Source organism: Nocardia sp. NPDC058518 (genome assembly GCF_042719655.1).
Taxonomy (GTDB): domain Bacteria; phylum Actinomycetota; class Actinomycetes; order Mycobacteriales; family Mycobacteriaceae; genus Nocardia.
On record NZ_JBHXNJ010000001.1, the window covers coordinates 241,567 to 356,909 of the forward strand.

Consider the following 115,343-nt stretch of genomic DNA (forward strand, 5'->3'; position numbering starts at 1 on the left):
GGGGCGGGGGGGGGGGGGGGCTCCGGGTTTTTGTGCGGCGTGCGCCCCGCGCCGGCCGCGGTCGCGGCCCCCCGGGGGGCGCCGCCCCCGGAACCCGTCGAAATCAGAGGCGCGGTATGGAATTCGAGACCGAAGGTCTAGGTGATGTCCTCGCGGTGACGTACCGCGTCGAGCGCGGTGAATGCCGCCGCGGCGAAGATCATCAACGCCGAAACCAGCAAAGCCACATCGAGTCCATGATGGAAGGCCGCCTTGCCGGCGTTGAGCACCTCGGAAACCTTCGACAGATATTTCAGATACGGGCCGATGTCGACGCCCTCGGGGATTTTCCCGAGTTCCACGGCTTGAATGGCGTCGGGCTGCAGCGACGTCGGCAAACCCAGTTCGTTCATGCGCGCCTTCAGGTCCGCGGACAGGAATCCGCTCACCAGCGCTCCGAGGACCGCGACACCGAACGCCGAGCCGACCTGGCGCATCGTATTGGTCACCGCGGCAGCCATTCCCGAGTGTTCGGACGGCACGCCCGACAGCACCGCCGACGTCAGCGGCACCACCGCGATCCCGAAACCGAAGCCCGCCACCGCCATCGCGGCCGAGAGCGTCGGATCGTGCAGTGTTCCGGCCAGCATGTGGCGGGTCAGCAAGATCCCGCCCGCGCCGACCACACAGCCCAGGATCATCGGGATGCGTGCACCGCGCCGCGCCACCCAATAGCCCGCGACCAGCGACCCGATCACGATCGTGGCAGCCATCGGCGCGAAGACCGTGGCAGTGCGCGCAGCCGAATACGACTGCATCACTTGTAGATACAGCGCCGTGAAGAAGAAGATCGAGAAGATTCCGAAGTAGACGGCGAAAGCGACCACCAGCGCGCTCCGCACAGCAGGTAGGCGCAGGTAGCGGAAGTCGAGCATAGGTGCGCGCGCTCGCAGTTCGACGGCAATGAACGCGGCGAACGCGAGACCACCTATCGCGAACAGCGCGAGCACCGACGGTGCGGTGTAGCCCCGATCCTGACCGACGGTGGCGGCGTAGATCACCGACCCGAAGGCTGTCGCGCCGAGCAGGGCCCCGGCCCAGTCGATCGGTTCGGGGCGAGGGTCCGAGCTCTCCGGAACCGACCACAGCGCCGCGGCGAGCGCCACCGCCGCGATCACCAGGTTGAACCAGAAGATCGAGCGCCATCCGTACGCGTGGACCAGGACACCACCCAATACCGGTCCTGCCGCCAGTGCCAGTCCGGACACCGCCGCCCACACCCCGATCGCCTTCGCGCGCTTGCGGTCGTCCGGGAAGATGTGCCGAAGCACCGACAGTGTTCCCGGCTCCGACGCCGCCGCACCGAGCCCCATGATCGCGCGACCGGCGATGAGCATCGCGACGCTGCTCGCGAGCGCGGAGACCACCGACCCGGCACAGAAGATCACCAGCCCGACGATCATCACCCGCTTGCGCCCCCAGCGGTCCCCCAGCGACCCACCGGCCAGCATCAGCCCGGCGAACACCACGGTGTAAGCGTTGACCACCCACTGCAGCGCCGACACATCGGCACTCAGATCACGCCGGATCTCCCCCAGCGCCACGCTGACGACGGTGGTGTCGAGGAAGGTCACAAATACCACTACAGCGACTGCGGTCAGAGCGACACGCGGTCGCGCCGTCCCGCCCGGCGCATTGCCCATCGGTCTCACGGGCACAGGGTACTGGCGGGGTCATCAGGACGCCAGACGCACCGCGGCCACCGGCCGGAGGTGTCGGATCGGCGATCCCCGGCGGAAGTGCCAGGGTGGCAGGGGTATTCCCGCTGCCACCTGCTGACCTGTCGTCGTTGCCGCACGCCTGCTACCGGCCGTACCGCGAAACTCCCCGACGAGGTGCGCACCGCGATTTCATCGAAGATTCGCACGCCGCACACGTCGATGCGCGCTCGCCGCGTCGCGTCGCACACCGCATCGGTGTGCGAGACTGGGGCGGTGAGCGATGCCGGTGCGGGCACCTACGTCGAGGCGGGCGAGTTCCGTCGCGACACCAACTACATCACCACGCGGATCACCGCCGACGGAGGTGATGGTTACCCCGTCGAACCGGGTCGGTACCGGCTCGTCGCGGCCAGGGCCTGTCCGTGGGCCAATCGCACGCTGATCGTGCGCAGACTGCTCGGGCTCGAACCGGTGCTGTCGCTCGGACTGTGTGGACCCACCCACGACAAGCTCAGCTGGACCTTCGATCTGGATCCGGGCGAAGTCGATCCAGTCCTCGGCATCCACCGCCTGCGCGACGCCTATCTCGCCCGGTTTCCGGACTATCCGCGTGGGATCACCGTGCCCGCCGTGGTCGACATCGCGACCGGGCAGGTCGTCACCAACGACTACGCGCAGATAACCCTCGACTTCTCGACCGAATGGACCGCCTATCACCGGCCGGGCGCCCCGCAGCTGTATCCCGAACCGCTACGCGCCCAGATCGACGAGATCAACCGAGAAGTGTTCGGCGACATCAACAATGGTGTCTACCGCTGCGGTTTCGCCGGTGATCAGGACGCCTACGACGCCGCCTACGCACGGCTCTTCGCCGCGCTCGACCGGCTCACCGATCGCCTGAGCACTCAGCGCTACCTGGTCGGCGACACCATCACCGAGGCCGACGTGCGGCTGTTCACCACGCTGGCCCGTTTCGATCCCGTCTATCACGGCCATTTCAAGTGCAACCGCACCAAACTCAGCGAGATGCCGGTGCTGTGGGCGTACGCTCGCGACCTGTTCCAGACCCCCGGATTCGGCGACACCATCGACTTCGGGCAGATCAAGGAGCACTACTACGTCGTGCACCGCGACATCAACCCCACCGGAATCATCCCCGCAGGGCCGGACCTGTCGAATTGGCTCACCCCGCACCACCGCGAGGAATTGGGTGGACGCCCCTTCGGCGACGGCACACCGCCACCGCCACCGGTGCCCGCTGAGCAGGTACCCGCGATCAGCTGAGAACCGTACCGGATAGTCAAGCGCGACAACAGCTTCCGTTGGCCGGTCCGCCGGATCCGGGGCGGATTCGTGTCGGTGGTCATCGCTAGCGTGCTCGGGTATGGACACGATGCCCGATGGACGTTTCGCCGACTTGCTGACACAGTTGCGTGCGAGCGACTTCCGCACGTTCGTCCGAGCCGACGTCGAACAGGTGTGCCGCACCGCGGGATGGACGCCGACGAACGACGGTGCGGTCGACATCCCGCACACACCCACCGGTGGCCGGATACGCGACGATCACGATCCGTATGCCGACGGCGACCAGCGAACGCAGCTGACCATCGACGTCGCGACGATCGAGCCCGAACAGTTCCGCCGCTACCTGGATCTCGCGGTGGCGACGTGGGGTCCGCCCACCTGGTATTGCGGTCTGTCGGATCTCGGTGTCGGCTGGGTCGACGGCGAGACACTGCGCACGCTCGAGCTCGCCGACTGGGGAGGCCTGTTCGTGCGGGTCGAGTCCGCCGATTCCGATGCCAACAGCAGGTGGTGGAACTGGAAGACCCAGTACCACTACCCCGATTTCGTCGACGCGGACGACCGAATTCCGGCTGATGAGCACGATCTCGAGCACAACAGCGCCGACGATTACGAGGTCAGCTTCACCTGGTCTGCCGGTTCGGGTGGCCGCGGCAGCGAGATCTGGAGCGTCTACACCCTCGGCCACCTGCGAGGCCTACTGACCGACCTGCTGCACAGCGTTCACCTGGCCATGCGCGCGCTCGGTCCCGGCCCCGAGCCCCTCGTCCTGCACTTCTTCGACCGCGACAAGACGCCGGACCGCTACGCCCAACTCGAGTTGTCCCCGACCGAGATCCGCCTGCGCGCCTTCACCACCGAGTCCACCCGCCCACACCTGGACCGGCTGGGCTTCGTGGACTGCGGTGACGGCAGCTCCACGCGGATATGGCCGACCGAGCGCGATCAGGCGCGGGCAGCCTCCACCGTCACCACGGTGTTCCTGCACCGGATCGGGCTCGGCTCCGAGAATCTGACGATGACCGAGTCGGGAAATCCGCTACCGATCGACAACTTCTCGGTGGATTTGCAGGTCGACCTGGAAGGCGATGATCTGAGCGACGCCACCCAATAGGCAAGTCGGACTTCGCATTCCGTCACTACCAGCTGTCCTGAACACGCTCGAATCGGCCGTCCGAACGGCCGGGTCGGCCCGATAAGCGTTGCACTCGGATCGCGCCGGTCGTCAGCCTCCGACTGGTTGCAGAACGCGCATGATCGGGTCGTAGGCCCAGTTCAGCATGCGCTCGGCGTCCTGTCGGGCCGCGGCGCTACTGTGGTCCGAGCTGTGCAGGACCACACCGATCATCGGTATGCCCGCACGGACCGTCTCGAACATCAAGCAGTGTCCCGCGGCGTTGGTGTTGCCGGTCTTGATGCCGATGGTGCCGGGATATTCATCGAGCATGCGGTTCGTCGTTTCCCAGTGGTGCTCGCGGTTGGCGGGACCGGCCGGAACGTGGAAGTTCCGCGAACCGACGATCTCGCGGAACAGCGGCAGGTTCATCGCACGGACACCCAGCGCCACGAGATCCGCCGGTGTGGAATAGGTGGAGTGGTCGGTGGGGTACGGCATTCCGGCCGGGTCGCTGAAAAATGTTCCCGCCAAACCCATGAACCGAGCGGTGTCGTTCATCCTGGCCAGGAAACCGCCCTGGCCGGGACCGAACGACTCGGCGACGGTGTAGGCGGCGTCGCAGCCGGACGGCAGCAACAACGCGTACAGGAGCTGGCGCGCGGTGAGCACCTCGCCGGCAACCAATCCCGCGGTGCTTCCGTTTTCCCTGGCGCAGTAGGCGCCCGCTTCCTGCGGCACCGTCACCGGCCGTTCCAGGTCACCGCTGACGATCACGACCACCGCCGTCATCACCTTCGCGATACTGGCGATCGGGACCGGGGTGTTCGCCTCGCGCGACCACACCACCGTCCCGGTGAACCCGTCCGCCAGGGCCGCACCCGACGCCTGCACACCGTCGGGCCCGGCCGCCGGCCACGGCAGCAGACCGTCAGCACTCCCGGAGGGTGCGGCGGCCGCAATGCCGTGACCAGCGGCGACGATCAGAACCCCGACAGTGACGGCGTGCAACATCTTGGCGAATGTCCGCATGGCGACATTCTGGCGCACAACTGGGCCGACCTGCGGGATTTACCGCCTCGATTCGCAGAACTACGCCTGGAACTCCCGCACATAGGCCGTATCGACGCCGAGTACACCGACCGACGTCGCGCCGCCCGGCTGGCCGAGTGGCTCCGCTCGGCCGGGAAGTGGTTCATCGAAGAAACGGGCATTTTCGGTAATGAACTGATCCTGGCCCGGCGGCAGATCGTCTTCGTAATAGATCGCCTCGACCGGGCAGGCCGGTTCGCACGCCCCGCAGTCGATGCACTCGTCGGGCTGGATGTAGGCCATCCGATCGCCGATGAAGATGCAGTCGATCGGGCACTCCTCGATGCAGGCCCGATCCAGGATGTCCACGCAGGCGGCGCCGATCACGAACGTCACGGTGTTCTCCTCAGCTGTATTGACCCGCGACTTGCGGTAGTACCGATCCTGCTGCGAGCGCCCACAGTCGGGTAGACCCCGATATCCACCACCTCGTAAGGTTTCCTTATGAGCTTGCCGCCGGGAACACCTGATCTCGAGGTGCTCGATCTCCTGGTGTCGGTGGCGGAGCTGGGCAGCCTCGGTGCCGCCGCGCGCAAACACGGCATCAGCCAACCCGCGGTCGGCATGCGCATCAGCGCGTTGGAGCGGCGACTGCATCTGCGGCTGCTCGATCGCGGACCCACCGGTTCGGCATTGACCGATGCCGGTGCGGCCGTGGTCGAACTGGGTCGGCCGGTGCTTGCCGCGAGCCGTGCCTTGATGGACGGTGTCGCGAACCTGCACCGCGAGCTGTCACCACAACTGCACGTGATTGCCTCGAAAACCATTGCCGACCACCGGATTCCGCAATGGCTCGCGGCATTGCGGAAACTTCGGCCAGAGCTTGCCGTCGAACTGGATGTGGCGAATTCTCATCAGGTGACCACGGCGGTCCGCGATCGCGAGGTCGCGCTCGGATTCGTCGAGGGGCCGCAGGCGCCTTCGGGATTGGGTAGCCGGGTGCTCGTTGCCGACGAGCTCGTTGTGGTTGTCGCACCGACCCACCCGTGGGCCACCCGCGCTCGCCCGGTGAGCCCGCGCGAACTCGCCGACACGCCACTGGTGTGGCGCGAGAAGGGCTCAGGCACCAGGGACACGGTCTGGGCGGCGCTCGAAATTCACGGCACCCCCGCGCGTCCTGCGGCCGAGCTCGGTTCCGCCGCAGCGATTCTCGCGACCACCCGCAGCGGCCTCGCCCCCGCGGTGGTCAGCCGTCTGATCGTCGCCCACGAACTACGTGCGGGCACGCTGCACGAGGTGGACCTGGCCGACTCGATAGTTCTGACCCGGAAATTCCGCGCCATCTGGCACCGCCGCACCCCACCGTCGGGCCCCGCGGCCGACCTGGTCGACCTCGCCGCCCGCATCGAATCGGCCCGTCCGACGGTGCGACGACCGCCGAAAAGCTGATCCAGCCACCCTCGGCCCACCCGACAGTGAATCTCCGCTCACAGCAACAGGTTCGGCGCCGATACCGGGCGTGATCCATCCCGGAGCGAGCGCGCACCCGCAACGCCGACCAGCGATGCCGCTACTGCCGGGCCGACCGGCACGAGCGGTGGCGCACCCGTCTCGACGCACGCACGAAAGCCTTCGAGGATTCGGACCGTCCCTTCTGCTTTCGGTTCGACGAGCGTGCCATCAGGGAGAGTCAACGGCGCGGGTCTCCGTTCCTCGTCGCGGGTGACGCCTTTGCGATCGGTCCAGCCTTCCTTGCGCACGCGCACCGACCATGCGCGGCTGCCGGGTGCTCGGACAGATTCGGCGAGCCCTTCGGTGCCGCGCACCGAAACCCAACTCCAGTGGCTGTCCGGTTCGCCCTGCAGGAATCCGTGCCGGCTGATGGCCAACCCGCCGCCGCTGAGCCGGACCAGCATCACCACAGCGGCCCTCGAATCGGTGGAGTCGATCGGAAAAGCCGTCACCTCGGTCGGCAGCTCGCCGGTGAGCGCGAGGATCGGCGACAGGGTGTGGGTGCAGTACGCCGTTGGTTCGATGCGGCCACGCCAATGGCTCGGGTCGCCGATCAGGCTCGACACGTCATCGGGTGACATCCCGTGCAGATAGTCCGCTTCTACGAGAGTTACCCGTCCGATCTCCCCCGCTCGCACGGCATTTCGAATGAGTTGGACATGCGGATGGAAGACGTAGTTCTCGGCGAACGAGTACGTCGCTGCCGAGCGTCGTTCGGCCGCGAGCAACGCGGTAGCTTGCCGCTCGTCCACGCAGGCGGCGGATTCGGAGAGCACGTGGATCCCGCGTTCGAGGAAGGCGATGGCCAAGGGAGCGTGCTCGTCGAAATCGTTGGCGAGCACCACCGCGTCGAGGTCGTAGCTCAGCAGGGCACTCCAGTCCTCGAACAGGGCCACCCGTGGCAGCAGGTCGGCCGCTTCTGCCCGCCGGATCGGGTCGCGGTCGCAGGCAGCCACCACCTCCATGCCCAGTCGGCGACACCACGTCGCAAGGTACAACCCCATTTTCAAACCGACCACACCTACGCGCATGTCCGCCATCATTCCGTGAGACAGAAGGATTTCTCCGCTACGGCTGCGAGAGGATCTCGACGAAGCCATCGGTCCCGTTGACTCGGATGCGCTGCCCGTCGCGGATCAGCTCGGTGGCGTGCTCCACGCCGACGACGGCCGGCAGGCCGTATTCGCGGGCGATCACCGCACCATGGGTCATCAGGCCGCCCACTTCGGTGACGAGCCCCGCGATCCCGACGAAGAGCGGGGTCCAGCTCGGATCGGTGTAGGCGGTGACCAGGATGTCGCCCGATTCGAGGTCGGCCTGCGCGATATCGGCGATGACGCGGGCGCGGCCTTCGATGGTCCCTGCAGACACGGCCAAGCCGGGCAATGCGCCGGTGGGCAGGTCCTCGCGCCGGTACGCCCCGGTGAGCGCTTCGCCGTCGGAGGTGAGCACTCGCGGCGCGGCGAGGGACTCATAGAAGCGGAATGCGTCTTTTCGTGCGTCGACGAGGTCCTGGTCGGCTCGGTGCGTGCGAACCACCTCGTGCAACTCATCGAACCTGAGGGAGAAGATGTCGTCGGACTCGCGAAGCACACCGGAGCGCACCAGTCGTTCGGCTTCGCAGATCAGAGCCTGCTTGTAGACGAAATAGCGGCTGACCATGCCGTACTTCGGGTACTCCCGATATCCGGAAAAGATGCGAACGCGCTCGATCATCCGCTCGGTCTCGACGGCTTTCCCTTCCCCGTCGGGTAGGGCGCGCAGGCGTCGCAGGATCTGTTGTGCCTTCTGCTCGGCGTCGCGCAGGCCTTCCTCGAAGCACCGGCTGCCCGCGCCCGGTCCGAAGTTCTTGATATTGCCCAGGATTGTCGGCACCAACGTGGCGGGGCTCTCGCTCCATCGCGGCCTGGTGATATCGATTTCGCCTGTACAACGCATGCCGTACGTCTCGAGGAAGTCCTCGATCACGGCGCGCGCCTCGTCGCCGCCCGGGTAATCGGCCAGACCGACCAGGAAATCGTCGTCCTCGATCCGTTCCAGGTACGCCACCACCTCCGGATGCGGTCGGATCACGTCGGCGACGTCAAGCAGCGCCAGACCCATCTCCGATGTCACGTTCCCGGGAATCGACTGGGTGAGCGCGTCGGCGGCGTTCTTCTCGCCCAGCCATTCTCGCAACCGCTCGTTGAGCCACTCCGTGGCCTCCATCGCAGCCATGATCACCTGTAGACCCCGCGGCGCGAACAGGACCCGGCGCAGTTCCTCCTGGATATCGGACCGGATGAAGTCGAGCAGCGCCGCGCCGGACAGGTCACCGATATCGCGCTTCATGGCCGCGAGCGAAGTCTCGCTCGCGGCGATCAACTCGGTGACGATGGCGGGATCGGTCTCGATCGGCGCGGGAGCGGTACCGAACGGCGCGGCCGGTGCACCGGAATCCTCTTCCGGCACTTGACGAACGAAATCGCCGCGGTCGAGAACCGTCCGTAGCGCGTCCCCCATCAACGGGTCGGATTTGCCGAGGCCCGCTGCCAGGGCAGCGCCTTTCGCGGGCGAGGACACCATCGCGGTGACGTCGACGAACAACCGGCCGCCCGCGTCGCGCATCGGCGCATTGCTCGTCAGCTGCCACACCGAGATCCCCAGTGGCTTCATCGCATCGGTCATCATCTGCTGATGGCCGACCGACACGTAGACGTGGTTCTCCCCGTCGGCGGCGACGGGGATCGGGAACAGCGTCGTGATCGGCCTGCTCTGCACGATGCGGAAATCATCACCGTCCGCACACCATTCGATGTCCTGAGGGCTGCCGAAATGTGCTTCGATGCGGCGACCGAGTTGTGCGAGCCGAAGTACCTCGGTATCGGAGAGGACCGGCTCGTTTCGGCGCTCCCGCGCGATCTCGCTCACCTGCGTTCCGCCGGTCGGCACCGACTCCACGACGACCTTCTTGGTCGCGATCGTCTTGCCGGTGATGTGGTCGTCGCGAACCTGGTAGACGTCGGCGTTCACGAGACCTGAGACGAGAGCCTCGCCGAGACCGAAACCGGCGTCGATGGACACGACGGTCCGGTCGGAGGTGACGGGGTCGGCCGTCATCAGGATGCCCGCGGCACGCGCGTACACCATCCGCTGCACGACAACGCCCATCTGGATCTTCTTCTGGTCGAAGCCATTTCGCAGTCGATAGGTGACGGCCCGCTCGGTGAACAGCGAACCCCAGCACCGGCGCACCTGCTCGAGGATCGCCGCCGATCCGATGACATTCAGAAAGGTGTCCTGCTGACCGGCGAACGACGCGGTGGGCAGGTCCTCGGCCGTGGCGCTGGATCGCACGGCGTAGGCGCCATCGATGCCGAGCCGAGCGTGTGCGGCGAGGATCGCCTCCGCTACCTCCATGGGAACGACCAGCTCCTCGACGGTGCGCCGGAGCTGCGCGCTCAGCACCGAAATCGCCGACCGATCCCCCGGTTCGAGGCGCGACAACTCGTCGAGCCGATCATCGAGCGAGGACACCCCCGCCACCGTCCGCGCGAAGGCATCGGTCGTCACACAGAAGCCGTCCGGTACCTCGACACCGTCGATTCGCGACAACTCACCGAGGTTCGCACCCTTGCCGCCGACGATCGCGATCTGCGTCCGACCGATCTCACCGAACCCGAGCACATAGGCCATCCCGCTACTCCTCACCTGGTGGTTTCGGTCTTTCGCGAGCGATTATGGACCAGGAATCAGCGCCTCATGAGGGCCCGGAATCGTGTATACAGTAGAAGGGGGAAGCGCAGAGGGTGCTCGCGCGCCCGACCCGCGCGGCAAATCCGGGACCAACCCGTCTTCCCATCGACCGAAGTTCCGATCGGTGCCGAATCGTCGGGGTTGCCGCCTTGTGAGACAACGGGTCCCATCGAACTCTCGGAGCCGGAAGCTGCCCGCATGGCACACCTTTCGTGTCCATGTTGCCGATCGATTGCGGATGCCGAGATTTTCACCTCGCCCGCCGATCCAGGCCGTCTGCGACCCCGAATACCTGACAGATCAGCAAGTACGCAGCATCCCGCCATCGGACGCACACGACGCGGTGTCGACCACTCCACCCGCACCACCGGCTTGCCTGTGAGGACAACATGGTCACCGAGAACCCCTTTGATGACACATCAGCCCAGTCCGCCGCCGAGCGTGACTCGCAGCACGAACCGAGCCCGCCGTCGTGGGCAGCGCCCGCCCTGCTGTTCTCGATGCTGATGCTCGGCCTCGACCTGGTGGCGTTGATTCCGCTCGGTGCCTGGATGCGCGACTACGGCATCGGCCTGGTCGGCTCGATCTACCTGCTCCACGTACTGGCGTCGACCGCGGTGGCCGCCTGGACCGTGAGCCAATTCCCGCTCCAGCTGGATATCGAACCCGATCAGCAGCCATTCTGAATTGTGGGCGAACACCAGGTTCGCGGCTCCTTCGGGCCTGTCACGCATCCTGCGGTGATGGCAGGATGAGGGCGGAGTTTGCCTGATCTACCCGGAGCGCCACTGCACCATGAATCGAACTCGCACCCCGCGCCCCTCCGATGTGCCGCGAACAGTCGGCGGCGACCTGGTGAATGTCCGACTTATCGTGCTGGCGTTGACAATCGGCGCCACCCAGCTGTTCGTCATCCCGCTGGTCCTGCTGCCACGGAACCCCGCGTGGGGCTGGGCCTTGGTGCCACTTACGCTGACCATCACCCCGTTCTGGTCGCTCATCCACGAGTCCATTCACGGGTCGCTGCTGAAGAGCCGGCCACGCAACGACCGGATGGGACGAATTCTGGCGGTGGTGTACGGGTCGCCGTTCGCGATGCTGAAAGCCGGTCACCTGCTGCACCATCGGTACAGCCGGGTCCGTGAGCGCAGCGAGATCTACGATCCGGCGCGGACCAGCTGGCGGGCTGCCGCGCCGCTGTTCTATCTCAAGCTCTTCGGGGGTCTGTACCTGCTCGAAGTGGTCGCGTTACTCCTCGCGCCGATGCCGGAGCGCGCCATTCGCGCGCTGGGACGTTGGGCGGACGCACCGGATTCGGTGGGCGGTCTTGTGCTCGAACGGGTCGCCCAGCCGGTGGTGCTGGGAAAGTTCCGCACCGACGCCGCCGCGATCGTCGTCATCCACACCGCCGCATTCCTCGCCTATGGTGCACACGGCTGGATGCTGCTCGCCGCGATCGGCGGCCGCGCGCTCATCATCTCGCTGTCGGACAACGCCTACCACTACGGTACCGACCTCGAATCACCAAGGGCGGCAATGAATCTGCGCCTCCCCCGCATGCTCGAACGCTTCGCCCTCAGCTTCAATCTCCACGACGTGCATCACCGGCACCCCGGCCTGCGCTGGTACGAGCTGCGCTCCCGATTCGACGCCGAAGGCGGCCGCTATCACCTCGGCTGGTTCAGCGCGGTCGCCCGCCAGCTCCGCGGACCGATCGAACTGACCTGAATTCGCTCGATCCCGCCGCGCCGGTTAGCGCAGGTCGAGGTCGGTGACGGTCTCGGGGCCGAGAGCGATGCGGGCATGCCAGGTCGGCGGCTCCCACGGATCGGGGGCCATGCCCTGATAGCGGGCCTCGAGGTCGATGTAGCGGGCGCCGCCCACTTCGGCGGCCACGAATCGGTAGTCGTACCAGGTGAGGTCCGATCCGGTCGGCACCTGGAGTTCGGTGCTGTCGCCGGTGCCGTTCGCATCCTCGACTGCTTCCCGGTTCTCGAGTTCGCGGACCAGAATCGGCACCGCCGCATAGAGTTCCAGGCTTGCCGCGGTCGTGAACCGGTCGGCCGGATACACGCCGTTCCAGGCGGCCGGATCGGCGAGAACCACGTCCTGGAGCGGCTCGACGACAACGTGGTTCGACGCTGTCGGGGTGGATTGTGCCGCGCTGCAACCGGATTGACCGCGCAACAGCGCGTTCACCGTCACCAAGACCGAGGTGGGTTGTCCGGATCCCGGTGTCGCCCCGGTCGACCAGTGCGGTGGGCTGTCCTGGTCGTTTCCGGCCATGAGCTCGATGATCGTGGCTGCTTCGGCGCCGTCGATCGTGGCGCACAGCACCTTCCCATAGCCGCCGATACCCAGCGGGCGCTGGGTCAGCGGGGTCGCGAACGGCCAGCTGGTCGGTGCGGGCAGTTGCTCGTCGTCCACGGGCACCGCGGGCTGGAACGCCAGATCGAGGGCGGTCGGGGTGTACGGCGCACGTCGCTGCACCGTGAGCTGTTCGTCGTCGGGCAGAGCTCGCAAGCGATCGATCACGCCCCCCAACCTGCGCATCTCACCATTACCGGATCGCGCACCGGGCTCGGTGTCCAAGCCGTAGACCGACACACCGACCGGCCCATCGAAGTTCGCGTACACCGACGTGGTCGGCTGGTCCGTGGACGGGGAGAGCTCACGGTAGTGGTCATCGTTGAAAGAGAGTTCGTCGAACCACGCACGAACCTGCTCGATGCCTTCGTCGGTGAGCCGAGCCCAGTACACGCCGAACGCGCTCTGCTCGGCGCCGTCGTCCACGTTGGTGAAAACTGTACCGTCGCTCCGCAATTCGAAGAAGGGTACGCGTCGGCTCCCCACTCGTTCGGTCTGCAGGAACCCCGGGGATTCCGCGACCGACACCAACACATCCGCGTCACGCGCGGCGGGCGGATCGTTCTCTCCCCGGCCGAACACACTGCACGCACTGAGCAACGACATCGCGATGAGCATCGCACCGAGAACAACGGATCGGCGGGCCATATCCGAGCCTAACCCCGAGAGTTGTTCCCGCACAGTTCATCCGTGTGATCTTCCACGGCCGGGTGGCCGCCCACTTCCGGTGGACGCATCATTGATGTATCGCCGACTTTCGGACCTGGGGCATCTGTCAGTCGCGCGCCATCGATGCCGCGTATCCAGCGAGACTGCCCATGTTCAAGGAGTCCGCCGGTGAGTCACGCCTTCTTTCGCGCAATACCCGACCCGAGTGGTCGCAGGGAAGTACTTCATCCCGAACCCGAGGCAAGCAGTGGGTGGATCGGCAGACAGTTGCGCGGCATGGCTGTAGGGGCGGTCCTGGCCCGCGCGGTGGAACGGGAACCGATCATCCGCGAGCGGGCCGACCTTCGACCGGTGCGATGGACACTCGATCTGTTCCGCCCGGTGTTCATGCGGCCCTGCACAACTCGCGTCGAGGTCGTTCGAGACGGCAGCCGGTTGGCGCTGGTCGATGCGATTCTGATCCAAGACGACCGACCTGTCGCCCGTGCCGGGGCGCTGTTCCTGCGCCCGGGACCGTCACCTGATGGCATCTGCTGGTCGCCTGGTACGACCGCGGACCCTCCACCTGCCGATCGGGAACCCTCGTCCGGTCGGGATCGGGTGTATTTCAGCGAAGAAGAAGGGTGGAGTCCGGACCCGAGCACCCACCACAACGCCACACGCACGGGGATCTGGCACCATCCGATCGCGGTCGTGGTCGGTGAGCAACCGACTCCTTTCCAGTTCGTCGCAGGGCTGGCCGATGTGACGAATGTGGTCACCAACCTCGGCAGCAGCGGACTGGAATTCATCAATGCCGATGCCACGCTCACCTTGACCCGGCTTCCGGAAGGGGACGAAGCAGGACTGGTCGGCCTCGACCGGATAACCCAGGACGGTATCGCGGTCGGCACCGCGGCGATGTATGACCGCAAAGGCGTATTCGGTACCGCGACAATCAGTTCCATAGCCAATGCCCGAGGTCCCGCGAACCTTGGCGCTATCGGTACTTCGTCGTCCTCGGTTGCCATCGGGTAGACCGCGCCGTTCGTAGCTGTGCCATCGTGGCGATTTCGCGACCGGGGATCGTAGGCTTGCGCTATGGCACACGACACCGAACAGCCCGTCGATATCAAGCCACGCTCCCGCGATGTCACGGACGGACTCGAGAAAACTGCCGCCCGCGGCATGCTTCGCGCTGTCGGCATGGGTGACGAGGACTGGGTCAAACCGCAGATCGGTGTGGCCTCCAGCTGGAACGAGATCACCCCGTGCAATCTGTCGCTCGACCGGCTGGCCAAGGCGGTCAAGCGCGGCGTGCACACCGGGGGTGGCTACCCGCTCGAGTTCGGCACGATATCGGTGTCCGACGGTATCTCGATGGGGCACGAGGGGATGCACTTCTCGCTGGTGAGCCGCGAGATCATCGCCGACTCCGTCGAGACCGTGATGATGGCCGAGCGCCTCGACGGTTCTGTTCTGCTCGCGGGCTGTGACAAGAGCCTGCCGGGCATGCTGATGGCCGCCGCGCGCCTGGACCTGGCGAGTGTCTTCCTCTACGCGGGGTCGACCTTGCCCGGCAATATCGACGGCAAGGACGTCACCATCATCGACGCGTTCGAAGCTGTCGGCGCCTGCATCAAGGGGCTGATCACCCCGGCCGAGGTCGATCGCATCGAGCGGGCGATCTGTCCGGGTGAAGGCGCGTGCGGCGGCATGTACACCGCCAACACCATGGCCTCGGCGGCCGAGGCACTCGGGATGAGCCTGCCCGGGTCGGCCGCCCCACCTGCCCCCGACCGTCGTCGTGACGACTACGCCGAGAAGTCCGGCGAAGCCGTCGTCGGGTTGCTGCGCAAGGGGATCACCGCACGCGACATCATGACGATGGAGGCGTTCGAGAACGCCATCACCGTCGTCATGGCGCTCGGCGGGTCGACCAACGCGGTGCTACACCTGCTGGCCATCGCCCGCGAGGCCGGTGTCGACCTCACCCTCGCCGACTTCAACCGAGTCGGTGACAAGGTGCCGCACCTGGGCGACCTCAAGCCGTTCGGTCGGTACGTCATGAACGATGTCGACAGAGTCGGCGGCATTCCCGTCGTGATGAAAGCCCTGTTGGACGCGGGTCTCATGCACGGCGACGTCATGACCGTCACGGGCGCGACCATGGCCGAGAACCTCGCCCATATCGAACTCGGCCTCGACGGCGATGTCATTCGGCGCCTCGATCGGCCGATCCACCGGACCGGCGGGCTCACTATCCTGCACGGCTCGCTGGCGCCCGAAGGCGCCGTCGTGAAGAGCGCCGGTTTCGACTCCGATGTCTTCCGCGGCACGGCTCGGGTGTTCGACGGGGAACGTGGGGCGATGAACGCGCTCGAGGACGGCACGATCGTGGCCGGTGATGTGGTCGTCATCCGCAACGAAGGACCCAAGGGCGGACCCGGTATGCGCGAAATGCTCGCCATCACCGGCGCGATCAAAGGCGCAGGCCTCGGCAAGGACGTCCTGCTGCTCACCGACGGCCGATTCTCCGGCGGCACAACCGGATTGTGCGTCGGCCATGTCGCGCCCGAGGCCGTGGACGGCGGCCCGATCGCTTTCGTCCGCGACGGCGACCCGATCGTCCTCGATGTCGCCAACCGCATCCTCGACGTCGAGATCGACGAGAGCGAACTCGCCGCTCGCAAGGTCGGCTGGGAACCGCTCCCACCCAAGTACACCTCGGGCGTGCTGGCGAAGTACCGCAAGCTCGTCAGCTCGGCCGCGCACGGCGCCGTCACAGGCTGACCGCGCCTCGGCCCTGATCCCCACGGCGGGATCAGGGCGTCGATGGTCGCTCAGCTCAGGGTCTTGAGCGCCGCTCCGTCGTATGGCCGCACCTCGTCGGTCCGACCGGCCAGGACCTTGGACGCCCACTCCGGGTCCTGGAGCAGGGCCCGACCGACGGCGACCATGTCGAATTCGTCGCGTTCCATGCGGTCGAGGAGGTTGTCCAGGCTGCCGAGCTCGGCGCCCTGGCCCGAGAGCGCACGGAGGAAGTCGCCGTCGAGGCCGACCGAACCGACGGTGATGGTCGGACTGCCGGTGAGCTTCTTGGTCCAGCCGGCCAGGTTCAGGTCCGAGCCATCGAACTCCGGGAGCCAGTAGCGGCGGGTGGAGGCGTGGAAGGCGTCGACACCGGCCGCGGCGAGCGGGGCCAGGATCGCCTCCAGCTCCTGCGGGGACTCGGCGAGCCGCGCGTCGTAGGCCTCCTGCTTCCACTGCGAGTAGCGGAAGATCACCGGGAACTCGGGTGAGACCACCGACCGGACCGCGGCCACGATCTCGGCGGCGAACCTCGTCCGGGCCACCGCGTCGCCGCCGTAGACATCGTCACGGCGGTTGGTCCGCGACCAGAGGAACTGGTCGAGGAGATAGCCATGGGCACCGTGCAGTTCGACGCCGTCGAAGCCGATGCGCTCGGCGGCCGCGGCTGCCTCGGCGAAGGCACCGATGACGTCGTCCAGGTCACGCTGGGTCATCGCCTTGCCTGCGCCCTCGGTGCCGTCGACGCGAATGCCGGAGGGGCCCACGGCGGGCGCATCAGGGTAAGGCGCCTCACCCTGCTTGCGGACCATGCCGATGTGCCACAGCTGCGGCACGATCGTGCCGCCGGCCGCGTGCACGTCCTCGGCGACCTTCGCCCACCCCGCCAACTGCTCCTCGCCGTGGAACCGCGGCACGCGATCGCTCTGCCCGGCGGAATCGTGGCCGACGTAGGTCCCCTCGGTGACGATCAGGCCCACGCCGGCGGCGGCGCGACGGGCGTAGTAGGACCGCACGTCGTCACCGGGGACGCCGCCCGGCGAGAACATGCGCGTCATCGGCGCCATCACGATGCGGTTCGGGACAGTCAGACCGTTCAGCGTGACGGGCCGCGACAGGATCTCGGCCGTACGGGCGACCTCGGACGGGGTGACGATCACTGGCTACTCCTCAGAGCTACTTGACAACATCGATGGTTGAGAACTTCAAGCAATGTCCACACGCTAGAGGCAAATATTTGAGATAGTCAAGTTTCTGCGGATAAGCTGACTCTCATGGAAGAAGCTCCGCGCGTCGATACGGCCCAGCTCATGGAGCTGCTCTCGGTGTCACTCGGCGTCTATTACGGGGACTTCACCGCCGCGGCGGCGAGTGAGAACCTCACCGCGAGCCAGGGCAAAACGCTCACCGTGCTGCGCCGGGGCCCCGTCGCGATGCGCGCCCTGGCCGACACCTTGGCCTGCGACGCTTCCAACGTCACCGGAATCATCAACCGGCTGGAGAAACGCGGCCTCGTGCGCCGCGAGACCAGCGCATCCGACCGCCGCGTCACAAACCTCGTCATCACCCCCGAGGGCGAGCAGGTCACCGATACGATCCGGGCGAAAATGCGCGCCACCCAAGACGGCCTGAAGAGCCTCACCGACCAAGACCGGGACCGTCTATACGCCCTCCTGGAACGCGTTTTCGTCACCCGCGGTTCACGGCGGGCCGCAGCATCAGAGGCCTGATCCGAGAAGGGCCCGCACGAACGTGTCGGTCGAGTGGGTCAGCTCCGCGGTCGTCCCTGCGGCAAGGACTCGACCCGCGTGCAGAATCACCATTCGGTCCGCGAAGCCGCCCTGCGTCAGCATCCGTACCTCGTTGCTGACCACGAGTACCGCCGCGCCGGAGTCCGCGTAGTCACGCAATGACCTCCACACCCCGTACGCCGTTCCCATATCGAGGGAATTGGTAGGTCCATCCGCGATGAGGACGGACGGAGCGGGTAGCAGCGCGGCGGCCAGTGCGGCTCGCTGGATCTGGCCTCCTGAATGTTGATGCGGGAGAAGGTCCAGGGTGTCGGTTGGATAGTGCGCGGCGGCGCATGCTCGCTCGACACTCCACGCGCGGTGGCGGCGCTCCAGCGTTCGCATCTGAGCGCCTACAGTCTTGTCGGTGTCGAAGGCGGTCACACCTTCTTGAGGCACGTAGCCGACGACGCGCTCACGCAGTGCCGGCCAGTGCTCACCGTTCACGGCCTCACCATTGATCAAGACGCGGCCCTGATATCGCGCCGCAGCGGGCAATCGTCCGGTGAGAGCCGCGCCAACCATCGTCTTTCCAGCGCCGGGCGCGCCGAGCAGGGCGGTGATCCGACCGGCAGGCACGACGAGGTCTACCTCCGTGAGCACGGTTTCGCTCCATCGGCCGGTGTCTATGCGGACGGTGAGGCAGCACAGTTCAGCGGTCATGAGCCAGCTTTCTGAACGAGGGGCCGGTGCCGATGCGTCACGCGTTTGCGGGCACAGGCTTACTCGGGCCCGAGAATATCCGGCGCTCTACGAACATGACACGGTCGAATACTGTAGAACCGGATCAAACCAGAGGTGCCGATCTCGAAACGACAGACGTTGACCGACGGACTCTCCCCCATCGGTCGGCGTCTGCAGCCGCGACCCGTTCGCAGATCGGCATGCTGCCACGAGGAGACGTCATGGCTACCGACCAGAGTTTGCTGCATCGTTTCGTCATTTCCCAGTTCGACGCTGCCGGGCTGGACCGTGCGCAGCTGATTCGCGACACCGGGGTTCCGGATTGGTCGATGACCGGCGACGACGTGCATCTACCCAGTTCGACGTTCTCCCGGCTGTGGGAGGTCGGCGAACATCGTCTCGGTCCGGACGTCGCCCTGCAGGTCGCCCGGCGCTACAAGCTGTCCAGCCTTGGCCTGTACGACTATCTGTTCGCGTCCGCGCCGACCTTGGGCGCCGGCCTGGCCACCTGCGGTCCCTACGTCACCGCGGTCACCACCAATCACCGGTTCGACCTGGTCTCCGAGACCGAGGACGAGTCCACCCTGTATCTCGAGATGCTCGACGGCGAAGGCCGAGGACGGGACCACACCCAGCTGTGGGGATTGTCGGCCGTCCTGAGCCGCGCACGCCGGGTCGTCAACGATCCGTTGAACCCGGTGCGCATCTCGCTGCGTCAGGCCGCTCCCGCGCGTGTCGATGGCTTTCGCGCCGTGTTCGGTTCCGCCACACTGGAATTCGACGCACCGACCGATTCCATGACTTTCCGCGCCACTGACCTGGATCTGCCTCTGACCACTGCCGATCCAGTACTGGCCGCGGTCCTGCAGCCGCTGGCCGCCGCGCTGGCACCCCCACCGACCCTCGCCTCGGCCTGGCCCGAACGGGTGGCCGCCGCATTGGACGAGGCCATCGAGGCAGGCGTGGTCTCCCTCGACTGTGTCGCGCGGATCCTCAACATCAGCCCCCGAACCCTGCAGCGACGGCTGACCGAATCGGGTACCACGTGGCGGGCCGAACTGGATCGGGCCCGCAGCGCCAGGTTGTCGCAAGCGGTGTCCACGGGGTCGCTCAGCGGCACCAAGCAGGCCGAGCTCCTCGGCTACTCCGATGCGGGCTCGTTGCGCCGGGCGGCTCGACGCTGGTCGGCGGGTGCACATCCGATCGGGACCATCACGTCCTGAGGTAGGTCGAGGCGATCTGCCAGAAGGTATCCCGCTCCAGCAGCCGGAAGTCCCACCCATCGATGATGTCCCGGAACGCAGTCACTATCCCGGCGACATCGAAATCGTCCCGGGTGGCGGTTCCCTTCGCCTCCAGCGCGGAGATCACGTAGGCGGTGGCGCTCTCCCTCGTAACCGACACCGCACACTCCCATCGTTCACAGACCGACAATACGAACGTAAGTGTCGAATTTCATCGGGGCCGCGACAAGGACAGAACGCGCCAACCTCGTGCCGAACGCGCCAACCTCGTTGCGACGTGATCCACCGGCACGGCACTGGGATTCACCCGTTCCGGGTGAGGGCGTCACCGATGTTCGCTGGTTTGCTGGATCTCACCGCCCGCACGGACGGCGGTCCGAGGCGAGGAGCGTTCGTGAACACGTACCCGCCGATCGACGAGCACGGCATCGTCGGCGATTTGCAGACCGCGGCGCTGGTGTCGTCCGCCGGGACGATCGACTGGTGGTGCGCTCCCCGATTCGATTCACCGAGCGTGTTCGCCTCGCTGCTCGACAGCGAGAAGGGCGGACATTGTTCGCTCGCCGTCGAACCCACCACCAGCGCGGTGACCGTCCGCCAGCTGTACCTTCCGGATACCGCCGTCCTATTGACGCGGTTCTCCGGGCCCGACGGTGTGGGCGAGGTCGCCGATTTCATGGAACCGATTCGCGGCACCGAACCCGCCGCGCGGCACAGGCTGGTGCGGGTCGTGCGAGTGGTACGCGGCAGTCTGACGTTCACCCTCGCGTGCCGCCCCCGGTTCGACTACGCGCGCGCCACCCACACCCTCGATCGCGTCGACGAACGAACCGCCGTCTTCCGTTCCGCCACCGCCGATCTCCACCTGCAGTCCACCGACCCGATCGCCCTGCACCCCGATGGTGCGGACATCACCGCGCGATTCACGCTGTCCGCTGGTGAGCGCGCCGCGGTCGTGCTGACCACCGCCCCCGCCGGCGCGGAAGTCTCGTCGGCACCGGTGTGGAAGTCGATCGCCCTCGAGTTCGACCAGTGCCGTCACTTCTGGCAGACCTGGTTGCGCTCGTCCACCTACCGCGGGCGCTGGCGGGACATGGTCAACCGTTCCGCGATCACCCTCAAACTGCTCACCTACGCCCCGAGCGGCGCGCCGATCGCCGCGGCCACCATGGGGTTGCCCGAACAGATCGGGGGCGAACGCAATTGGGACTACCGCTACACCTGGATCCGGGACGCTTCGCTGTCGGTGCGCGCGCTGATCGACCTCGGTTTCACCGAGGAGGCCTATGCCTTCCGTCGCTGGCTGCGCGAACGGGTCGAAGCGGGTGGCACCGCCTCCGGCGAACCCCTGCAGATCATGTACCGCGTCGACGGTGACCCCCATCTGGACGAAGTGACCCTGACCCATCTGGAGGGATATCAGGGTTCGGCACCGGTGCGGGTGGGCAATGGCGCAGCCGATCAGATCCAGCTCGATATCTACGGCGAGGCAGCCGACGCGCTGGCGCAGGAATCGGATATGGCCGCCATTGCCGGCTGGCGGACATTCACCGGTCTCATCGACTGGCTCGCCGACAACTGGGACCGCCCCGACGAGGGCATCTGGGAAACGCGCGGCGGCCGCCAGGAATTCACCTACAGCCGGCTGATGACCTGGGTGGCCTTCGACCGCAGTATCCGCATGGCGACCGAGAACGCCAGACCCGCCGCCGTGACCCGCTGGACAGCCGAACGCGACGCGGTCTTCCGGCAGATCGTCGAACGGGGCTGGAGCGACAAACGCCAGGCATTCGTCCAGCACTACGCCACCGAGGTGCTCGACGCCTCGCTGCTGCTCATGCCCCGGATGAGATTCCTGTCCCCGACCGACCCGATGTGGCTGAGCACGCTCGACGCGATGGACAAGGAGCTGGTCAGTGACAGCCTGGTCTACCGATACGACCCCGCGGCATCACCCGACGGCCTGCGCGGCACCGAAGGCACCTTCAACCTGTGCAGCTTCCTCTACGTCGAAGCCCTCGCCCGGACCGGCCGCCTGCAACAGGCCCGCTATGCCTTCGACAAGATGCTCACCTACGCCAACCACGTCGGCCTGTTCGCCGAGGAGATCGGTCCCTCCGGCGAGCAGCTGGGCAACTTCCCTCAGGCCTTCACCCACCTGGCCCTGATCACCGCCGCCATCGCGCTCGACGAAGAACTCGATCGCGCCGAGGACGAGCCGCCGTCGACGACGCGCTGATCCGGCAGGCGTGCCAAACTAGCAACGTGAGCGGGCCGGTGAAGAAAACCAGTGGGGCGCAACCGAACGGGAAGCCGTCGCGTGAGCGAGGCGACGTGATCGGCGGCGGGATCCTGTGGCTGGCGAAATGGTCGCTGTGCATCGTGGCGATCGCGGCAGGCGCGTGGGTACTCGGTACGGTGACCGCCCGGCTCTGGGTGGTGATCCTGCCCGTCGCACTGGCGATAGTGGTGACGACCATCCTGTGGCCGTCGACCCGCTGGCTGACCCAGCACAAGCTACGGCCGGCGCTGGCCGCGTCGATCACCTTGCTCACGTTCGTGGCATTGCTGGCCGGGGTCGTCGCGTTGATCGTGCCTTCGGTGGCCGATCAAGCACCCGAACTCGCCGACAAAGCCACCGCCGGGGTCAACCAGGTACGCAACTGGATCCAGGGACCACCGCTGCGCCTTCGCGACGAGCAACTCGATTCCGCGGTCGAAGCGATCGTGGGGCGACTCCAGTCCAGTGGCGCGCAGATCGCCAGCGGCGTGTTCACCGGCGTGTCTACGGCCACCTCGCTCCTGATCACCGTGTTCCTGGTCTTGGTGCTGGTGTTCTTCTTCCTGAAGGACGGCACACGTTTTCTGCCCTGGATGCATCGGGTGTTCGGCAACCGCAGCGGCCGCCACGTCGAAGCCGTCCTGGAACGCGTCTGGGCGACCCTGGGCGGATTCATCCGTACGCAGGCGATCGTCAGCATGGTCGACGCCGTGCTCATCGGCGCGGCGCTGTTCATCCTCGATGTTCCGCTGGCGCTGGTGCTGTCGGTGATCACCTTCATCGGCGGATTCGTCCCGATGGTCGGAGCTTTCGTCGCCGGCGCGCTCGCGGTCCTCGTCGCGCTGGTCGGCAACGGGCTCACCACCGCGCTGATCGTGCTCGGCGTCGTCATCGCGGTGCAGCAATTGGAAGGCAATGTGCTGCAACCGGTCCTGCAGAGCCGCAGCATGGAATTGCACGCCGTTATCGTGCTGCTCTCCGTCGCCGCGGGCGGCTCGCTCTACGGCATCACCGGCGCCTTCCTCGCGGTACCGGTGGTCGCGATGGTCGCGGTGGTGATCCGCTACATCGGCGAGCAGATCGACACTGCCACCGCAACACCACCAGAGGCAGACGAGCCCGATCCGGACGACGCCGTTGTGGCCCCACCGTCGCCCGGCTCCGCCGTATCACCCGATCCCAGCGCATAGCCCTCGTCTGCGGATCGCCGTGGACGTGCTCAGAGCCGGGCGATCACCAAGGCGACACAACCGATCAGGGGCGGGATCAACTGGATCAGGGCCGGACGCGCCTTACTCGGTGACGATGCCAGCAGCACCACACCGGCCGCCACCATCGAGCCTGCCCCGGCAAGCACCAGCGCGAGCCCGATTCCCTTGTCGCCGAACGCGGTGAACCCCATCCCGATCGCCGCGACAACGGCCAGGAAGAGGTTGTAGAACCCCTGGTTGAAGGCCATCTCCTTGGTGGCCTCCGCGTCGGCCGCGGATATCCCGAACGTCGCTCGCGTCTGCGGTTCGGTCCACCGCAGCGACTCCATCACGAAGATGTAGCCGTGCAGCAGCACTGCCACTCCGATGAAGACCAATCCGATCGCGGTCATCGATCCGCCTCGCCTTTGCCTTTGCCCTTACCTTTACCTTTGCCCTCTGACTTTCCCTTACCTTTGCCCTTGCCCTTGTCGTCGGCTTCGCTCCCGGGATCGTCCGCGATATCGGCTTTGCCACCATTCGCGTTCCCGGCGACCTCACTGTATTGCTGCTGTGGGGCAGGTGCCGATGGTTGGGCGGAGACGGTGCCCGCGGTCAGGAAAGCGGCGAGGATGCCGGTGGCGACGGCGATCTTGTGAGTCGACACGTGTGAGCCCCTTCTCGTGGTGGAAGTGGTACGGCTGTGATCAACCTACGAGCAAAACGGACACATTCCTGGCACCGACCCGCGGACCGACCAGCGACATCATGGCGAATATGCCGTTCGGCGAGGACACTGTGGAGAGGCAAGCCAACTCGTCCGCAGGAGGGCACGCGATGGCAAACACTGGGCCGTTCGGCATCGATCCGGAAGACTTCGAACGCGCACTGCGTGGGACGGGAGCCGAACTCAGCGAACTGTTCGGGAAGGCCGCCGGATACCTGGATCGCGTGGATCAGGCCGGCGTCGGTGCGCTGTCGTCGCTGCTCGGTCAGTTCGTCCAGCCGCAAGGCACACGTCCACCGGCGCCGGAGGGCGAAACCACCGGCGAGACCGGCAGCGGAGTATGGGCGATCTACACCGTCGAGGACGCCGGTGAGGCCAGGATCGACCAGGTCTTTCCGAACGAGCTCGAAGCATTACGCGCCCACCGCGACAACACCGACGATCGTCGTCGGGTGCGGTTTCTCCCCTACGGTGTACCGGCAAGCGTGCTGGACTCGCCCTGATCGGGAACCGATGGCGCCGCGTCGTTGCCACCGCAGCAGCGCGACGCGGGCCATAGTGGTCGGATGGGTAACAACGCCACGATCGCCGCCGCGTTCGAACCGCTGCTGCGGGCCACTTTGGGCCCACGCCCTGCGGTGGGGTTCGAATTCTGGGACGGCAGCAGCATCCGACCCGATGGTGACAGCCCCGGCACGATGCGCTTGCGATCCGAGGACGCGCTGCGCCACCTGGTCTGGGCGCCCGGCGAACTCGGCTTGGCGCGCGCATTCGTCTCCGGCACAGTGGATCTCGACGGCGACATCTTCACGATGCTTCGAGCCCTCCAGTCGACCGCGCCGAACGACGCCCGCCTCGGTCCCGGAGCCGCCTGGCAAGCCATCGGCACGGCGCGCCGACTCGGGGCGCTCGGTCGCCGCCCGCGACGACCGCCGGAGGAAGCCCGGCCGCCACGCGGACCATTGCACACCAAACGTCGCGACGCGGCGGCGATCAGTCATCACTACGACGTCGGCAACGATTTCTACCGGCTGGTGCTCGGACCGAGCATGACCTACTCCTGCGCGCGGTTCGTGCCGGAAGACGACAGCTCTCTGGCGGACGCCCAGCGCGCCAAGCACGACCTGATCTGCCGCAAATTGGGTTTGGCCGAGCAGTCGGGTATGCGCCTGCTCGACGTGGGCTGCGGCTGGGGGTCCATGGCGATGCACGCGGCGTCGACCTATGGGGCGCAGGTCGTGGGCGTCACGATCAGCAGTGCCCAGGTCGAACTCGCCCGCAAGCGGGTCGCCGACGCGGGGCTGTCGGGCAGCGTCGAGATCCGGCTCGCCGATTATCGGGATCTGCGCGGCGAAGAGTTCGACGCCATCTCCTCGATCGGCATGTTCGAACACGTCGGCTCCCAGCGTGCCGCGGAGTACTTCGACACCCTGCGCGCATTGCTGCGCCCGCGCGGGCGGCTACTCAACCACGCCATCTCCTCCCCGGGCGGCTCCGTGATGCGCAACAGTTCCTTCGTCGGGCGCTATGTCTTCCCGGACGGTGAACTCCTCGACGTGGGCGAAGTCGTACTGGCCATGGAACGCGCCGGATTCGAGGTTCGTGATGTGGAGGCCCTGCGCGAGCACTACGCGCGCACCCTGCGCCACTGGGTCGCGAATCTGGAAACCGATTGGGAACAAGCGGTTTCACTGGTCGGCGAGGGGCGTGCACGAATCTGGCGTCTCTATATGGCCGCCTCCGCGCTGGGCTTCGAGGACGGCGGACTCGGGATTCACCAGGTACTCGGCGTGGTGCCGGAAGCAACGGGGAACGCCGATATGCCCGCGACCCGACGCATCTGGGGATAGTTACAAGTCGAGGGCCTTCCAGAGCGCGGTCAGCGCGCGTTTGCGACGTGGGGGCGACCACGGGTGCCCCTCGTCGAAGCCGGTGAGCACCAGCCCGTCGACCATCACATCGAGGACGTCACACGCGGCATCGATGTCGGGCTCGGTAATGCCGGTGTCTGCCAGCAGGCGCCGCACCCGGCCGTCCCACCAGTCGTTGAACAGATCGAGTTCGGCACGCAGAACAGGGTCGCCACGACTGCCGAGCACGAGCGCCAGCCACACCCTGTGCGTCTGCTCATCGGGACTCAGCACCGCCCATTCGACGAGTGCACGCAGGCCTGCCGCACCCTTCACCTCGTCGAGTACCGCCTCGCCCTCGGCGCGGCGCAGGTCGATCTGACGACGAATCGCGAGGCGCAGCATATTGTCCCGGCCACCCACGTAGTGGGTCACGACCGAGGTGGACGCGCCGATGCGGTCGGCCACCGCACGAATTGTCACCGCGCCGAATCCCTGTTCGACCGCGAGGGAAAGTACCGCATCACCGACGGCGACGAGTCGGGCCGCGGTATCGACATGTCGAGGCATAGCCACAGCGTACCCGGTTATGTCACACTTGTTGTACAACACATGTTGCATAACCGGGAGGCGGTCATGGAAGAGACAACCGTTGTCATCGTGGGGGCAGGATTCGCCGGTCTGGCCGCGGCACGGGCGCTGCGCTCGCGTGGCGTGGACGTTCTCGTGCTCGAATCGGCGAATCGGGTGGGCGGACGCGCCTACACCGAGCGATCCGCCGCGGGCACGCCGGTCGATCTGGGTGGCCAGTGGATCGGTCACGATCACGCGCGAGTGACCGCCCTCGCGGCGGAATTCGGTATGCGCCTGTTCCCCACCGCCTCGCAGGGAACACCGGTGCTGGTCGACGGCGGACGCAGGATCGGATCCGCGCCGCTGACCACACTCTCGGCCGGACTGGCAATGCTGAGACTGGAGGTGCTGTCCCGCTTGCCTTTCCGTGCGAGTTCGGACCAGGTGATCGTGGCCGACTGGATCGCACAGATTCCCGGCAGCCGGACGCGGCGGTTGCTCGAAGTCGTTCTGTCCGAAGCGCTCGCGTGTGACCTCGACCAGGTGTCGGTAGGGGCGCTCGGGGCCGGGATCCGCTCGGCGGGCGGAGTGCGGGTCATGCTCGGAACCGCCGGTGGCGCACAGGAATCACTCCTGTCCGGCGGGGCAGGGGGTCTCGCCGACGCACTGGCCGCCGAACTCGGGCCGGTGGTGCACCTGAGCCGACCGGTCACGGCCATGACGCCCACGGCCGGCGGCGTCCTGGTGGACACCCCGTCCGGACCGATCCGTGCCATCCGAGCGATCGTCACCGCACCGCCGCCGATCGCCGCCGCGATCGCGCACGAGCCGCCGATGCCCCCAGAACGCCTGCGGGCTCAGAACAGCACCGTGATGGGCACGATCTACAAAGCGGTCGCGGTCTACGACACCCCGTTCTGGCGCGAGAACGGATACAGCGGAGAAGTTCTCGACCTGAGCGGTCCGGTTCCCGTCTCGTTCGATATCTCACCGACCGACGGTCCGGGGCATCTGTGCGTATTGGTCCCCGGCCGCGCCGCGCGCGCTCTGGATCGGCTCTCGGTAGACGATCGCCGCAACACCGTATTGGCCTCGCTGGCCGACCATTTCGGCCCGCAGACGATGAATCCGCTGAGCTGGCATGAGAAGTCGTGGCATCACGACCCCCACGTGGGTGGTGGCTACAGCGCGCTGCCGATGCCAGGGACGCTCCACGCCCTGACGCGGGAGGCAAGGCCGACCGGCCCGATCCACTGGGCGGGCACCGAAACTGCGCCACAGTGGACCGGGTATCTCGAGGGTGCGGTGCGGTCGGGAGAACGCGCGGCCGGGGCGATCCTGGCGGAAATCGGGACCCTGCGCGCCGCTACCTGAACTCAGTCCTTGCGACCGATCCCCGCCCAGTACCAGGCGCTTTCGGCATCGGCGACGGCGACAGGGCGGTCGACGAGTTCGGGTCGCCAGGCGGCTACGGGGACCAGACCCGGCTCGATGAGGGTGGTTCCGGTGAACAGCTCGCTGGTTTCGGAGTTGCTGCGGGGGTGAAAGGAAATGCCCGAAGCTTCCGCGGCGGCCTTGACTCCGGCCATCGCCTCGGGTGCGAAATCCGCGGTGGGATGGGTGATGACCACGTAGCTGCCGGCGGGGACCGCGTCGAGCAGCTCGGCGATGATGTCCTGCGGACGGTCGCTGTCCGGGAAATACATCATGATCGCGACGAGCATGATGGCGACCGGTTCGGTGAGGTCGAGGGTGCTCGCGAGGTCGGGGTGGTCGAGGATGGACCGCGGGTCGTGCAGGTCGGCGTGAATGAAGCGGGTGCGCCCCTGCTGGGTGCTGCTCATCAACGCTCGGGCGTGGGCGAGCACGATCGGGTCTTTGTCGACGTAGACGACCCGCGCGTTGGGGTCGAGCTGCTGGGCGACCTCGTGAGTGTTTCCGGCCGTGGGTATTCCGGTGCCGATATCGAGGAATTGGGTGATCCCCGCTTCGCCGACCAGGTGCCGGACCGCTCGGCTGAGGAAGGCGCGGTTGGCGCGCGCCATCGTCTTGATGGCGGGGACGTGCTCGGCGATGACATCGCCGAGTGCACGGTCGGCGGGGTAGTTGTCCTTGCCTCCGAGCCAGTAGTCGTAGACGCGTGCTTCGTGGGCGATGGTGGTGTCGACGTCGGTGGACAGCTGGGCACCGAGGGCGTTGTCGGGCATCGGATCTCTGTTCTGATCGGTTTCGGCTACAAGGAGAGGTCGACCGTGGTGGGGGTCGGCCGGAGCGTGTCGAGGAGCTGAGTGGTCTGCTCGGGCGGAAGGGCGCAGACGCACAACCGATCCCAGACACCGTTGAATCGGTCCAGCTCGCTGGGCTTCTCGAGGAACTGGGGGCCCGACAGGTGCAGAAAGTGCGCGATATCGCTCAGCTCGGGCGCCGCGAACCGCAGCATGGTGAAAGGAGTACCGCTGATAGCGGGGCCGCCGATGTAGTCGGGTAGCACCTGCACAGTGATGTTGGGACGGTCCGCCAACTCGGCGAGATGTTCCAATTGCCCCTGCCAGATCTCGGACCCGCCGATCGGGCGGCGCAACGCGGCTTCCTCGATGACAAACCACGCCCGGGGCGGATCAGAACGGGTGAGCAGTCGTTGCCGCCGGGCCAGCAATTCGATGCGGCGCTGGATGTCGGTGGCCGGTTGCCGGTCGGCGATCGCGAAGACCGTGTGCGCGTACGAGGGCGTCCACACCAGTTCGGGCAGCAAGTTCGGCGCGTAGCAACGGATCATCGCGGCGGCGTCCTCGAGTGCCAGATAGGTATCCGGTCGCGCGACCGTCAGATCCGGACCGGCCTGCCACCGTCCGGTCCGATTGGCCCGCTGCACGAGTCGCCGGTATTCGTCGCGCAGATCGGCGTCACGCACGCCGTAGGTGGTCAGCAGATCGTCGACGTCGGCGACGCGGAAGCCGACTCGACCGGCTTCGAGTCGGCTGATCTTCGAGTGCGAGGCGCGGATCGCCCGGCCTGCGGCGTCGCCGCTGATGCCTGCCGCCTCACGCAACCGCCGTAGGCGAACCCCGAGTACCCGGCGCAGCAGGGCAGGATCGTCATCCGGATCCTGCCCGGTGCAGGCGCCGGCGACAGCGCTCAAATCCTCACTCACGACCACTCCTGTCGGCAACAAGTTCGCGAACCTGAGTGTGCCACAACCTCTTACATCCCGATGCCCAACGCTCTGCACGTGCAGATGCACGTGCATGGCCGTAGACTCACGAGGGGATCGGTAGGGATTCCCGTTGGGGGCTGGACAATGAAAATGAGTGACATGACTGCGGGATTCGCCGCCGGTTCGTGCGGCAGGGTCGGGATCGCCGAGGTGGTCCGATCGTATGGGATCGACAAGGTGCACAACAGGATCGAGCATCTGCGCGGCACGGGGATGCATTACGCGGCAGCAGCTATCGAACGCGAGCTCGAGGCGCTCGGCTGATCGGGGAACGAGCGCGGCGCCCGGTCGCGCACTAAGGAGCGTCACCATAGATGACGAGCCAGATCGCGCGCCCGAGCGATTCGGCCAATTCCTCCTCCCCGATACCGGTTTCGGCGGCGAAGGCGACTGAGATCGTGCGTTCGACCATCGACGTGAGCACCAGCGCGGTGGCCCGGGGATCGAGTTGCTGTCCGATGTGGCCCGCGGCCTGTTCGGCCTCCAGCCGCGCACGCACCAGTTCGGCGAAGGTCGCCACCCTGGAACGCCAGTAAGCACCGACTTCCCGGTCGTAGGAGCCGACTTCGCTGAGCGCGAGCAGCAGATAGCGATGGTCGCGGAAACCGCCGATCATCGCGCGCATCGCTCGCACGACGCCGGCCTGCTGATCGGTGTGCTCGGCGCGCCACCATAACTCCGCCGCTGCGAACAGATCGGTGGTCGCCAATTCCGCCATCCGGATCAGCAGCCTGCTCTTGTCCGGAAAGTAGCGATAGAAGGTGGACCTGGCCGCCCCGGAGGCCGCGGCGATCTTCTGCACGGCGAGCTCGGTGAACGGCGTTCCGTCGGCGAGCAGGTCTTCGACCGCGGTCAGTACACGACGCTCGAATTCGGCCCGCCGATCGTCGGTGGGTTTGCGCGCCGATCGCGGGACACGGGTCAGCGACGGCATCGGCGATCCGTCGCCGATGCAGCAGCTGATGCGCTGACATTGACCATGCGCCCATTGTGCCCGTAACGCAGCGGTCGGCCGGGGCGGCGGGGTACGGGCCGTGCCAATCCCCCTGTCCCGGTTCGCTGTTGACACCTGTGCGCGGCCCGCCTCATCATCAATCGGACATACTGTCCGAGACTCAGTGACCGAGGTGGTTCCCATGGTCGATGCCCCTGCCACCGCGGTCGAACGAGTCGGCGTCGTCGTGGTCGGCGCGCGCTGCGCGGGATCGGCGACCGCGGCGACACTGGCGAAGGCGGGCCGCGACGTCGTCGTGCTCGACGCGGCCGCTCTGCCGTCGGACACGCTGTCCACCCATCTGCTCTGGCCGGGCGGTCTGGCAGAACTCCAGCGCCTCGACGCGTTGGCAGCAGTCGAAGCCCTCGGCGCGCCACGGCTGACGGGGGCCTACGCGCAGGGCGCCGGCTACGGTGTCGGCTCCGGCTTTCCGCCGGTCGACGGCATCGACTACGCGATGTGCGTGCGCCGTACCGGACTCGACGCCGCGCTGCTGCGCACTGCGGTGGCCGCGGGCGCCGACGTGCGGCCGCGCTGTCGGGTGATCTCGGTGGTGTGGGACGGAAACCGTTGCGCCGGTGTGCGTTATCTCGACGCTGCGGGCAAGACCGTGGAGCTCCGGGCCGCGCTCGTCGTCGGTGCGGACGGCCGGCGCAGCACCATCGCCCGGGAGGTGGGCGCCGAACGGCCGTTCCTGACCGTGCCCAGCGGGCGCGACTGCTTCTTCGCGTACTGGCGTGACACCGCCGACGCCCCACGCCACATCGCCGCCCAGTGGCGTGTGGGCGCCGACCTCGGCACCGCCTTCCCGTGTGATGACGGCCTGGTGCTCAGTCTGGTGCAGCCGCCCGCCGTCAGCGACCAAGGACGCGGTCCCGGTGTGGCGGAACGCCGCTACACCGAGGCTCTCGCACGGATTCCGGACCTGACCAGCCGGCTGAGCGGCTGTGAGCGGGTGAGCAGGGTGCGTTCCGCCACCGGCATCTTCTCGTACTTCCGTCGTTCCGCCGGCCCGGGTTGGGCCCTGCCCGGCGACTCCGGACATTTCAAGGATCCCGTCACCGCGCAGGGCATCCGCGACGCGCTGCACTACGGACGCACGCTCGCCGAGTCGATGGTGGAAGCTCTCGACGACCCGCGCGCACTCGACGCGGCGCTGTCGCAGTGGGAGTGCCGTCGCGTCGTCGAGTGTCGCGAGATCTTCCACTGGACCAATCGGCTGGCCCGTGGTGAGAACATGCGGCCCTTGGAGATCGAGCTCTACCGCGCCGCTGTCGGTGATCCGGAACTGGCGGAGATCACCGTGGGCATCTTCTCTCGCACCCACCGGCCCGCCGAGCTGTACACCCCGGCACGCGCGCTCGGTCTCGCGGTCCGCGCATTGCGCCATCAGCGAGCGCACCTGCCCGCCGTCCTCACCGACATGGCGCGCGAGGTCCGCGACTCGACCCGCGAACGGCGCACCACGCGAACAACTCTGCGTGGCGGCGCACCGCTCGCCGCGCCACCGTCCACGCCGCGCTCTACCCTCACCATCGCAGGTCCAGGAGAACACCATGCCTGATCAGCCGACACCGTTGTCAGCCCCGATCACCCGCCGCACCGCGTTGCGCGCCGGACTCGTCGCCGGAGCCGCGCTCGCCGTCGCTCCCCCGGTCGCCGCCGCCGGGCCGAGCGCGCGGCGCTCGCCACTGTTGCACTCCGGCGGCAAGACGGTGGCGATATTCGGTGGCGGCATGGCCGGACTGAGCGCGGCCCACGAACTGGCCGAACGCGGATACGACGTCACCGTCTACGAACCCGCGTTCCTCGGCGGCAAGGCGCGCAGCATGGGTGTGCCGGGGACGGCGTCACCCGGTCGCCAGGAACTGCCGGGCGAGCACGGGTTCCGCTTCTTCCCCGGCTGCTATCAGCACGTTCCCGACACGATGCGCCGAATCCCGTTCCCCGGCAACCCGAACGGCGTGCTCGACAACCTGGTGCGGGTCGAGGGTACGGTCGCCGGATTCCAGGACCTCCCGCCGATCTTCGCCCCTGTCGAGCTCGGTGGACTGAGCCAGCTGACGCCAGAACTGTTGCACAACAGCATCATCGGCGCGCTCGGGTTCATCCCCGATCTCCCCGCGCACGAGCTGGCGTTCTTCGCCAAACAGATGCTCGTGTGGTTCACCTCCAGCACCGAACGGCGCTTCGGCCAGTGGGAATACGTGACCTGGGAACAGATCATGCACGCCGAAGGAAAGTCGCCCGCCTACCGGAAGTATCTGGTGAACGCGCTCACCCGGATCACCGTCGCCGCGAAACCTCAGACCAGCTCGGCACGCACCATCGGCACGATCGGCGAGGCACTCGTCCTCGCCGCGTCCGGCACGATCCCGCAGTTCTCCGGTGGCGTGGACCGTATTCTCAACCGCCCGACCAGCATCGCGTGGATCGATCCGTGGGTCGAGTACCTGCGATCACTCGGGGTCCGCTTCGTGCTGGGTCATGGACTCGGCGCACTGCGGATGTCCGGCGGCCGCATCGCCTCGGCGACGGTCACCGGCACGAGCGGGAGCACTACGGTGACCGCCGACCACTATCTGTGCGCCATGCCCGTCGACCGCACCGTCGATCTCCTCGACGAAGCGATCATCGACGCCGATCCACGCCTGGGCGGAATGCGAAACCTCGTCACCGACTGGATGGTCGGCATCCAGTACTACCTACGCCGCACGACCGACATACCCGAAGGACACATCGCCGCACTCGGCTCCCCCTGGGCCCTCACCGCCCTGCGCCAAGCGCCCATGTGGGTGGGTGATTTCCCCGCTACCTACGGCGACGGCTCGGTGCTGGAATGCCTGTCGGTCGACATCTCCGACTGGGACACACCCGGAATCCGCTTCGGCCGCACCGCGAAAGAATGCACCGCGCACGAGATCGCCACCGAGACCTGGGCTCAGCTCAAGGCCTGGCTCAACACCGGCACCGACTGGCTGCGCGACGAGGACATCCATTCCTGGCACCTCGACCCCGGCATCACCTGGTCCGGCGGCGACATCCACAACGAAACCCCACTGCTGGTCAACACGATCGGCTCCTACGACAATCGCCCCGACGCGCACTGCGCGATTCCCAACCTCTACTTCGGTGGTGATCACGTGCGCAACCACATCGACCTGGCGACCATGGAGGGAGCCAACGAATCCGGACGCGCCGCCGCCAACGCCATCCTCGATGCCGCCGACGACCCGAGTCCCCGCGCGCAGATCTTCCCGCTGGTATCCCTGCCCGCGTTCGCTGCCGCCAAAGCCATCGATGCCGATCGCTTCCGCGCCGGCCTCCCGCACCTACTCGACGGCTGAACCGCGCCGACAACGCCCCCGTTCGTGACCGGGGAATCCCACGTCGACGTTGCGGGCACCGACAACCGCGTTGGTGCCGGAAAATGGGCAGGTCCGGGGCGACACTGGGAGCCGTGGACATCGACTCCCCGGACAACACCCCGCAGGCGCCCGCACGGACCAGAATGCCGAAGTGGCTGCCTCGGGCGATGGTGCTGGCCCTGGTGTTCTTCGGGCTGTTCCTGCTCGCCGACTGGGCGTTCCACCGACTGACCGGGCTCCTGATCGTCCTGTTCGTCGCGTTCTTCGTCTCCCTGGCGATGGAACCAGCCGTCGCGGTGCTGGTGCGACGGGGTGTTCCGCGCGGGCTCGCCACCGGCCTGGTGTTCGTGGGCACCTTCGCCTGTGTACTGGCGTTTCTCGCCGCGCTGGTGACGCTGTTGGTGGAAACGGCGACCAACCTGGCCCATGAGACGCCACGCCTGCTCAACGAGGGCGTCGACTGGATCAATAACACCTTCGGTCAGCACTTCACGGTGCACGATCTGAGTCAGCGGCTGCTCCACGAGTCCGATCTGATCGAGGGCTACGCCCACACCGCCGCCGACAACGCCTGGGGCGTGTCGACAACGGTTCTCGGCGGTCTGGCCCAGATCCTGACCATCGCACTGTTCAGCGTCTACCTCACCGCGGGCGGCCCGCGGGTTCGGCGCACCGTGTGCTCACTCCTGCCACCCGCCCGTCAGCAGACCTTCCTGCACGCCTGGGACCTCGCCATCGACAAAACCGGCGGCTACCTGTATTCGCGGGTGCTCCTGGCAATCATCTCCGCGATCGCGCACGGGGTGTTCCTGTCGATCCTGCACATCCCCAACCCCATCGCCCTCGGCGTGTGGTTCGGCGTGATCTCCGCGTTCATCCCGACCATCGGCACCTACATCGCCGCGATCGTGCCGGTGTTCGTCGCGCTGACCGTCGACCCGCTCGACGCGGTGTGGATCCTGTTGTTCGCGGTCGTCTACCAGTGGTTCCAGGACTATCTGCTGCAGCCCCGGATCACCGCGCGCACCGTCGACGTCAACGCCGCGATCGCACTGCTGTCCGTGCTGGCCGGCGGCGCGCTACTCGGAGCGGTCGGTGCGCTACTGGCCATCCCGGCCACCGCGACTTTGCAGGCGTTCCTGTCCGAGTACGTCAAGCATTTCGCGGTGGCCGAGGATCCGCGCATCGAACAGACGACAGCACGCCGGAAACGAACCGCAGCCGCGCCCACCCACGACTGAACCGACCCAATACCTGCGAATCGGGTCCGGGCACTGTTCTCCGAGTGGTAGCGTCGCGCCACCAGTAACACGGTTACTCATGGATGCGGCAGACGTCGAGCCGCACCCAACTACTGCAGCCGCCCGACATCTTCCCGGAAAGGCGGCCCCACCGACGGGGCCGACACCCAACCCATGACCTCCTTGTTCACACGGACGGCGCGACGCTGCGCCGCCGTCGCGGCGGTAACGCTGCTGATGCCGCTCGGTGCGGCGTCCACCCAGCCTGCCGCCGGTTCCCCGACGGCGCAGGCAGTGAGCCCGGCCGACTGCCTACCCGGTTCCGTCCCGGAGACCGGACTGCAGGGCGATGTGCCCGCCGCCGACCGTGACAGCGGCCGCACCCGTGACGGATTCCGATGCAATATGCGTCTGCTCGGCAGTTCGGCAGGCCGTGGTGGCGGCATCACCTCGGTGACCTACGACCACTGCGCCTACATCGGCACCTTCTTCCCTGGCAATCTGCTCGGTCCCGACATGGGTGTGCGGGTGCTCGATATCGCCGATCCGACCGCGCCGGTACAGACCACGACCCTCACCGAACCAGCCATGCTCGCGGGGACTTGGGAGAGCCTCAAGGTCAACGCGGCGCGAAAACTGCTGGTGGGCGCGGGTGTTCCCGCACTGACCGGTGCCGGACTGTTGTCGGTGTACGACATCTCCGACTGCGCGCACCCGCGACTGCTCAATCCGGGTCCAGGAACCGATCTGGCGCTGCCGGTGCCGATCACCGCCCATGAGGGCGGCTTCTCCCCCGACGGGCGCACCTACTGGGCCTCGGGAACGGCACCCGGTCTGCTCAGCGCCGTCGATCTCACCGATCCGGCGAGCCCACGCGTGATCTGGCAGGGCCTGCCCGGGTTGTCGATGCACGGATTCGGCATCTCACCCGATGGCAACCGGATGTATCTGGCCAACAACATCGGCGGGATGAAGATCCTCGATGTCAGCGCGGTGCAGCGCCGCGACGCCGAACCACGCGTGCAGGAACTGGCCGACATGCCGTGGACCGACGGCTGGGCCACCCAGCATGCCGTTCCCGTGACCTACCGGGGAACGCCGTACGTCTTCGCCGTCGACGAGGCAGGCTCGGGCGGGGTCAAGCTCATCGACGTCACCGACGAGCGCCGACCCCGGCTGACGCAGTCGATCAAACTCGCGATCAACCTGCCCGAGAACCAGGACAGCCTGATCGCCTCGGCCTCGGGCGGCTCACTGTTCGCCTACGACGCGCACTACTGCGCCGCCGACCGGCAGACCGACCCCACCGCGCTGGCCTGCAGCTGGACCTCCTCTGGCATCCGCGTGTTCGACGTGCGCGATCCCGCGGCGATTCGCGAGATCGCCTACTTCAACCCGCCCGCGCGCACCAACGAGAACGCCGAACTGTGGAACTCGCCGCACGCGCTCGCCTCGATCATCGGGCCACCGCTGCTGGCGGCCCCGACCGTGGCCCAGGCGATGTTGCAGGGGCAGTTCGATCCGCAGCAGGCCCTCAGTTCGCGCACCGGCACACTAACTTTCGGTGATCTGTCCACGGACTGGTGCTTCTCGCCGCCGGAATGGCGCGGGAACCAGCTGTGGACCACCTGTGCGGACAACGGTTTCGTGGCGCTCGAGCTCGCACCGACGGTGTACACCCCGCCTGCCGATCAGGCATCGACCACCGGGTCATGAACCGGCACAGGCTTTTCCGTGTGTCGGCCGTGGCTGGTCTCGCCGTCTTACTGATGGCGATGGGCATGGCGCTGCGGCCGGTGCTGATCTCGGATGAACCCACGCGGCAGCCGGTGCTGAACGCGACCGAAATCGGCTTCGTGCAGGACATGGTCACCCATCACAGTCAGGCACTGATGCTGGTGCAGCGGCTCGACCCCGGTGTGGAGCCGTCGGTGGCGACGCTGGCCGACCAGATCGCCGACTCGCAGCGCACCGAACTGGGAATGCTGCTCGGCTGGTTGCGGTTGGCCGGCGCACCGGTCACCGCCCCGCATCCGATGGCCTGGATGCAGCAGTCCGGGGCACACCCGCATCGGGCCGCCGCCGCATCACCCGACTCGGCCATGCCGGGAATGGCGACAACCGCAGAACTCGACCAGCTCGCCGCCGCCCGCGGCCCACAGGCCGAGGCGCTGTTCTTGCGACTCATGCAGCGCCATCACTACGGCGGTATCGAGATGGCCGCCGCCGCCGACGCACTGCTCACCGGCGGCGAAGTCGAGCGCACAGCGCGCGGCATGCTCACCGAGCAGGGCCGCGAGGCCGGTCTGCTCGACCTACTACTCGCTCGACGTAGCGGCTGAACCTCCGCTCCTGATCGTCGAACCACCCCCAAGAATGAAAGTTGCTGACATGTCCGAGTTCACCCGCCGCTCACTGCTGACCGGCGCCGCGGCTGCCGGGCTCGCCCTGGCCACCTCGCGCACCGCCTCGGCCCACAGCGGCACCGCGGTCCGCACCGGCGGCGTGCCGCTGACCAGGCACGAGCGCCGGGCCGTCGTCATCGGTTCCGGATTCGGTGGCGGCGTGACCGCGCTGCGACTGGCGCAGGCAGGCGTCGATGTGCTGATGCTGGAACGCGGCAGAAGGTGGGAGACCGGCCCCAACTCCGAGACCTTCCCGCGCGCTTCTCAACCCGACAAGCGCCTGCTCTGGCACCGCTCCAACCCGGTGTTGTTCGGCCGTCCGATGGTGTTCGAGCCGTACGCCGGTCTGGTGGAGGCGGTGGCAGGGGCCGGGATGACCGCGCTGTGCGCCGCGGGCCTCGGCGGCGGCTCGCTGATCTACCAGGGCATGTCGTTGCAGCCCACCCGCGAGGTGTTCGAGACGCACTTCCCGGCCGAGCTCGACTGGGGGCTGATGGACCGGGTTCACTATCCACGGGTCGCCCGCATGCTCGGGCTGGCCACCGCGCCCGACGAGCTGGTCAACCACGAGAACTACCTGGCGGCAAGGATTTTCGCCGATCGCGTGCGCGCCGCGGGCATGCCGCTGTCGAAGATCCCGATGCCCATCGACTGGGACTACGCGCTGGCCGAACTGCGCGGCGAGATGAAGCCGTCCTATACCAACGGCGACGGCGCGATGGGTGTGAACAACGGCGGCAAGAACTCCGTCGACGTCACCTATGTCGCAGCGGCCGAGGCCACCGGCCGGGTCGACGTGCAGACCCTCCACGAGGTCACCGACATCGAACGCGCCCCCGACGGCCGTTGGGTGGTGCGCGTCGACCGACTCGACATCACGGGCACCGTGCTGGAGAACAAGATCATCACCACTCCCACACTGGTGCTCGCGGCAGGCAGCCTCAACACCACCCGCCTGCTCGTGCGAGCGGGCGCGAAAGGCCAGATCCCCGACCTGCCCGACGGTCTCGGCGGCGGCTGGGGCACCAACGCGGACCGAATCTATGTGTGGCGCAACCCGTCCGCCGGATTCGGCACCGCGCAGGGCGGACCGGTTGTGTACGGCAGCAAGAACTGGGACGACCCGAACGCGGCATTCACCGTCATCCAAGCCTCGATTCCACCGCTGACCGTCGACCCCGGCAGCACGATGCTGGTCGGCTACGGCGTGAGCACCGGGCGCGGCGAGTTCGTCTACGAGTCGGGCACCGACAGCGCGACCCTGCGCTGGCCCGGCGACGGCGACCGGGCAATCCAGGACGGCCATATCGACCCCGCCGTGCGCCGCATCGCCGGACCCGACAGCATGCTCCTCGACACCAACTCGGTATTCCCCTCCACCTGGCATCCGCTCGGTGGCGCGAACATGGGCACCGTCTGCGACCTGGACGGCCGGGTGCTCGGCCAGCGCGGTCTCTACGTCATCGATGGCGCACTCATGCCCGGTAACACCGCCGCATGTAATCCTTCGATGACGATCGCCGCCGTCGCCGAACGCGCGCTCGACAACATCGTCCACACCGATGTGGGCACGGTGATCTGAGCCGTAGACACCCGTCGCCGCGCACCGCTGCCCGGTGCGCGAGGTCCAGGATCACGTCGGCCCGCGCACGCCGCCGCATTGGCGAAATGCGCGGGTCGGCGCGACCTGACGTCGCGCACCCCGGTGGCCAGGTCCGCAAGCAGCGCGCGGACGAGGTTGGCCGACCGCAGCCAGGCTCCCTCGCAAAGTTCGGCCAGACGAAGCGAGAGCAGCCTCGCACGCTCGGCCGACGGACGGCCCACAACAGTGATGACGACCTGCTCCAAGTCACCGCCCCAGAGACGAACAGGTCCGGGGTCGTCGCGGCAGTCGTGGATCATGCTGGTTGGAGAATCTCCCGCGGGATGGGGACGGTGTGGCTCGCGAGATACTCTCCGATGGCCTTGCCCTGGGCATCGATCCTCGTGCAGGAGGACACTCCGTCCTCGAGGAAGCCGGTGACGACGAAGTTGAGCCCGAGCAAATTGTCGAACCGGTAGCGGTCGATGGGGAGGCCGGCTGCTTCCGGCACGAGTTCCACGAATCGCTCGACCGTCAGGTAGGTGGTCAACCATTCGTACGCTTCGGCTGTCCGCACCCAAATGCCGACGTTGGCCTTACCGCCCTTATCGCCGGACCGAGTGATGGCGATATCACCCAGGACTGCCGGCGTCGTCGGCCCGAATCGAGAAAGGTCGGTGACTCCCCCGGGCTCGGGAGCAACCGGCTCGGTATCCTCACCGATCAGCCAAGGCACCCTGATGTCCGGCCGCCCATCGATGCGGACCACAGGCGATACGAGCGACTTGTCGATCAGGCAGGGCCACTGAACGCCGAACAGTCGCCCGTTTTGGGGCGTTGTGGTCATGAAGTGGCCCGGAATACTGGCCAAGCACATCTGGACGATTCTGTCGGAGAAGCCCGTTCGTCCAACCTTGGTGGCGTCGCGGTCCCGGACGTGCAGGATGACCAATGCGGTCGCTTCGTCGTAGGTGCCGTCGATCGGCTTGTTCGGGCCGATGACCGACCAGCGAAATCCGTCGAAGGTCTCGGGGGTGCCGACACGCCCTTCGATCTGGCGTTTGAGCCAGGCGATCTTCTCCGGGATATGTGCGCCGGTGACGCCGATGGTCATCATATTGCGGTAACCACCCTCGTAAGTCAGCGAGAGCTTCGTGGTCGTCGTCGGGCGACTGCCTCGGACGCCGGAGACCTGCACGCGATCCTCACCCAGATCGGCCAGCCGGACCGTGGCGAGGTCGGTGATGACGTCGGGGTTGTGGTACTTCGGGCTGCCGACCTCGTAGAAGAGCTGTGCCTTGATGGTGTCGACGGTGACGACACCGCCCGAGGGTGCGCTCTTGGAGATGATCGAAGTGCCGTCAGCGGCGATGTCGGCAAGGGGCAGTCCCGGGTGCCCCAAATCCTCGTGCTCGTAGAAGTGCCCGTACATGCCGCCGGTGGCCTGGCCGCCGCACTCGATAATGTGGCCGACGACAACAGCCGATGCGAGCTTGTCCCAATCCTCTCGGTCCCAGCCGAAGTACCAGGCAGCGGGCCCGACGACGAGAGAAGCATCCGTCATGCGGGGACAGACCACAATATCCGCGCCTGCATCGAGTGCTTCGACGATCGGCCAAGCACCGAGATAGGCGTTTGCGGTGAGGATCTCGTGCTGGGCGAGGTCGAGCTTCTCCCCGGTGTCCATGTTCGCGAGCACCGCGCCACCGAGGTCACTGTCGAGCGTCTCCCGTAGGTTGTCGCCGACCACGGCCGCGACCGTCAGGTCGACGCCGGCCTCGCGGCATACCGCCCGAATGGCGGCGGCGCACTCCTCCGGCGCGAGGCCTCCGGCATTGGCGACAACCTTGACGCCCTGGTCCTTGATCTGCTGCAGGTTGCCTTCGAGCTGGGCGACGAAGGTGCGAGCATAGCCGGGGCCACCGCGCAACTCGGCCTTGCGGAGGATGAGCATCGTGAGCTCGGCGAGGTAGTCGCCCATCAGCACATCGACGCCGTTGTCCAGGAGTGTTTTCATGTTGTCCGGGCAGTCGCCGTAGAAGCCGGAGAAGGCTCCGATTCGCAGTTGAGCCCGATGCTGATCGGTCGTCATTTTCCCTCACCTCGCAAATCGATCTTGCCGTTGTCCTGGCCGAGTTTGGGTGCGGCCCATCTGATTCGGCCCGGTGTTCGCATCAATTTCGGCACCGGCGCCGGCATGCGAACGGTGCCGTACTCTTCGGTCTCGACGGAAACAAGGCTTCCGCGTTCGTTGATGTGCGGGTCGGTGGCCAGGTCGCTCGGCTTGAAGACGCGACCGGCGACCACCCGCACCTCGGTCAAGCGCTCAATGGCTATATCGGAGCTGTGTTTGGCGACCCAGCGCCGCAGCGCCGCCGCTGCCTCGACCGAGCTCGACGTCTCCAGTGTGTAGTCGCCCTCGCTGCGCAGGAAGGCGATCAGGTTGTCGATCGTGGTGGTCGTCGCCGCCGACACCACGACGAATGCACCGTCGGCGGCGGGACAGATCTCGGTCACGAACGCGCCCGCGAACGGAAAGGACGCGCCGTTGCGTTCTGCGTCGATGCCGAGCTTCTCGAAGAACGGGATCTGCCACTCGATCATGCGGAAGAGACCGTCATATATGCCGAGGTCGATCATCTGCCCCTTGCCCGAACGATCGCGCTCGAAGAGCGCCAGCATCACCCCCCATGCGCCATACAAGCCGGTGATGAGGTCCGCGAGCGAATAGCCTGGGTGCACCGGTGGTGCGTCCTTGTAGCCGGTGATGTTCGTAGCACCGCTGAACGCCTCGGCGATTTTCCCGAATCCCGGCCGGTCGCTATAGGGGCCGCCGCGCCCGAATCCCGAGATGCGCAGCATCACCACCCGTGGATTGAGCTTCTCCACGTCGTCCCAGCCCAGCCCGTATTGCTCGAGGGCACCTGGGCGATAGTTCTCCACGATCACGTCGCTGGAGGCCACCAGCTCCTTCACATACTGGTTGTCATCGGGATCGGCCAGGTCGACCTCGACACTTCGTTTGTTCCGGCTGGTCACGGTGAACCACAGAGTCTTCCCGCCGTCCGGTCCCATCCGGCGCAAACTGTCGCCGGACCCAGCGCGTTCGATCTTGATCACCTCCGCGCCGAAATCAGCGAGCAACCCACCACAGAATGGTCCTGCCATCGCATGGGCGAACTCGAGAACCCGAATACCATCCAGGGGCATCGCATCGGACACAGCTGAGTCCTTTCAAAGTGCAGACGCGGGCCGTACCTATCCCGCGTCTTCTATAGAACGAATGTATACTTGAGTCTAAAGTTAGACAGAACTCTATGCCAGGGTCGATGCCCGGTCAAGAGTTTTCGATTGCAACGAAAGGTGGCCCATGGCTCAGAAATCAGGCAGCGCACACACCGAAGCCGCTCCCGACCAACCCGGCTACATCGACCCCTCGTCGGACAGGCGCACCCGCAGTCGCCAGCGACGTCGCAACGAGGTGTACGCAGCCGCCGTGGAACTCTTCATCGACCGCGGCTTCGACCGCACGACAATCGACGAAATCGCCGAACGTGCGGATGTTGCCCGCGCCTCCGTGTTCAACTACTTCCCGCGCAAAACCGCGTTCCTCGATGAATGGACCGCGCGCCGTCGCGCACGCGCCACGGCCGTGACGACCGCGGTGGCGGGCGAGACACTCGATCAACTGCTCCATCGCTATATGACCGAGATGGCAAAGATCAGCGAGGAGACGCGCGACGAGACCCGCGCCATGCTGTCGGCCACGCTGCAACAGACGAACTTCCTGGCCAATCCGGAGCTGGCCGACGAGCTGGCGGCGCTGATCAGGAATGGTAGAGACGCCGGGGCCGCGCCGGCGTATGTCAATGCCGAGCAGGTCGGGCTGATCCTCGCCACGGCCTACTTCGCGGTCCTCGCCAGGTGGATTACCCCGGATACACCCGAGTTCGACCTCGAGCGCGAACTACTGATGCTCGTCGATACCGTCCTCTACGGTGCCTACTCACCGCGGCAGGCCGAACCCCGCCGACCGTGAGCGGCACGCATCGAGCGACCCACGCACCGCCTCCGGGGCGACGAAACTCGTCAGTCCCCGAAGGTGAGTACGAGGCGGCCTCTGGTACCCCGAGCGGCCAGTCGACGATGCGCGTCGGCCGCCTCGGCGGCGCGGTAGGTGCCCGCCACTCGCAGTTCGAGCTTTCCGTCCTCGACCAACTCGCGGAGCTCGTCGAGTCGATGCGTATCCCGCAGGTAGTAGCGGACCTTCACCGCGTGGAACGTCACCCCGTCGATGGGCGGTCCTTCGTAGTGACGCACCGTCGCGATACGACCGCCTGCACGCACCGCTCCGGCGACCTTCTCGTTCAGCACGGCGGTATCGACGAGACCGTCGACGCCACCAGGCGCCGCCGCCCGGAATCGGTCGGCAACACCGTCGCCACGCTCGACGACGACGTCTGCACCCAGGGCCTCGACGAATGACCTGTCGGCAGGTGAGGCGTCGCCGACGACCCGGAGACCACGCGCCTTGGCGAGCTGGACGGTATATCCGCCGAGTGTGCCCGCCGCCCCGGTCACACCAACCGTCTGCCCAGGTGTCAGGCCGAGTTCATCCAGGCACGCCAGTGCGGTGAGCCCGTTCATGAGTAGCGTCGACGCCGCGATGTCATCCACTCCGGCGGGCGTTCGCACCACAGATTCGACCGGCAGGACGATCTGCTCGGAGTAGGCGCCATGGGTGCCCTTGGGGAAGACGACCCCGGCGACGTGCTCGCCGACCCGGAGGTCTGTCTCGGTGCCCGGACCGATCTCCTCGAGGATGCCCGCGATTTCCATGCCCGGCACGAGCGGCCTGTCCTGATCCCGCAATTCCGGTGCGGGTTTCCCGTCCAGCGCTCGAACGCCGGCACGCCGGAGAGTGTCGGTCGGGCTGACAGCGCTCGCCCGGACTCGAATGCGTACCTCTCCGGGACCTGGTACCGGGTCGGGGAGGTCGACGAGCTGGAGGACCTCTGGGCCTCCGAAGTCGAAGTGACCGATGGCCTTCATTACTGCCTTCCGATGTCGTTGCTCAGTAGCTGCGCGGCAGACCGAGGCTGCGCTCAGCGATGTAGTTGAGGATCATCTGGTTGTTGATCGGGGCGATGCGCTGAATGCGGCTCTCGGCCCAGAAACGCCCGATGTGGTATTCCCTGGCGTAGGAGTAGCCGCCGAAGACCTGCATGGCGTCGTCGGCGGCCTGGAACGCCGCCTCGGAAGCGAGGTACTTCGCCGCGTTCGCGAGCGTGCCCACGGCCGCACCGCCCTTGGCCTCGTACTCCGCGACAGCCTGGTAGACGACCTGGCCTGCCGCGAGCAGGTTGAGATAGCCGCGGGCGATCGGGTGCTGAACGGACTGGTTCATGCCGATCTTCCGGTCGAAGACAACACGCTCGTTGGCATATCGGGTGGCGTTCTCCACCGCCCAGCGCCCCATTCCCAGCACCTCGGCGGCGATGTAGAGGCGCTCGCTGTTGAGGCTGTGGAGAAGATGGTAGAAACCCTGGCCGATTTCACCGATGATCTCGGCATCGGCGACCGGATGGTCACGGAATACCACCTCACACGAGGCCACAGCATTGCGTCCGATCTTGGGGATCGGGCTGATATCGATGGTGTCGGCCTCGAGGTCGGTCATGATGAGCGTGAGCCCCAGGCCTTTGCGCTGACCGGGTTCGGGCGTACTCGTCCGAGCCAGCAGCATGATCTTGTCTCCCTGGAGAGCCCCGCTGTTCCAGACCTTCGCACCGTTGATGACCCACCCGTCCCCCTTTCTCGTGGCGCGGGTGGAGATCTGCGTGGTGTCGGTGCCGGCATCCGGTTCGGTGACACCGAAGGTGACGAACAGATCGCCAGAGGCGATCTTGGGCAACAACTCGCGACGCTGCTCCTCGGAGCCGAAGGTGAGCAGCGAGGGGATGCAGAGCTGCGGGAGGTGGACGGCGCTGGCCGCGTTGAGTGCGCCACCGGCGGCCGCGACCTCCTCGAGGATCACGACCATATCGCCGAGGCTGCCACCCCCGCCGCCGTACTCCTCAGGAATGACCACACCGGAGAAGCCCGCGTCGGCGAACGCACGCCGGAAGTCCTCGGGAAAGATGTGCTCGCGGTCGTGTTCCTCCCAATAGTCCAGACTGAACTTCGAGCACAATGTCTGGACGGCCTCGCGCAGGTCGCGCTTGATCTCCAAGTGCGGAAAACGCTCTATCGCCATTTCCTACAAGTTCCTTTCGCGATCGTCAGGTTCAGTGCCCGGTCCACACAGGCTTGCGCTTCTCGGCGAACGCCCGCGGCCCTTCGGCGGCGTCCTGGCTGGTGTAAACCCGGTAGAAGATCTGGTGGGCGGCGGCAAGCGCGGCGGACTGTCCGACTTCGGTCGCCACCTCGACGGCCTGTTTGGACGCCCAGACGCTCAGCGGAGCGTTCCCGGCGATGACCTCGGCCATTGCCACGGCCGACTCGAGAAGCTCATCGGCAGGCACGACCCTGTTGATCAATCCGACCTCGTAGGCCCGGTGTGCGCCGATCGGCTCGCCGGTCACCAGCAACTCCATCAGGATCCGTTTGGGAAGCATCGAGATCAGTGGCACCGCCCATGGCGCGCCACGGCCCCGTTTGACCTCACTGATGGCGAACGTCGCTTCGTCCGAAGCGATGGCCAGGTCGCAATTCTGAGCGAGGAGAAAACCGCCTGCCATCGCAAAACCGTTGACCGCGCCGATGACCGGTTTGGTCAGTCGCCCCTTGCTGCCGAGCATGATGAAGGAGTTCTCCGGCGGAACCGCCATCTGGGTGTCGGCCATCTCTTTGAGATCTCCGCCGGCACAGAAGGCCTTCCCGTTCCCGGTGAGGACGGCGCAGCGCAGATCGTCATCGGTGTCGAACCGGTCGAAGGTATCGCGCAGGGCTTCGCGGAGTTCGGCGTTCAGCGCGTTGCGCTGGCCGGGCCGGTTCAGTGTCGCGATCAGGACGTGACCGCGCTGTTCGAGGTGGAGTACCTCGGTGTCTGGATATCCGTCCAGCATTCGGTATGTCCTTCCGTGCGGGGTCAGTCGACCAGTTCGAGGATGGTCGCGTTCGAGACCCCGCCGCCCTCACACATGGCCTGTAGCCCGTACTTGGATCCGGTGGCCTCCATCGTGTTGAGCAGCGTGGTCATCAGACGACCACCGCTCGCGCCGACCGGGTGGCCGAGTGCGATGGCGCCACCCCACTGATTCACCCTGCTGATATCCGCACCCGTCTCGGCCCGCCACGCCAGCGGCACCGAGGCGAAGGCTTCGCTGATTTCGAACGCGCCGATGTCGTCGATGGACAATCCCGCGTTCCCGAGGACCTTGCGGGTCGCCGGGATGAGCGCCGTCAGCCGGATGACCGGGTCGTCGCCTGCCACCGCTGCCGAGTGCACCCTGGCGCGGATCGGAAGGCCGAGTTCCTTCGCCTTCTGGCTGGTCATCAGCAGCAACGCGGAGCTGGCATCGCTGATCTGGCTGCTCGATCCGACCGTGAGCAGCCACTCGATCTGGGGGTAGAGGCGAGAAGCCTCCTCGTCGACAAATGGCGACTGCAGCCTGGCCATCGACTCCAGTGTGCCGCCGGCGCGGATGCCTTCATCCACGCTCAACTCATCCATCTTCACGAGCTCGTTCCCGAACGCCCCGTCGAGGGTTGCCCGGTGTGCCTTCTCGTGACTCGACAAGGCGAACTCGTCCAACTGCTCGCGGGTCAGACCCCACTTCGCCGCGATCAGTTCCGCGCCGACGAACTGGTTGGGAATGCCGTTCGGGTAGCGGGCGCCGAACATCGAGCCGTACAGGTCGGTGCCGTCCGGCGTATCGGAACCCATCGGCACGCGACTCATCGATTCGACACCGCAGGCGATCGCCACGTCGTAGCCGCCGGCGATGATGGTGTGGGCAGCGAAATGTACCGCCTGCTGGCTGCTGCCGCACTGGCGATCGACCGTGGTCGCGGGCACGCTGTCCGGAAATCCGGCGGCGAGTAGCGCCGTACGGCCGATATTCAGCGCCTGCTCGCCCAGCTGGGTCACACAGCCGGCGATCACGTCGTCGACGATTCCGGGATCGATGCCGGTGCGCTCGACCAAAGCTGCGATGGAGCGCGCCAGAAGGTCCGCCGGATGCACGTCGTGGAGGGCTCCCTTTGGACGACCCTTGCCGATCGGGGTGCGCACGGCGTCGACGATAACGGCGTCTCGCATGGTTCAACTCCTTCGGATCTGCTGAATGCGCAATGCAGCCAGAAATGTATATTTAAGTCCGTTGTTAGACTCAAGTCTAATGCGGATCGGCAAAGCAATCAAGAGCGGATGGGCTGCCGTTTACTGCGTCGGTGGGTCGAGTCGAGGGAGCACCGGCCGCTGGTACGACATATCGTTGCGGTCTCGAAAACCCTTGAAGTTCATGGCAAGTCGCTCGCGCATATGCGAAGCGTCAGCGGTCGCCTGCCAGTCGAAGATGAGCACCCTCGTCTTGATCCGCCATTCGTCACCGCGCTTCTCGAAATGATCTATATAGCGGCCGCCCAGCAATTCGACCGTGCCACTCACCTGGTTCTTGATCGAGGCGAGGAAGTAGGTCTCGGCATTCGCCCCGGCTGCGCCATCGAACTCCACCCAATGATTGGTGACTGCGTGCTGACCGGCCTCGCGCCCTTCCTGGAGGGGCAACCACCAGTCGAGGAAGTCGTCGACGGTGCCGTTGACGGTTCCATGGCAGGTGTGGGCATCTTCCCAGTAAGCGGATCGGAACAGATCTATGTCTAGACGATCGAGGCCGCGTGTATAGCGGAGCACGCATTCCCAGATCGCATCTTTGTCGGCCAGTCTTTGCAGCACGGCGGATTCATTCATGCTGAAGCGCCACCCCTTCCGGTGTTCATTTGCTATTACAGGTGAGATCGATAGGCGGTTTCGGGGTGAGTGCCCCCGACGCCACTAGTCGAAGAACGGGTGATCCGCGACGGTGAGATCGTGGCTGGGAATGACTGCGCAACCGAAGCCTTCGATCTTGTCGAACGTGCGGAAGTAGTCCTCGAGGCTCGTGAACGACCCGGACGGAATGTGCGCAATGCCGGCGTCGCCTTCCCAGTTCGCGTAGCAACTGATGCAGTCGCCGGCGATCAGGTACCTCTTCGACGCCTGAACCAGCACGCCCTGGGAGCCAGGGGTGTGCCCCGGCAGAGTAACCACGTCGACGCCCGGCATGAGCTCATAGTCGCCGTCGCGGCCGACTGTGCGGCCGAAGGCTTTGGCCCAGGCAGGCGACATGCCGGGCTTCCGCTCGTAAGATGCGCGGCCGGTCGGGAGAGGATGCGCCGCATAGTGCAGTTCGCTGCCCTGAACGAGGATTTGGGCATTGGTGAAGAGGTCGTTGTTCGAGCAGTGATCCCAGTGCAGGTGGGTGTTCACCACCACCTCGATGTCCTCGGGTTTCACTCCAGCCTTCGCGAGCGCGGCTCGCGGCTCCTCATCGGGGAGCTGGGTCATATCGAAGCCGTGACGTTCCTTGACCTCGGCCGGGGTACCCGGACCGGTGTCAACGAGGAGAAGCTTGTCGCCGCCTCGCACGAGGAACATGTAGATAGCGAAGTCGATCCCCTCGAATTGACCACGTGAGAAAGTGAGCGCGGCTTGGGAAAAGCCGTGAACAGTGCCGACTTTGAGTGCTTGAACCGTGAGCGCCATGTGATCCCTACTCCGCGCCGTTACCGACCGACGGATGCCAATTGAGCTGCTGCGCGAGCGCTTCGCCGTAGATCAGGTCGAGCTGCTCCTGAGCCAGACCCGGAATCTCTGCGAGATAGAACCGGCCGTCGTGATAACTGTGCAGGGGTGCCGTGCGGCTGTAGTCGCTGCCCCAGTACACCCGTTCGGCGCCGAACGCATCGACGAGCCGGGTGATGGGCTGCCAGATGTCCTTGAAGGGATGGACATCCACTGAGAGCGACGGCGCACCCGTGAGCTTGAGTCCGATGTTGGAGTACCTCGCCAGGTCGGCGACGGCATCGATGTGCTCGAACGGCTCGGCGGGCCGGTAGCCGAGGATCGGCGGAGCGTAGCCGGTACCCAGATGGTCGATCAGGAAGAAAACGTCGGCGTTTCGCTCGAAGAGCTCGACCAGCCGAGGATCGAGAGGATGCCGCAGCGACAGCGTGACCACCAGGCCGAGGTCGGCGCACAGGCCGAGGACATCGTCGAACTCCCCGCGGGCAACACGCTCCGGCTCGCGCAGCTCCAGGATACGAACGCCAACGAGGCCACGAGCCGCGGCGGCCTCCAGATGCTCGCCGAGGCCGGAGGCCAGGTGGTCGATCAACCCCGCGACCCGAAAGCGCTCGGGATGTTCGGCGGTCGCTTCGAGCTCGAGCTCCAGACCGGTGCCGTACATGCCGACAGGTACCAGGAGTGCCGCGTCGACCTCGGCTTCCTTCATCTCGGCGAGCGCCATGCCCGGACTGTTCGTCTGGCCGGCGTGTTGGAGGTAGCTCGGCCGATCCGGGATGTACTGAGGACGGAACTCCGGTACCCACGGGCGACTCGGACGATCCGAGTAGAAAGTGTGGATTTGAGCGTCTATGACCACCATGTCGATGTGTTCTCCTAGCATCCGGTGCCACTTCTCGAGCGAGTAGCCCGACTAAAAATGGATCGTAGATTAATGATGTACTCGAATCCATGCAATCGTCGATCTGGCGCGCGGAGAAGAGGGCGAGTTCCGAGCGCGGCGATTGCCGACTCATTCCGGCGCTCGGCCGGAGACCAGTAGTGGGACCAGTTCCGCGAGTTCGGCAACGGTCCACCGCGCCGGCTTGTCGATCATCCGTCCCGGTAGCCACCGCTCATAACGCTGGACCGTCCCACCACGGGCGAACAGGATCTCCCCGGTGAGCGGGCAGTCTCTGGTCGCAAGGTAGGCGATCAGTGGCGCGACGTTCGCCGGGTCCCACTCATCGAAAATTTCGGCGCCACAAGGAACTCGGATGGCGTCGGCCAGCGCCGTGATCCCGAGCGTCATGCCGGTGCGACCGGCCGGCGCCACACAGTTGACGCGCACACCGTAGGGCGCCAGTTCATCGGCCGCGACGTGAGTGAGGGCGATGATGCCGCCCTTGGCGGCCGCGTAGACGGAATGACCGGCGATGGCATTCAGCGCCGATCGCGAGGTCGTGTTGATCACGCAGGCCATGGCGGGCTGTCCAGATTCGTGCACGCTCATCCAATGCCGCGCCGCCGCGCGCAACGTCAGAAAGTGGCCACGCAAATGGACGTGCATGATCGAGTCCCATGCACCGAGCGGTGTCTGCGCGATCGGGCCTTCGTACCAGTTGCCAGCGTTGTTGACGAGCACGTCAAGCGCGCCGAACCGCTCGAGGGCCACCGCGACCAGCGCATCCGCTGACTCCTCGGCCCCGATATCGCCCAGGTACGCAGCGACCTCGGCCCCGGCACCGCGGAGCTCGCCCACCAGCCCGGCGAGTGGATCGTCACCCGGTGTCGTACCACTGGTGCCGTGGTCGGCGAGCACGAGGCGCGCGCCTTCAGCCGCGAAAAGCCGGGCATACTCCCTGCCGAGACCGCCCGCCGCACCCGTGATCACTGCTACTCGACCGGCGAGAGACTCACTCACCGCGACAGCCCTCGATCGAGACCCGAGTTCGTCGTCGAGTCGAGTGCCTCCTAGCCGCGCTGGCGCGAGGCATACCAGTCACCTTCGATCGTCAGACCGCCGTCGACACGAAGGGTCTGGCCGGTGATGAACGAGGCCTGAGGGGAGAGGAGGAACATGATCGCGGCCGCGATCTCCGCCGGGTCAGCGAACCGGTCCAGCGGTGTTCGCGCGATCACTGGCGCGGCGTCGAGTTTGCCGTCACTCACGAGACGATCGATCATCGGAGTGCGCACGTATCCGGGAGCCACGCAGTTGACCCGGATGTCGGGCGACCACTCCACGGCCAAGCCACGGGTAAGGCCCTCGATGCCGGATTTCGCGGCGCCGTAGTTCGTGCGGCCAGGAAGGCCGACCGATCCCGCGATGGACGAGATGTTCACGACCGCGGCGCGATCACTGTTCGTGAGGTACTGATGGGCGGCCCGGTTGACACGCATGTGCCCGTTGAGGTGGATATCGATCATGCGCACCCAGTCCTCGTCGGCACCCTCCGCGGCGATGATGGGCTGAGCGATGCCGGCACAGTTGACGACCGCGTCCAGTCGACCGTCGAACCTCTCTGCCGCCGCCCGCACGGCGTCGGTGACCGCGGCGTCGTCGCGTACATCGGCGGGGATCCCCACGGCGACGTCGGTCCCCAGCTCATCGACCTTCGCCCGCACGGCTTCCGGACTCAGATCCAGGATGGCGACGCGGCCTCCGGCGGCGGCCCACTGGTCGGCAGTGCTGCCACCGATCCCGCCGGTACCGCCGGTCACGAGGAGCACGGGTTTGCGATTGTCGTTCACGAATACGAATCCTTCTGATCGAGATTTGTCCGGTCGGATGCGCAGCGATCAGTTGATCGTCGCGCCGCTGTCGACCCGGTGGACCTGGCCGGTGATGTGAGGCGATTCGTCGGACGCGAGGAACAGCGCCGTGTTCGCGATGTCGACTGGATCCAGGACGCCGAGTAGGTGTCGTTCCGCGAGCTTCTTCGCCCGCTCTGTCTGCGCCCTGGCAGCCACTCGCGGGCTCAGCGTGGTGCCGGGCGCGATCGCGTTCACCCTGACGTTGTCCGACGCGTAGCTGAGCGCCATGGCCCGCGTCATCGAGGCGACACCCCCTTTGGCGGCCGAATAGAAGTCGCGCTGCGGGATGGCCATCAGGGCCGTCATCGAGGTCAGGTTGATGACCGAACCGCCACCGGCCCGGATGATCTCGGGCAGGGCGAACCGGCAGGCGAGAACGGTGCCGAAGAGGTCGACATTGATCACTCGCCAGAACTCGTCGAGCGGTGCTTCGGTGACGCGTCCGTCGCGTCGAGAGGAGCCTCCGGCCGTATTGCACAGTGTCGTGAGGCCACCGAATTCGCTGACGGCCCGCGCGACCGCGCGCTCCACCTGTCCGGGATCGGTGACGTCGCAGGCGAGCGCGAGCAGTCGCTCACGATCCGGGGTCGCCACCGACTGCGTCACCGCTCGGGCGTCCAGGTCGGCGCCGGCCACGAGCGCCCCCTCCTCGAGGAACCGCCGGACGACGGCGCTCCCGATGCCGCCTGCCGCACCCGTGACGAACGCGATCTTGCCCTCCAGCCGCGCCATGACCTACCCGTCCATCTTCTGCAGCAACTCACCGAGGAGGTGCTCGAGCCGGGACTCGCCGCCGACCGTCTCGCCGCCGATCTCGAGGAACGTACGAATGGCGTCCGCAGCCTCGGGGCGCGCCGCCAACTGCTGGAGCGCGAAGTTCTCATCACGCAGACCCTCGGCGAGTGGTGTGGAATCGAACTGCGCGATCAGTCCCTTCGTCCGCTTGATCACTTCGGGGACGCATTGCGCCACTCGCCTCGCGTAGCGGTCGACATAACCTCCGATCTCCGCCGCAGGCAGGGCGCGCGTCAGATACCCCCACCGTTCGGCCGTCTCAGCGTCGAGGTCCAGTGCGCCAAGGATGAGCTCGGTCGCCCGGGAGCGTCCCACCAGCCGTGGGAGCACCTGCGTGGCCCCTCCGCCCAGGCCGGTTCCCATCGGGACACCGAAGCTGTTGAAAACGGCCGATTCGACTGTCCCGTAGCGCAAATCGCAGGCCATGACGATCGCGGCGCCGCCGCCGGTCGCGCGTCCGTCTACCTGGGCGATAGTGACCTTGTCCATCGAACGCAGACGCTCGGTGATTCGATGAACGGCGTTCATCGGCACCTCGTCGCGAGTACTCGGCACCTCGGCCATTTTCAATTTCTCGAAGTCGTCGTATTTCGCATGGCAGAGGAAGAAGCCGGGCGTCGAGCTACCGAAGACAGCAACCACGACCTCGGGATCCACTGCCAGTTCCGTTGTCACCCTGTCGAACTCGGCGAGCAGCTCGCCCGTGATCAGGTTCATCGGCGGGTGCGCGATCTCGACGGTGACGATCCGGCCCTCTCGATGCACGCGAAGCAGTTCATATCCTTCGACGTTCACTCTTGTCCTCCACTGCTTTCCGTCGTTGTTCGTTGTCCGCGTCAGAGCAGGCATCAGCTGACGTCGACCACGGCCTCACCGCGAACAGTGGTCGTCCCGTCCCGCAGAGTTATCGCGAGTTCGACTGTGGCCAGGCCGTTCTCGATCCCGACCACACGTCCGGAGCACACGAGCTCGGCGTAGAGCGGCGTGATCGCGGTGAACCGGGCCTGATAGGAGCGAATGCGCTCTTGGGGCACCCACTCGGTGAGGTACCGGCCGAGATAGGCCATCGAGAGCATGCCGTGAGCGAAAACGTCGTCGCGGCCGCGGGCCTTCGCGGCATCGATATCGATGTGGACGGGCTGGTGGTCGCCCGACGCACCTGCGAACAACGCAAGTGTGCGCCGAGTGATCCGGTCGATTTCGAGTATGGGAAGCGCGGTCCCGACAGTGAGGTCGTGGTTTGTCATCGGCCCGCCTCCTGGTGGAAGACACCGAGAGTGCACAGCGCGTCCGCGATCGGCGTGCCGTCGTTGCGGGTGATCCGGGTCCGCTTCACCACGAACTCCAGGGCGCCGCCCTTTTTGATGTACACATCCGCGATGCTGCGATGGAAGGTCAGGGTGTCGCCGGCGAAAGCGAGGTTGTGGTATTCGAACGCCTGCTCACCGTGGGTGGTGCGATCGAGGTTCACCCCCAGGGCGGCGAGCCACGAGAGTGGTTGGGGTAGCTCGAGTTCCAGCGCGTTGCCCAGGAACGTCGGAGGCACGACGACGTCAGGGTGGCCCGCCATTTGCGCGGCCGCACGATCGAGGTAAACGGGATCGGTCAGCCCGATCGTCTCGGCGAAGAAGCGCAGCCTGCCGCGCTCCATCTCGAACACCACTGGTTCGATCAGCAGCCGCAGGGCACTGTCGCGGTCGATGAGGTCGGTCATCTACTCGGCTCTCTTGGAGAAGGTATGCGACTCAGAGGTTCTCGTAGACGGCCCGGTAGTACGAGCCGTTGAGCTGATCCCTGCCCGAGTAGCACTGGTTCATCGTGTAGGCGAAGGTGATGCCGCGCTCGACGTCGGCGATCGCGCACGACCCTCCGGTGCCGTACCAGTACGCCGTCTTCTTGCCGGGGCGCAGGAACGGCAGCGGGCCGCGTTTGTTGTCGGTTTCGTCGGCGAGGGCATAGCCGATGCCCCATCGGATCGGCCTGTTGTAGTACATGTCGATCCCGTTGGCCTGTTCCGAGAAGATCAGGTCGATCGTGGCGGGAGTGAGGAGGTCGACACCACGCGATACACCGCCGTTGGTCAGCGCCGAGATGATGCGTCCCAGTCCCCTGGCGTTCGTGTGGCCACTGCTTCCGCCGAACTCGGTCCGCCACCACTGGGGTGAATTGAAGACGGTGAACGGATCGCCCATGGTGCCGGCAAACGAGCCCGCCCTCGTCTTGGCGTTGATGATCTCGGCTGGCGTCTGCAGGTCCTCGGGTGCCGCCTCCGGCGCGGGGCCGTCCTCGACGGGGTAGATCGTCGCGATCCGACCGAAGTCTGCTTCGGCGACGCCCAGCTGGAACGCGGCATCGAGCGGGGCGGCGAACTCGGAGGCGATGAATTCCCGCAGCGTCTTGCCGGTGACGCGGCGTACGAGTTCACCGATCAGGTGACCGTATGTGCTTGCGTGGTAGGCGCTCGCAGTGCCTGGCTCCCACCAAGTTGATTGCGCGGCCAGTCGCGAGGTCGACGCTTCTATATCGAAGGCGTCCTCGAAACGGAACGGCTCCTCCCAACCCGAGACGCCACTCGTATGGCTCATGAGGTGGCGGACGAGAACCTTGTCCTTGCCGTGCTGAGCGAACTCGGGCCAGTAGTCCGCGACCGGGGCATCGACATCGAGTCCCGCGCGGTCGGCCAGCACCAGTACGGCAAGGCTGGATACCGTCTTCGAGCCCGAGAAGACGTTGACGATCGTGTCCTCGGCCCACGCATCGGAGTGCTCCCGATCCTTCCAGCCACCCCAGATATCGATGACGTCCGCACCACCGATATTGAGGTAGAGGCTCGCGCCGACTTCCTTGCCGAGGTCGATATTGTCCGCCAGCAACTGTGCGACGCGCTCGAAACGCAGGTCATAGGCGCCATGAATGTCAGCCACTTTTTTTCCTTTCGTACTTCACACCGCGCCGTTGTCGCGTAGCTTCTCGATCTGCTCGGCGGAGTAGCCGAGCAGCTCCGTCAGTACCTCGCCGGTGTGCGCGCCGAGCGCCGGTCCGGTGCCAGATACCGTGGCTTCGAAACCCGAGAATCGGCCGGCCGAGGCGGCCATTCGTACCGGGCGGCCGGTTTCCTCGTCGAATACCTCGACAATGGAGCCGCGGGCCGCGATGTGCGGATCCCGCGCGATCTCCGCCGCCGAGTACACCGGCCCACAAGCGACGCCTGCCGTCGCGCAGATCTCGACCAAGTCGGTCAGCTCATGAGAGCGGGTCCACTCTTCGACAGCTCCTTCGATCTCGTCGCGATGCGAGATGCGCTCAGGGTTACTGTCGTACTTCAGTAGGTCGGGTCGGCCCATCAGGTCGACCAGTCGCTTCCACAAAGTTTCCGTCGACGCAGGGATGCAGACGAACCGGTCGTCCTTCGTCGGGAACATGCCGTTCGGGCAGATGAGTGGGTTGGAATTGCCACTTCGCTCCATGACGGTGCCGTCCTCGGCATGGGCCGCTATCTGATCCTCGAGGATTCTGAACATCGGCTCGTACAGGCCGATGTCGATCAGCTGAGGTTCACCGGTCAGGTCGCGCTGACGCAGCGCGAGCATCACGGCGAACGCGCAGTACATGCCGGCGATACCGTCGCCGAGCATGGGGTACCCCGACTGCGACGGCGGCGAGCCAGGGAAACCCGTCCGGAAAGTCAGGCCGGAGAATGCCTCGGCGACACGTGCGAACCCTGGACGATCCGCGTATGGCCCGGTCCGGCCGTAGGCCGTGAGCTGGAGCACGATGATGTCGTCGCGGACCGCGACGAAGTCGTCGAAATCGAGGCCCCATTTCGCCAAAGTCTCAGGGCGGAAGTTGAGCAAGACGATGTCGCATGACTTAGCGAGGTCCATGAGAACCTGCCGACCCTCTGTCTTGCGGAGATCGAGAGTCAGACTACGGCGATTCTTGCCTACGACCTTCCACAGCAACGACACCTTGCCCCGGAACGGCGGGTAGCGGCGCATCGTGTCTCCGGCGCCCGGCTGCTCGACCTTGATGACCTCTGCTCCGAATTCCGACAGGAACGAGGCTGTCGTCGGCGCGGCCAGCAGAGAGGCCGCATCGAGGATTCGAACACCCGATAAGGGTCCCACCCGTGGCGCCATCTAGTTGTCCTTCCGATCGACTTCACTTGGACTGAAGATCAAAGTTAGACAGCAATCTAGATTCAAAGTCGGCGATAGTCAAGGCGCACCCCAGGATGTAGGGGGAGCGACAGTAAGGGACCAGCAGCTCTGCCAACTCGGCACCCAGGTCCAGGGCGCGCCGAACGTAGCGTGGACCCCAGTGTGATCCAGATCAAATTAGCCCTTGACTGTGACCGTCACCATATCTAGTCTCAAGTACAATCTTGATCTATGGTCCATCCAATGAGGGGGTTGAGCGTTGGAAGCCTACGTCGGGGTCGCGAGAAGAGTCTCGAATCCGGTGCGAGTCGGACTTGTCGCCCCTCCCCCATCTCCGCGATCCGATTCGCCTCCGACAGCAGGTCGGACGACGGTTTTCACCCCACAGACTTCCCTGCTTCGAATCTCAACAGAAGGAATCCGGCATGACCCGAACTCAGATCAGCGTCACCCGTGCCCGTCGCCATTTCGTGCGCCGCGACAAGTCTTCCGTGAAGGCACTCGATGACGTGTCGTTCGACGTCGAGTCAGGAGAGTTCCTGGTCCTGCTCGGGCCGTCCGGCTGCGGAAAGTCGACGTTGCTGCGTGCGATCGCGGGACTGGAGCAACTCGACTCGGGAGCGATTTCCCTCGATGGCCGCACCGTCGTCGATACCGACCGACGGATCGAAGTGCCAACCGAAAACCGTCAACTGAGCATGATGTTCCAGTCGTACGCGCTCTGGCCGCATATGACCGTGGCGGAGAACATCGCGTACCCGCTGAAAGCGCGCAATATCAAGAAGGCCGCGACCAAAGGGCGCGTGAACGAGGTACTCGCCTCGGTCGGTATCCCCGAATTGGAATCACAGTACCCCGGGCAGATCAGCGGCGGTCAGGCCCAGCGCGTTGCCCTCGCCCGGGCACTGGTCTCGCGCGACAACATCGTTCTGTTCGACGAACCACTCTCCAATGTCGATGCCAAGGTCCGCGAACACTTGCGCGCGGAGATCGCTCAGCTGCACCGTGAGTCGGGATTCACGGCTGTCTATGTCACCCACGATCAGGAGGAGGCGCTGACGCTGGCATCCAGAATCTTCGTTCTGCGAAACGGGAAGATAGTTCAATCGGGAACACCCCAGGACATCTACGATCGGCCCAACTCTCGATACGTCGCCCAGTTCATGGGCTCGGTCAATGAACTCACCGCGACGTACACGGGCGGCTCCGGGGAAGGACCGTGCTCCGTCGAGACATCGCTGGGGCGTATCGAAGTCGAATACCCCGACCGCGTCAGGGGTGCGCTGACGGTGTTCTCACGCCCGGAGGCCTGGGCCATCACGCGGCCGGACGCGCCATCCGCGGTGATGGGACCCCGCTTCTCCGGGGTGATTCGCGAGGTAGTGTTCCTCGGATCGGTCTCCGATATCAGGGTCGACATCAACGGCACCGACATCGTTGTGCGATCCACGGACCGGCAATTCACCCGCGGAGACCACGTAGTCGTCTCGATCGAATCCGGGCGTCTCATCGGCCGGCCGGACGCGGACGAGTTCGATGACGCTCCCGTCATCGCCTCCGACGACGAACTCGAGTTGGTCGGCGGCGCGGCATCATGAATATCTCCGCCACGAGCTTCGCCCGACCGAGATTGCCCAGGCCGAAGTCGCCGTTCAATACGTTCGTAGCGGCCGTCTGTGCCGCGCTGACACTGCTCATCATCTATCCGCTGGTCGGCACGATCTGGAAACTCTTCTCGGGTGCCGAGGGCTCAGTGCTCGATTCCCTCGTCGATGTCTACGGCAATCCGCGCCTACCCACGGTCCTATCGAATACCGCACTCGTGGTCGGGGCCAGCATTGTGGTCGCGGTGATCGTCGGGACGACCCTGGCCTGGCTGAACGAGCGTACGAACGCTCGGGTCGGCTGGTCTTCCGATGTCCTACCGGTCGTTTCGTTGCTGGTACCGTCCACCGCCGGTGCGATCGGCTGGCTACTGTTGGGATCTCCGTACGTCGGCTACGTCAACGGCGCTCTGCGGAATCTGGGGAATCTCATCGGGGTCGGAATGCCCGACCTGAATATCTTCTCCCGCCCAGGCATGATCTTCGTCTACTCCCTCTATCTGATCCCCCAGGTTTACCTGGTAGTCGCCGCCGCGATGCGCAATATCGACCCGGCGATGGAAGAGGCGGCCCGCGTCAGTGGTCGGCGTACGATGCGGGTGTTCCTGACGGTGACCCTGCCGGCTGTCCGCCCTGCCGTTATTTCCGGAGCTTTGCTCGCACTGATATACGGGCTTTCGATGTTCTCGATTCCGCTCATCATCGGTACTCAGGCAGAAGTGCCCATCTTGACCGTCGAGATCGTGCGAATGGTGACGGTCGACTATCCGGCCGACCTGCTGGGTGCCGCCCTGCTGTCACTGCTGTTGCTGCTCGCCGTCCTCGCCATGAACTCCGCAGCCCGGTCTGTGAGCAAGCGTGGCAACCACGCGACCATCGGCGGAAAGGCGAGTGGTCAGAGCGTCTATCGCTTCGGCTGGGGTCCCAAACTTCTTGCCCGGATATTCATGTTCGGTTATGTGACCATCGGGTGCCTGCTGCCTGTTGCAGCGCTCTGCCTGGTCGCGCTGCAGCCCTACTGGTCCGGTGAGTTCAATATCAACTTCCAGTTGGATGCCTTCCGTGGGATCTTCGAATCCGGCACCCAGACGGCCCTGGCACTGCGAAACAGCCTCGGGCTGGCCGTGATCACCGCCACGATCTGCATGGGCGTCGCGATCTTGGTCGCCTATCAGATCGCCAGGGCCAAACGGTTGGGTGAACCACTCAACGCCGTCACCAAGCTGCCCGGAACCGTTTCGCACGTCATCCTGGCGATCGCGTTCTTGAGCGTATTCGCCGGTCCGCCGTTCAGTTTGGGTGGCACCGTCGCGATCCTGTTGCTCGTCTACGTGGTGCTCTACATAACGCAGGCCACGGTCTCTGCGCAGTCAGCGGCGCTTCAGGTCGGGAAGGACCTCACGGAAGCGTCTCTGGTTGCGGGGCGGGGCCCGGGTGAGACGCTGCGCCGGATCTCCTTGCCGCTCATGACCCCTGGAATCGCGGCGGGTTGGGTGTTCGTCGTCGTCCTGGTGATCGGCGATATCACTGCGTCCGCAATCCTGGCCGGCACGAACAGTCCGGTCGTGGGATTCACCATGCTGAGTCTGTTTCAGAACAGTACGTACACCTCACTGGCGGCATTCGCGACCATCGTGACCCTGCTGTCGACGGTAATCGTGGTGACGACGCTCGTCTGGACGAACAGGTCCCGGGATCGGCTGAAGCGATGATCCCCCGGCGCGCCGTCGATGGTGAAACGCCTGATGCGGAAACAAGTCCGGCGGATTCGCCGAAAGCGCCATGAGAACTCAGGAGAGTAAGGCAATGCACTCGATGACAGGACAATTCGCTCGTACAACCCGTGCAGCCAGGAGGCGGAAACTGATCGCCGGGGCACTTGCCGGTGTGTTGAGCGTTCTGCTCACCGCCTGCGGGCAAGATGACTCTGCGGCCATCGCCGCGAAGACGGACTCGCTGACCGGGCCGCAGAAGGAATGGTACGAAGAAGCGGTCGAGGAGCCACCGATGAAGTACTACTCGATACACGACCCCTCTCGCCTGGAAGACACGGTAAAGGCATTCGAGGATAAGTACCCCGGACTCGAGGTCGAACCGCTTCGCCTCACCAGCGGCTCGTTGATGGTGCGCTACTCGCAGGAACGCGAATCCAATGCCCGGACAGCGGATATGGTCACGATCGCCGATGAAAAATTCGTCGAAGACGGCCTCTCAAAGGGTTGGCTCGCACCGACAGACAAAGGCAACATTCCGTCACTCGCAAATCTCGACGATGCATGGTTTAACCATGGGCTGGCAGTGGCAGGCATCCTACCGCTCGGCATCGCCTACAACACCGAGCTGGTAAAGAACCCGCCGAAGGATTGGACCGACGTCCTCGACGATTCGTACCGCGGAAAGATCGCCTTTCCGGACTTCCGGGCGAGCCCGGTGTACGCCGAGCAGGGCAAGCTGTGGATCGATAAGTACGGCACAGATTTCCTCCGCGGCCTGAAAGACCAGGAGCCGATCCTGGTGGACAGCATCGTCCCTGGCGCGCAAATGATCGCGACCGGTCAGGCCGAGATCATGGTGCCCACGGTTCCGTCGAATATCCAGCAGTTGAAAGAGGCGGGCGCGCCAGTGGATATGGCCTACCCAGAGAACATCGTCGGCACCCAGTTGTTTACTGCGATAGGTACCGACTCACCAGCCCAGAACACCGCCAAACTCTTCCTCGACTTTCTCTTCACCGAAGAAGGCCAGGAGGCGTTCATCAACACGACCGGGGTATCGCCGATCGGAAGCAAGGGCAGCATTCCGCTGCCAACCGGGTTTACTCGAGTCGGCTATGGCGTAGTCGCCGAGACTCGGAAAACCATGCAGGCCATATTCCAGCTGTCCTGACACCGAAACGCCGCACATAGCCGAACCACATCTACACGGAAGACCACGATGGCCAGCTCGCGAACTGCAGTCAAACAACAGACCAAGGATGCGCACAGCCGCAAGGTCGCCCTCGGCGGAACTATCGGAAATGCCGCCGAGTGGTACGACTACAGCATCTTCGGTTTCTCCGCCGCATATCTTGGGGCAGCGTTCTTCCCTTCGGATAATCCCACCACTTCGCTGCTCGCGTCCTTTGCCACGTTCGCGGTCACGTTCCTGTTCCGTCCACTCGGCGGAGTATTCTTCGGCGCCCTGGCCGATCGCATGGGTCGCCAACGTACCCTCGTCATCGTTGTCGTCGGAATCTCAGCCGCGACCACGCTGGTCGGCCTCCTGCCGACACATGCCTCCATCGGTGTCGCTGCCCCGATCCTGCTGGTGCTTCTCCGGATCATCCAGGGGCTATCGGCAGGAGGCGAGATCGGAACCTCGCTAAGTTTCCTCGCAGAGCATGCGCCGCCCGAACGACGGGGATCCATCTGCGCCAGCCTCAATATCGGCGCATATATCGGCGGGCTCATGGCATCCGGAACCTTCGCCTTGTTCTCCGTGACGCTCGGCGCCGAAGACATGCAGTCGTGGGGTTGGCGCATTCCCTTCCTGCTGGGTGCCCCGCTCGGAATCGCCGCATACTACATCCGTTCACGTCTCACCGAAACACCGGATTTCGAAGCGCTCCAGGCAGAGCAGGCGACCTCCGAATCGCCCATCGCCGAGGTCTTCCGCACCAGCCATCGAGCCATGCTGCTCTGCTTCCTCATCACAATGACGCACAACATGGCCTTCTACGCGATCTTCGTCTACTACCCGAACGCGCTGTCGGCGGCAGGCGGCGGCAGATCGACCTACGCCTATCTCATTGCTCCCGTCACCTACGTGGCCGCACTCATCGCCCTCCCCATCGCGGCCGATCTGTCCGATCGCGTCGGACGAAAGCCGGTTCTGATTGCCGCATGCGGCAGCTATCTCGTTCTCGGGTTGCCCGCGGCATTCCTGTTCACACACGGCACTCTCTGGGCCACAGTGACAGGAGCACTCGTATTCGGCGCCGTCCTCGGCACGTATTCGGGGGCGCCGTTCGCCGCCATGGCCGAACTCTTCACCGCCCGCACAAGGACGACCGGGTTCTCGATCTCCTACAACGTCTCCGCTGCGATCTTCGGCGGCCTGGCCCCGCTTTATCTGACGTTCCTAGTAGACGCAACCGACTCGTTCCTGATACCCGTGGTGTGCGTCATGTCGGCTTCCGTCATCACCATCGTGGCCACCCGATCCATGCCCGACCACGCCGGGAAACCACTACGAATCCGATAGGCCGTTGTGGTTGTTCGCCGACGCAACCGATCAACTGCTCAGCTCCAGTCCGGTTCTGCCCCTCAGTTCGTCGAGCGAAATACCGTACGTCGACCGAACACGCACGCCCTCGGCGGCGAGCTCGAACACCGCGTGGTCGCTGTAGATCCGGCTGACGCAGTGTCGTCCGGTGAGGGGATATGTGCACTCCTCGACCAGTTTCGATGCGCCGTCGCGGGTGAACAGCGACATCATGACGAAGACCTGCTTCGCGCCGATGGCGAGGTCCATCGCGCCACCCACGGCCGGGATCGCGTCGGCGGCGCCAGTGTGCCAGTTGGCGAGGTCGCCGGCGCGCGAGACCTGGAATGCGCCGAGCACGCACACATCGAGGTGGCCACCGCGCATCATCGCGAAGGAGTCTGCGTGGTGGAAGTACGAGGCCCCGGGCGTCTCGACGACGGGCACCTTGCCCGCGTTGATCAGATCGGGGTCGATCTCGTCGCCGACCGCGGCCCTGCCCATGCCGAGCATCCCGTTCTCGGTGTGCAGGACGATGCCCTGCGCTGGCTCGAGATGATCGGCCACCGTGGTGGGCTGGCCGATACCGAGGTTGACGAAGGCGCCGTGCGGGATGTCGACTGCGACCAGCGCGGCGAGTTCATGCTTGTCCAGCGGACCCCGATCGGTGTGTTCGACGGTCATCCCGCTGCCCCTTCCTCGGCCAGCTCGGTGACGCCGGCCAGATGCACGACCCGATCCACGAAGATGGCCGGAGTGATGATGTTCTCCGGGTCCAGTGCGCCGGTCTCGACGACCGCACCGACCTGGACGATGGTCACGCTCGCGGCGGTGGCCATCACGGGTCCGAAGTTCCGGGCGGTTTTTCGGTACACGAGGTTGCCCATGCGGTCGGCGCGGTGTGCCTGGATGAGCGCGAAGTCACCGCGGATGGGGTATTCCAGCACGTAGTCGCGGCCGTCGATGGTGCGCTGTTCCTTGCCCTCGGCGAGGGAGGTTCCCACGCCGGTGGGCGAGAAGAACGCGCCGATGCCCGCGCCCGCGGCACGCAGCCGCTCGGCGAGGTTGCCCTGCGGCACCACCTCGAGTTCGATGCGGCCGCTGCGGTAGAGCTCGTCGAACACCCACGAGTCCCGCTGGCGCGGAAACGAGCAGATGATCTTGCGGACGTTGCCTGTGGCGAGGAGGGCGGCCAGCCCGTGGTCGCCGTTGCCCGCGTTGTTGTTGACCACGGTGAGGTCTTTCGCCCCGTGCCTGCGCAGTGCGTCGATCAGTTCCATCGGCTGGCCCGCGGTGCCGAACCCGCCGATCAGCACAGTCGCACCGTCCGAGATGTCGGCGACGGCGGCGTCCGCATCGGTCAGGTGTGCGATGGTCACTGCGCCTCCTCGTTCTCCAGCACGACGGCAAGGCCCTGCCCGACGCCGATGCAGATGGCGGCCACGCCCCACCGGTGGCCCTCGGCGCGCATCACAGCGGCCAGTGTGCCGAGGATGCGGCCGCCGGAGGCGCCGAGCGGGTGGCCGAGGGCGATCGCGCCCCCCTTGGCGTTGACGATGTCCGGGTCGATCCGCCAGGTGTCGAGGCAGATCAGCGACTGCACCGCGAACGCCTCGTTGAGCTCGACGGCACCGACATCGGACCAGCCGATACCCGCTCGGGCCAGTGCTTTGCGGGCCGCCTCGACAGGTGCGTAGCCGAAGCGGTGCGGCTCGACCGCGTGGGCGCCCCGCCCCGCGATGCGTGCCAGGGGGTCGCGGCCGATCCGGTTCGCCGCGGCGGCTGAGCCGAGCAGCACCGCCGAGGAGCCATCGCTCAGCGGCGAGGCGTTGCCCGCGGTGATCGTGCCGTCGGTGCGGAACGACGGCTTCAGGCCGGCCAGGGTCTGCGGAGTCGAATCCGGACGGATCGCTTCGTCCCGGACCAAGTCCACGCCCGGGACCGATACGACCATGTCGTCGTAGAACCCGGCATCCCAGGCGGCGTGGGCGAGTCGGTGCGAGCGGGCGGCGAACTCGTCCTGGCGCTCCCTGGAGACGCCGTATATATCGCGCAGCTGCTCGTTGGACTCGCCGAGCGAGACTGTCCACTCCTTCGGCATCGACGGATTGACCAGGCGCCAGCCCAGTGTTGTGGAGACCAGTTCGGTGTTGGCCGCTGGGAAGGCGCGCGCGGGCTTCGGCAGCACCCAGGGAGCGCGTGTCATCGACTCCACACCACCGGTGAGCACGACGTCGGCATCGCCGGTTTCGATCATCCGCGAACCGGTCATCGCGGCGTCCAGAGACGAGCCGCACAACCGATTGACGGTGGTGCCCGGCACCGAGACCGGCAGGCCCGCCAGCAACCCCGCCATGCGCGCGACGTTGCGGTTCTCCTCCCCGGCGCCGTTGGCGTTGCCGAGGACCACCTCGTCGATCTCGGCCGGGTCGATTCCGGTGCGCTCCACAACTGCCCGCAGCGACGCGGCGGCGAGGTCGTCGGGCCGGGTCTGGGCGAAAGCGCCGCCGAAGCGGCCGAACGGTGACCGTATCGCGTCGAACACATAGGCCTGCGGCATGCCGGTCATCGTGTGGTCCTTCCATCGGGGCCATGCAGCGTTTGCTGCGCGATACGAAACGCGGTGTTCGCGTCGGGAACACCGCAATAGATCGCGGACTGCATGATCACTTCCTTGATCTCGTCGTCGGTCAGGCCGTTGGTGCGGGCCGCGCGGAGGTGCATCGCGAGCTCCTCGTGGTGGGCCCGCGCGATCAGCGCGGTCAGCGTGATCATCGACCGGCTACGGCGATCCAGTCCGGGTCTGGTCCAGATGCCGCCCCAGGCGTAGTCGGTGATGAACTCCTGGAATTCGCGGGTCAGGTCGGTCGCGGCGGCGGTGGCGCGGTCGACATGTTCGTCACCGAGGACGGCCCGGCGCATGGCCATGCCCGCCGTTCGGCGGTCGGCCACGGTGACCACGGCCGGCTCGATGCCCGCTGACGGTTGGATCTGGGCCGCCTCGCGGATGATCCGGGCTGTCTCGGCGGGAGCCTCGGCAGGCGCGAGGTGCGCGACGCGGTCCAGGACGACGAGCCTGCCGTCGTCGATGCCATGTGCCAGTTCGGCCATCGCAGCGACCGGCGTGGCGAGGTCGTATGCCCCCGCGAGGGCGATGACCGGCGTACCGATCCGGGCCAGGTCGGCGCGCACGTCGAAGGTCGCGAGGGCGTCGCAGACGGCGGCGTACCCAGCCGGATCGGTGTCGCCGACCGAGTGCAACAGTGCCGCGGCCGCGACCGGATGTTCATCGACGAAGCCGGGCGCGAACCAGCGCCGCGCCGAGGTCTCGACCATGACCGATGAGCCTGCGGCACGGACCAGAGCTGCCCGCTCCCGCCACATCGTTTCGTCGCCGATCCGCGCGGCGGTGCAGGCCAAAACGGCGGCGGTGATCCGTGCCGGCTGGTCCAGCATCAGTTGCAGGCCGACCGCCCCGCCGATCGAGTCGCCCGCATAGTGGTAGCTCCCGCCGGGTTCGCCACGCTCGGCGAGGACACCGTCGATAAACGCTTGCACGCCCTCGGCCAGCTCGGACATGGTGAATCCGCTCGTGACCTCGGCACGGTTGTGGCCGTGGCCGGGCAGATCCCAGGCGACGACATGGAAGTGACCGGTGAGCATTTCAGCCGTGGCAGACCACAGGGCAACGGCGGAAGTGCCGAGCGAGGGGCCGCAGACCAGCAGCGGCAGACCTGCGGTTCCGCCGACCTGCGCACCGGAGATGGTCGGAATGGTCATCGTGATCCTCCGGACCGGGCGCGCGCCACGATCTCGTCGATCAGGAGATCGATGCTGCCCAGGTAGTGGGTCGGGTCGAAGTCCGGTTCGGGCGAACCGTCGACGAGAGCCGCGAGACTGCGCTGTTCGGCGAGCAGGGCAGACGACGCTGTGTGGACCAGCCTGGCCATGCGACCGGTGTCGACATGCAGGCCGGCCAACAGTTCGGCCGTCTGGTCCGCGGCGGTCAACGCGTTCCGGGCGAGCTGGACCAGCGGCGTCCATTCGGTGTGCCACGAACCGTCGGGGCGCTCGTCCACAGCGGTCGCGGCGGCGAGGTGCAGCTGGGCGGCGAGGCCGGGAGCTGTCAGGGCCGCCCGGCGCACCAGCACGGAAAGGATCGGGTTGGCCTTGTGCGGCATCGTCGACGACCCGCCCCGCCCGGTGCCTGCCGGCTCGGCGAGCTCGGCGATCTCGGGGCGGGCGCGGACCAGCACGTCGCCTGCGATGTGACCCCAGGCGTCGATCGCCCGGGTGAGAGCATCGGCGATGCGACTGATTGGGGCGCGCACGGTATGCCACGGGGGCGCCCACGCGAGGCCGAGCCGGGCGGCGGCGGCCCTGGCCAGCGTGACCGCGTCATCCCTGCCGCCGGTGAGCCGCAGCAGTTCGGCCGGCGCGGCGAGGGTCCCCGCCGCGCCGCCGATCTGCGCGGGCAGCCGGTCGCGTGCGTTACGCAGATCGTCGCGGGCGTCGAGGACGCCGTACAGCCACTGCGCTGCCTCGAGCCCGAAGGTGGTCGGGACGGCATGCTGGGTCAGGGTACGACCGGCCATCGGGGCGCCACGATGCCGCTCGGCGAGCTCGACCAACGATCCGACCTGCGTGTCCATCAGGGTGAGCACAGCATCAGCCGCCTCGCGCAGGCCCAGCACGAGCGCGGTGTCGAGCACGTCCTGGCTCGTCAGTCCGCGGTGTACCCAGCGTGCGGCCTCGGGGTGCGCCGCCGCCAGCCGCTGGCGCAGGTGCTTCACCAGCGGGATCACGGGGTTACCACCGGACTCGGCCGCCGCGGCGAGTGCGGCCGGGTCGATATCGTCGACGGTTCGGCACAGATCGACCGCGGCTGCCACCGGGGCGACGCCGGCGTCGACCAGGGCGGCCAGCCAGGCGGTTTCGACCCGCAGCATGGCGTGCACCAGTTGCCCGTCGGAGAGATGGTTGCCCGCGCGATCGTCACCGGGCCACAGCAGCGCTGCCATCAGCGGTCCCCGAATTCGAGGAAGACGGTCTCGCCGGGCCCCTGCAACCGGATGTCGAAGACGAAGCCGTACTCGTCGGGACTGGCGACCAGGGTGGCGCGCCGGTCGCCCGGCACCGTCGACAACAGCGGGTCGGCCGACACCGCGCGGTCGTCGAGCGGCAGGTACGCACGGGTGAGCAGCCGATGCAGGAGGCCGCGCGCGAACACGGTGATCGCGAAGAACGGAGCACGACCTGCCTCGGTGGCACCGGGGCACAGCGTGGTGAAGGAGAAGTGACCGGTGTCATCGACCGGGGTGCGGCCGAAGCCGGTGAACGTCCACCCCTCGCGGGCCCGCGAGCCCTCGACCTGTGGCACTGTCCCGGCCTCGTCGGCCTGCCACAGCTCGATGAGGGCGTCGGGTACCGGCATGCCTGCTCCGTCGTAGACGGTGCCGTGCAGTCTGATCGCCCGCGGATGGGCGGCGGGGACCAGGTCGGCGCCACCTGCGAACGGCAGCGCGTAACCGAAGAACGGGCCGACGGTCTGGCCAGGTGTCGGCGCGAGCCTGCTCATGCGGACTCCTCCATCGGGGTGCGATGGCTGCCGGTGAGAACGATGTCCCAGCGGTAGCCGGTGGCCCACTCATGGCGGGTCACGTCGTGGTCGTAGGCCGCCACCAACCGCGCACGGGCGCCTGGATCGACGATCGCCTGATAGATCGGGTCAAGGGCGAACAGCGGATCGCCCGGGAAATACATCTGCGTGATCAGCCGCTGGGTGAAGTCCGAGCCGAACAGCGAGAAGTGGATATGCGCCGGTCGCCATGCATTGTGGTGGTTCTTCCACGGATACGGACCGGGCTTGATGGTGGTGAAGGCGTAGTGGCCTTTGCCGTCGGTGAGGGTGCGGCCGACGCCGGTGAAGTTCGGATCGACCGGGGCCGGATGCTGGTCACGTTTGTGGATATAGCGGCCTGCGGCGTTGGCCTGCCAGATCTCGACGAGTTGATGGCGCACCGGACGTCCGTCTCCATCGAGTACCCGGCCGGTCACCACGATCCGCTCGCCGATGGGTTCGCCGCCGGACTGGATGGTCAGGTCCGACTCGAGCCGGGCGACGTCGCGATGGCCGAACACCGGGGCGAACATCTCGATCGTCTCGGGATCGGCATGCTGCGGGTCCTTGGTCGGGTGGCGCAGCAGACTGCTGCGGTAGGGCCGGTAGTCCAGTCTGGGCTGGGTCTCGACGATTCCGGTGGCATCGTATTCCGCGCTGATCGCGGCCATCTCGGCATCGACGTCGGCCTGTCCGGCCGACGCCGAATCCGGGTCGGTCAGCGGCGCGGTGGGCGTCTGCTGGCTCTGGGTCACGACGGTACCGTAGCCCCGGCGCGGGGTCGCTGACTTGCTCCAGATTCCACTCAGCGAAAGAATGATTTCTATGGCAGGCAATTCCTCTCGCCCCGGTCTCTCGGTGACCAGCCGCGCACTGGCGATCCTCGGCGCGTTCGATCAGCGTCACCGGCGACTCACCCTGACCGAACTCGCGACCCGAGCCGACCTGCCGCTGCCGACCGCACACCGGCTCGTCGGTGAGCTCCTCGCCTGGGGCGCGCTGAGCCGCACTGAAGCCGGACATCTCGTCATCGGACGCCGACTCTGGGACATCGGACTCCTCGCCCCCGTGCAGTCGGGACTGCGTCAGATCGCCTCGCCCTACCTGCACGACCTGTACGGCGCGACGTTGGCTACGGTGCACCTCGCCGTGCGTGACGGTCACCAAGTGCTCTACCTCGACCGACTTTCCGGACACGCTTCGGTTCCGGTGGTCAGCACGATCGGGTCCCGCCTGCCACTGCACGCGACCGGCGTCGGCAAAGTGCTGCTGGCGCACGCGCCCGCCGACATCCGAGCCGACGTGCTCGCCCACCTCTCACGGATCACCCCGTACACGGTGAACCAACCGGGTCAGCTCAGCCGCCAGCTCGACGCGGTGCTCACCGACGACTACGCCACGACCGTGCAGGAGATGAGCCTGGGCGCCTGCTCGGTGGCCGTCCCGATCCGGTCGGGTGGCGCGGTTGTGGCGGCGCTGGGCGTTGTGGTGCCCAGCCTCAACCGCAACCAGGCGCGGCTGGTCAGCGCTTTGCAGGTCGCCGCCCGCGGCATCGGGCGCAGCATCCCCGGCACAACCTTGGACTGAACATGATTCCGCTGGACGGAAGAAGGACATGGCCGTGGTAGCACTAAGAGGCCGAGAATTCCGCCTATGCCCCCCTCATCCACCCAGAGCCGCACACAGGTCGCCATCGTCGGGGCCGGTCCCGCAGGGCTCATGCTCTCGCACCTGCTCGCCCGGGCCGGAATCGACTCCGTGGCGGTCGACCTGCGCAGCCGCCAGGAGATCGAGGAGACGCATCGCGCCGGGATCCTCGAACAGGACTCGGTCAACCTGCTGGTCGACACCGATGTCTCGGATCGCGTGCACCGCGACGGCTACCGCCACGACGGCATCGAACTGGCCTTCGGCGGGAGCGGGCACCGGATCGACTTTCAGGGCCTGGTCGGCGCGTCGACCCAGCTCTATCCCCAGACGGACGTCTTCATCGATCTCGCCGACGCCCGTCGGCGCGACAGCGGCGACGTCCGCTTCGGCGTCACGGACGTTTCCGTCGACGACCTCACCTCGAACGCGCCGGTGCTGCGATTCACCGACACCGACGGCACCGGCCACGAGATTCGCGCCGACTTCCTCGTGGGAACGGACGGATCCCACAGCCTGTGCCGCCACCAGGTTCCCGACGATCAGCGCAAGCAATACTTCCGGGAATATCCCTTCGCCTGGTTCGGGATCCTCGCCGAGGCTCCCCCGAGCGCGCCAGAGCTGATCTACAATCATTCACCGCGCGGCTTCGCCCTGATCAGCCAGCGCACCGACACCCTGCAGCGGATGTACTTCCAGTGCGACCCATCCGAGAACATCGACAGCTGGTCCGACGACCGGATCTGGGACGAATTGCAGGCGCGGGTAGGCGCCAACGGCTACACCCTCGTGGAGGGCCCGATCACCGCCAAGTCGGTGCTGCCGTTCCGCAGCTTCGTTCAGGAACCGATGCACTACGGCCGCCTGGTCCTCGCCGGCGACGCCGCGCACACCGTGCCGCCGACCGGGGCGAAAGGTCTCAACCTCGCACTCGCCGATGTGCGGGTCCTCGCCGAGGAGCTCGAGCGGGCGATCACGATCGGCGACACAGGGCCGCTGGCAACCTACAGTGCGCGGGCCCTCGGCCGGATTTGGAAGGCCCAGCACTTCTCCTACTGGATGACCACGATGCTGCACACGCTGCCCGACGCCACCCCGTTCGATGTGCGACGCCAGGAAGGCGAACTCGCCACGGTGACCGGCTCGACCGCAGGGTCGACCTATCTCGCCGAGGCGTACACCGGCTGGCCGGGGAAGTGATCGGCTTGACACTCCCCCGTCAAGAACCCCGCGGCAACCAGCTCGGCCGCGACGTCACCGGCTTTCTCCCCGACCCGACGACGGTCCCCGGTACCGCGGGATTCCGCCCCGAAGACGACGCGGTATGGCGCCTGGCCGTCCAGCATCTGCACGTGCGCAGCAACGACGTCCACACCACCTACTCGTACGGCCTGGCCACCGCGCTCTGCGATCTCCATGCGGAGGCCGACCGCGATGTCGTCCTGCCCGCGATCATCCTGCACGACACCGGATGGTCGAAGGTTCCCGAGCACGAGGTGCTCGCGGCCATCCGTCCCGGCGGTGGCCGCCGCGATGTGGTGATCCGCCACGAGAAGGAGGGTGCCGCGATCGCCGCAGCCATCCTTTCCGAACTGGGCCACGATCCCGCGAAGATCGACGAGATCGTGGCCATCATCGATGGCCACGACTCCCGGCCGACCTCACTCTCGCTCAACGACTCACTGGTCAAGGATGCTGACAAGCTCTGGCGACTGACCCCGCACGGCGTGGACACTGTGATGGACTGGTTCGGGCTGACCAGGCCGCAGGCGCACGCGTTGATCGGCAGCCGGGTCCACAACCAGCTGTTCACCGGCGCGGCGCGAACCATCGCGCGGGCACTCGCGGCGGTCGCGACGATCGACAGCACGCCACAACGGACCGCGCTCGGCTGAGCGCCTCCCGTCACCAGCGCGACGACGGCAAACCACACCCGAGGAGGCGTGATGCGCGGTGACGGCCGAACCGTAACCTCCAAGGCGCTGGCACTACTCGGCGCCTTCGAGAGCGGCCCCAACGCGCTCTCACTGAGCGACCTCGCCGAGTTCGCCGACTTGCCCCTGCCCACCGCGCACCGGCTCGTGGGCGAACTCGTTGGATGGGGCGCGCTAGAGCGCGACGAGCAGGGCCGCTACACCGTCGGGCTGCGCCTGTGGACCGTCGCCCAGAACGCCGGACGTCATCTGCGCGACACCGCCCGGCCCTACCTGCAGGATCTGTTCTCCCTCACCCACGAGACCGCGCATATCGCCATCCGCGACGGCAACGAGGCGCTGTACATCGACCGGATCTACGGTTCGACACGTGTTCCGCGGGCCTCCCGGGTCGGCGGTCGGCTGCCACTGCACGCCACCGCGGTGGGCAAAGTGCTGCTCGCCTACGAGGAGGACTGGGTCCGTGAGGCCTATCTCGCGCATCGGCTGGAGGCGGCCACCAAACACACGCACGTCGTCCCGGGGCGGCTGGCCGCCGAACTGCGAAAAGTGCGTGACGAGGGCTTCGCGACCACCCAGGAGGAGGTCAGGGAGGGGTCTTGTTCGATCGCGGTGCCCGTGCGGCTCGACCCCCATCCTGCGGCGATCGGGCTGGTCATGCTGTCCAACCAGGGTGCGACCATGACGCGCCACCTGCCGACCCTGCGCGGCATCGCGCACCGGATCGAGACCGCAGCCGGCCGACCACAGCCCAGCCTGGCCCGGATTCCTCGCCGTTCGATACGGCCCCCTGATCAGCAGCGGTAGCGAGTCATTTCCGTCCAACGGAAGGCCTGCATGGACGGCGACAGTGGCCAGGGCCACGATGAGATGGTCATCACATGATGGCGTGCCACACATGACAGGAGGCGGGATGACGTCGACCCACAGCCCGGCCGAAGCAACCACCGGGTGCCCGGCCCATCACGGCTACCAGCCTTTTGCCCAGGACGATCCGTTCCCGGCCTACGCTGCCCTCCGCGCCGCGGAGCCGGTGATGTACGACGAGCGGATCCGCTATTGGGTGGTGAGCCGATACGACGACATCAAAGCGGTGTTCGAGGACTGGCAAACCTTCTCCTCCGAAAACGCGCAGGCACCGGTGCGCGAACGCGGCCCGCAAGCCACGCGGATCATGGCAGAAGGCGGCTTCACCGCGTACTCCGGCCTCTCGGCGCGGATTCCCCCCGACCACACCCGCATCCGCAAGGTCGCCGCCAAGGCGTTCACCCCGCGCCGATTCAAGGTGCTCGAACCGCAGATCCGCGCCAACGTCGTCCGGCTGGTCGAGACGATGCTGGCCCGCCCGCAGCGACGCGGCGACCTGGTCGGAGACCTCGCCTACGACGTGCCGACGATCACTATCCTCACCTTGATCGGCGCGGACGTGAACCAGATCGACACCTTCAAGCGCTGGTCGGACTCCCGCGCCGCGATGACCTGGGGCGACCTCTCCGACGATGAACAGGTGCCCCACGCACGCAACCTCGTCGAGTACTGGACCGAATGCCGCCGGCTGGTAGCCGAGGCGCACGAGACGCAACCGGACAGCCTGGTCGGCGACATGATCCGCATGCAAGCCGCCGGCGACCCGATCAGCGATCACGAGATCGCCTCCCTGTGCTACTCGCTGCTGTTCGCCGGGCACGAGACCACGACAACGCTGATCTCCAATGCCCTGCGGGTGCTGCTGTCGCATCCGGACCAGTGGCGGGAGCTGGCCGAGGACCGCAGCCGGATCCCCGGCGCGGTCGACGAGGTGCTGCGCTACAGCCCCTCCATCGTGGGCTGGCGACGACGGGCCTTGCGCGACACCGAAATCGGTGGCGTGGCGATTCCGAATGGTGCCGACATCCTGTTGCTCATGGGCTCGGCCAACCGCGACGAATCCCGCTTCGCCGACGGTGAGTCCTTCGATATCGCCCGGCCCAACGCCCGCGAACACCTGGCCTTCGGCTTCGGCATCCACTACTGCCTCGGCAACATGCTCGCCAAACTCCAGGCCAAGATCGCCCTCGAGGAGGTTGCCCGCCTGGTGCCCGGCCTCCGCCTCGCCGACAACGCCGAGATCCGATTCGGCGACAACCTCTCCTTCCGCGCCCCCACCGCGGTCCCGGTCACCTGGGAGGACTGACCCGTGAACGACTACATCGTCTTCTTCGACAGCGGCGCCGAGCCCACCCTCGAGCTGCTGGGTGGCAAATGCGCCTCGCTGGTCTCGATGACCGCGGCGGCCATGCCCGTGCCGCCCGGATTCGCCATCACCACGGTTGCCTTCAACCGCTTCATCGACGGCAGTGGCCTGCGCGACGAGATCCGCACCAAGCTGGCCGAGATCGACCCCGACGACGTCACCAGCGTCGATCACGCCTCGGCCGAGATCCGGGCCGCGATCGAATCCCGCGAGGTCCCCGACGACATGCACGGTGTGTTCCGCACCGCTTACGACGAGCTCATGTCGCGCTTCACCGACGAGGTCCCGGTCGCGGTGCGTTCGTCCGCGACCGCCGAGGACTTGCCCGGCGCGAGCTTCGCCGGCCAGCAGGACACCTACCTGTGGCTCACCGGATACGACGCCGTCCGCGAGCACGTGCGCCGATGCTGGGCCTCCCTCTACACCAGCCGGGCCATCACCTACCGGCTCCGCAACGGCATCCCCGAAGCCGACCTGTCCATGGCCGTCGCGGTGCAGAAGATGGTCAACGCTCGCGCCGCCGGAGTCGCCATGACCCTCGACCCAGCCAACGGTGACCGCTCCAAAATCGTGGTCGACGCCTCATGGGGTGTCGGCGAGATGGTGGTGTCCGGGCTGGTGACACCGGACAACATGCTGCTGGACAAGGTGATGCTCACCGTCGTCCGCCAGCACATCGGCGACAAGCACGCCGAACTCGTGCCCGACCCGGTCACCGGCTCGCTCGTCGAACGCGAAGTCGCGGCAGAGCGTCGCGCGGTCCGGTGCCTCTCCGATGACGAACTGACCGGCGTGGCGGCCCTGGCCAAGCGCGCCGAGAAGCACTACGGCTGCCCCCAGGATGTCGAATGGGCGCTCGACGCCGACCTGCCCGCCGGAGCCGATCTCCTGCTCTTGCAATCGCGCCCGGAGACGGTCCACTCGCGCACCCCCGCGCCTGCGGCCACGCCGCCTGCTTCGAACAGCAGCGGCTTCTCCTTCGCCGGTCTCACCTCCTCCCGCACTCATCGCTGAACATGAACTCGCACAAAGGAACCCCATGACCATCGAGCCGACAATGAAGTCCTTTCCGAAGCCCTCGGAGATCGAGGTGCCCGCGGGAGCCGAAGGATGGGAGGACCTCTACCCGTACAACCTCGTCTTCAGCAACGCGCCCGGTAGCGACGAGAAGTTCTGGTTCTGTGACAGCCAGCACTGGCCAACGGTTTTCAAGCCCTTCGAGACCATCGGCGGCGAGTTCGCGGTGAAGTGTCTCGGGCAGTACAACACCAGGCATCTGCTGATCCCGCCGGCCAACGGCATCGAATTCAAGATCCACCTCGGCTACCTGTACATGAGCCCCGTCGCAGTACCCGAGGATCAGATCGCGGCCAGAGTGCCGGAGTTCGAGCGGCGTGCCGGTCACTATTTCCAGAACTGGGACAGCCTGCTCGAGGCCTGGCACGCCAAGGTCCGCGCGACCATCGACGAGATGGAAGAGCTCGAGTTCACCGCGCTGCCCGATGCCGTGCCGTTCGACGACATCGTCTCCGGCAAGGCCATGGACGGTTCCCAGGTATTGATGGAGAACTACGACCGCCTGATCGCACTGCTCTACCGCAATTGGCAGTACCACTTCGAATTCCTCAACCTCGGTTACCTGGCCTACCTCGACTTCTTCGGCTTCTGCAAGGAGGCCTTCCCCGGGATTCCGGACCAGGCCATCGCGAAGATGGTGCAGGGCGTGGACATGGAACTGTTCCGGCCGGACGACGAGCTGAAGAAGCTCGCGGTCCAAGCCGTGCAGATGAACCTTCAGACGGCGTTCGCGAACCCCGACGACGTCGATGGCACGCTGCGAGCGGTCAGGGAGGCAGGCGGCGAACAGTGGCTCGCTGCGTATGAGACAGCGCAGGACCCCTGGTTCAACTTCACCGTCGGCAACGGCTTCTACGGCCACGACAAATACTGGAAAGAACATCAGGAAATCCCGCTCGGCTACCTGGCGGACTACATCCGCCGACTCGACAAGGGCCAGAACATCATGCGGCCCGTCGACGAGCTGATCGCCGAGAAGGAACGGATCATCGAGGAGTACCGCGACCTCCTGCAGGGCGAGCCGCGCGAGCGGTTCGACGCCAAACGCGAGCTCGCTGCCACCGCCTACCCCTACGTCGAGAACCACAACTTCTACATCGAGCACTGGACGATGGGCGTGTTCTGGCGCAAAGTCCGCGAGCTTTCCCGGGTGTTCACCGACGCCGGCTTCTGGACCGACCCCGCGGACATGCTCTACCTCAACCGCAACGAGGTGCGCGACGCGATCTTCGACCTGGTCACCGGCTGGGCGGTCGGTGCCGAGTCGACTGGACCGCATTATTGGCCCACCGAGATCGAGCGCCGCCGTCACATCATCGACGCCCTGACAACGAATCGTCCGCAACCTGCCCTCAATACGCCGCCCACCCAGATCACCGAACCGTTCACGATGATGCTCTACGGCATCACCACCGAACAGGTCCAACAGTGGCTGGCCGGCGAGGAGTCCGAGGACGGCGCCATCACCGGTATGGCGGCCTCGCCGGGCATCGTCGAGGGCGTGGCGCGCGTGGTCACCTCGGCCGACCACCTGTCCGAGGTCAAGGAGGACGAGATCCTCGTGGCCACGATCACCGCTCCCTCGTGGGGCCCGATCTTCGGCAAGATCAAGGCGACCGTCACCGACATCGGCGGCATGATGAGCCACGCGGCCATCGTCTGCCGCGAATACGGCCTGCCCGCGGTGACCGGCACAGGCTCGGCGTCGACCACCATCCGGACCGGCCAGCGCATTCGTGTCGACGGCAACACCGGCCGCGTCGAGATCCTGGAGAGCTGAGCCATGTCGCTCTCCGATCACCCGACAGCCGCCCGCACGGTCCTGATCACCGGCGCGGCGGGCGGCCTCGGCCGGGCTTTCGCCCTCGGCTTCGCCGGCCGCGGCTACCGGGTCGCGGTCGCCGACATCGACACCGACGGTGCGGCCGAGACCGCCCGCCAGGTCGAAGACTCCGGCGCGAGCGCCTGGCACGGGCGCGTGGATGTCACCGATCCGGCATCCACCGAGGATCTGGCCGATCGGGTCGCGGAGTTCGGCGGCGGCTCCATCGACGTTCTGGTCAACAACGCGGCCGTCTACGGCACCGTCACCCGCTCTCCGCTGGAGAAGATCGACCCCGCCGAATGGGACTTGGTCATGTCGGTCAATCTCAAGGGTCCGTGGTTGATGACCCGCGCGGTCAGCCCGCACCTGCCCGCGGGCGGACGGGTGGTCAACCTCTCCTCGGCCACCGTCTACAGCGGCTCGGAGAAATGGGCCCACTACGTCGCGTCCAAGGGCGGCGTCATCGCACTGACGCGGGTGATGGCCAAGGAACTCGGCCGCCGCGAGATCACGGTCAACACGATCGCGCCGGGCTTCACCCTCACCGAGGCCAGCCGCGGGCTGATGGACGACGCCGAGTCCTACGGCGTCGACCGAGGCGCCCTGCGGCGGACGAGCCGACCCGAGGACATAGTCGGCGCCGCGCTCTATCTCGCGGGCCCCGACAGCGGTTTCGTCACCGGACAGACCCTTGTCGTCGACGGCGGCCGCCAGTTCATCTGACAACGACTCCAGGAGGAACGACATGCCCAAGGTCACTTTCACCGACTACACCGGCGAGTCCCGCACGATCGCGGCCACCGTCGGTGACTCGGTCATGGAGACGGCGGTCCGCAACGGCGTACCAGGCATCGTGGCCGAATGCGGCGGTTCGCTGTCATGTGCCACCTGCCACGTCTACGTCGACGACACCGACGCCGCGTCGCTGCCTGACATGGCGGAGATGGAAGACGAGATGCTGTGGGGCACCGCTGCAGAACGGCGGGACAATTCCCGGCTCTCCTGCCAGCTGAAGGTCACCGAGGGCTGTGACCTACACGTGACTACCCCTGCGACTCAGGTGTGAGCGAACATGACGAACGGACTTTTGATCATCGGCTCCTCCCAGGCAGGGGTTTCGCTCGCCACCTCGCTGCGGGCGCTCGGCTACGACGACCCGATCGCAATGCTCGGTGACGAGAACCACCGCCCCTATCAGCGGCCGGCTCTGTCCAAGGAGTGGCTGCAAGGCGAGATCACCAACGAATCACTGATGTTCCGCTCCCAGGAGTACTGGACCGAGCACCACATCGATGTCGTGAAGAACGAGCGGATCATCCGCATCGACAAGCACGACGACGGCTCCGGGGTCGCCCACGCCATGTCGGGCGCAGAGTTCGCGTTCGACCGGCTGGCGCTGGCCGTCGGCGCGCGGCCCCGCAGACTCCTGCTCAACGGCGTCGACCTGCCCGGCGTGCTCTACCTGCGCAATGCCGACGACGCCCTCGAACTCAAGGCGCGCGTTCCCGACGTGCGGGACGTGGTCGTTATCGGCGGCGGCTTTATCGGCATCGAGGCGGCCGCGTCGCTGAACGCGATGGGCCGGTCGGTCACCCTACTGGAGGCCGCGCCCCGGCTGGTCCCGCGGGCGGTCGGGGAGCAGACCTCCGCCTATCTGCTCGACCATCACCGCGCCGCCGGCATCGACATCGTGCTCGACGCCTCGGTCCACCGGATCGTGTCCCGCGGCGACCGGGTCGGCGGCGTTCAACTCGCCGACGGCCGGGTGATACCCGCACACCTGGTGCTGGTCGGCGTCGGCGTCATCCCCAACACCGAGCTGGCCGAGTCGATCGGCTTGGTGTGCGACAACGGTGTGCGAGTCGACGGGTCGGCATTCGCCTCCGATGGGGTCACCGTGGCAGTCGGCGACTGCGCCAACCTGCCGAACCCATTGCCCGGCGCGCCGGCCGGGGACCGTGTCCGGTTCGAGAGCGTCAACAATGCGATCGAACAGGCCAAGGTGGCGGCATACGCCATCGCGGGCCGGCGCGAGGAATACGCGGGCATCCCCTGGTTCTGGTCCAACCAGGGCAAGGTCAAGCTGCAGATCGCCGGACTGTCATCCGGCCACGACCGCACAGTTGTCCGCGCAGACCGCGAGCGGGGCAAGCACTCGGTTCTGTATTACCGCGGCGACCGCATCCTGGCCGCCGATTGCATCAACCATCCGTTGGACTTCATGGCGGTCCGCACTGCGCTGGCCAAGGGTTCACTCATCCCGTTTGAGGCCGCCACTGATCCGTCAGTCCAGCTCAAGTCAGTGACTGTCGACCCGGCCACTCTGGTCGCGGCCGACTGAGGAGGCGAACACAATGCCCACCGCGCTGCCCGATGACCGGCCGATCCCAGCCCCCGGACCGGTCGACACCTCCCCCATCTCGTTGACCCCCGCGTTCAGTGCGGACCTCGACCCGATCTGGAAGGCGGTCGTCCCCGAAACACGCGCCCGCTCCAACGACATCCACCTGCCGATCTCGCTCGCCTACGCCGAGCGACTGTGCAACGTCTTCCCCGATGCCGACCGACAGCTGGTGCGGGTGGCGATCCAGCTGCACGACACCGGCTGGGGCCGAGTCGATGAGGACCGCATCCTCTCAGAGGGCTTCTCCGGCGAATGGCGCAAGGCCGAGATCCGCTTCGAGCATGAGCGGCAGGGCTGCCTGATCGCTCGCGAGGTCCTCCCTCCGCTCGGCTACAGCGACGAATTCGTCGAGCAGGTATGTCGCATTATCGACGGCCACGACACCCGTCATGTGGCGTACTCGCTCGAGGACGCGCTGGTCCGCGACGCCGACCGCTTGTGGCGGTTCGACCACGCCGGAATCGCGTTGGCCTCCGGGTGGTTCCGCATGGACCCAGCCGTCTACACCGATCGGCTCGAAGCGCAGATCGTTCCCGAGCTGCTGACCGCTCCCGCGATCGCGATCGCGATGGCCGATCTCGAACGCTCCCGATCCCTGCTCAAAACGAAGGTGATCCGTTGAACGCCACCGAAGTTCAGCCTGTGCATACCCGCCCGCAGCCGCGCTGGACGTTCACCGATGACTACTACCTCGACGGTGCCTGGACGCGCTCCACCGGGAGTGCCCGGCTCCCACTGGTCGACCCCGCCACCAGCCAGGAGTGGGGCGCAGTCCCCGACTGCTCGGCCGAGGACGTCGACGCCGCGCTCGCCGCCGCCGACCGTGCCTTCCGCACCGGTCCGTGGCCGCAGACGACCCCGAGCGAGCGGGCCGTACTCCTCCTGCGGATCGCCGACGAGGTCGAGGCGAGGGCCGGGGAGATGGCGACGACCAACACCCTCGAAAACGGCTCGCCCATCAGCGAAACCCGTGGCGCGGCCGCCAATGCCGCAAGCATTCTCCGGCATGTAGCCGGGCTCGCGTCCTGGCTCGAGGACGAAGACGTGCGCCCGTTTCCGGCAGGTGGCGCCGAAACCATCGTCGGTAAGGACCCGGTGGGGCCGTGTGTACTGATCGCACCGTGGAATTTTCCGATCAACCTCATGGTCGTCAAGCTCGCGCCCGCACTGCTCGCCGGCTGCACAGTGGTGATGAAACCGGCGCCGGGTACCTCGCTGTCCATCCGGTTCGTAGTCGAGGCGTGTGCGGCCGCGGGGTTGCCGGCTGGTGTGATCAACCTGGTCACCGGCGGTGGCGAGGTCGGTGATCGGCTCGTGCGTCATCGGTTGACCGCCAAGGTGGCCTTCACCGGATCCACTCCTGTCGGCCGCCGGATCGCCGCCACCTGCGGCGAGATGTTGCGGCCCGCCACCCTAGAGCTCGGTGGCAAGTCATCCGCGATAGTGCTGCCCGATGCCGACCTCGAGCAGATGTCGTCGGCGCTGATCCGCACATGTCTGCGCAACACCGGGCAGACCTGCTACATCTCCACCCGCATCCTCGCCCCGGCGTCACGTTACGACGAGGTGGTCGAGATGGTCACCAGCACTGTTGCGGCCGCGCCACAGGGCGACCCCTTCGACGAACGCACGGTATTCGGGCCGATGGCCTCGAAAGCTCAATATGAGGTTGTCCGTGGGTATCTCGACACCGCGCGCGAGGAAGGTGCGCGGGCCACCGTCGGCGGACGGCCCGCGCAGTCCGATGGCGGCTGGTTCATCGAGCCGACAGTCTTCGCCGATGTCACACCCGAGATGCGGATCGCGCGGGAAGAGATCTTCGGGCCGGTGATCTGTGTGCTGCGGTACGACGACATCGCCGAGGCGATCACGCTGGCCAACGACACCTCGTTCGGGCTGGGTGGTGTCGTCTTCTCCGCCGATCCGGTTGCGGCGCAGGCAGTTGCCGAGCGTATGGACACCGGATCCGTCGGCGTGAACTTCTTCGGCTCCAACCACAATGCCCCCTTCGGCGGCAGGCACGATTCAGGTATGGGCGTGGAGTATGGGATCGAAGGTTTGTCGCAGTACATCACCTACAAGTCGATCCACCGCTGCATAGGCTGACTCGAGCACAGTCGCGAGTTCATCGGCAGTAATCGGTGCGGCGTGACCGGACAGCTTCGACAGACCACTCGAATAGTCCGGCATCGTCGTCGCGACGGCGTGTGAGCAGACGTTCCACGCGTGCGAACCGGATCAGATGGGCATACGTCTCCCCCAGCGCTTGGCGCTGAGCTCCCGCGTCGAATTCGTCGAACGGTCACGACCATCCGATGGCGTGAGCCACCTCCAACACGCTGGTAGCGCCGCCCAGTACTACGCCCTCGATCTCGTCGAGCCGAAGGGTGTGATGCTCCGCCAACACATCTACCCGATCGGTCAACCGATCGAAAGGCCATTCGTGCCCGGGTAGCACGAGCGTGGATTCGTCGATGTTGCGCAACAGATTCAGCGAATCAACGAACTCCCCCAACGGATCCACGCCTGATCCAGGCCGTTGTACAGGGTCTCCCTATTCGCTCGACATCTGCCCCCTGAGCATCACGCCCGGACGGCCGCATCAGCGCAGCCGCGGGGATGCCGACAGCGTCCACGGATCACGCGGTCGACGATGAACTCAGCGCGGGCCGAATGGTCCGGAGCACACGCTCCTGCCAGCCCGGTCTCACCTCGCCCGACCTGGCTCGTTCGGCAAGGTAGGCACCGACGATGCAATCCAGGACCGTGTCGACATCGAGCTGTTGCCGCAGTTCATCACTCAGGATTCGGTCAAGGGCCTCGGCCAGTGCACGGCGGTGTTGCATCAGCAGCGACCGGATCAGCTCGGTTGATTCCAGGTCATCCTCGGCCAGCAGGGCCGCCGCACCACCCGCACCGATGCCACCTTCGATGGCATGCTGTGACTGACCGACCACCCATTCGAGCACCGCCTCAGCCGTTGCATTCGTGGGCGGGAGCTCCGGCTTCGCAACCGAGACCAGCGCTGCAGCAAGCATGTCACTGCGGTCGCGATAACGCCGGTAGATCGTCGTCTTCGCGACGCCCGACTCAGCCGCGACTGCCTCCACCGTGACAGCGCGCGGTCCTCTGGCGCGCAGGAGCTCCATTGTCGTGGCGGTGATGCGCTCATCACGCGCATTGGTCGGGGTCGCGCCTTCCAATCGCACGCCTTCCTCTCTCAGTCCGATACCTCACTTCGAGGACAATCTAACGCCCATTGATGCTACGCTACGCGTATCGTAGCAATTCGAAGGAGGAAGCGATGCGAGCAACTGTTCGGACAAATACGGCAGGTTGGACAGCGTTTGCGGTCGGCATTGGGACCGCCGTGACCCCAGCCTGGGCATCCACGACCCCGGCAGGAGCCGCCGCCACTGGAGGGTTGGGCGTACTGACAGCCGTTTACGCCGCGTGGTCGCTGATCGCACGGGACCCGACGAAGGACCATTGGGCGCTTTCCGTGGTCGGCATAGTCCTGTTCATGACGCCGTGGGTCGGCGGCTTCGCCGCAGACACGGCGGCATGGGTGGCGTGGATCGCCGGGGCGTTGGTGATGGCAGCAGGCGGCACCGCTTACGTGCGAGACGAAGCTGCCAATACGACGCAAGAAGCTCGTATCGAGGAACTGGTCACCTACCGGCTGCAACATCATGATCGAACCGCGTCCGAGACTCGCGGCTGACGCCATTTCCTGTCACAGCCTGCCTGCTCATTGTCAGCGCCTCGCACGTGGGCGTGCAGCTGGCGATCTCGCGGCGTGAGCTCGGGTACGAGAATCCAACCACGGCGAACCGAGTCGGTCGGCTACCAACAGGAGTTTGCCGGATGGCGCACCCCCCAGAACTGCCCAGGATCGACAACCCCGGGAGGAGATCTAGCGGCGCGCGCAGAGCCTCCACGTCGCGGACACCGAGTCGTGCTCCACGTGGCCGACACCCTCGAGGTGAATCAGGTACGCCATCGTCTCGCCGACCGCCGACAGCCTGGCGGTGTCGACGACCTCGCCCCATGGTCGACGGCGCCGGGTGCGCGCCGCAATCTCCCATGCGGTCGCAGACCCTGCCGCGAGCAGATCGAGGACCTCGGCCGATCGGGCGCGACGGCGAACAAGCAGATCCCTGATGCGAGCGGTCGGGTCAGCGAAAATGTCCTGGTGGCCGGGCAGCCCGAGACGGGCATCAAGCCGGGCCAGTCTCGCGAGTGAGCGCTCGTGCTCTGCCAGTGGATTCGAGCTACTCAATGGGCGGAAGGTCGCGGAGTAGTTGATGCGCGGCAGGATAGTGTCGCCGGTGAACAGCAGTCGCTCGGATGACTCGAAGTAGCACAGGTGTCCCGGAGTGTGCCCCGGGGTGTGTATCGCGCGGATGTGAAATGGCCCGTGTGTCAGGGTCCAACCGTCCTCGATGGCTACATCAGGCTCGAACAGACTGACCTGCTCGGTTCCGTTCTCCACCTGACGAATCGCTGTGGCGTGAACCGCCCGCGGGGCCCCCACCGCCGCGAGCCACGCCTCGGTAGCGTCGCGCAGCACAGCGATGTTGGAATATCGGTGCTGCAAAGATCCGGCATCCAGGTTGTGCATGGTGACTTCGGCTCCGTGGCGACGTTGAAGTTCTCCTGCGAGACCGCAGTGATCCGCGTGCGCATGGGTGAGGAGCACCTTCTCGACATCTGTCAAACGTGCCCCGAACTTCGACAAGCAGCGCTCCAACAGTTCTAGAGAGCCTGGTTGGAGCCATCCGCAGTCGATGAGTACCACCCGGCCATCGTCGACCACCGCATAGGCGTTGACATGGCCGATGGTGTGGCCTTGTAGAGGCAGTCGAAGCGCCCATACACCTGCGACCACCTCGCGCACGTCGCTGTCGACAGCTGCGGTCGTCGAGTTCACGGTGCCACCTTCCGAGGGTTTAGCATCGGTCTATGGCTGCCGCAAAATGGCGTTCTGACCGATATTCAGTGGACTGAGCACAACAATTCTGCACGGTGACGTCAAGCCCCAAATCGGCCCCCGGAGTGGCGACCGCGATTGCCGTCACCGCAGGCAGGTGGAGGTCGTCCCTCCGAAATCGACCGCTTCAACACGTCCTCGGCGCGGGCACGCATAAAGCAGTTTTCGGCGCTGCATTTCTCGGCGATCATCAGAAATGCCATCGCCGCGAAGCGCGAATGGATGGGCCCGGGATCGTTGTTGCAGTCGTGGACCGCAGGTTTGGGGTCGAGCGGATCTGGCATCGCCATCAGGAAATTACCCAGTTTCGTTCACAAGGAAGTCGGGGTAACAACAACGCGGCAGTACTCGCGCGCACGATCGCGTTGCCGTCGGCGTGTGTTGCATTGAACGCGATCACGAATCGACGCGCAGCACTTACGCAAGCCTCATAGAACAGGTCCAAGCACTCGCCCCCGACATCGGACCAGTGGACCTGAACGATGACGTCACCTTCTGCGATGCCAGATTTGAAATGCTCAAACATGATGCGTACCAAACGAGTCGGATTGTGTGACGGGTTTACGGCGCCTGCGCGACCGATACCTTCAGCAGGGGCGGGCGAATTCCGCCGCCGAGCAGTGTGCTCGATGGCGGGAGAATTACTACTTCGCCGGCGCGGGCGCGGGCTGGTTGATGGTAGTGAAGTACTGGACCGCGGCCAGAATCGCGACGGGTGCGGTCACCAGCAACTGACCTGCCACAGTCCCCAGCGCACCGACGGCCAGGACACCACCGAGGCAGCCCACAGCCGCCGCCGGGATGAACGGGCCGAACAAACCCACAATCGTCGCCGCGGCAACGGTAGCCCCGGCGATACCGCCGAGCACACAGCCGACCGTCGCACCGCCGAGACCCCCGACGAGGGTTCCGACCGACGCACCCAACGCGATGGTCGAGGTCAAACGACTCCAGGCTGCCTGTTCACGGTCGTACTCGTTCTTCCACGGCGCCTTGTCCTCGAAGGGCAACGCCACCGGCTTATAAGCGGCGTGGGCCAGGTCGAACCGAGGAGTCAACGTCGCGGTCCGGTCACGGATCTCAGTGGCGATCGGGAACACGAAATCATCGACCCGGAAAGACAATTCGGTCCCGGCCAACACGGTCCCGTCCCCGGCCTTGACCTTGAACACGCCATCCTCCTCCGCCAGTGAACCAGCATCGGTCGAGATCACTGTGGCCGAGCCGGTTACCTGCGCGGTGTAGTTGACGCCTCCTTCGCCGGATGCGGGGCTGGCGGAGGTGATCCCAGCGGGGACTGACAGTGCGAGCGTGGCCAGTGCTGCCACGAATGTTGCCTTACGCATAGTATTCAACTTCCTTGTCCGAGATATTGGGTGCACTTCATTTCAGTGACGCTTCCGAGCAATTCGGACGGTCAGTACCGCTTCTGGATCAAAGTTCCAGGTGCAGGACAGTTGGCATTGATCGACGGGATCGGCGATGGTTGCCGCGCAGGCCAATTGATCACCACTCGCAGGTGATCAGCTGCCGCGCGGGCTGGTGAGGTCGAAACAGTCCTTGTCGACCTCGTCGTATCCGATGCTCACTGCTGGGTCGTGGCCGGGGATCACATCGACGTCCGGCCGTTCGTCGAGTAGCCGCAACGAATCGTAGGAGTCGAGCATCTGCCCGAGGTCGGTGAAAAGATAGAACGGACGCTTCCGCCTGATCTCGTCGTAATAGTGCACTGCGTCGGATGCCAGCACGATGTTCTTGTCGTCGACATCGATGTCGGTGATGATCTGTCCTGGCGTATGCCCTGGGCATCGAGTGATCCGCACGCCACTGGCACCGACCTCGCCACTCTCATCGACGAACTCCAGCCGTTCCTCACGGCGTAGCGACTCGAGCAGTTTGACTTCACTAGCTTCGACCGGCCAGGAGAAGGCCGGCACATCACGGTGGCGGCCAGTCCAGTACTCATACTCTGCCCGCGACATATGGAAGGTGGCATTAGGAAACAGATGAGTGTTGCCGACGTGGTCGAAGTGCATATGACTGAGCACTACATGGTCGACGGCTGCGGGATCGACGCCCATCCGTGCGAGCAACTCGCTCGGTGCGGTGGTGATTTGGCGCTGCCGGGTCTGTCCAACCTTCTCGTTGAAGCCGCAGTCCACCACGACCGTCTTCCCCCGTGACCGGATAAGCCAGAAGAAGTAGTCCATTCCCACCGGGGCGTCTGTCTCGCCGTACAGATCGTGGCGATAGAACGCCTCACTCGTCATACATTCGGGACGGGTCGCATATCGGAGCGCGTATACCTCCGTAGTTGTCTCGCTCATCTCGGTCCTTTCTTACTCAGATTCACATTTGGGGAAGGCCGCACTCCGGCCTCAGCTCGGTGGCTATTCGGGTCCGGAGGAACGGACGATGCCGAGCAACGCATGATCGAGCCCTCCGTCAACGAGAATGTGCTGCCCGGTGACATAGCCCGATCGATCGCTTGCGAGCCATAAGACAGCGTCTGCGATGTCTTGCGGCAGCCCGATTCGATGCATCGGAACTGACTGTTCGCGCGCGTCTTTGGACTTCGCGTCGGTGTAACTTCCTTCGGTCAAAGGCGTTCGGATGAACCCCGGACCAATCGTGTTGCTGCGCACACCGCGCTGCGCCCACTCGACGGCGAGCTGGCGTGACAACATGATCACCGCGGCCTTGCTCGGCGAGTATGCCCCGAGATGAGGTGCTGCGTTCGTGCCGCAGATCGATGCGATGTGTACGACAGAACCTGCGCCGCGTTCGAGCATGCCGTCGACAAAAGCACGACAGCAGTTCAGATAGCCGGTCACGTTCACATCGAATGTTCGCTGCCAATTGTCCAGTGAGGTTTCCATGAGGTCACCTGCTCCGACGATCCCGGCGTTGTTGACCAGCACCTCCACCTGCCCGAGATCGGCTCGAACATCGCCTGCCAGAGCGGAAACCTGCCCCGGATCGCTGGTATCGCAGACATACGCGACTGCCTTGACACCGGTCTCGGAGTTGATCATCTCTGCGGTCGCGAACGCACCATCCCCGTTCAGGTCGACCACTGCGACCTGCACACCGACACGAGCCAACTCCAGGGCGGTTCCCCTGCCGATACCGCCGCCGGCGCCGGTCACGACCGCAGTCTTGCCCGACAGCCCTAACCACGAATCGTGCGACGTCATTCTGTTGCCCATCATTGTTACCCCTTGCGTTACTTAGTCAGATCGATGTTCGTGCGATCTCGGCTGATCGCGGCCGCAATGAACGTGAACGAGAGCGCGATACTCACGACGAACGCAACCGGGACCCATGAGCCCAGTTCGTGGACCAGAAATGTGGCCAGCAGCGGAGATAGTCCACCGGCGACCGCAGCGCCGATCTGGTACCCGAAGGACAGTCCGCTCAGCCGGACCTTGGTGCTGAAGAGTTCGGCGAGGAATGCACCCATCGGTCCGTAGATCAGCCCGAGGAACAGCAGTGCCACTGCGAAGGCGGTCAGCACGCCGGCCGCGGAGCCCGACAACAGAAGTGGGAAGAAGGCGAAGCTCCACACGCCGAGTCCGATCGCTCCTGCCAGCATCGGTAGTCGCCGACCGAAGCGGTCCGACAGGGCACCGCCCGATACCACGGCGATGAGATAGATAATCTGCGCGATCGTCACCATCGCAAGGAGCAGCGACTGATTCGAGACCCCTTGATCGACCGCGAAGGGAATGCTGAAAACCATGATGATGTAGTACGCGGCGAACAGGCCGAACGGTACGGCGAGCGCAATCGCCAGTTCCCGACGATTCGATCGAAAGAGTTCGGCCAATGGGGTCTTGACGGTTTCGTGCTTCTCCAGCGCCTCCTTCATCATCGGCGTCTCGCCGAGCCGACGGCGGATATAGAAGCCGACAATCAGCAGCAAGGCACTGAGCAGGAACGGGATTCGCCATACCCATCCTTCGAACTGACTGTCACTGGAAACCGCGGTGAGGATCGCCATCAGACCGGAAGCGAGCAGGAAGCCCAGCGACGCGCTCGCGCTCATCAGGGCGCCGTAGAGTCCGCGGCGACCGCTGCGGTGACTGTGTTCGATCACCATCAACGTCGCGCCACCGTATTCGCCGCCGACGCCGAGACCTTGGACCACCCGCAGGATCACCAGGATGATCGGCGCGGCAATTCCGATCTGATGGTAGGTCGGCATCAGCCCGATCAGGGTGGTCGAGACCCCCATCATGGTGAGACTGATGAACAGGATCTTGCTTCGACCGATCCGGTCGCCGATGTGACCGAAGATGATGCCGCCCAACGGACGCACGAGGAACCCGACCGCGAACGTCGCCCAGACCAGCATGGTTCCGATGAAGCTGTTGTCGCTGGGAAAGAACAGGTCCCCGAAGACCAGGCCGGCAACGGTGGCGTACACCAAGAAGTCGAAGTACTCGATGACGGTGCCGATCATGCCCGCCACGACCACACGTTTCGTCGACGGCCCGTCGCTCGGGTCCGGTGGTGTCGTCGCCGCTTCGAGGGGCGGGTCACTCCATTCGGGTGCGCTGGTGGTGGTCATCGAAAACTCCTTGCCTGTGTTGGCCGGTGTTCCACTCGGATGGCGCCAACGTGTGCAGATGTGTGATCTCGTCAGCCGACGTGCCGAGCTCGTCGGAGAATGCTTCTTCGGTGCCTCGGGGAGGCCAGGATCGAGTTGCGTGGTTATCCGGCGGTCAGTTCAGAACGAGCAAGCGCTCTTCGGTCATGTCACGGATGGCATACTTCGGTCCCTCCCTGCCGATTCCGCTGTCCTTGACGCCCCCGTACGGCATCTGGTCTGCCCGCCACCTCGACGTGCCGTTCACGATGACGCCACCGGTGCGGACTTTTCTGAACGCGGTCATGGCCAGGTCGAGTGAGTTGGTGAAGATCCCGCACTGCAGCCCATAGGGACTCAGGCTTATCTCCCTGAAGATCGGCTCGATGTCGTCATACGGCTGCACAGTCATCGCGGGGCCGAAGATCTCGTCGGCCACGACATCCATCGCGGAATTGACGTCGGTCAGGACAGTGGCATTCAGCTGCGCGCCGCTGCGGCGACCACCCCGCAGAATGGTGGCTCCATCGGCCACCGCGCGATCGATCATGCCCAGAACGCGCTCCGCAGCGGCAACATCGATGAGCGTTCCAACCTCGGTTGACTTCTCGAGCGGGTCGCCGAAGCGAATCGCGTCGATCTCCTTCACGAGGAGTTCGAGGAAGGCCTCGTACGCCGACCGCTTCACGTAGACGTTCTGGACCGACACGCAGCTCTGACCGGCGATCATCATCGCGTGGCGAGCGCAGGCTTTGGCCGCGACCGCGAGGTCCGCGTCATCGCTCACGAAAGTTGGCCCGACCCCGCCGAGTTCCAATGCGACACGCTTCATTCCGACGCTGCTGCGAATCGCCTTACCCACCGGAATGGACCCGGTGAAACTGACGAAGTCGACTCTCGGATCGCTGACCAGGCCGGGCGACACAGTGTCGCCGTACAGGACGTTGATCGCCCCTTCCGGGACATCAGCTTCCAGCACTGCCTGGGTGAACGCGTGCACGGACAGCGGGGCTTTCGGGGATGGTTTCAGAACGACGCTGTTGCCCGCGGCCAATGCCGGGCCCAACTTGTGAGCTGTGAGGTGGACCGGGCCGTTGAAGGGCGTGATTGCCGCGACAACTCCCACTGGGAACCTCAGTGTCATTCCGATGCTGCCAGCGCCGACGGCAGAGGCATCCATGGGAATGTGCTCCCCCTCGATCCGCACGGCTTCCTCGGCCGAAAGGCGGATCGTGTCGGCAGCTCGCAGGGGCTCGTTCACGGCGTCGGAGATCGCCTTCCCCGACTCGCGCGCGAGAATCTCGCCGATCTGCTGCGCCCGCTCGGTCACGCTGTCTGCGATGCGGTGCAACAGCCTGGCCCGTTCATAGCCCGGCATTTTGGCCATCACTGCGGTGGCCCGCTGCGCGGCATCAAGGGCATCTCCCAGATCCCGTTCACTCGAGACTGCCATCGTGCCGACGACGTCTCCCCGGTAGGGGTCGCGGACCTCGTGCAAGATCTCTCCCGAGCGCCACGCACCGCCGATCAAGGCTGTGGCGTCTGCCGGGTCCCGCCGTTGAATGGCTGATTCCATGTCGTTCTCCTCAACTTGTCTGGTAACCGTCACAGTGACGGCGGATCTCCGAGGCCGCGTGGCTAACCCGAGGCAGGGAAGATCAGCTTCTCGTTGTGGTAAAGCAGCACCGACTTCACCGGAACCGTGACGGCGACGGGATCGCCAGGACGCAGGTCCTGGTCGTGCGCGTGCTGGGCGAACCACTGCGTGCCACCCAGATCGACGATGTACTGGCGGCGGCCCCCTTCGCCGAGGACGACCTGGGCGAGGTTGCCCTCCATCACGATGCTGTCGCCCTGCGCGTAGGCCTTCTGGTCGTCGTCGAGCCGGAAGACGTCGGTGTCGCGACCACGGACGAAGAGCTCGAGCTTCTGGTTGTTGACGCGCCCACGAGCCAGCGCGGCGCTGCCGCTGATCACGCCGGTCTTGCTGCGCAGCACACCGTCGATCACCTCCACCGAGGTCTGGTTACGCACCCCGAGGAAGTGGGCGGCGTAGGGAGAAACCGGGCGCGCGTAGACCTGCTCGGGTGGCCCCATCTGCTCGATGCTGCCTGCGCGCATCAAGACGACCCGATCTCCCATCTCCAGCGCTTCCTCCTGGTCGTGGGTGATGTGCAGGGCGGTGTAGCCCAGCGCACGGTGCAGCCTCATCAACTCGATCCGCAGGGAGACCCGCAGCAGCGCGTCGAGGTTGCTCAGCGGTTCGTCCAAAAGCAGGATCGCCGGCTCGTAGACCAGCGCTCGCGCAAGGGCGATGCGTTGCTGCTGACCGCCGCTGAGCTCAGCGGGGAGCCGCTTCGCCAGCGCCTCGCACTCGAGAGCCTCGAGCACATCGGTGACCCGCTTGTCCCAGGTGTTCTTGGGCTGCTTGCGCATGCGCAGCGGGTAGGCGACGTTCTTCTCGACCGTCATGTGCGGCCACAGCGCGTAGTTCTGGAAGACCATGCCGACCTGGCGCGCGTTGGGCTTGACGTTGATTCGCTGCTGGGCGTCGTAGACCGGGCGGCCCTGCAGGCTGATCGACCCTTCGGTCGGGGTTTCGAGGCCGGCGACACACCGCAGCAGGGTGGACTTCCCGCAACCACTCGGCCCGAGGATCACGACATACTCGCCCGACCGAATACTGAGATCGACATCCTTGACCGCGTGCACGGTCCTGCCCTTCGCGACGAAGGTCTTGCTGATTCCGGTCAGGGTGGCGCTGTCTGTCGGTGGCCCACTGTCCTTCTGCGTCATCGTGTCGGTGTTGGCATTTGTCATGAGTTCCATGTCCTGCTCCTTACATGTTCTGTAGTGCTGACCTGCCACCGATCCACACGGTGACGGCGAGTAGAGCTCCGGTAACGGCCGACATCACGAGTGCCATGACGGCCACCTGTGGGAAGACGCCGCCTTCCCAGAACTCGAAAATGGCAGTGCCCATGACGTGGTTGCCCGGCGAACGCAACATGACCGAGACCGCGAAGTCATGGGACAGGAGCACGATCATGACGGCCAGGCTCGCTGCCATTCCACGCTTGGTCAGCGGAAGCGCAATGTGGACAATGGTGCGGAACTGGCTCGCACCGCAGACTTTGGAAGCTTCGAACAACGACGAATGGACTCCGACGAGGCTCGAGTGCTGGGATCGCAACGAGAACGGCAAGACGATGAACACGTATCCGACGACGAACAGGGTCAATGTGCCGTACAGATTGAACGGCGGTCGAAGGAAGACGTAGAGCACCGACAGCCCGAGCATGGCCCGAGGAACCGCCAGCGGTCCGACGAAGACGAAGTCGAGAATGTACTGGACGGGCCGCGGGGCTTTCACGACACCGCTCATCACGAGGGCCCCGAGGAACCCGAGGGGAAGTACCACCAGGGCCGCGATGACGGAGGTCGTGATGCTGTTCCACACGGCGCCGGCCACAACGGGATTGGACAGCGTCGCTTCCACATGCTTCGTCGTGAACGACAGGTTGGCGAGATCGCCGTTCCAGAAGGGCGAGAAGGCGACCAGCGTAATGGCGAGCAGTGGAAGGACGCACGTGACGAACGCATAGCCGACGACCGCCGCGAAAGCCCAACGCGAGGGTTGCACCGAGACACTCCCGCCGACTCCCTGTGTGACATAGCGTCTTTGGTCACCGATCACGGCTCGCTGAAGCAGGATCGAACCGATCCCGAGAACGAGCAGCGGCAGTCCCAGCGCCGCGGTTGCGGCATAGTCGATCGGGAACTTCTCGCGGATGTGGAAGATCTCCGTGGTGAGCACGTCGATGCCATCGGCCGAGCCGAGCAGCAACGGGGCGGTGAACTGACCGAGCCCGAGCAGGAACGCGACGACGAGTGATGCCACGAGAGAAGGACGCAACAGCGGGAGCGTGATGGTGATGAAGCTGCGGAACGCGGAGGCACCGGAAAGCTTGGCGGCAGCGACGAGGCTGCCACTGATCTCGTGCAGCCTGGCGAAAACGAAGGCGAAGACGATACCGGTCAGCTCGGTGCCGGTGATGAGGATGATCGCGGGCATCGAATAGACGTTGATCGGACCTTCGCTCATCCGGTCGAACAAGGGCAGGCTCCGCAGAAGCGCATTGCCGTAGCCCACCGTTGGGGCGAAGATGAAGATCCAGCCGACGATGCTCGCCACCGGGGGAATAACCAGGGGGAGCTGAGGAAGGAACGCGGCCAAACCTCGCCATCGGACGGGGACGCGCATCACGAGGACCGCGAGGGTCACCGCGAGAACCGCAGCAACGAGCGTCGCTCCGGCGGCCAGCGCAACAGTGTTGAAAAGGATGGTGGAGAGGTGCGGGACCTCCGTCAGACCGCGGATGGCCGCGGCGTCGTCGCCGAAAGCTCGGGCGTAGAACAGCACGATGGGTGCGAGGACGAACAGCGCGAGGCCGACTGCGAATGCGTACCAGGCGGTTTTACCGCCGTACCTGGTGAGCAGGCCGGAGATCGACCCTCGGGTGGGATCTTCGGTGTTGGTAGTGGTGGCTGTGGCAGTGGTGGTGGTCACGGGTCACCCCTTCGGGCGTAAGCAGATTCGTGGTGGGATGCGCGCCATGCGGGCACGCCCGGTGAACTCATCCGAACAGCGGCGCCCATTCGGACTTGATGAACTCGTCATGGTTCTGCTGAGTCCAGCCGCTGTCCTCTGGCGTCGGAATCTGGCCCCACGGGATCGATCCCGTCGTTGCCACCGGGGTCGACGCCGGGGAATGGTGCGCGACGAATTGCCCCGCTCCGTCCTTGCTCATCAGCCAGTTGACGAACAACTGCGCGGCGTTCGGGTGCGGCGCATTGTTCAGCACGGCAGCGTGATACGGCACGCCCGAGGTCGCCTCGTCGGGGACGATGTAGTCGACCGGGGCGCCTTCCCCCTTCAGGTCGAGCACTGTCGAGGGAGCCAATCCGATGCCGTAGTCGATCTCGCCGGCGGCCAAACCCTGGGCGAGCGGCACGTTGCTGCTGTAGACGGTGTAGTCCAGACCGGCGAGACGCTTCAAGAAATCATCGCCGTACTCCTTCTGCCAGCGGGAGTACAGAAACGACTGGGCGGTGGAGATTTCGCCATCGATGATGCCGATCTTCGCGTTCGCGGCAACGTCGAGGAACTCGCTCATGTTCTTCACCGGTCGGCCCGTTTTGGTGTTGTAGCCGACGATGTAGGCGTTGGAGAAGACGAAGGGATAGCTCTGCCCAGCGAGGTGCTTCTCCCAGCCCGCGGCTGCCTGCTCGGGACCGACCTTCAGAGCCGCGAACCGGCTCGCCTCGTTGCTCGTGTCGAACCAGCCGGACTGGGAGTGCATGGTGACGTCGGCGCCTTGTGCGTTGACCGCACCTTCCTGGTCGAGCCGGGTGATCAGGTCACTGGTAGGCGCCCGCTCGACGGTGACGGGAATCTCGGGGTACGCCTGCTCGAACTTTTCGAAGCTGATCTCCACGCCGCTCAGCGACGAGTACACCACCAGGCCGCCCTCGCTTTTGGCTGCGTCGACGAGCGCGTTCCACTCGGTATCGCTCGCCGCCATCGGCGGACCCGATTCGGCGGTAGGGCCCGATCCCGAACTCCCGCATGCCGTGAGTACTAGCGACATTGCGACAGCGGCGGCAGTCAGGATTGAACGGTTGATGTTGCGCCTGCTCCGCAACGGGCTCTTGGTCGATGCCATGGCCTGGTCCTCCGGTGAAAGTATCGGGGTGTTCTGCACTGATTTCTGGATGTCCTGCACGAGTTCAGAAGAGAAAGACAGCCTTGCCCGCTGTCTGCTTGTCGAATTCCTGGTAGGCCTCGGTTGCCTGGTCCAGGGACCAGCGGTGGGTGAACAAGTCGTCGACCGGCAGATTCCGGCGCGCGACGAAGTCGGCACAAGCCATCTGCTGGACGCTCGACATCGACCACGACGTCATCGCGGTGATTTGCCGTGAGAGGAACGTACGGACGTCGAAGGAAACCGTGCCGCCCAAGCCCACGGCGCACAGTCGACCCCAGCGGGCCAGCGCGGCCATCCCGGCAGTCGCGGCGGCGGTCGACCCCGAGGTCTCTACGACGGCGGCGGCGCCAACACCTCCGGTGAGCTCCAGGATCGCCTCGACGGGATCGACCGAGTTCGGGTTCACCGTTTCCGCGGCACCGAACCTCGAAGCCTGTACCAGTCTGTCGTCGGAGAGGTCGACGGCGATGACCCTGGCGCCACGCGCTGTTGCCAACATGGTGGCCGACAGGCCGACCGGACCTTGCCCGAAGACCACGAGGTCGAGCCCGCCCACCTCACCCAGGCGCTCGAGCGCACCCCAACCGGTGCCGGTACCGCACCCGATGGCTGCGCCGGCGGCGTAGGACAGCGCGTCCGATAGCGGAAGTGCACATGCCGCAGGCACTTTCATGAACTGCGCGTGTGCGCCGTTGGCATTCTTTCCGTAGACCTTCACGGGGCCCGAGGTACACATCTGTGTCCAGCCCGACCGGCAGCTCGCGCACGTGCCGCAGCCGGAGTAGTGGTGCACCATGACCCGCTGTCCGACCCGCAATTGAGTGTCGCCGACTCCCGGGCCGAGCGATTCCACGACGCCCGCGGGCTCATGCCCACCGATGCAACGGCTTTCGGGAGGCGTGCTGTCGGCCTCCGCTCGGTAGTAGTGCAGGTCGCTGCCACACATCCCGGACGCCATGACACGCACCACGACCTCACCGGGGCCCGGGGTCGGGTCCGGGAAGTCCGCGAGAGCAACCCGCCGGTCGCCTTCGAATGTCAAGCCTTGCATCGCAACTCCTTATTTGTGGGCGCCGCACACTCCGATGTGGGGATCGACTCGGTCGGCACTGTGTGATCTCGGGATCCTGTGTGGCGCCCCAACTGGGTGCCAGCCGCCCGATACCTCGGGGACGATCGCTCGATCAGAGTCGATCCCCTCCAGCAGAATCTGTGTTCTGCCTCACTACGAACATGCACATATTGCACCTGATTTCATAGTTTGTAAACCCCCTAGGATCGACACCGCGAAAAGCGCAGCAAATCATGGACCGGACTCTAGGGGCGCGAGGATGATCAACAAATAGCCAGTTCACAGCGGTGATACCGACCATCGGTGCAGCACATAGCCCGAGATCCTCGAGCGAACAAGCTCGTCGCGCACGCAGGGTGGCAACCTTGACGATGCCCTCGATTCTGGGATAACATGTGCATATTCGACTCGATCTCAGCGGCTGACTGACGCGGTCGAAGGTCGCACGTTGTTCAGCGCTCGACGTTCATGGGAACGGCCGACCGGCCGCAACAGGGACACTTGTTTTCTGACTGAAGGCCATGTCGGTCAGGCCGACGAGTCCACCGCGACATGGCTCACTCACAAGATCGAAGGAGCACCCTATGTCTCGCGAGATACCTGTTATGCCCGACCATCGGCGGCCAGTCGACGGCGCCGAACGCAACGACTCTCGCCTCATCGCCGCTGTCAAGGCTGCGACTCCCCCGTCGGTGCAGCGCACGCCGCCACGACGAGAGAAGTCGTCATTTCTGCTCGCGGAGACGATCCTGAACGACATCCTCGAGGCACACCTGGAGCCGGGAGATCCGTTGCCTCCCGAGAAGGAGATGGTCGAGAAGTACGGGATGGGCCGGACCACGGTTCGCGAAGCGCTACGCCTGCTCGAGTACCAGGGCGCGATCCAGATCCGCCAGGGCCTCAACGGCGGTCCTTACGTGCAGGCTCCGGACTCCCAGCACTTCGCGAAGACGATCTCGTTCATGATGCGGATGGAGCGAACCCCGTTCGAAGCGATCGTCGAGGTCCGTTCCGCCATCGAACCGATGATCTGCCAGCTCGCCGCGGAGCGGATCAGCCCCGAGGCTCTCGACGAGCTCGAGCGGACGATCACCGGAATGCGCGAGATATTCCATGACCGCGGTCAAGTAGCTGCGTTCAACGATTTGAACACCCGCTTCCACAGCGTGATCGCGTGGTCGTCGGAGAATCCCCTGTTCCACCATCTTGCCGATTCCCTACACGGAATCATGGATGGTGCGGTCGTGGGAATGAGCTATTCCTCTCGCCGGTACCTGGGCGTGATCGCGGATCACCAGCTGATCTACGACGCTCTGCGCGAGCGGGATCCCGACGCCGCATACCAAAAAATGGCTTTGCATTTGACTGAATGGGAAGTCTACGCGCGCCGCAACTTCGCCGATGCGTTGAAGCGCCCCATTCCGTGACCTTCCGAATCTCCACGACGCGTGTCCAATAGGGAGATTTCCGTCGTGGGGCGACTGCACCCGGCACAGCCGCGCCTCTCGCCGAATTCGACCGTTTCAAGGAGTGAATTTGTGATGTTCGGCTTGACCTACGAGCAACACGCCATCGTCGACACCGTCCGGAAGTTCGTCCGCGAGCAGATCCGGCCGCTCGAGGATGAGCTGGATCCGGATGAGAGCAGGCTTCCCACAGCGGAATACGCGCGGCTGACCGCGTTGACGAAGAAGATGGGACTGTTCAATCTCGATCTTCCGGAGAAGGACGGTGGCCCCGGCATCGACCTGGCCACCCGGTGCCTGCTCGCGATCGAGATGTCGCAACATCGGGCAGGCCTCTATGCCCCCTGCTATGACGTCTTCGGGCAAGCCGGTCAGATTCCGTTGCTGTCCGCGTGGGCGACGCCGGAGCAACGCGAGAAGTACCTCATCCCCTCGATCGAGGGTGACAAGCGCGTGGCGTTCGCGCTGAGCGAGCCGACCGGCGGCAGCGATCCGGGGCGCAACGTCGAAACCCGGGCGGTGCAGGACGGCGACGACTGGATCATCAACACCGACAAGCTGTGGATCAGCTCCGCGCATGAGGCCGAGTTCACGCTGGTGCTCGCGCGCACCGGCGGTCCAGGACGCGATGAGCTGACCTGCTTTATCGTCGATACCGACACCCCAGGGTTCCATGTACGCCGGATCGCCCACACGATTCGATCGACGCACCCGAAGACGGAAATCCGACTCGATAACGTGCGTGTGCCGTCGGCGAACATCCTCGGCGAGGTCGGCCGTGGTTTCCCGCTCGCCGACGAGCAGCTGAGCCGAGATCGGATCCCGTACAGCGCAGGATGTATCGGACTCGCGGTGCGAGCCCAAGATCTGACGATCGAGTGGACCAAGATGCGCGAGTCCTTCGGTGAATCACTGTCCGAGGACCATGGGGTCGCCTGGATGTTGGTGGAGAACGAGCAAGACATCCGTTTCGCGACGCTGATGGTTCTCAACGCGGCCGCGGCGGCCGACGCGGGTCGCCCGTTCCATACCGAGGCGGCCTTGGCGAAGATCGCTGCTACCGAAGCCTCTTCACGGGTCATCGATCGCGCGATCCAGCTGCATGGCGGCATGGGTTTATCGCAGGAGATGCCGCTGGCGCGGTGGTATCGCGAATTGCGGGTTCGCCGAATCGGTGAGGGCGCCACCGAGCTCCAGAAGGTGATCGTCAGCCGCGATCTGCTCGGCAGCCCGTACTCGTTCTTCCTGGATCGAGCGTGAGATGACACGTGCCGTGGTTTCAGTGTCCGGCCGAGGACTCAGCTGCCCGATCAAGAAATCTCGAAGTTTGTTGACACGATGTGAGGAACTGTGACAGCCAGAGTGCACAATCGACACGACGTATTCCGGCCGAGCGCCGCGTTCACCGCCGCGGCGAACGCGGGCCCAGAACTACACGCCGCCGCCGACGCGGACCGTCTCGTGTTCTGGGCGGAGCAGGCTCAGCGGCTGCACTGGGACGTACCGTTCACCGAGGTTCTCGATTGGTCCGACGCACCGGTGGCGAAATGGTTCAGCGACGGACGCCTCAACGTCGCCTACAACTGCGTCGACCGCCACGTGCTCGCGGGTAACGGCGACCGGGTCGCCCTCCACTTCGAGGGCGAACCGGGCGACACTCGTGATCTCACCTATCACGATCTGCTCGCCGAAGTGAGCAAGGCCGCCAACACCTTCAGCGATCTCGGCTTGGTCGCCGGCGACCGCGTCGCGATCTATATGCCGATGATCCCCGAGGCGATTGTCACGATGCTGGCCTGCGCCCGGCTCGGCCTGACACACTCGGTTGTCTTCGCCGGCTTCTCCGCCAGTGCCCTGCGCTCACGGATCGATGACGCGGCGGCCAAGCTCGTCGTCACCGTCGACGGACAGTGGCGCCGAGGGCGGGCCGCACCCCTCAAGCCCGCGGTCGACGAAGCGTTGGCAGGCGCAGCCGAGGACCCCAAGGATGCGGGCGCCACCTCGGTCGAGCACGTCCTGGTCGTCCAGCGCACCGGCGTGGACATCGACATCACCGACGGCCGTGACCTGTGGTGGCACGAGACCGTCGACAAAGCGTCCGACAGCCACGAGGCGCAGCCGTTCGATTCCGAACATCCGCTGTTCATCCTCTACACCTCCGGCACCACCGGAAAACCCAAAGGCATCATCCACACCTCCGGCGGCTACCTCACCCAAGCGTCCTACACCCATCACAACGTCTTCGATCACAAGGCAGGCCAGGATGTGTACTGGTGCACTGCCGACATCGGCTGGATCACCGGCCACAGCTACATCGTCTACGGCCCGCTGTCCAACGGCGTCACCCAGGTCGTCTACGAAGGCACACCCAACTCCCCCGACGAGCACCGCCACTTCCAGATCATCGCCAAGTACGGTGTCACCACCTACTACACCGCACCCACCCTGGTGCGCACATTCATGAAGTGGGGCAGGGAAATTCCCGACGCCAACGACCTGTCGTCGATCAGGCTCCTCGGCTCGGTCGGCGAACCGATCAACCCTGAGGCCTGGAAGTGGTTCCGCGAGGTGATCGGCGGCAACATCGCCCCCATCGTCGATACCTGGTGGCAGACCGAGACCGGGGCGATCATGATCTCCCCGCTGCCCGGAATCACCGCAACCAAACCTGGTTCCGCGATGGCGCCGCTGCCCGGAGTATCCGCGAAGATCGTCGACGACGGCGCCACCGAACTCGACGCGGGCAACTCCGGCTATCTCGTGATCGACCAGCCATGGCCGTCGATGCTGCGCGGCATCTGGGGCGATATGGACCGCTACCGCGACACCTACTGGTCCCGCTTCGCCGACCAGGGCTGGTATTTCGCGGGCGACGGCGCCAAATACGACGAAGACGGCGCCCTCTGGGTGCTCGGCCGGGTGGACGACGTCATGAATGTCTCCGGCCACCGCATCTCCACCTCGGAGGTGGAATCCGCCCTGGTCGGGCACCCTGGTGTCGCCGAGGCCGCCGTCGTCGGCGCGGCCGACGAGACCACAGGCCAGGCCATTGTCGCGTATGTGATCCTGCGCGAAGGCATTGAGAACACCGGCGCCACCCTCGTCGCCGAACTCCAGGCTGTTGTCGCGCAGGAGATCAGCCCCATCGCCAAGCCGAAGCAGATCACGATCGTCGCCGAGCTGCCCAAGACACGCTCGGGCAAGATCATGCGACGGCTCCTCCGCGATATCGCCGAGGGTCGCGACCTCGGCGACACTTCCACCCTCGTCGACCCGAAGGTGTTCGGACCGCTCGAGGTGCGCTGATGACCACGCGCGCCGATACCCGATACCCGCCGCGGGGAAGGCGTCCGGCCGAGCCGTCTGCGCACGACAGCCGATGAGAAAGGCCACGGCGCGTCGGTGGCTGCTACCCACACTCGTTTACGCCGCGCTGACCAGCGCTGTCGTCAGCTCACTCGGCATGCTGCTGGTCCCGACAGTCGCGGACGCCCTGGCCATCTCGGTCAGCTCCGCGCAGTGGATGCTGACTGTGAACCTCCTGGTCGGGGCGATCGCGACGCCGATCATGGGACGGCTGAGCGACGGGCCACACACGAAGCGGATCCTGCTGATCTCGCTGATCGTCATCGCGATCGGCTCGATCATCGCCGCGACCGCGACCGATTTCGCGATCTTCCTGGTCGGCCGCGGTTTGCAGGGCCTGTCCTACGGCGTGGTCCCTATGACGATCGCGCTCGCGCGCCGCTACCTCCCACCGGCGGCCACCACACCGGCGATCTCGACCCTCTCCGTGACCGTGGCTACCGGACTGGGAGTCGGATACCCACTGACCGGGATACTCGCCAGTCTCCTCGGCTTCCGTGCGGCGTTCGGCTTCGCGGCGGTGTTCGTCCTCAGCGCTGCCGCGGTGTTGTGGGTCGCGGTTCCCAACGGCTCGGATGCTCGAATACCGCGCCCGGCCTTCGACCTGCCCGGGGCGATCGGTCTCGGGCTCGGTCTGAGCGCACTGCTCCTGACCGCCAGCGAGGGATCGAACTGGGGTTGGCTGTCCGCGCCGACCCTGGGCGTCGGAGCTGCCGCCCTTACCCTGCTCGGGACATGGGTCTGGGTGGAGCTGCGCGCGAGCAACCCACTGATCAACTTGCGGGTCATCCGCAATCGAGACGTCCTGCTCGCGAACGGAACCGCGATCGGACTCGGTACCGCGCTCTACATGAGCCTGTCGATCTCCAGTCTCATCGCACAAGCACCGCATTCGACCGGCTACGGAATCGAGCTTCCGTTGTTCTGGGCCGGCTTCGTCATGCTTCCGCTGTCGGTCGGGAGCCTGAGCGCGAACCGGATCGTCCGCGTGGTGTCGCGGCGGGTAGCGATGACGAGTTTCCTGCCGGTCGGCGCCTGTGTGATGGCCGCCTCCGCTCTTCTCTTGCGGTTCGCGCACGATCAGTTGTGGGAAATCTTGGTGGGCATGCTGCTGTTCGGCCTCGGCATGGGCACCACCTACGCGGCAATGCCTGCTCTCATCGCACGCAACGTGGCCATGGAGGAACTCGGCAGCGCGGTGAGCTTCAACCAGGTGCTACGGACGGTCGGCGGCGCGTTCGGCAGCGCTATATCCGGTGCGGTCCTCGCCGCTCATCTCGCCGCGGATATGCCTCCGACGAACCAAGGAATCGGCATCGCGCTCACCATCGCCGTGCTCGTCAGCGGCGCTGTGTGCGCTGTCCTCGTCGGCAATTACCTGTATCGATCATCGCGGCGCCGGACACCCGGGCCGCAGTCATCTGCCACAGATCATGGGGCACTGCGGGATCGATCAGCACCGTGGAAAGGACGTGATCGATGATGTCGCGGACCAGCCACAGCTGGAGCTCAGTGTTATCGCGCAGCGTGGGGAAACAGACCTCGCCCGCGATCGGAGGACCATTCCTATCCCGGTACCCGCCGGGCGTGCTCGGCTCGTCGCTGCGCTCGGCGGCGGTCACCGCCGCGACCGTGATTGTCAGCTGCCTCGTGTTCACCCCACAGCTCGGCTTGATCGCCCTGATGGGCGCGTTGATGCCGTACTGGGAGAACGGACGTCCCCTGTGGGCGCGCGTGCGCGGCAGTGCGCTGGTCACCGCCGCACTCACCTCGTCGATGGCGATCGGTGTGCTCGTGGCCCCCTATTCTTGGGCGATCGTGCCGGCCAGTGTCCTCGTGATCGTTGTTGTCAGCGCGCTCTACTACACGTTCGTGCTCACGCCGGGCCCGAGTCCGGTCATGCTGTTCTACGCGGCCGTGCTGGGGACATTCTTCGGTGCTGATCAGCACGTCGGTTGGCGCATGGTCGCCGTCACCGCGTTTGCCGCGGGGTTGGCCTCGGTGCTTCTGATCCTGCCGCTGCTGTTCAACCCGCACGGGCCCGGACAGCGGGCGGTCGAGGCAGCGCGCAAGGCTGTCGATCTCTACCACCAAGCCGTGGTCGGTAGTGCTGAACAACGATTGGCCCGAAACGCCGCCTACCAAGTCGTGAACACCGCCTGGCTCACGCTGGAGTCAGCCTGGCCTGCCAGGGGTCCCTCGCACGAGAAGCTCGCCGCCGACCTCGCCCAGATCACTCACAGCCTGGACAACACGGTCGCCTCCGGATCGCACCTCGACTCTGTTGGACATCCGATATCACCTCAGGTATCCCGGTCACCTACGCGGCCGAGCTGGCGCTTCCTTGTCTCCCACGCGATGCGTTTCGACTCGGTGGCATGGTTCACCACCTGGCGCATGGGCCTGGCCGCGGGCATCGCCGGCTACCTCGGTCACGCAGTTGGAATCGGCCACCCGTACTGGGCGATCCTGACCGCCACGATCGTCATCAACCAGTGGCGCGATCGGGTCGCGACGACTCGGCGCGCCCTGAACCGCGCCGTCGGCACGCTGCTCGGAGTTGTTCTCGTGTGGGCGGTTTCAGCGCTGAACCTGTCGCCATGGTGGACGGTCGCCGCCGTCTTGGTCTTCATGGTCGGTCATTATCTGGCGATTCCCGGAAACTACGCGGTGGCGCTGATCTTCATCACCCCGATGGCACTGTTGCCGGTCCAAGCCAGCGGTGGCGGCGGTTCCGTCGCGAATCTCACCTACGACCGCGTCCTGGACACCGTCGTCGGCGCTGTCACCGCAGTCGCGGTCACCTGGGCTACGAGCTTGTTCTTCCCTCGCCGACTGGTCAGCTCTCAGTCGGCTCGTTCGATGGCGACAATCGAAGCGATAGAGCGACACGCCCAGGGCGGTGACCAGCCCGCGCTCGGATGCGTGCCGTCCCACGCTGAATTGCACTACGAACTGATCCACTACCAGAGCATCCTCGAGCGCGCCGTCGCCGACGACCCTCGCCTGGCGGACCTCGTCGAGAAGGAGAATCGCGTAGCCGACCGCGGGTACATCGCACTCGCGCGCGCGTCGACGCCTGCACCGTCCGACCGTCCTGCGAAAGGATGTGCCGACGTGCTCGGCGATCAACAGGGCATCCTCCTACCAGGGAAGCACCCCGAATGAATCTCGGCGGCCGGTCACCGTGCCCGGAGGAACCCGATATCCACCTCACTATCCAATTGGCCAGTGTGCGAATGGATTTCGCGGCTTGTCTGACCGCCGCGCTGGTGTTCGTGCAAGACATGGCCGCCCGCCGGCCCTGTACCGTCGCCGTCGATTCCGGGCGCTGCGTTGGGCTTCCCCGACTGCCGAACGAACGCTTGTACTTGCTGCCCTGACCGGGTGAACACCGTACGTGGCCGGGTCAACGCCTGGTCAGGCCGCGGCCGACTGATGCCCTACCGATCCGAAACGCGGCTGACATCGTCGAACGACATCGGCTGCGGGGCTATCCTCGATAGAGGCGAGCGCATCAGCGTACCGCCGGATGGCCGTGACCGAATCGAGCCGAGATGGCCGACAACATGCCGACCCAGCGCAGCTCGGCCTCGGGGATCGCGGCGGAATTGACCGCCGAGGGCTTCGAGGACGCCGAGGAGATCGGGCGCGGCGGTTTCGGAGTGGTCTACCGGTGCGCACAACCCGACCTGGACCGCGTCGTCGCCGTGAAAGTGCTGACCGCCGAACTCGACCCCGACGGACTCCAACGCTTCGTGCGCGAGCAGCAGGCGATGGGCAGGCTGTCGGGCCATCCGCACATTGTCGCGGTCTTCCAAGCCGGCACCACCCACGGCGGGCACCCGTACCTGGTCATGCCGTATCACGCGCGCGGCTCGCTCGAACAGCGTATTCATTCTGTCGGACCGCTCGACTGGGCAGCGACGCTGCGGCTCGGCGTGAAGATGGCGGGCGCGCTCGAGACCGCGCACCGGGAGGGCATCCTGCATCGCGACGTGAAGCCGTCCAACATCCTGCTCAGCGATTACAGCGAACCCGAGCTCACCGATTTCGGGATCGCCCGGATCCAGGGCGGGTTCCACACGGCCACCGGAATCGTCACCGGCTCCCCCGCTTTCGCCGCGCCGGAGGTCCTGCGCGGCGCGCAGGCGACCGCCGCCGCCGATATCTACGGTCTCGGCGCCACCCTGTTCTGCGCGCTTACCGGGCATGTCGCCTATGAGCGGCGGGTGGGCGAGCAGGTGCTGTCACAGTTCCTGCGAGTGTCCGCGCAGCCGGGACCCGACCTCACCGACCAGAATGTACCCGACGAGGTCAGGGCCGTCATCGAGCACGCGATGGCCACCGACCCCGGCGACCGGCCCGACAGCGCTGCCGCTTTCGGCGCGGAACTGGTTGCGGCCCAGCGCAGTACCGGCAGCCAGGTTGACGTCCTACGAGTCCCGAGCACCCAGCGTCCGGTCGCGGTGCCGATCGCACCGGCAGTGCGGACCCGCGAACGCACCACCGCGCCGCCGACGCCTGCCACAAAATACCGCCCACCGACGCCCGCGCGCGCCACCCTCGCCAGAAAGCGACTGCTCGAGCAGCTGCGCGCGAGCGAACGCACCCGGCTCACCGCCATCCACGCACCCAGCGGATTCGGCAAGACCACCCTGGCCGCACAGTGGTACGACGAGCTGGTCGCGCACGGCGCCGCGGTCGCGTGGCTGACCGTCGACGAGGACGACGACAATGTCGCGTGGTTCCTCACCCACCTGGCCGAGGCGCTGCGCCCCGCCATCCCTGCGCTCGCCGAAGATCTCGACCGGCTGCTGGAAGACAATCCCGACGACCCGACCCGCGCCGTACTCACCGCGCTCGTCGACGGCCTGCACACCAACGACCGGCGGGTGACGCTGATACTCGACGACTGGCAGCGGGTCACCGACCCCGCCTCGGTGGCGGCGATCCGGTTCCTGCTCGAACACGGCTGCCACCACCTGCCCCTGATCGTCACAAGCGCCGCGCGACTCGAACTTCCGCTGAGCAGGCTGCGCATCCACGGGGAACTCACCGAACTCGATGCCGCGACTTTACGTTTCGATCCCGAGGAAGTGCGCGCGTTTCTCACCGAGGCGGGCGGTGCGCACATGACGGCCGACGAGATCGCCGAACTCACCCGCGTAACCGACGGCTGGGTCGCGGCACTGCAGCTGACAATGCTGTCACTGCGGGCGGGCGAGGACCCGGCGCACCTGCTCGACAGCCTCGCCGCGCACCCCGACATCGGCGCGTTCCTCGCCGAGAACGTACTCGGCACATTGGATCCGGACACGCTCGATTTCCTCATGACGACATCGATCTGCGAACGCATCTGCGGCAGTCTCGCCACCGCACTGACCGGCCGCGCCGACGCCGCCGACCTTCTCGCCGAGATCGCCGACCGTGGGCTGTTCCTGGTGCCCATCGGCCCCGGCCACGACTGGTACCGCTACCACCAGTTGTTCGCCGGATACCTGTGCCGCAGGCTGGCTCAGGACAGGCCGGAGGAGATCGCGGGGCTGCGGCTGCGGGCCGCTGAGTGGTTCGCACACCGCCATCTGCTCAATGACGCGGTCGAGCACGCGCTGGCCGCCGACGACCCCGAACGGGCGGCCGATCTCGTCGAAGAAGGGGCGGGATACCTGCTGGAGCGGTCGAGAATGTTGATGCTGCAAGGCATTTTGGCCAAACTTCCCGCCGGAGTGTGCCGGGCCCGGCCCCGAATCCAGCTGTTCGGCGTCTGGATCAACCTGGTGCCGAGCAGACCCGGGGCCACCGCTGCCGCCCTTGCCCGCTTCGAGACCGCGCTGGCCACGGCCGCACCGGCCGAGCCCGAACTCGCCGATCTGCGCGCCGAGGCTGACGTCGCGATCAGCGTCCGGGAGATGTTCGCCGACCGGGTGTCGGAGCTCGATGGCCTGATCGGCGACGCGCTGACGCGGCCCGACACCTTTTCCCCGCGCATTCCGGGTGTGGCCGCCAATGTCGCAGCCTTCGCGGCGATTCACCGCTTCGACTTCGATGAGGCGCGGCAGTGGCAGCTCTGGGCGGCGCCGTATCACGAGACAACCGGCCCGTACCTGTCCGTGTACGGGCAATGTTTCGCCGGGCTCGCCGCCAGCGAGCAGCTCGACATCGTGGGCGCGGAGGAGCTGTTCACGGGCGCACTCGACACCGCACGCACAACGATGGGTCCCGCCGCGCACGCGACCCGTCTCGCCTGCGCACTGCTCGGCGAACTCCGGTATGAGACAGGCAATCTCGACGCCGCTGCGGATCTTCTGGAGCAGAGCAGGGAACTGTCGACCGAACGCGGCGCGGCGGTCGACTTCATGCTGGCCACCTACGCCACCGGCGCGCGGGTGCGGGCGCTGCGCGGCGACCGGGACAGCGCTCTGGAACTGCTCGAGCAGGGTTTGTCCCACGCCGGAAGTCTCGACCTGCCCCGCTTAGCTGCCGGTATCCGCAACGAGCGGGTACGACTCGGCGTTGCTCTCGCTCCGGACATGGCGGCAGAGGTGCTGCGTCCACGAATGATCCGACGCGACGACGGAATCGCCACCGCTATAGACGAATTCGACGAGGACTCCGCTGTCCGGCTACTACTGGCGGCCGGTCGACCAGAACCGGCGGCCACGCGCGCTGAAGCTCTCGTCACCGGAATCGACCCGGCGCGCAGGCCGCGGGCCGCAATGCGTGCGGGTTTCCTGCTCGGCGGCGCGCTGCGGCAGACAGGCCGCTCAGCCGAGGCCGATCGTATCGTCGCACCGTTGATACGTCGATGCGATCGTCTAGGCTTGGCCCACGCCGATCTTCGGGAGATCAGGGAGTAGGGATCCCGCTTCCCCAGTTCGGCACTACGCGCGATTTTCTCGAGCAGATCCACCCACATCCGGCGGTCTCCGATGCGGCCAATCTCGGCAGTGCACGTAGCCTGGTGTCGCGCGGCACCTGGGTGACATGACCACCCGAGAGCACGAACAACAGATCACTCCACGAGCGCTACGGTGAGATCCACGCAGTCGTCGTCGATCATCTTGAATCGTCGCATGACCTCGGGGTCGTGGCCGGCAACGACAACCGTATCGGGTCGCTGCGAGAGTTCGTTCAGACGCTCATACCCGTCATACATGCCCTCGAGGTCGCAGTACACCCAGAAGGGGCGATCTCGATCCTTCTCCTCGTAGAAGTGAAGGGCATCCGACGCGAGCACAAGGTTCTGCTGCCCGTTCTCGATCTCGGTGATCATCTGGCCCGGAGTGTGACCGCGGATCGGCGTGACGGTGATGCCCGGGAAAATCGTCTCCGCCTCCGCCCCCTCCACGAAATGTACGCGGCCGGCCCGATCGAGTTCGACAAGCATCTCGATCTCCTCGGCCTCGGCGAACAGCGCGAACATCTTCCGCTTGGCGTACCGACCGGTCCAGAAGTCGAACTCGTCCCGCGACACAGTGAACGTCGCGTTCGGAAAGAGACCGATATTGCCGATGTGGTCGAAGTGCATGTGGGAGATGACGACATGGTCGACTTCGGCAGGTGTCACTCCGAAGCGTGCCAGCAACTCGACCGGGTCGCAGGTCTGGAAGTAGCCCCGAGGACGCGCACGTTCATCGTCGAATCCACAGTCGACGAGGATCGTGCGGTCCTTGTTGCGCACCAGCCAGAAATAGAAGTCTGCGACAATCTCTTCGTCAGGTTCCCCATATGCCTTGTAGTTCAGGTACTTCGACGACTTTGTTGTCTTCGCCGAGCCATAGCGCAACGCATAGACCTCGTACGATTCGCCGTTAACCGACATCACTTCGCCTCTCGCATCAAATTCGACTTGTTCGGTTCTCGAACCAGAAGTGTTGCAACGATCCCGGTGATCCCGGCCACCAACACCACAGCGGGAACCCAGCGAACCCCGGCCGCTGTACCGCCCGACGCCACGAGTATTGCCGCGAGCAGAGGAACAAGACCTGCCATTGCACCACCGATCTGGTAGCCGATGGAAACACCGGTGTACCTCGTTCGGGTGGGAAACAGTTCAGCCAGAAAAGAACTCAGCGGACCGTAGACAGCGGAGTGCCCAACCTCGCACAAAATGAGCAGGATGAGGATGGTGCCGAAACTACCGTTCGCCAGCTGACCGAACAGCAGATAGACCCACGGAACGGTGAAGGCGAAGCCCGCGATGGTGACCACCTTGCGACCGATCAGGTCGGACAGATATCCGAAGAAGGGGGTAAGACCCAGCGCGAGCACACCGACCAGGGTTTGCGCACCGAGTATCGAGGCGACGTCGCCGTCGACCGCCCGGGTGAACGCCGTCGCGTAGGTGATGTAGATCTGGTATGCGATATTCGCACCCGCAGAGAGCGCGATTGCCACGAATACCTGACGCTTGTAGCGGCCGAACAGGTCGAGCAGCGGCGTGCGTTCGTGCTCCTCGCCGTCGTCTTCCGACTTCCTGAACGCGGCCGATTCGACGACTCCGAGGCGGATCCACATACCGATCACGACAAGCACCGCCGAGGCGAGGAACGGAACTCGCCACATGTACTCGTCCATACCGTCGGGCAGGCTGCTGATTCCCGTGAAGGTCAGCGTTGCGAGCACACCGCCGCAGAAAACACCCGCGCTACCGATGCCACCCCAGAGTCCTCGCCGGTCCTGCCTGCAGGATTCGACGATCATGAGGATTCCACCACCCCATTCGGCGCCTGCCGCGAAACCCTGTACGAGTCGCAGGACGACCAGAAGGATGGGCGCGGCAAGCCCGATGGTGGCCTGTCCCGGCATGATCCCGACCGCGAAGGTGCTCAGGCCCATCATGGTCATACTGACCACCAGGACCGATTTGCGGCCGTACCGGTCGCCGAAATGGCCACCGACCACACCACCGATCGGGCGCGCCAGGAACCCACTGGCAAAGGTGCCGAATGACGCGATCGCTCCGACGAGCGGCGAACTGCTCGCGAAGAAGATCGAGGGGAAATACAGCGCTGCGGCGATCCCGTAAATGTAGAAGTCGTACCACTCGACGGTATTTCCGAGATAGCTCGACAACACGATTCGCCGACGCTGATTCGCCGGTGTTTGGTAGGAGGTGGGGGTGGTGGTGTCCACCATCTCAGTGGCTGACCGGTCTGTCATGAAGAGTCTCACTTTCGTTGTCGGTCACTTCACGATGCGAGTCGATCAGTGACCTGCCCGGCCTGAATCCGAGCAGGACGGGCCGCTGACCAGCGTGTGGTTCCGAGCCGATCCTGGGACCACCACGGACCAGCCACCCGGCCGTCGGTACGGGGAGGTCGCTGACGCTGGTCATACGACCTCCCTGTCCGACTTCGATTCAGCACGCGCAAAATCAGCGCGATTCCGGTACCCACATAACGATGTCGGGCCAGATCAGGAAGATCACACCCAACACCAGAAGTCCGGCCGCGTACGGCATAGCTCCTCTGAAGACCTCACCGACAGGACGATTCGCCGCCTTGGCAACCACGAAGACGTTCAACCCGAGCGGCGGTGTCACCAACCCGACCTCGGCGAGAAGGACCACGAATATGCCGAACCAGACCGGGCTGTACCCCAGTGCTTCGACGACGGGCACCATGATCGGCACGGTCAGCGCGATGATCGCGATCTGGTCCATGAAGAAGCCGAGGACGACATAGAACAGTCCGACCACCAGCATGACTCCGAGAGCCGGGAACGCGAGGTCCTCGATCCAGTCGACGATGACCGGCGCTACCTGGGTCTCGGTGATGAAGTGCCCGAACACATGTGCCGAGATCACGATGGCGAAGATCATCGCCGACGACTTGACGGTGTCGATGACAGCCTTGGTCAGCGGCACGATCTTGCACCGGCCCTTGATGACCACCAGCAGGAACGCCGCAAGACAGCCGAGGGCAGCCGCTTCGGTCGGGGTTGCTACGCCCAGATAGATCGAGCCGACGACTGCCAGAAAGACGACGACGATCGGAGAGGCCTTGAGGCTCGCCGCAACCTTCTCCGACATCGGCGTGGCCTCGCCCGCCGGTGCCGAGTCCTTGTTGCGAGCGATGGTCAGATACATCGTCACGATGATCGCCAAGGCGATCAGCAGTCCGGGGAAGAAGCCGGCAACGAGCTGCTCACCAACACTCGTCTCCGCGGTGATCGCGTAGAAGACCAGGGCGATGCTCGGGGGAACCATCGCGGCGAGAGTTCCCACCACCGCGACCAGGCCGCCGGCGGTGCGCGGGTGGTAACCCTCCTCGATCATCTTTCCGGTCGACGCGTGCGCAAGCGTTGCGGCCGACGCGGTCGAGGATCCGGAGACCGCGGCGAACGCGGTACCCGCGCCTACCGCGGCCACCGCGGTACCGCCGCGTACCCGGCCCACGACGGCGCGGGCAGCGTCGAACAAAGTGTCCAGCATTCCGGACACCAGCACCAGTTGCGCCATGAGAATGAACAGCGGGATCGCGCTCAGCGTGAAACTCGTGACAGAACTGGCCGGAATCGTCTCGAGCACACCGTCGATGACGTTTCCGCGACCGATGACGATCAGCCCGGCCAGACCGCTGACCATGATCGCGAAGGTCACGGGGACCCTCAGCAGAATCAGTGCGATCAGCAGCAGGGATATCAGTAGTGCGCTCATTACTCGGCCTCCACGATGACGTCGCCCGGGTCGTAGTCGGTTGCCAGTACGCTTGGGCCGGCGGCGATCTCACGACCCAGGTCGATCACCGCGATGACGAACGCCATGGCCGAGGCGATCGGAACGAACGACTTCCAGATCCAGTCGGGGATACTCAGCTCTGCCGACCCGCGAGGTGGGATCTCGTTCATCGCCACCGATTCGAGCGTAGCCAGGAGCCCGTACCAGAAGAGCAGGGTGAAAACGACCGTGACGAGAACGTGTGTGATGACAACCATGCCCTTCTGTGACCAGAAGGGAAGCTTCTCGAAAATGCTTGTCACGGCGACGTGGGCGGCTGTTCGATAGGCCGTCACGATGCCGAAGAACGCGGCACCTACCATCAGATAGCTCTCGGTGAAGGCAACGTTCCATCCGAGCGGCTGACTCAAGACTGTCCGGGCGAACACCTCCAGACAAGTGAGCAGGACCAGCACGACAACGCACGCGCCCGCGATGACGCCCGCCACCGCCGAGAGCGCATTCTGGAACCGGTCGAGCCGGGGGTGGTCGTCTGTCTCGAAACCGAACATGGTCCGACGGGCATCGCCGGTGGTGTTGAGCCGGACCAGCATGGGGTTGCTGTGATTGTCACTCATTTCCGGACTCCTCGGCGAGAACGCGCTCCCAGTCCATCAGGACCTCGGTCGCGGGAAGCCCCATCGAATCGAGATCCGATTGCCAGGACGCGCGAGCGGGGGCACCGAGCGCGCTCCACACCTGCTGCTGTTCTGGTGTGAGCACATTGAGGTTCGTTCCGTCCTTCGCCATAGCATCGCGGGACTGGACCAGCAACGTGTTGAGGCTCTGGCAGACGCTGAGTTCGGCTGCCGCAGCGGCCTGTTGGACGACACGTCGCTGCTCGGCGTTCAGTGCGTTCCACGTCTCCTCGGACATCGAGTAGAGGACCGTGACAGCGCCGAGATTCGCGCCGATCGTGCTCTGCGACAGCACTTCACTCAACTTGTACGGCGCCATGGAAATCGGGCTTGCCACGGTTCCGTCGACGGTGCCTCGCGACAGTGCCTCGTACATCTCACCGAGCGGCATGCCCACACCCGCGGCGCCCATCTCGTCGACGACGCGGTCGACCGCACCGCCCGGAGAGCGAAGGATCGCTCCCTTTTCCTCCGCTGGATCCATGACTGGTTCGTCGCCCGTGGTCATGAGCTCGTAACCCTGGAGGAAGACGCTCCACAAAGGGACGATGCCGAGCTTGTCGACCTCTTTCTCACGCAGGACCGTTCCCTCCGCCACCGAGCGGGATACGGCACGTGCGCCCGCGCACGAGTCCTCGGTGGAACCGGGAAGGTCGAACACGCTGGACATCGGGATCAACGAGGACAGGTATGCGGGGACCACACCCGAGATATCCGCGATCCCGGAGCTGAGCATTGTGGGGACGTCCTGGAGTTTGCCGAGCTGAGCGCTCGGGAAGAACTCCAGATCAATGCCGACAGCGGGCCCGTTCTTCGCCAATTCCTCGACGAATACCAGCGAGCCGTTCTTTGTCACCGGATGTCCGAGTGAATAACCGTCGGCGAATCGCAGGACCGTGCGTTCTTCGTCCGAATCTGTCGCCGCACAACCCGCGAGAAATAGGCTGGCCACGGCGCCGATCGCCGCAAGCGACCGGACTGCGGGAAATCTTTTCGAACCGTGTCGCTCATCGAGCTTCCGGGTGGGTGGCGGCATTGCCTTTCCTCCTGTGTAACTGCAGATCGGAGAATCCGAGGACCCTCGACGATTCCCATGGCGCGATGTATTCACGGCATCCGCCTGAGCAGGGAAATATTTTGATGTCATGGAATTTCATGGAATCGACGGCGTCATCAATCCCCGCCGCCGCAACCTCGACCAGTGCCGCAAGCGGCGTGTCGGAGTCTTACCTTGCAGACCGTCCGGAGTGATTCCGGTCACGAGACCACGATATAGCCATACTATGCACATAGTCAACAGGTTATGCGTTACTCACGGATCGGACACCATTCGCCGCGACGACCGAAGCGAACCAGCGCAGCATTTCTCGGGAAGTCCCTGGACATGACAACGGGCGCCGGCCCACTAGGACCGACGCCCGTCGAAGACTGCTAAGCGGGTCTGCGCGGAGATCCGCCCCTGTGCGTGGCCCCCGCCCACGACCACGGGACGGTTTCCTCGAGCACCTGCGGGTACATCTTGTTGGCGTACTTCTCCCATTGCTCGAGATGCACGGTCATCGCTGCCGCCGCCTGATCCGGGTCACGTTCACGCAGCGCAGCGGCAATCGCCTCGTGCGCCGCGATAACACCTGCTCGGCTCTCCTCCGAGTACCGCAACCCGACGACCGCGCCGTCCATGATGTCGAGGAGAGAATCCGCCAGCAGCTGGAACAGCGGATTGGCCGACGCCCACCCGACGACGTTGTGGAATCGGGTGTTGAGATCGTTGAATCGCCGACTGTCCTCGTGCGAGTCGACCATCACCTTCATCTCATCGATCGTCCGCTGCAATTCGTCGATCGCCGTATCGGAGATCCGCTCAGCGGCCAGCCGGCAGATCATCGGCTCCATCGCCGTGCGAACCTCTACGATGGTGCGAAACGGGGTCCGCTGGAGCTGCATCCGGAAGCCGATCGTGCTCGCAAAGTGAACGGAGTTCGGCAGCTGGACGTACGGGCCACCGTTCAAACCCTGCTTGATCTGAATCGCACCTTGGTATTCGAGCAGCCGGAGTGCCTCGCGAACCGTGCCACGACCCACCTCGTACTTCTCGACCATCGCCTTCTCCGGAAGGAGCGCGTCACCGGGTTCCAGATTGTCGTCAACGATGTCCTGCAGGATCTGTTCCGCCAGCAGGAACGACGACTTGGCGGGCACCGGACGTGAAGTCGTCACCGGCGGCAGACTCTCGCCGGACCGATACCAATTAGCCTTGACATCGGGAGTCTTGTCCCCGCTCATCATCGTCCTTCCCTGCCTTCGCGTATCGGCGTCCGGACTCTCAGTCGGCTCGGCCTATAGAAGGGTCAGCGTATAGCGCGGACTCCGAGACGTCACAAAAGGCGCTGCGCACATACGTGCAGAGTGCACGTCCGTCATGGTCGACCACCGAGTCCTCGAAGTTGATGACGCCGAGGTGCGGACGACTGGTCTTGACGATGTCTCGAACCTTGGTCTCGACGTAGATCGTATCGTTCGGCCGCAACGGCGAACTGAACCGAACCTCGTCGTAGCCGGCGAGGGCGACCAGCTTCACGCCCAGGCCGGTGAGCCGAGGCCGCACCGACGGTGTCGCCAGCCCGAGAGCGAAGGCAATAATGCATGCTCCCGCAAGATTTCGCTCGCCGAAATCGGACTCGAGCATGAGCGGCTTGTTGGTGTGGTACTCCGCAGTGGTCCAGGTCAGATTGGTCATGGCGCTGAAGTCACCCTCGGTGATCGTTCGCCCCTGGCTCCGTGCGGTGAACGTGAACTCGGACGGAAGGTCGAAGGTCTCTCGTTTGTCTGCCATGATCACTTCCTGGTCAAGAAGAACCGGTACGGGTTGTTGATCAGATCGCGGCCCACGATGATCTTCTGGATCTCCGTCGCGCCCTCACCGATCCGGCGGATTCGCAGCTCGCGGAACCAACGCTCTAGCGGCAGTTCACGGGAAACGCCGAGGCCACCGTGGAGCTGGATGCAACGGTCGACCACACGGAAGGACGCCTCGGTCGCGGCGATCTTCGCCAAGGCCGCCTCGGTCCGGAACGGGCGGCCCGAGTCGGCAGCAGCGGCCGCGTTGAGCACCATCAGGGTCGCCTGACGGATGTCCTGCTCGTTCTCGACGAGCATCCAGTTCGCGCCCTGATGATCGGCGAGGCGCTTGCCGAACGACTCCCGCATCTTCGTCCACTCGATGGTCATTTCCTGA

At 65.7% G+C, this 115,343-nt stretch carries 104 protein-coding genes (1 of these 104 running past the window's edge); 45 read left to right on the forward strand and 59 right to left on the reverse strand.

All coding sequences use genetic code 11. The features are described 5' to 3' along the window. Positions 1-137: 137 nt before the first annotated feature. A complete protein-coding gene (locus tag ACFWPX_RS01045; protein ID WP_378924754.1) occupies positions 138-1,622 on the reverse strand; it encodes an MFS transporter in 1,485 nt (494 codons plus the stop codon). A gap of 351 nt (positions 1,623-1,973) precedes the next feature. Between ACFWPX_RS01045 and ACFWPX_RS01050 the strand changes: the two genes are divergently transcribed. Then, entirely contained in the window at positions 1,974-2,984 is a 1,011-nt protein-coding gene (locus ACFWPX_RS01050) for a glutathione S-transferase family protein (protein WP_378924756.1), read from the forward strand. A gap of 100 nt (positions 2,985-3,084) precedes the next feature. Beyond that, positions 3,085-4,119 (forward strand): hypothetical protein, encoded by a 1,035-nt coding sequence (locus ACFWPX_RS01055; RefSeq protein WP_378924758.1) that lies wholly within the window; start codon positions 3,085-3,087, stop codon positions 4,117-4,119. A gap of 111 nt (positions 4,120-4,230) precedes the next feature. Here ACFWPX_RS01055 and ACFWPX_RS01060 read toward each other — a convergent pair whose 3' ends face one another. Both ACFWPX_RS01060 and fdxA read right to left on the reverse strand, forming a co-directional pair. Then, positions 4,231-5,151, reverse strand: a complete 921-nt coding sequence (locus ACFWPX_RS01060) for a D-alanyl-D-alanine carboxypeptidase family protein (RefSeq protein WP_378924760.1) — start codon at positions 5,149-5,151, stop codon at positions 4,231-4,233. Between the two features lie 60 nt (positions 5,152-5,211). Further along, the gene (gene fdxA / locus ACFWPX_RS01065) at positions 5,212-5,547 is read right to left on the reverse strand and encodes a ferredoxin (protein WP_378924762.1); all 336 of its coding nucleotides are present in this window, start codon (positions 5,545-5,547) and stop codon (positions 5,212-5,214) included. Between the two features lie 108 nt (positions 5,548-5,655). Here fdxA and ACFWPX_RS01070 point away from each other — a divergent pair, with 108 nt between their 5' ends. Further along, on the forward strand, positions 5,656-6,600 hold the full coding sequence (locus ACFWPX_RS01070; protein WP_378924764.1) for a LysR family transcriptional regulator: 945 nt from the start codon (positions 5,656-5,658) through the stop codon (positions 6,598-6,600). 38 nt (positions 6,601-6,638) lie between these two features. On the opposite strand, the gene ACFWPX_RS01075 is transcribed toward ACFWPX_RS01070, so the two are convergent. Both ACFWPX_RS01075 and rph read right to left on the reverse strand, forming a co-directional pair. Continuing rightward, entirely contained in the window at positions 6,639-7,706 is a 1,068-nt protein-coding gene (locus tag ACFWPX_RS01075) for a Gfo/Idh/MocA family protein (RefSeq protein ID WP_378924766.1), read from the reverse strand. Between the two features lie 25 nt (positions 7,707-7,731). Continuing rightward, entirely contained in the window at positions 7,732-10,338 is a 2,607-nt protein-coding gene (gene rph / locus ACFWPX_RS01080; protein WP_378924768.1) for a rifamycin-inactivating phosphotransferase, read from the reverse strand. A gap of 449 nt (positions 10,339-10,787) precedes the next feature. Between rph and ACFWPX_RS01085 the strand changes: the two genes are divergently transcribed. Together ACFWPX_RS01085 and ACFWPX_RS01090 are read left to right on the forward strand one after the other, a co-directional pair. Further along, positions 10,788-11,084: a hypothetical protein gene (locus ACFWPX_RS01085; RefSeq protein ID WP_378924770.1), complete on the forward strand. Its 297-nt coding sequence runs from the start codon at positions 10,788-10,790 to the stop codon at positions 11,082-11,084. 187 nt (positions 11,085-11,271) lie between these two features. Beyond that, positions 11,272-12,126: a fatty acid desaturase family protein gene (locus tag ACFWPX_RS01090; protein ID WP_378926072.1), complete on the forward strand. Its 855-nt coding sequence runs from the start codon at positions 11,272-11,274 to the stop codon at positions 12,124-12,126. Positions 12,127-12,150: 24 nt separating this feature from the next. Here the strand turns inward: ACFWPX_RS01090 and ACFWPX_RS01095 are convergent, their stop codons facing one another. Further along, complete coding sequence (locus tag ACFWPX_RS01095) at positions 12,151-13,413, reverse strand: hypothetical protein (protein ID WP_378924772.1); 1,263 nt, start codon at positions 13,411-13,413, stop codon at positions 12,151-12,153. A 144-nt stretch (positions 13,414-13,557) separates the two neighbouring features. On the opposite strand from ACFWPX_RS01095, the gene ACFWPX_RS01100 reads away from it, so the two are divergent. Both ACFWPX_RS01100 and ilvD read left to right on the forward strand, forming a co-directional pair. Continuing rightward, a complete protein-coding gene (locus tag ACFWPX_RS01100) occupies positions 13,558-14,451 on the forward strand; it encodes an acyl-CoA thioesterase domain-containing protein (protein ID WP_378924774.1) in 894 nt (297 codons plus the stop codon). Positions 14,452-14,514: 63 nt separating this feature from the next. Then, entirely contained in the window at positions 14,515-16,206 is a 1,692-nt protein-coding gene (gene ilvD, locus ACFWPX_RS01105) for a dihydroxy-acid dehydratase (protein WP_378924776.1), read from the forward strand. A 50-nt stretch (positions 16,207-16,256) separates the two neighbouring features. Here ilvD and ACFWPX_RS01110 read toward each other — a convergent pair whose 3' ends face one another. Continuing rightward, entirely contained in the window at positions 16,257-17,384 is a 1,128-nt protein-coding gene (locus tag ACFWPX_RS01110; RefSeq protein ID WP_378924778.1) for an NADH:flavin oxidoreductase, read from the reverse strand. Positions 17,385-17,498: 114 nt separating this feature from the next. Here ACFWPX_RS01110 and ACFWPX_RS01115 point away from each other — a divergent pair, with 114 nt between their 5' ends. Continuing rightward, positions 17,499-17,954: a MarR family winged helix-turn-helix transcriptional regulator gene (locus tag ACFWPX_RS01115; protein WP_378924780.1), complete on the forward strand. Its 456-nt coding sequence runs from the start codon at positions 17,499-17,501 to the stop codon at positions 17,952-17,954. Here the strand turns inward: ACFWPX_RS01115 and ACFWPX_RS01120 are convergent. Beyond that, positions 17,943-18,677 (reverse strand): ATP-binding cassette domain-containing protein, encoded by a 735-nt coding sequence (locus ACFWPX_RS01120; RefSeq protein WP_378924782.1) that lies wholly within the window; start codon positions 18,675-18,677, stop codon positions 17,943-17,945. The two genes, ACFWPX_RS01115 and ACFWPX_RS01120, sit on opposite strands and share 12 nt — an antisense overlap. Positions 18,678-18,919: 242 nt before the next feature. On the opposite strand from ACFWPX_RS01120, the gene ACFWPX_RS01125 reads away from it, so the two are divergent. Next, complete coding sequence (locus ACFWPX_RS01125) at positions 18,920-19,921, forward strand: AraC family transcriptional regulator ligand-binding domain-containing protein (RefSeq protein ID WP_378924784.1); 1,002 nt, start codon at positions 18,920-18,922, stop codon at positions 19,919-19,921. Here ACFWPX_RS01125 and ACFWPX_RS01130 read toward each other — a convergent pair. Continuing rightward, positions 19,911-20,102 carry a hypothetical protein gene (locus ACFWPX_RS01130; RefSeq protein WP_378913500.1) on the reverse strand — a complete coding sequence of 64 codons (192 nt, stop codon included), beginning with the start codon at positions 20,100-20,102 and terminating at the stop codon, positions 19,911-19,913. The genes ACFWPX_RS01125 and ACFWPX_RS01130 overlap by 11 nt on opposite strands. A 234-nt stretch (positions 20,103-20,336) precedes the next feature. On the opposite strand from ACFWPX_RS01130, the gene ACFWPX_RS01135 reads away from it, so the two are divergent. Together ACFWPX_RS01135 and ACFWPX_RS01140 are read left to right on the forward strand one after the other, a co-directional pair. Then, the gene (locus tag ACFWPX_RS01135; protein WP_378924786.1) at positions 20,337-22,181 is read left to right on the forward strand and encodes a glycoside hydrolase family 15 protein; all 1,845 of its coding nucleotides are present in this window, start codon (positions 20,337-20,339) and stop codon (positions 22,179-22,181) included. 26 nt (positions 22,182-22,207) lie between these two features. Next, positions 22,208-23,413, forward strand: coding sequence for an AI-2E family transporter (locus ACFWPX_RS01140; RefSeq protein WP_378924788.1), 1,206 nt, complete (start codon positions 22,208-22,210; stop codon positions 23,411-23,413). Positions 23,414-23,442: 29 nt separating this feature from the next. Here ACFWPX_RS01140 and ACFWPX_RS01145 read toward each other — a convergent pair whose 3' ends face one another. Beyond that, positions 23,443-23,826, reverse strand: coding sequence for a DUF1304 domain-containing protein (locus ACFWPX_RS01145; protein ID WP_378913497.1), 384 nt, complete (start codon positions 23,824-23,826; stop codon positions 23,443-23,445). Beyond that, positions 23,823-24,080, reverse strand: coding sequence for a hypothetical protein (locus tag ACFWPX_RS01150; RefSeq protein ID WP_378924789.1), 258 nt, complete (start codon positions 24,078-24,080; stop codon positions 23,823-23,825). The genes ACFWPX_RS01145 and ACFWPX_RS01150 overlap by 4 nt, the downstream gene beginning before the upstream one ends. A gap of 170 nt (positions 24,081-24,250) precedes the next feature. Between ACFWPX_RS01150 and ACFWPX_RS01155 the strand changes: the two genes are divergently transcribed. Both ACFWPX_RS01155 and ACFWPX_RS01160 read left to right on the forward strand, forming a co-directional pair. Next, positions 24,251-24,643, forward strand: a complete 393-nt coding sequence (locus ACFWPX_RS01155; protein WP_378924791.1) for a hypothetical protein — start codon at positions 24,251-24,253, stop codon at positions 24,641-24,643. A gap of 63 nt (positions 24,644-24,706) precedes the next feature. Continuing rightward, positions 24,707-25,990: a class I SAM-dependent methyltransferase gene (locus ACFWPX_RS01160; protein ID WP_378924792.1), complete on the forward strand. Its 1,284-nt coding sequence runs from the start codon at positions 24,707-24,709 to the stop codon at positions 25,988-25,990. Here ACFWPX_RS01160 and ACFWPX_RS01165 read toward each other — a convergent pair whose 3' ends face one another. Then, entirely contained in the window at positions 25,991-26,560 is a 570-nt protein-coding gene (locus ACFWPX_RS01165) for a TetR/AcrR family transcriptional regulator (protein WP_378924793.1), read from the reverse strand. 66 nt (positions 26,561-26,626) lie between these two features. Between ACFWPX_RS01165 and ACFWPX_RS01170 the strand changes: the two genes are divergently transcribed. After that, positions 26,627-27,937 carry a flavin monoamine oxidase family protein gene (locus tag ACFWPX_RS01170; RefSeq protein WP_378924795.1) on the forward strand — a complete coding sequence of 437 codons (1,311 nt, stop codon included), beginning with the start codon at positions 26,627-26,629 and terminating at the stop codon, positions 27,935-27,937. 2 nt (positions 27,938-27,939) lie between these two features. Here ACFWPX_RS01170 and ACFWPX_RS01175 read toward each other — a convergent pair whose 3' ends face one another. Together ACFWPX_RS01175 and ACFWPX_RS01180 are read right to left on the reverse strand one after the other, a co-directional pair. Continuing rightward, complete coding sequence (locus ACFWPX_RS01175) at positions 27,940-28,770, reverse strand: SAM-dependent methyltransferase (RefSeq protein ID WP_378924797.1); 831 nt, start codon at positions 28,768-28,770, stop codon at positions 27,940-27,942. Positions 28,771-28,796: 26 nt separating this feature from the next. Next, the gene (locus tag ACFWPX_RS01180; protein ID WP_378924799.1) at positions 28,797-29,714 is read right to left on the reverse strand and encodes a helix-turn-helix domain-containing protein; all 918 of its coding nucleotides are present in this window, start codon (positions 29,712-29,714) and stop codon (positions 28,797-28,799) included. 162 nt (positions 29,715-29,876) lie between these two features. Here ACFWPX_RS01180 and ACFWPX_RS01185 point away from each other — a divergent pair, with 162 nt between their 5' ends. Continuing rightward, positions 29,877-30,041, forward strand: a complete 165-nt coding sequence (locus ACFWPX_RS01185; RefSeq protein WP_378913489.1) for a hypothetical protein — start codon at positions 29,877-29,879, stop codon at positions 30,039-30,041. 31 nt (positions 30,042-30,072) lie between these two features. On the opposite strand, the gene ACFWPX_RS01190 is transcribed toward ACFWPX_RS01185, so the two are convergent. Beyond that, positions 30,073-30,711 carry a TetR/AcrR family transcriptional regulator gene (locus ACFWPX_RS01190; RefSeq protein WP_378924801.1) on the reverse strand — a complete coding sequence of 213 codons (639 nt, stop codon included), beginning with the start codon at positions 30,709-30,711 and terminating at the stop codon, positions 30,073-30,075. A gap of 202 nt (positions 30,712-30,913) precedes the next feature. Here ACFWPX_RS01190 and ACFWPX_RS01195 point away from each other — a divergent pair, with 202 nt between their 5' ends. The 6 genes from ACFWPX_RS01195 to ACFWPX_RS01220 all read left to right on the forward strand — a co-directional run bounded on the left by ACFWPX_RS01195 (position 30,914) and on the right by ACFWPX_RS01220 (position 39,367). Beyond that, the gene (locus tag ACFWPX_RS01195; RefSeq protein WP_378924803.1) at positions 30,914-32,335 is read left to right on the forward strand and encodes an NAD(P)/FAD-dependent oxidoreductase; all 1,422 of its coding nucleotides are present in this window, start codon (positions 30,914-30,916) and stop codon (positions 32,333-32,335) included. Then, complete coding sequence (locus tag ACFWPX_RS01200; protein WP_378924804.1) at positions 32,328-34,118, forward strand: FAD-dependent oxidoreductase; 1,791 nt, start codon at positions 32,328-32,330, stop codon at positions 34,116-34,118. The genes ACFWPX_RS01195 and ACFWPX_RS01200 overlap by 8 nt, the downstream gene beginning before the upstream one ends. Before the next feature lie 113 nt (positions 34,119-34,231). Continuing rightward, positions 34,232-35,380 carry an AI-2E family transporter gene (locus tag ACFWPX_RS01205; protein WP_378924806.1) on the forward strand — a complete coding sequence of 383 codons (1,149 nt, stop codon included), beginning with the start codon at positions 34,232-34,234 and terminating at the stop codon, positions 35,378-35,380. A 174-nt stretch (positions 35,381-35,554) separates the two neighbouring features. Continuing rightward, positions 35,555-37,096, forward strand: coding sequence for an LVIVD repeat-containing protein (locus ACFWPX_RS01210; RefSeq protein WP_378924807.1), 1,542 nt, complete (start codon positions 35,555-35,557; stop codon positions 37,094-37,096). Positions 37,097-37,116: 20 nt separating this feature from the next. After that, positions 37,117-37,722: a DUF305 domain-containing protein gene (locus ACFWPX_RS01215; RefSeq protein WP_378924809.1), complete on the forward strand. Its 606-nt coding sequence runs from the start codon at positions 37,117-37,119 to the stop codon at positions 37,720-37,722. A gap of 49 nt (positions 37,723-37,771) precedes the next feature. Further along, positions 37,772-39,367, forward strand: a complete 1,596-nt coding sequence (locus ACFWPX_RS01220) for a GMC oxidoreductase (RefSeq protein WP_378924811.1) — start codon at positions 37,772-37,774, stop codon at positions 39,365-39,367. A 316-nt stretch (positions 39,368-39,683) separates the two neighbouring features. Here the strand turns inward: ACFWPX_RS01220 and ACFWPX_RS01225 are convergent, their stop codons facing one another. Together ACFWPX_RS01225 and ACFWPX_RS01230 are read right to left on the reverse strand one after the other, a co-directional pair. After that, positions 39,684-41,459, reverse strand: coding sequence for an acyclic terpene utilization AtuA family protein (locus ACFWPX_RS01225; RefSeq protein WP_378924813.1), 1,776 nt, complete (start codon positions 41,457-41,459; stop codon positions 39,684-39,686). Next, positions 41,456-42,577 (reverse strand): CaiB/BaiF CoA transferase family protein, encoded by a 1,122-nt coding sequence (locus ACFWPX_RS01230; RefSeq protein ID WP_378926074.1) that lies wholly within the window; start codon positions 42,575-42,577, stop codon positions 41,456-41,458. The genes ACFWPX_RS01225 and ACFWPX_RS01230 overlap by 4 nt, the downstream gene beginning before the upstream one ends. A 160-nt stretch (positions 42,578-42,737) precedes the next feature. Between ACFWPX_RS01230 and ACFWPX_RS01235 the strand changes: the two genes are divergently transcribed. Next, a complete protein-coding gene (locus ACFWPX_RS01235) occupies positions 42,738-43,406 on the forward strand; it encodes a helix-turn-helix domain-containing protein (protein WP_378924815.1) in 669 nt (222 codons plus the stop codon). Between the two features lie 50 nt (positions 43,407-43,456). Here the strand turns inward: ACFWPX_RS01235 and ACFWPX_RS01240 are convergent, their stop codons facing one another. The 15 genes from ACFWPX_RS01240 to ACFWPX_RS01310 all read right to left on the reverse strand — a co-directional run bounded on the left by ACFWPX_RS01240 (position 43,457) and on the right by ACFWPX_RS01310 (position 56,884). Further along, positions 43,457-44,419: an NADP-dependent oxidoreductase gene (locus ACFWPX_RS01240; RefSeq protein WP_378924817.1), complete on the reverse strand. Its 963-nt coding sequence runs from the start codon at positions 44,417-44,419 to the stop codon at positions 43,457-43,459. Between the two features lie 22 nt (positions 44,420-44,441). Then, positions 44,442-45,623 carry an acyl-CoA dehydrogenase family protein gene (locus tag ACFWPX_RS01245; RefSeq protein ID WP_378924819.1) on the reverse strand — a complete coding sequence of 394 codons (1,182 nt, stop codon included), beginning with the start codon at positions 45,621-45,623 and terminating at the stop codon, positions 44,442-44,444. 31 nt (positions 45,624-45,654) lie between these two features. Continuing rightward, positions 45,655-46,434: an enoyl-CoA hydratase-related protein gene (locus ACFWPX_RS01250; protein WP_378924821.1), complete on the reverse strand. Its 780-nt coding sequence runs from the start codon at positions 46,432-46,434 to the stop codon at positions 45,655-45,657. Positions 46,435-46,457: 23 nt separating this feature from the next. Then, positions 46,458-47,630, reverse strand: a complete 1,173-nt coding sequence (locus ACFWPX_RS01255; protein ID WP_378924823.1) for an acetyl-CoA C-acyltransferase — start codon at positions 47,628-47,630, stop codon at positions 46,458-46,460. Between the two features lie 120 nt (positions 47,631-47,750). Continuing rightward, entirely contained in the window at positions 47,751-48,281 is a 531-nt protein-coding gene (locus tag ACFWPX_RS01260) for a nuclear transport factor 2 family protein (protein ID WP_378924826.1), read from the reverse strand. An 84-nt stretch (positions 48,282-48,365) separates the two neighbouring features. After that, complete coding sequence (locus ACFWPX_RS01265) at positions 48,366-49,115, reverse strand: N-acyl homoserine lactonase family protein (RefSeq protein ID WP_378924828.1); 750 nt, start codon at positions 49,113-49,115, stop codon at positions 48,366-48,368. Positions 49,116-49,122: 7 nt separating this feature from the next. Further along, on the reverse strand, positions 49,123-50,037 hold the full coding sequence (locus ACFWPX_RS01270) for an amidohydrolase family protein (protein ID WP_378924830.1): 915 nt from the start codon (positions 50,035-50,037) through the stop codon (positions 49,123-49,125). Between the two features lie 129 nt (positions 50,038-50,166). Continuing rightward, complete coding sequence (locus ACFWPX_RS01275) at positions 50,167-51,057, reverse strand: SDR family NAD(P)-dependent oxidoreductase (protein ID WP_378924832.1); 891 nt, start codon at positions 51,055-51,057, stop codon at positions 50,167-50,169. 50 nt (positions 51,058-51,107) lie between these two features. Next, positions 51,108-51,887, reverse strand: coding sequence for an SDR family NAD(P)-dependent oxidoreductase (locus ACFWPX_RS01280; RefSeq protein WP_378924834.1), 780 nt, complete (start codon positions 51,885-51,887; stop codon positions 51,108-51,110). 48 nt (positions 51,888-51,935) lie between these two features. After that, positions 51,936-52,682, reverse strand: a complete 747-nt coding sequence (locus ACFWPX_RS01285; protein ID WP_378924836.1) for an SDR family NAD(P)-dependent oxidoreductase — start codon at positions 52,680-52,682, stop codon at positions 51,936-51,938. A 3-nt stretch (positions 52,683-52,685) separates the two neighbouring features. Next, on the reverse strand, positions 52,686-53,540 hold the full coding sequence (locus ACFWPX_RS01290) for an enoyl-CoA hydratase/isomerase family protein (RefSeq protein WP_378924838.1): 855 nt from the start codon (positions 53,538-53,540) through the stop codon (positions 52,686-52,688). Between the two features lie 53 nt (positions 53,541-53,593). Beyond that, complete coding sequence (locus ACFWPX_RS01295) at positions 53,594-53,992, reverse strand: MaoC/PaaZ C-terminal domain-containing protein (RefSeq protein WP_378924840.1); 399 nt, start codon at positions 53,990-53,992, stop codon at positions 53,594-53,596. After that, positions 53,989-54,459, reverse strand: a complete 471-nt coding sequence (locus ACFWPX_RS01300; protein WP_378924842.1) for a MaoC family dehydratase N-terminal domain-containing protein — start codon at positions 54,457-54,459, stop codon at positions 53,989-53,991. Before ACFWPX_RS01300 ends, ACFWPX_RS01295 begins: the two co-directional genes overlap by 4 nt. A gap of 31 nt (positions 54,460-54,490) precedes the next feature. Then, on the reverse strand, positions 54,491-55,669 hold the full coding sequence (locus ACFWPX_RS01305) for a serine hydrolase domain-containing protein (protein ID WP_378924844.1): 1,179 nt from the start codon (positions 55,667-55,669) through the stop codon (positions 54,491-54,493). Positions 55,670-55,687: 18 nt separating this feature from the next. Next, entirely contained in the window at positions 55,688-56,884 is a 1,197-nt protein-coding gene (locus tag ACFWPX_RS01310; RefSeq protein WP_378924846.1) for a CaiB/BaiF CoA transferase family protein, read from the reverse strand. A gap of 446 nt (positions 56,885-57,330) precedes the next feature. On the opposite strand from ACFWPX_RS01310, the gene ACFWPX_RS01315 reads away from it, so the two are divergent. The 4 genes from ACFWPX_RS01315 (at position 57,331) to ACFWPX_RS01330 (ending at position 62,751) form a co-directional block, all read left to right on the forward strand. Then, the gene (locus tag ACFWPX_RS01315; RefSeq protein WP_378924848.1) at positions 57,331-58,503 is read left to right on the forward strand and encodes an ABC transporter ATP-binding protein; all 1,173 of its coding nucleotides are present in this window, start codon (positions 57,331-57,333) and stop codon (positions 58,501-58,503) included. Further along, positions 58,500-60,221, forward strand: coding sequence for an ABC transporter permease (locus ACFWPX_RS01320; protein ID WP_378924850.1), 1,722 nt, complete (start codon positions 58,500-58,502; stop codon positions 60,219-60,221). The genes ACFWPX_RS01315 and ACFWPX_RS01320 overlap by 4 nt, the downstream gene beginning before the upstream one ends. Positions 60,222-60,324: 103 nt before the next feature. Continuing rightward, on the forward strand, positions 60,325-61,395 hold the full coding sequence (locus ACFWPX_RS01325; protein WP_378924852.1) for an ABC transporter substrate-binding protein: 1,071 nt from the start codon (positions 60,325-60,327) through the stop codon (positions 61,393-61,395). Positions 61,396-61,443: 48 nt separating this feature from the next. Then, on the forward strand, positions 61,444-62,751 hold the full coding sequence (locus ACFWPX_RS01330; RefSeq protein ID WP_378924854.1) for an MFS transporter: 1,308 nt from the start codon (positions 61,444-61,446) through the stop codon (positions 62,749-62,751). Positions 62,752-62,781: 30 nt separating this feature from the next. On the opposite strand, the gene ACFWPX_RS01335 is transcribed toward ACFWPX_RS01330, so the two are convergent. The 7 genes from ACFWPX_RS01335 to pcaH are packed head-to-tail and all read right to left on the reverse strand — an operon-like array spanning position 62,782 to position 69,042. Further along, positions 62,782-63,435, reverse strand: coding sequence for a 3-oxoacid CoA-transferase subunit B (locus tag ACFWPX_RS01335; RefSeq protein WP_378924856.1), 654 nt, complete (start codon positions 63,433-63,435; stop codon positions 62,782-62,784). After that, complete coding sequence (locus ACFWPX_RS01340; RefSeq protein ID WP_378924858.1) at positions 63,432-64,130, reverse strand: 3-oxoacid CoA-transferase subunit A; 699 nt, start codon at positions 64,128-64,130, stop codon at positions 63,432-63,434. The genes ACFWPX_RS01335 and ACFWPX_RS01340 overlap by 4 nt, the downstream gene beginning before the upstream one ends. After that, on the reverse strand, positions 64,127-65,311 hold the full coding sequence (locus tag ACFWPX_RS01345; protein ID WP_378926076.1) for a thiolase family protein: 1,185 nt from the start codon (positions 65,309-65,311) through the stop codon (positions 64,127-64,129). Before ACFWPX_RS01345 ends, ACFWPX_RS01340 begins: the two co-directional genes overlap by 4 nt. A 5-nt stretch (positions 65,312-65,316) precedes the next feature. Then, positions 65,317-66,531, reverse strand: a complete 1,215-nt coding sequence (pcaC, locus tag ACFWPX_RS01350) for a 4-carboxymuconolactone decarboxylase (RefSeq protein ID WP_378924860.1) — start codon at positions 66,529-66,531, stop codon at positions 65,317-65,319. Continuing rightward, entirely contained in the window at positions 66,528-67,772 is a 1,245-nt protein-coding gene (locus tag ACFWPX_RS01355; protein WP_378924862.1) for a lyase family protein, read from the reverse strand. The genes pcaC and ACFWPX_RS01355 overlap by 4 nt, the downstream gene beginning before the upstream one ends. Continuing rightward, positions 67,772-68,329, reverse strand: coding sequence for a protocatechuate 3,4-dioxygenase subunit alpha (pcaG, locus tag ACFWPX_RS01360; protein ID WP_378924864.1), 558 nt, complete (start codon positions 68,327-68,329; stop codon positions 67,772-67,774). Before pcaG ends, ACFWPX_RS01355 begins: the two co-directional genes overlap by 1 nt. Next, on the reverse strand, positions 68,326-69,042 hold the full coding sequence (gene pcaH / locus ACFWPX_RS01365; RefSeq protein WP_378926078.1) for a protocatechuate 3,4-dioxygenase subunit beta: 717 nt from the start codon (positions 69,040-69,042) through the stop codon (positions 68,326-68,328). The genes pcaG and pcaH overlap by 4 nt, the downstream gene beginning before the upstream one ends. 154 nt (positions 69,043-69,196) lie before the next feature. Here pcaH and ACFWPX_RS01370 point away from each other — a divergent pair, with 154 nt between their 5' ends. The 12 genes from ACFWPX_RS01370 (at position 69,197) to ACFWPX_RS01425 (ending at position 81,597) form a co-directional block, all read left to right on the forward strand. After that, the gene (locus ACFWPX_RS01370; RefSeq protein WP_378924866.1) at positions 69,197-69,958 is read left to right on the forward strand and encodes an IclR family transcriptional regulator; all 762 of its coding nucleotides are present in this window, start codon (positions 69,197-69,199) and stop codon (positions 69,956-69,958) included. 66 nt (positions 69,959-70,024) lie between these two features. Continuing rightward, on the forward strand, positions 70,025-71,218 hold the full coding sequence (locus tag ACFWPX_RS01375; protein WP_378924868.1) for a 4-hydroxybenzoate 3-monooxygenase: 1,194 nt from the start codon (positions 70,025-70,027) through the stop codon (positions 71,216-71,218). A 5-nt stretch (positions 71,219-71,223) separates the two neighbouring features. Continuing rightward, positions 71,224-71,913, forward strand: a complete 690-nt coding sequence (locus ACFWPX_RS01380; protein WP_378924870.1) for an HD domain-containing protein — start codon at positions 71,224-71,226, stop codon at positions 71,911-71,913. Between the two features lie 51 nt (positions 71,914-71,964). Continuing rightward, positions 71,965-72,759: an IclR family transcriptional regulator gene (locus ACFWPX_RS01385; RefSeq protein ID WP_378924872.1), complete on the forward strand. Its 795-nt coding sequence runs from the start codon at positions 71,965-71,967 to the stop codon at positions 72,757-72,759. A gap of 106 nt (positions 72,760-72,865) precedes the next feature. Further along, positions 72,866-74,125 carry a cytochrome P450 gene (locus ACFWPX_RS01390; protein ID WP_378924874.1) on the forward strand — a complete coding sequence of 420 codons (1,260 nt, stop codon included), beginning with the start codon at positions 72,866-72,868 and terminating at the stop codon, positions 74,123-74,125. Positions 74,126-74,128: 3 nt separating this feature from the next. Next, entirely contained in the window at positions 74,129-75,199 is a 1,071-nt protein-coding gene (locus ACFWPX_RS01395) for a PEP/pyruvate-binding domain-containing protein (RefSeq protein WP_378924876.1), read from the forward strand. A gap of 25 nt (positions 75,200-75,224) precedes the next feature. After that, positions 75,225-77,042: a PEP-utilizing enzyme gene (locus tag ACFWPX_RS01400; RefSeq protein ID WP_378924878.1), complete on the forward strand. Its 1,818-nt coding sequence runs from the start codon at positions 75,225-75,227 to the stop codon at positions 77,040-77,042. Between the two features lie 3 nt (positions 77,043-77,045). Next, positions 77,046-77,810, forward strand: coding sequence for an SDR family NAD(P)-dependent oxidoreductase (locus ACFWPX_RS01405; protein WP_378924880.1), 765 nt, complete (start codon positions 77,046-77,048; stop codon positions 77,808-77,810). 22 nt (positions 77,811-77,832) lie between these two features. Beyond that, positions 77,833-78,153, forward strand: coding sequence for a 2Fe-2S iron-sulfur cluster-binding protein (locus ACFWPX_RS01410; protein ID WP_378924882.1), 321 nt, complete (start codon positions 77,833-77,835; stop codon positions 78,151-78,153). A gap of 6 nt (positions 78,154-78,159) precedes the next feature. Continuing rightward, positions 78,160-79,428, forward strand: a complete 1,269-nt coding sequence (locus ACFWPX_RS01415; RefSeq protein ID WP_378924884.1) for an NAD(P)/FAD-dependent oxidoreductase — start codon at positions 78,160-78,162, stop codon at positions 79,426-79,428. Positions 79,429-79,441: 13 nt separating this feature from the next. After that, a complete protein-coding gene (locus ACFWPX_RS01420) occupies positions 79,442-80,113 on the forward strand; it encodes an HD domain-containing protein (RefSeq protein WP_378924886.1) in 672 nt (223 codons plus the stop codon). Next, a complete protein-coding gene (locus ACFWPX_RS01425) occupies positions 80,110-81,597 on the forward strand; it encodes an aldehyde dehydrogenase family protein (RefSeq protein ID WP_378924888.1) in 1,488 nt (495 codons plus the stop codon). The genes ACFWPX_RS01420 and ACFWPX_RS01425 overlap by 4 nt, the downstream gene beginning before the upstream one ends. 196 nt (positions 81,598-81,793) lie before the next feature. On the opposite strand, the gene ACFWPX_RS01430 is transcribed toward ACFWPX_RS01425, so the two are convergent. Beyond that, positions 81,794-82,015 (reverse strand): hypothetical protein, encoded by a 222-nt coding sequence (locus ACFWPX_RS01430; RefSeq protein ID WP_378924890.1) that lies wholly within the window; start codon positions 82,013-82,015, stop codon positions 81,794-81,796. A 115-nt stretch (positions 82,016-82,130) separates the two neighbouring features. After that, positions 82,131-82,700: a helix-turn-helix domain-containing protein gene (locus ACFWPX_RS01435; protein WP_378924892.1), complete on the reverse strand. Its 570-nt coding sequence runs from the start codon at positions 82,698-82,700 to the stop codon at positions 82,131-82,133. Between the two features lie 95 nt (positions 82,701-82,795). Between ACFWPX_RS01435 and ACFWPX_RS01440 the strand changes: the two genes are divergently transcribed. Then, positions 82,796-83,215 (forward strand): SPW repeat protein, encoded by a 420-nt coding sequence (locus ACFWPX_RS01440; protein WP_378924894.1) that lies wholly within the window; start codon positions 82,796-82,798, stop codon positions 83,213-83,215. Between the two features lie 192 nt (positions 83,216-83,407). On the opposite strand, the gene ACFWPX_RS01445 is transcribed toward ACFWPX_RS01440, so the two are convergent. From ACFWPX_RS01445 to ACFWPX_RS01490, 10 genes are all read right to left on the reverse strand, one after another. Then, positions 83,408-84,391 (reverse strand): MBL fold metallo-hydrolase, encoded by a 984-nt coding sequence (locus tag ACFWPX_RS01445; RefSeq protein WP_378924896.1) that lies wholly within the window; start codon positions 84,389-84,391, stop codon positions 83,408-83,410. 737 nt (positions 84,392-85,128) lie between these two features. Further along, the gene (locus ACFWPX_RS01450; protein WP_378924898.1) at positions 85,129-85,830 is read right to left on the reverse strand and encodes a hypothetical protein; all 702 of its coding nucleotides are present in this window, start codon (positions 85,828-85,830) and stop codon (positions 85,129-85,131) included. 177 nt (positions 85,831-86,007) lie between these two features. Next, on the reverse strand, positions 86,008-86,811 hold the full coding sequence (locus tag ACFWPX_RS01455; RefSeq protein WP_378924900.1) for an N-acyl homoserine lactonase family protein: 804 nt from the start codon (positions 86,809-86,811) through the stop codon (positions 86,008-86,010). 63 nt (positions 86,812-86,874) lie between these two features. Beyond that, entirely contained in the window at positions 86,875-87,693 is an 819-nt protein-coding gene (locus ACFWPX_RS01460; protein WP_378924902.1) for an SDR family NAD(P)-dependent oxidoreductase, read from the reverse strand. Between the two features lie 17 nt (positions 87,694-87,710). Further along, entirely contained in the window at positions 87,711-89,057 is a 1,347-nt protein-coding gene (locus ACFWPX_RS01465) for an MFS transporter (protein WP_378924904.1), read from the reverse strand. Between the two features lie 154 nt (positions 89,058-89,211). After that, the gene (locus tag ACFWPX_RS01470; RefSeq protein ID WP_378924906.1) at positions 89,212-90,651 is read right to left on the reverse strand and encodes an aldehyde dehydrogenase family protein; all 1,440 of its coding nucleotides are present in this window, start codon (positions 90,649-90,651) and stop codon (positions 89,212-89,214) included. 62 nt (positions 90,652-90,713) lie between these two features. Beyond that, the gene (locus ACFWPX_RS01475; protein WP_378924908.1) at positions 90,714-91,904 is read right to left on the reverse strand and encodes an ABC transporter ATP-binding protein; all 1,191 of its coding nucleotides are present in this window, start codon (positions 91,902-91,904) and stop codon (positions 90,714-90,716) included. Between the two features lie 10 nt (positions 91,905-91,914). After that, a complete protein-coding gene (locus ACFWPX_RS01480; RefSeq protein ID WP_378924910.1) occupies positions 91,915-93,645 on the reverse strand; it encodes an ABC transporter permease in 1,731 nt (576 codons plus the stop codon). Positions 93,646-93,712: 67 nt separating this feature from the next. Further along, a complete protein-coding gene (locus ACFWPX_RS01485; RefSeq protein ID WP_378924912.1) occupies positions 93,713-94,660 on the reverse strand; it encodes an ABC transporter substrate-binding protein in 948 nt (315 codons plus the stop codon). 205 nt (positions 94,661-94,865) lie between these two features. Beyond that, positions 94,866-95,894 (reverse strand): zinc-binding dehydrogenase, encoded by a 1,029-nt coding sequence (locus tag ACFWPX_RS01490; RefSeq protein WP_378924914.1) that lies wholly within the window; start codon positions 95,892-95,894, stop codon positions 94,866-94,868. 713 nt (positions 95,895-96,607) lie between these two features. Between ACFWPX_RS01490 and ACFWPX_RS01495 the strand changes: the two genes are divergently transcribed. The 6 genes from ACFWPX_RS01495 to ACFWPX_RS01520 all read left to right on the forward strand — a co-directional run bounded on the left by ACFWPX_RS01495 (position 96,608) and on the right by ACFWPX_RS01520 (position 107,607). After that, the gene (locus tag ACFWPX_RS01495) at positions 96,608-97,342 is read left to right on the forward strand and encodes a FadR/GntR family transcriptional regulator (RefSeq protein WP_378924916.1); all 735 of its coding nucleotides are present in this window, start codon (positions 96,608-96,610) and stop codon (positions 97,340-97,342) included. 114 nt (positions 97,343-97,456) lie between these two features. Further along, the gene (locus ACFWPX_RS01500; protein WP_378926080.1) at positions 97,457-98,641 is read left to right on the forward strand and encodes an acyl-CoA dehydrogenase family protein; all 1,185 of its coding nucleotides are present in this window, start codon (positions 97,457-97,459) and stop codon (positions 98,639-98,641) included. Positions 98,642-98,731: 90 nt separating this feature from the next. Then, positions 98,732-100,687, forward strand: a complete 1,956-nt coding sequence (acs, locus tag ACFWPX_RS01505) for an acetate--CoA ligase (RefSeq protein ID WP_378924918.1) — start codon at positions 98,732-98,734, stop codon at positions 100,685-100,687. Positions 100,688-100,760: 73 nt separating this feature from the next. Next, positions 100,761-102,230 (forward strand): MFS transporter, encoded by a 1,470-nt coding sequence (locus ACFWPX_RS01510; RefSeq protein ID WP_378924920.1) that lies wholly within the window; start codon positions 100,761-100,763, stop codon positions 102,228-102,230. A 104-nt stretch (positions 102,231-102,334) separates the two neighbouring features. After that, positions 102,335-103,915 (forward strand): FUSC family protein, encoded by a 1,581-nt coding sequence (locus ACFWPX_RS01515; protein ID WP_378924922.1) that lies wholly within the window; start codon positions 102,335-102,337, stop codon positions 103,913-103,915. A gap of 389 nt (positions 103,916-104,304) precedes the next feature. After that, on the forward strand, positions 104,305-107,607 hold the full coding sequence (locus tag ACFWPX_RS01520; RefSeq protein WP_378924924.1) for a protein kinase: 3,303 nt from the start codon (positions 104,305-104,307) through the stop codon (positions 107,605-107,607). A gap of 155 nt (positions 107,608-107,762) precedes the next feature. Here ACFWPX_RS01520 and ACFWPX_RS01525 read toward each other — a convergent pair whose 3' ends face one another. The 8 genes from ACFWPX_RS01525 to ACFWPX_RS01560 all read right to left on the reverse strand — a co-directional run. Continuing rightward, positions 107,763-108,572 carry an N-acyl homoserine lactonase family protein gene (locus ACFWPX_RS01525; RefSeq protein WP_378924926.1) on the reverse strand — a complete coding sequence of 270 codons (810 nt, stop codon included), beginning with the start codon at positions 108,570-108,572 and terminating at the stop codon, positions 107,763-107,765. Continuing rightward, positions 108,572-109,912, reverse strand: coding sequence for an MFS transporter (locus ACFWPX_RS01530; protein ID WP_378924928.1), 1,341 nt, complete (start codon positions 109,910-109,912; stop codon positions 108,572-108,574). Before ACFWPX_RS01530 ends, ACFWPX_RS01525 begins: the two co-directional genes overlap by 1 nt. Positions 109,913-110,126: 214 nt before the next feature. Then, the gene (locus ACFWPX_RS01535) at positions 110,127-111,410 is read right to left on the reverse strand and encodes a TRAP transporter large permease (RefSeq protein ID WP_378924930.1); all 1,284 of its coding nucleotides are present in this window, start codon (positions 111,408-111,410) and stop codon (positions 110,127-110,129) included. Next, complete coding sequence (locus tag ACFWPX_RS01540) at positions 111,410-112,048, reverse strand: TRAP transporter small permease (RefSeq protein WP_378924932.1); 639 nt, start codon at positions 112,046-112,048, stop codon at positions 111,410-111,412. The genes ACFWPX_RS01535 and ACFWPX_RS01540 overlap by 1 nt, the downstream gene beginning before the upstream one ends. Beyond that, positions 112,041-112,964, reverse strand: coding sequence for a TRAP transporter substrate-binding protein DctP (dctP, locus tag ACFWPX_RS01545; RefSeq protein ID WP_378924934.1), 924 nt, complete (start codon positions 112,962-112,964; stop codon positions 112,041-112,043). Before dctP ends, ACFWPX_RS01540 begins: the two co-directional genes overlap by 8 nt. A gap of 575 nt (positions 112,965-113,539) precedes the next feature. Further along, on the reverse strand, positions 113,540-114,325 hold the full coding sequence (locus ACFWPX_RS01550) for a FadR/GntR family transcriptional regulator (protein WP_378924936.1): 786 nt from the start codon (positions 114,323-114,325) through the stop codon (positions 113,540-113,542). 106 nt (positions 114,326-114,431) lie between these two features. After that, positions 114,432-114,941 carry a hypothetical protein gene (locus tag ACFWPX_RS01555; RefSeq protein ID WP_378924938.1) on the reverse strand — a complete coding sequence of 170 codons (510 nt, stop codon included), beginning with the start codon at positions 114,939-114,941 and terminating at the stop codon, positions 114,432-114,434. 2 nt (positions 114,942-114,943) lie between these two features. Next, positions 114,944-115,343, reverse strand: partial view of an acyl-CoA dehydrogenase family protein gene (locus tag ACFWPX_RS01560; RefSeq protein WP_378924940.1) — the 3' end only. Its footprint extends 785 nt past the window's final position; the window shows 400 of its 1,185 coding nt (coding positions 786-1,185); its start codon lies beyond the right edge, outside the window; it ends in the stop codon at positions 114,944-114,946.

Excerpts from the sequence above, each read along its gene's own strand:
- ACFWPX_RS01535 (WP_378924930.1), bottom strand. The coding sequence starts at position 111,410 with ATGAGCGCACTACTGATATCCCTGCTGCTGATCGCACTGATTCTGCTG.
- ACFWPX_RS01285 (WP_378924836.1), bottom strand. The coding sequence starts at position 52,682 with ATGGCGCGGCTGGAGGGCAAGATCGCGTTCGTCACGGGTGCGGCAGGC.
- ACFWPX_RS01390 (WP_378924874.1), top strand. The coding sequence starts at position 72,866 with ATGACGTCGACCCACAGCCCGGCCGAAGCAACCACCGGGTGCCCGGCC.
- ACFWPX_RS01075 (WP_378924766.1), bottom strand. The coding sequence starts at position 7,706 with ATGATGGCGGACATGCGCGTAGGTGTGGTCGGTTTGAAAATGGGGTTG.
- pcaG (WP_378924864.1), bottom strand. The coding sequence starts at position 68,329 with ATGAGCAGGCTCGCGCCGACACCTGGCCAGACCGTCGGCCCGTTCTTC.
- ACFWPX_RS01375 (WP_378924868.1), top strand. The coding sequence starts at position 70,025 with ATGCCCCCCTCATCCACCCAGAGCCGCACACAGGTCGCCATCGTCGGG.
- ACFWPX_RS01325 (WP_378924852.1), top strand. The coding sequence starts at position 60,325 with ATGACAGGACAATTCGCTCGTACAACCCGTGCAGCCAGGAGGCGGAAA.
- pcaH (WP_378926078.1), bottom strand. The coding sequence starts at position 69,042 with ATGGCCGCGATCAGCGCGGAATACGATGCCACCGGAATCGTCGAGACC.
- ACFWPX_RS01190 (WP_378924801.1), bottom strand. The coding sequence starts at position 30,711 with ATGCCGTCGCTGACCCGTGTCCCGCGATCGGCGCGCAAACCCACCGAC.
- ACFWPX_RS01250 (WP_378924821.1), bottom strand. The coding sequence starts at position 46,434 with ATGCTGGACGGATATCCAGACACCGAGGTACTCCACCTCGAACAGCGC.
- ilvD (WP_378924776.1), top strand. The coding sequence starts at position 14,515 with ATGGCACACGACACCGAACAGCCCGTCGATATCAAGCCACGCTCCCGC.
- ACFWPX_RS01145 (WP_378913497.1), bottom strand. The coding sequence starts at position 23,826 with ATGACCGCGATCGGATTGGTCTTCATCGGAGTGGCAGTGCTGCTGCAC.
- ACFWPX_RS01420 (WP_378924886.1), top strand. The coding sequence starts at position 79,442 with ATGCCCACCGCGCTGCCCGATGACCGGCCGATCCCAGCCCCCGGACCG.
- ACFWPX_RS01165 (WP_378924793.1), bottom strand. The coding sequence starts at position 26,560 with ATGCCTCGACATGTCGATACCGCGGCCCGACTCGTCGCCGTCGGTGAT.
- pcaC (WP_378924860.1), bottom strand. The coding sequence starts at position 66,531 with ATGACCATTCCGACCATCTCCGGTGCGCAGGTCGGCGGAACCGCAGGT.
- ACFWPX_RS01055 (WP_378924758.1), top strand. The coding sequence starts at position 3,085 with ATGGACACGATGCCCGATGGACGTTTCGCCGACTTGCTGACACAGTTG.
- ACFWPX_RS01255 (WP_378924823.1), bottom strand. The coding sequence starts at position 47,630 with ATGCGAGACGCCGTTATCGTCGACGCCGTGCGCACCCCGATCGGCAAG.
- ACFWPX_RS01450 (WP_378924898.1), bottom strand. The coding sequence starts at position 85,830 with ATGCGTAAGGCAACATTCGTGGCAGCACTGGCCACGCTCGCACTGTCA.
- ACFWPX_RS01220 (WP_378924811.1), top strand. The coding sequence starts at position 37,772 with ATGTCCGAGTTCACCCGCCGCTCACTGCTGACCGGCGCCGCGGCTGCC.
- ACFWPX_RS01235 (WP_378924815.1), top strand. The coding sequence starts at position 42,738 with ATGGCTCAGAAATCAGGCAGCGCACACACCGAAGCCGCTCCCGACCAA.
- ACFWPX_RS01170 (WP_378924795.1), top strand. The coding sequence starts at position 26,627 with ATGGAAGAGACAACCGTTGTCATCGTGGGGGCAGGATTCGCCGGTCTG.
- ACFWPX_RS01175 (WP_378924797.1), bottom strand. The coding sequence starts at position 28,770 with ATGCCCGACAACGCCCTCGGTGCCCAGCTGTCCACCGACGTCGACACC.
- ACFWPX_RS01370 (WP_378924866.1), top strand. The coding sequence starts at position 69,197 with ATGGCAGGCAATTCCTCTCGCCCCGGTCTCTCGGTGACCAGCCGCGCA.
- ACFWPX_RS01125 (WP_378924784.1), top strand. The coding sequence starts at position 18,920 with ATGGCTACCGACCAGAGTTTGCTGCATCGTTTCGTCATTTCCCAGTTC.
- ACFWPX_RS01440 (WP_378924894.1), top strand. The coding sequence starts at position 82,796 with ATGCGAGCAACTGTTCGGACAAATACGGCAGGTTGGACAGCGTTTGCG.
- ACFWPX_RS01415 (WP_378924884.1), top strand. The coding sequence starts at position 78,160 with ATGACGAACGGACTTTTGATCATCGGCTCCTCCCAGGCAGGGGTTTCG.
- ACFWPX_RS01500 (WP_378926080.1), top strand. The coding sequence starts at position 97,457 with ATGTTCGGCTTGACCTACGAGCAACACGCCATCGTCGACACCGTCCGG.
- ACFWPX_RS01555 (WP_378924938.1), bottom strand. The coding sequence starts at position 114,941 with ATGGCAGACAAACGAGAGACCTTCGACCTTCCGTCCGAGTTCACGTTC.
- ACFWPX_RS01335 (WP_378924856.1), bottom strand. The coding sequence starts at position 63,435 with ATGACCGTCGAACACACCGATCGGGGTCCGCTGGACAAGCATGAACTC.
- ACFWPX_RS01470 (WP_378924906.1), bottom strand. The coding sequence starts at position 90,651 with ATGGAATCAGCCATTCAACGGCGGGACCCGGCAGACGCCACAGCCTTG.
- ACFWPX_RS01120 (WP_378924782.1), bottom strand. The coding sequence starts at position 18,677 with ATGACCGCTGAACTGTGCTGCCTCACCGTCCGCATAGACACCGGCCGA.
- ACFWPX_RS01465 (WP_378924904.1), bottom strand. The coding sequence starts at position 89,057 with ATGACCACCACCAGCGCACCCGAATGGAGTGACCCGCCCCTCGAAGCG.
- ACFWPX_RS01475 (WP_378924908.1), bottom strand. The coding sequence starts at position 91,904 with ATGGAACTCATGACAAATGCCAACACCGACACGATGACGCAGAAGGAC.
- ACFWPX_RS01260 (WP_378924826.1), bottom strand. The coding sequence starts at position 48,281 with ATGAATGAATCCGCCGTGCTGCAAAGACTGGCCGACAAAGATGCGATC.
- ACFWPX_RS01095 (WP_378924772.1), bottom strand. The coding sequence starts at position 13,413 with ATGGCCCGCCGATCCGTTGTTCTCGGTGCGATGCTCATCGCGATGTCG.
- ACFWPX_RS01410 (WP_378924882.1), top strand. The coding sequence starts at position 77,833 with ATGCCCAAGGTCACTTTCACCGACTACACCGGCGAGTCCCGCACGATC.
- ACFWPX_RS01400 (WP_378924878.1), top strand. The coding sequence starts at position 75,225 with ATGACCATCGAGCCGACAATGAAGTCCTTTCCGAAGCCCTCGGAGATC.
- ACFWPX_RS01225 (WP_378924813.1), bottom strand. The coding sequence starts at position 41,459 with ATGACGACCGATCAGCATCGGGCTCAACTGCGAATCGGAGCCTTCTCC.
- ACFWPX_RS01455 (WP_378924900.1), bottom strand. The coding sequence starts at position 86,811 with ATGAGCGAGACAACTACGGAGGTATACGCGCTCCGATATGCGACCCGT.
- ACFWPX_RS01510 (WP_378924920.1), top strand. The coding sequence starts at position 100,761 with ATGAGAAAGGCCACGGCGCGTCGGTGGCTGCTACCCACACTCGTTTAC.
- ACFWPX_RS01210 (WP_378924807.1), top strand. The coding sequence starts at position 35,555 with ATGACCTCCTTGTTCACACGGACGGCGCGACGCTGCGCCGCCGTCGCG.
- ACFWPX_RS01185 (WP_378913489.1), top strand. The coding sequence starts at position 29,877 with ATGACTGCGGGATTCGCCGCCGGTTCGTGCGGCAGGGTCGGGATCGCC.
- ACFWPX_RS01270 (WP_378924830.1), bottom strand. The coding sequence starts at position 50,037 with ATGCTAGGAGAACACATCGACATGGTGGTCATAGACGCTCAAATCCAC.
- ACFWPX_RS01540 (WP_378924932.1), bottom strand. The coding sequence starts at position 112,048 with ATGAGTGACAATCACAGCAACCCCATGCTGGTCCGGCTCAACACCACC.
- ACFWPX_RS01085 (WP_378924770.1), top strand. The coding sequence starts at position 10,788 with ATGGTCACCGAGAACCCCTTTGATGACACATCAGCCCAGTCCGCCGCC.
- ACFWPX_RS01485 (WP_378924912.1), bottom strand. The coding sequence starts at position 94,660 with ATGGCGGCGAGCGATACCGAGTGGAACGCGCTCGTCGACGCAGCCAAA.
- ACFWPX_RS01200 (WP_378924804.1), top strand. The coding sequence starts at position 32,328 with ATGCCTGATCAGCCGACACCGTTGTCAGCCCCGATCACCCGCCGCACC.
- ACFWPX_RS01240 (WP_378924817.1), bottom strand. The coding sequence starts at position 44,419 with ATGAAGGCCATCGGTCACTTCGACTTCGGAGGCCCAGAGGTCCTCCAG.
- ACFWPX_RS01160 (WP_378924792.1), top strand. The coding sequence starts at position 24,707 with ATGGGTAACAACGCCACGATCGCCGCCGCGTTCGAACCGCTGCTGCGG.
- ACFWPX_RS01265 (WP_378924828.1), bottom strand. The coding sequence starts at position 49,115 with ATGGCGCTCACGGTTCAAGCACTCAAAGTCGGCACTGTTCACGGCTTT.
- ACFWPX_RS01100 (WP_378924774.1), top strand. The coding sequence starts at position 13,558 with ATGCCGCGTATCCAGCGAGACTGCCCATGTTCAAGGAGTCCGCCGGTG.
- ACFWPX_RS01310 (WP_378924846.1), bottom strand. The coding sequence starts at position 56,884 with ATGGCGCCACGGGTGGGACCCTTATCGGGTGTTCGAATCCTCGATGCG.
- ACFWPX_RS01060 (WP_378924760.1), bottom strand. The coding sequence starts at position 5,151 with ATGCGGACATTCGCCAAGATGTTGCACGCCGTCACTGTCGGGGTTCTG.
- ACFWPX_RS01230 (WP_378926074.1), bottom strand. The coding sequence starts at position 42,577 with ATGCCCCTGGATGGTATTCGGGTTCTCGAGTTCGCCCATGCGATGGCA.
- ACFWPX_RS01355 (WP_378924862.1), bottom strand. The coding sequence starts at position 67,772 with ATGGCAGCGCTGCTGTGGCCCGGTGACGATCGCGCGGGCAACCATCTC.
- ACFWPX_RS01520 (WP_378924924.1), top strand. The coding sequence starts at position 104,305 with ATGGCCGACAACATGCCGACCCAGCGCAGCTCGGCCTCGGGGATCGCG.
- ACFWPX_RS01385 (WP_378924872.1), top strand. The coding sequence starts at position 71,965 with ATGCGCGGTGACGGCCGAACCGTAACCTCCAAGGCGCTGGCACTACTC.
- ACFWPX_RS01070 (WP_378924764.1), top strand. The coding sequence starts at position 5,656 with ATGAGCTTGCCGCCGGGAACACCTGATCTCGAGGTGCTCGATCTCCTG.
- ACFWPX_RS01405 (WP_378924880.1), top strand. The coding sequence starts at position 77,046 with ATGTCGCTCTCCGATCACCCGACAGCCGCCCGCACGGTCCTGATCACC.
- ACFWPX_RS01195 (WP_378924803.1), top strand. The coding sequence starts at position 30,914 with ATGGTCGATGCCCCTGCCACCGCGGTCGAACGAGTCGGCGTCGTCGTG.
- ACFWPX_RS01300 (WP_378924842.1), bottom strand. The coding sequence starts at position 54,459 with ATGACCGACCTCATCGACCGCGACAGTGCCCTGCGGCTGCTGATCGAA.
- rph (WP_378924768.1), bottom strand. The coding sequence starts at position 10,338 with ATGGCCTATGTGCTCGGGTTCGGTGAGATCGGTCGGACGCAGATCGCG.
- ACFWPX_RS01490 (WP_378924914.1), bottom strand. The coding sequence starts at position 95,894 with ATGCAAGGCTTGACATTCGAAGGCGACCGGCGGGTTGCTCTCGCGGAC.
- ACFWPX_RS01115 (WP_378924780.1), top strand. The coding sequence starts at position 17,499 with ATGGAAGAAGCTCCGCGCGTCGATACGGCCCAGCTCATGGAGCTGCTC.
- ACFWPX_RS01315 (WP_378924848.1), top strand. The coding sequence starts at position 57,331 with ATGACCCGAACTCAGATCAGCGTCACCCGTGCCCGTCGCCATTTCGTG.
- ACFWPX_RS01530 (WP_378924928.1), bottom strand. The coding sequence starts at position 109,912 with ATGACAGACCGGTCAGCCACTGAGATGGTGGACACCACCACCCCCACC.
- ACFWPX_RS01155 (WP_378924791.1), top strand. The coding sequence starts at position 24,251 with ATGGCAAACACTGGGCCGTTCGGCATCGATCCGGAAGACTTCGAACGC.
- ACFWPX_RS01245 (WP_378924819.1), bottom strand. The coding sequence starts at position 45,623 with ATGGCGATAGAGCGTTTTCCGCACTTGGAGATCAAGCGCGACCTGCGC.
- ACFWPX_RS01320 (WP_378924850.1), top strand. The coding sequence starts at position 58,500 with ATGAATATCTCCGCCACGAGCTTCGCCCGACCGAGATTGCCCAGGCCG.
- ACFWPX_RS01525 (WP_378924926.1), bottom strand. The coding sequence starts at position 108,572 with ATGTCGGTTAACGGCGAATCGTACGAGGTCTATGCGTTGCGCTATGGC.
- ACFWPX_RS01460 (WP_378924902.1), bottom strand. The coding sequence starts at position 87,693 with ATGGGCAACAGAATGACGTCGCACGATTCGTGGTTAGGGCTGTCGGGC.
- ACFWPX_RS01345 (WP_378926076.1), bottom strand. The coding sequence starts at position 65,311 with ATGCCGCAGGCCTATGTGTTCGACGCGATACGGTCACCGTTCGGCCGC.
- ACFWPX_RS01295 (WP_378924840.1), bottom strand. The coding sequence starts at position 53,992 with ATGACAAACCACGACCTCACTGTCGGGACCGCGCTTCCCATACTCGAA.
- ACFWPX_RS01330 (WP_378924854.1), top strand. The coding sequence starts at position 61,444 with ATGGCCAGCTCGCGAACTGCAGTCAAACAACAGACCAAGGATGCGCAC.